68 protein-coding genes are annotated in these 86,839 nt (G+C 44.1%); 33 read left to right on the plus strand and 35 right to left on the minus strand.

Annotation, left to right across the window (positions count from 1 at the left end; all coding sequences use genetic code 11):
• Window positions 1–257: 257 nt before the first annotated feature.
• From JC525_RS10865 to JC525_RS10885, 5 genes are read right to left on the minus strand one after another with little or no spacing between them, the layout of a single operon-like run.
• The gene (locus JC525_RS10865) at window positions 258–956 is read right to left on the minus strand and encodes a VpsP family polysaccharide biosynthesis protein (RefSeq protein WP_198815869.1); all 699 of its coding nucleotides are present in this window, start codon (window positions 954–956) and stop codon (window positions 258–260) included.
• Window positions 957–1,679 carry a tyrosine-protein phosphatase gene (locus JC525_RS10870; protein ID WP_198815870.1) on the minus strand — a complete coding sequence of 241 codons (723 nt, stop codon included), beginning with the start codon at window positions 1,677–1,679 and terminating at the stop codon, window positions 957–959.
• 36 nt (window positions 1,680–1,715) lie between these two features.
• The gene (locus tag JC525_RS10875; protein WP_198815871.1) at window positions 1,716–3,941 is read right to left on the minus strand and encodes a GumC family protein; all 2,226 of its coding nucleotides are present in this window, start codon (window positions 3,939–3,941) and stop codon (window positions 1,716–1,718) included.
• 19 nt (window positions 3,942–3,960) lie between these two features.
• Window positions 3,961–4,494, minus strand: a complete 534-nt coding sequence (locus JC525_RS10880) for a polysaccharide biosynthesis/export family protein (RefSeq protein ID WP_198815872.1) — start codon at window positions 4,492–4,494, stop codon at window positions 3,961–3,963.
• Between the two features lie 11 nt (window positions 4,495–4,505).
• Window positions 4,506–5,702 carry an outer membrane beta-barrel protein gene (locus JC525_RS10885; protein ID WP_198815873.1) on the minus strand — a complete coding sequence of 399 codons (1,197 nt, stop codon included), beginning with the start codon at window positions 5,700–5,702 and terminating at the stop codon, window positions 4,506–4,508.
• A gap of 594 nt (window positions 5,703–6,296) precedes the next feature.
• Here JC525_RS10885 and JC525_RS10890 point away from each other — a divergent pair.
• From JC525_RS10890 to JC525_RS10905, 4 genes are all read left to right on the plus strand, one after another.
• Entirely contained in the window at window positions 6,297–7,751 is a 1,455-nt protein-coding gene (locus tag JC525_RS10890; protein WP_198815874.1) for an undecaprenyl-phosphate glucose phosphotransferase, read from the plus strand.
• Between the two features lie 237 nt (window positions 7,752–7,988).
• Entirely contained in the window at window positions 7,989–8,846 is an 858-nt protein-coding gene (gene corC / locus JC525_RS10895) for a CNNM family magnesium/cobalt transport protein CorC (RefSeq protein ID WP_105932015.1), read from the plus strand.
• Between the two features lie 104 nt (window positions 8,847–8,950).
• The gene (gene lnt, locus JC525_RS10900) at window positions 8,951–10,456 is read left to right on the plus strand and encodes an apolipoprotein N-acyltransferase (RefSeq protein ID WP_198815875.1); all 1,506 of its coding nucleotides are present in this window, start codon (window positions 8,951–8,953) and stop codon (window positions 10,454–10,456) included.
• 75 nt (window positions 10,457–10,531) lie between these two features.
• A complete protein-coding gene (locus JC525_RS10905; RefSeq protein WP_198815876.1) occupies window positions 10,532–11,257 on the plus strand; it encodes an NYN domain-containing protein in 726 nt (241 codons plus the stop codon).
• 71 nt (window positions 11,258–11,328) lie between these two features.
• On the opposite strand, the gene pta is transcribed toward JC525_RS10905, so the two are convergent.
• The gene (gene pta, locus JC525_RS10910) at window positions 11,329–13,467 is read right to left on the minus strand and encodes a phosphate acetyltransferase (protein ID WP_198815877.1); all 2,139 of its coding nucleotides are present in this window, start codon (window positions 13,465–13,467) and stop codon (window positions 11,329–11,331) included.
• A gap of 44 nt (window positions 13,468–13,511) precedes the next feature.
• On the minus strand, window positions 13,512–14,693 hold the full coding sequence (locus JC525_RS10915; protein WP_198815878.1) for an acetate kinase: 1,182 nt from the start codon (window positions 14,691–14,693) through the stop codon (window positions 13,512–13,514).
• Window positions 14,694–15,082: 389 nt separating this feature from the next.
• Here JC525_RS10915 and JC525_RS10920 point away from each other — a divergent pair, with 389 nt between their 5' ends.
• Complete coding sequence (locus JC525_RS10920) at window positions 15,083–15,532, plus strand: Hsp20 family protein (protein WP_159580681.1); 450 nt, start codon at window positions 15,083–15,085, stop codon at window positions 15,530–15,532.
• A 156-nt stretch (window positions 15,533–15,688) separates the two neighbouring features.
• Here JC525_RS10920 and JC525_RS10925 read toward each other — a convergent pair whose 3' ends face one another.
• From JC525_RS10925 to dapB, 8 genes are all read right to left on the minus strand, one after another.
• Window positions 15,689–16,081, minus strand: a complete 393-nt coding sequence (locus JC525_RS10925) for a DUF3224 domain-containing protein (protein ID WP_198815879.1) — start codon at window positions 16,079–16,081, stop codon at window positions 15,689–15,691.
• A gap of 91 nt (window positions 16,082–16,172) precedes the next feature.
• Complete coding sequence (locus tag JC525_RS10930) at window positions 16,173–16,712, minus strand: NUDIX domain-containing protein (protein WP_198815880.1); 540 nt, start codon at window positions 16,710–16,712, stop codon at window positions 16,173–16,175.
• A gap of 72 nt (window positions 16,713–16,784) precedes the next feature.
• On the minus strand, window positions 16,785–18,785 hold the full coding sequence (locus JC525_RS10935) for a methyl-accepting chemotaxis protein (protein WP_198815881.1): 2,001 nt from the start codon (window positions 18,783–18,785) through the stop codon (window positions 16,785–16,787).
• Window positions 18,786–19,059: 274 nt separating this feature from the next.
• On the minus strand, window positions 19,060–20,469 hold the full coding sequence (locus tag JC525_RS10940) for a cytochrome-c peroxidase (RefSeq protein WP_198815882.1): 1,410 nt from the start codon (window positions 20,467–20,469) through the stop codon (window positions 19,060–19,062).
• A 346-nt stretch (window positions 20,470–20,815) separates the two neighbouring features.
• Entirely contained in the window at window positions 20,816–21,292 is a 477-nt protein-coding gene (gene greA / locus JC525_RS10945) for a transcription elongation factor GreA (protein ID WP_105932007.1), read from the minus strand.
• A gap of 117 nt (window positions 21,293–21,409) precedes the next feature.
• Complete coding sequence (carB, locus tag JC525_RS10950) at window positions 21,410–24,631, minus strand: carbamoyl-phosphate synthase large subunit (protein ID WP_198815883.1); 3,222 nt, start codon at window positions 24,629–24,631, stop codon at window positions 21,410–21,412.
• 13 nt (window positions 24,632–24,644) lie between these two features.
• The gene (gene carA / locus JC525_RS10955) at window positions 24,645–25,775 is read right to left on the minus strand and encodes a glutamine-hydrolyzing carbamoyl-phosphate synthase small subunit (protein WP_198815884.1); all 1,131 of its coding nucleotides are present in this window, start codon (window positions 25,773–25,775) and stop codon (window positions 24,645–24,647) included.
• A gap of 371 nt (window positions 25,776–26,146) precedes the next feature.
• A complete protein-coding gene (gene dapB, locus JC525_RS10960; protein ID WP_198815885.1) occupies window positions 26,147–26,944 on the minus strand; it encodes a 4-hydroxy-tetrahydrodipicolinate reductase in 798 nt (265 codons plus the stop codon).
• 365 nt (window positions 26,945–27,309) lie between these two features.
• Here dapB and JC525_RS10965 point away from each other — a divergent pair, with 365 nt between their 5' ends.
• Window positions 27,310–27,993, plus strand: a complete 684-nt coding sequence (locus JC525_RS10965; RefSeq protein ID WP_198815886.1) for a cytochrome b/b6 domain-containing protein — start codon at window positions 27,310–27,312, stop codon at window positions 27,991–27,993.
• Between the two features lie 68 nt (window positions 27,994–28,061).
• On the opposite strand, the gene JC525_RS10970 is transcribed toward JC525_RS10965, so the two are convergent.
• From JC525_RS10970 to grpE, 6 genes are all read right to left on the minus strand, one after another.
• Window positions 28,062–29,978, minus strand: a complete 1,917-nt coding sequence (locus JC525_RS10970; RefSeq protein ID WP_198815887.1) for a propionyl-CoA synthetase — start codon at window positions 29,976–29,978, stop codon at window positions 28,062–28,064.
• 149 nt (window positions 29,979–30,127) lie between these two features.
• On the minus strand, window positions 30,128–32,698 hold the full coding sequence (locus JC525_RS10975; RefSeq protein WP_198815888.1) for a GGDEF domain-containing phosphodiesterase: 2,571 nt from the start codon (window positions 32,696–32,698) through the stop codon (window positions 30,128–30,130).
• 381 nt (window positions 32,699–33,079) lie between these two features.
• Window positions 33,080–33,562, minus strand: coding sequence for a c-type cytochrome (locus JC525_RS10980; protein WP_198815889.1), 483 nt, complete (start codon window positions 33,560–33,562; stop codon window positions 33,080–33,082).
• A 436-nt stretch (window positions 33,563–33,998) separates the two neighbouring features.
• Window positions 33,999–35,132: a molecular chaperone DnaJ gene (gene dnaJ / locus JC525_RS10985; protein WP_198815890.1), complete on the minus strand. Its 1,134-nt coding sequence runs from the start codon at window positions 35,130–35,132 to the stop codon at window positions 33,999–34,001.
• 205 nt (window positions 35,133–35,337) lie between these two features.
• On the minus strand, window positions 35,338–37,263 hold the full coding sequence (gene dnaK, locus JC525_RS10990) for a molecular chaperone DnaK (protein ID WP_198815891.1): 1,926 nt from the start codon (window positions 37,261–37,263) through the stop codon (window positions 35,338–35,340).
• 117 nt (window positions 37,264–37,380) lie between these two features.
• On the minus strand, window positions 37,381–38,004 hold the full coding sequence (gene grpE, locus JC525_RS10995; protein WP_198815892.1) for a nucleotide exchange factor GrpE: 624 nt from the start codon (window positions 38,002–38,004) through the stop codon (window positions 37,381–37,383).
• Window positions 38,005–38,304: 300 nt separating this feature from the next.
• Here grpE and JC525_RS11000 point away from each other — a divergent pair, with 300 nt between their 5' ends.
• Window positions 38,305–41,856, plus strand: coding sequence for a hybrid sensor histidine kinase/response regulator (locus tag JC525_RS11000; protein ID WP_198815893.1), 3,552 nt, complete (start codon window positions 38,305–38,307; stop codon window positions 41,854–41,856).
• Window positions 41,857–41,995: 139 nt separating this feature from the next.
• Here the strand turns inward: JC525_RS11000 and JC525_RS11005 are convergent, their stop codons facing one another.
• The 3 genes from JC525_RS11005 to JC525_RS11015 all read right to left on the minus strand — a co-directional run bounded on the left by JC525_RS11005 (window position 41,996) and on the right by JC525_RS11015 (window position 46,302).
• Window positions 41,996–42,889: an aspartyl protease family protein gene (locus JC525_RS11005; protein WP_198815894.1), complete on the minus strand. Its 894-nt coding sequence runs from the start codon at window positions 42,887–42,889 to the stop codon at window positions 41,996–41,998.
• Between the two features lie 206 nt (window positions 42,890–43,095).
• Window positions 43,096–43,764 carry a response regulator gene (locus JC525_RS11010; protein WP_198815895.1) on the minus strand — a complete coding sequence of 223 codons (669 nt, stop codon included), beginning with the start codon at window positions 43,762–43,764 and terminating at the stop codon, window positions 43,096–43,098.
• Window positions 43,765–43,941: 177 nt separating this feature from the next.
• Entirely contained in the window at window positions 43,942–46,302 is a 2,361-nt protein-coding gene (locus JC525_RS11015; protein WP_198815896.1) for a TonB-dependent receptor, read from the minus strand.
• A gap of 306 nt (window positions 46,303–46,608) precedes the next feature.
• On the opposite strand from JC525_RS11015, the gene JC525_RS11020 reads away from it, so the two are divergent.
• From JC525_RS11020 to JC525_RS11035, 4 genes are all read left to right on the plus strand, one after another.
• The gene (locus JC525_RS11020) at window positions 46,609–47,904 is read left to right on the plus strand and encodes a GntP family permease (protein ID WP_198815897.1); all 1,296 of its coding nucleotides are present in this window, start codon (window positions 46,609–46,611) and stop codon (window positions 47,902–47,904) included.
• A 330-nt stretch (window positions 47,905–48,234) separates the two neighbouring features.
• Complete coding sequence (locus JC525_RS11025) at window positions 48,235–49,404, plus strand: E22 family MetX-like putative esterase (protein WP_198815898.1); 1,170 nt, start codon at window positions 48,235–48,237, stop codon at window positions 49,402–49,404.
• Window positions 49,404–50,462, plus strand: coding sequence for an extracellular catalytic domain type 2 short-chain-length polyhydroxyalkanoate depolymerase (locus JC525_RS11030; protein ID WP_442859550.1), 1,059 nt, complete (start codon window positions 49,404–49,406; stop codon window positions 50,460–50,462). The genes JC525_RS11025 and JC525_RS11030 overlap by 1 nt, the downstream gene beginning before the upstream one ends.
• Window positions 50,455–51,222 carry a 3-hydroxybutyrate dehydrogenase gene (locus JC525_RS11035; protein WP_198815900.1) on the plus strand — a complete coding sequence of 256 codons (768 nt, stop codon included), beginning with the start codon at window positions 50,455–50,457 and terminating at the stop codon, window positions 51,220–51,222. Before JC525_RS11030 ends, JC525_RS11035 begins: the two co-directional genes overlap by 8 nt.
• Before the next feature lie 116 nt (window positions 51,223–51,338).
• Here JC525_RS11035 and JC525_RS11040 read toward each other — a convergent pair whose 3' ends face one another.
• A complete protein-coding gene (locus JC525_RS11040) occupies window positions 51,339–52,499 on the minus strand; it encodes an iron-containing alcohol dehydrogenase (RefSeq protein ID WP_198815901.1) in 1,161 nt (386 codons plus the stop codon).
• A gap of 271 nt (window positions 52,500–52,770) precedes the next feature.
• On the opposite strand from JC525_RS11040, the gene JC525_RS11045 reads away from it, so the two are divergent.
• The 6 genes from JC525_RS11045 to tmpT all read left to right on the plus strand — a co-directional run bounded on the left by JC525_RS11045 (window position 52,771) and on the right by tmpT (window position 60,115).
• Window positions 52,771–55,128 (plus strand): fatty acid cis/trans isomerase, encoded by a 2,358-nt coding sequence (locus tag JC525_RS11045; RefSeq protein WP_198815902.1) that lies wholly within the window; start codon window positions 52,771–52,773, stop codon window positions 55,126–55,128.
• A 90-nt stretch (window positions 55,129–55,218) separates the two neighbouring features.
• Window positions 55,219–56,094 carry an NAD(+) kinase gene (gene nadK / locus JC525_RS11050; RefSeq protein ID WP_105931988.1) on the plus strand — a complete coding sequence of 292 codons (876 nt, stop codon included), beginning with the start codon at window positions 55,219–55,221 and terminating at the stop codon, window positions 56,092–56,094.
• Between the two features lie 278 nt (window positions 56,095–56,372).
• A complete protein-coding gene (gene dps, locus JC525_RS11055; RefSeq protein WP_105931987.1) occupies window positions 56,373–56,882 on the plus strand; it encodes a DNA starvation/stationary phase protection protein Dps in 510 nt (169 codons plus the stop codon).
• 304 nt (window positions 56,883–57,186) lie between these two features.
• Complete coding sequence (gene recN / locus JC525_RS11060) at window positions 57,187–58,872, plus strand: DNA repair protein RecN (RefSeq protein WP_198815903.1); 1,686 nt, start codon at window positions 57,187–57,189, stop codon at window positions 58,870–58,872.
• A 124-nt stretch (window positions 58,873–58,996) separates the two neighbouring features.
• Window positions 58,997–59,353, plus strand: a complete 357-nt coding sequence (locus tag JC525_RS11065) for an outer membrane protein assembly factor BamE (RefSeq protein ID WP_198815904.1) — start codon at window positions 58,997–58,999, stop codon at window positions 59,351–59,353.
• Window positions 59,354–59,461: 108 nt separating this feature from the next.
• The gene (gene tmpT, locus JC525_RS11070) at window positions 59,462–60,115 is read left to right on the plus strand and encodes a thiopurine S-methyltransferase (protein ID WP_198815905.1); all 654 of its coding nucleotides are present in this window, start codon (window positions 59,462–59,464) and stop codon (window positions 60,113–60,115) included.
• A 114-nt stretch (window positions 60,116–60,229) separates the two neighbouring features.
• Here tmpT and JC525_RS11075 read toward each other — a convergent pair whose 3' ends face one another.
• Window positions 60,230–61,516 (minus strand): DUF445 domain-containing protein, encoded by a 1,287-nt coding sequence (locus tag JC525_RS11075; protein ID WP_198815906.1) that lies wholly within the window; start codon window positions 61,514–61,516, stop codon window positions 60,230–60,232.
• A gap of 981 nt (window positions 61,517–62,497) precedes the next feature.
• Here JC525_RS11075 and JC525_RS11080 point away from each other — a divergent pair.
• Complete coding sequence (locus JC525_RS11080; protein ID WP_198815907.1) at window positions 62,498–63,169, plus strand: hypothetical protein; 672 nt, start codon at window positions 62,498–62,500, stop codon at window positions 63,167–63,169.
• A gap of 39 nt (window positions 63,170–63,208) precedes the next feature.
• Window positions 63,209–63,775 carry a sugar O-acetyltransferase gene (locus tag JC525_RS11085; protein WP_198815908.1) on the plus strand — a complete coding sequence of 189 codons (567 nt, stop codon included), beginning with the start codon at window positions 63,209–63,211 and terminating at the stop codon, window positions 63,773–63,775.
• A 155-nt stretch (window positions 63,776–63,930) separates the two neighbouring features.
• On the opposite strand, the gene dkgB is transcribed toward JC525_RS11085, so the two are convergent.
• The 6 genes from dkgB to JC525_RS11115 all read right to left on the minus strand — a co-directional run bounded on the left by dkgB (window position 63,931) and on the right by JC525_RS11115 (window position 69,095).
• Window positions 63,931–64,734, minus strand: a complete 804-nt coding sequence (dkgB, locus tag JC525_RS11090) for a 2,5-didehydrogluconate reductase DkgB (protein ID WP_198815909.1) — start codon at window positions 64,732–64,734, stop codon at window positions 63,931–63,933.
• Between the two features lie 223 nt (window positions 64,735–64,957).
• Entirely contained in the window at window positions 64,958–65,854 is an 897-nt protein-coding gene (rluB, locus tag JC525_RS11095) for a 23S rRNA pseudouridine(2605) synthase RluB (RefSeq protein ID WP_105931979.1), read from the minus strand.
• Window positions 65,855–65,893: 39 nt separating this feature from the next.
• Window positions 65,894–66,487 carry an SMC-Scp complex subunit ScpB gene (gene scpB, locus JC525_RS11100; protein WP_198815910.1) on the minus strand — a complete coding sequence of 198 codons (594 nt, stop codon included), beginning with the start codon at window positions 66,485–66,487 and terminating at the stop codon, window positions 65,894–65,896.
• Complete coding sequence (locus JC525_RS11105; RefSeq protein ID WP_198815911.1) at window positions 66,474–67,337, minus strand: segregation and condensation protein A; 864 nt, start codon at window positions 67,335–67,337, stop codon at window positions 66,474–66,476. Before JC525_RS11105 ends, scpB begins: the two co-directional genes overlap by 14 nt.
• A 116-nt stretch (window positions 67,338–67,453) precedes the next feature.
• A complete protein-coding gene (locus JC525_RS11110; RefSeq protein WP_105931976.1) occupies window positions 67,454–68,074 on the minus strand; it encodes an L-threonylcarbamoyladenylate synthase in 621 nt (206 codons plus the stop codon).
• A 163-nt stretch (window positions 68,075–68,237) separates the two neighbouring features.
• Complete coding sequence (locus tag JC525_RS11115; protein ID WP_198815912.1) at window positions 68,238–69,095, minus strand: PHP domain-containing protein; 858 nt, start codon at window positions 69,093–69,095, stop codon at window positions 68,238–68,240.
• A gap of 278 nt (window positions 69,096–69,373) precedes the next feature.
• Here JC525_RS11115 and JC525_RS11120 point away from each other — a divergent pair, with 278 nt between their 5' ends.
• The 10 genes from JC525_RS11120 to JC525_RS11165 all read left to right on the plus strand — a co-directional run bounded on the left by JC525_RS11120 (window position 69,374) and on the right by JC525_RS11165 (window position 79,335).
• Window positions 69,374–71,062 (plus strand): anthranilate synthase component 1, encoded by a 1,689-nt coding sequence (locus tag JC525_RS11120; protein WP_198815913.1) that lies wholly within the window; start codon window positions 69,374–69,376, stop codon window positions 71,060–71,062.
• Complete coding sequence (locus JC525_RS11125; protein WP_198815914.1) at window positions 71,059–71,691, plus strand: aminodeoxychorismate/anthranilate synthase component II; 633 nt, start codon at window positions 71,059–71,061, stop codon at window positions 71,689–71,691. Before JC525_RS11120 ends, JC525_RS11125 begins: the two co-directional genes overlap by 4 nt.
• The gene (gene trpD, locus JC525_RS11130; protein ID WP_198815915.1) at window positions 71,684–72,715 is read left to right on the plus strand and encodes an anthranilate phosphoribosyltransferase; all 1,032 of its coding nucleotides are present in this window, start codon (window positions 71,684–71,686) and stop codon (window positions 72,713–72,715) included. The genes JC525_RS11125 and trpD overlap by 8 nt, the downstream gene beginning before the upstream one ends.
• On the plus strand, window positions 72,708–74,117 hold the full coding sequence (gene trpCF / locus JC525_RS11135; protein WP_198815916.1) for a bifunctional indole-3-glycerol-phosphate synthase TrpC/phosphoribosylanthranilate isomerase TrpF: 1,410 nt from the start codon (window positions 72,708–72,710) through the stop codon (window positions 74,115–74,117). The genes trpD and trpCF overlap by 8 nt, the downstream gene beginning before the upstream one ends.
• A 21-nt stretch (window positions 74,118–74,138) precedes the next feature.
• A complete protein-coding gene (gene trpB, locus JC525_RS11140; RefSeq protein WP_105931972.1) occupies window positions 74,139–75,320 on the plus strand; it encodes a tryptophan synthase subunit beta in 1,182 nt (393 codons plus the stop codon).
• A complete protein-coding gene (gene trpA, locus JC525_RS11145) occupies window positions 75,320–76,129 on the plus strand; it encodes a tryptophan synthase subunit alpha (RefSeq protein WP_198815917.1) in 810 nt (269 codons plus the stop codon). The genes trpB and trpA overlap by 1 nt, the downstream gene beginning before the upstream one ends.
• A gap of 4 nt (window positions 76,130–76,133) precedes the next feature.
• Entirely contained in the window at window positions 76,134–76,433 is a 300-nt protein-coding gene (locus JC525_RS11150) for a YciI family protein (protein WP_198815918.1), read from the plus strand.
• A 628-nt stretch (window positions 76,434–77,061) separates the two neighbouring features.
• Window positions 77,062–77,331 (plus strand): PepSY domain-containing protein, encoded by a 270-nt coding sequence (locus JC525_RS11155; protein WP_198815919.1) that lies wholly within the window; start codon window positions 77,062–77,064, stop codon window positions 77,329–77,331.
• A 1-nt stretch (window position 77,332) separates the two neighbouring features.
• Entirely contained in the window at window positions 77,333–78,007 is a 675-nt protein-coding gene (locus JC525_RS11160) for a response regulator transcription factor (protein WP_198815920.1), read from the plus strand.
• Window positions 78,004–79,335, plus strand: coding sequence for an ATP-binding protein (locus JC525_RS11165; RefSeq protein ID WP_198815921.1), 1,332 nt, complete (start codon window positions 78,004–78,006; stop codon window positions 79,333–79,335). Before JC525_RS11160 ends, JC525_RS11165 begins: the two co-directional genes overlap by 4 nt.
• A 246-nt stretch (window positions 79,336–79,581) precedes the next feature.
• Here JC525_RS11165 and JC525_RS11170 read toward each other — a convergent pair whose 3' ends face one another.
• A complete protein-coding gene (locus JC525_RS11170) occupies window positions 79,582–80,622 on the minus strand; it encodes an AI-2E family transporter (protein ID WP_198815922.1) in 1,041 nt (346 codons plus the stop codon).
• A gap of 73 nt (window positions 80,623–80,695) precedes the next feature.
• Between JC525_RS11170 and folX the strand changes: the two genes are divergently transcribed.
• Both folX and JC525_RS11180 read left to right on the plus strand, forming a co-directional pair.
• Complete coding sequence (folX, locus tag JC525_RS11175; RefSeq protein WP_159627972.1) at window positions 80,696–81,064, plus strand: dihydroneopterin triphosphate 2'-epimerase; 369 nt, start codon at window positions 80,696–80,698, stop codon at window positions 81,062–81,064.
• Window positions 81,065–81,087: 23 nt separating this feature from the next.
• On the plus strand, window positions 81,088–81,978 hold the full coding sequence (locus tag JC525_RS11180) for a TIGR01777 family oxidoreductase (protein ID WP_198815923.1): 891 nt from the start codon (window positions 81,088–81,090) through the stop codon (window positions 81,976–81,978).
• Between the two features lie 373 nt (window positions 81,979–82,351).
• On the opposite strand, the gene JC525_RS11185 is transcribed toward JC525_RS11180, so the two are convergent.
• Window positions 82,352–84,874 (minus strand): ABC transporter permease, encoded by a 2,523-nt coding sequence (locus JC525_RS11185; RefSeq protein ID WP_198815924.1) that lies wholly within the window; start codon window positions 84,872–84,874, stop codon window positions 82,352–82,354.
• Window positions 84,875–85,573, minus strand: coding sequence for an ABC transporter ATP-binding protein (locus JC525_RS11190; protein WP_198815925.1), 699 nt, complete (start codon window positions 85,571–85,573; stop codon window positions 84,875–84,877).
• A gap of 16 nt (window positions 85,574–85,589) precedes the next feature.
• Between JC525_RS11190 and JC525_RS11195 the strand changes: the two genes are divergently transcribed.
• Together JC525_RS11195 and JC525_RS11200 are read left to right on the plus strand one after the other, a co-directional pair.
• Window positions 85,590–86,246: an arylesterase gene (locus JC525_RS11195; protein WP_198815926.1), complete on the plus strand. Its 657-nt coding sequence runs from the start codon at window positions 85,590–85,592 to the stop codon at window positions 86,244–86,246.
• A gap of 46 nt (window positions 86,247–86,292) precedes the next feature.
• Window positions 86,293–86,475, plus strand: a complete 183-nt coding sequence (locus JC525_RS11200) for a hypothetical protein (RefSeq protein WP_198815927.1) — start codon at window positions 86,293–86,295, stop codon at window positions 86,473–86,475.
• Window positions 86,476–86,839: the final 364 nt, after the last annotated feature.

Genomic DNA, 86,839 nt, shown 5'->3' on the forward strand with positions numbered 1-86,839 from the left:
TCACTCAAATATGAATAGCGCCATTAGATCAAACTTTTAAGTCAATTGGTATTACTGGTTTCATTAACGAAGGTGCTAGCCGAGATGGCAGACACACGTTAGAACATGTTTCATTGATAGGCTTTCGAATTGAAAGCGCAAGCGTAGACGCACCGCGCACTTTATTTTTAATGTTGATATCAATGTTGTTATTTAGGAAAAAATTGCTTGGCAAACCGAGAAGCTAAAAAGCGGTCCTAGAAAACTAATTCTTAGTGTTAGGCACACTTCAGCCTTTTACTCATTGTAGCGTCTTCTTGTGTAAGCCAAGTACACACTAACGACTGTGTTTTGGTGTTAGTTACAATATTAACAATGGTGCTTTTAGTTTTGGGGTGGCGTAATCCTAAGAGTGTATGTTTTTTTATAATATCTTTATTATTCAAAAAAGTACGTATATAGCGCTTCGACATGCCTAAGCCAATTTCAGCTAACGCTATATGAACTTCAGGGGTGTGCGGGCCTAGTTCAGATGCCCTTTTCATGTAGCTAGTTAGTTCGGTGTTAACCTCACCTTTTAACCACCTTGTATATGCAATGTTCGCCCAGGTTACGGGCCAAGCTGGCCGATTTACCGCACTGTTCCAGTTTTCTGCTTCCGCTTCAAGTAGTAATTGCTTTGAATCGTTGTAGTCACTTTTAGATAGGGCTTTATACTGTAGTATCGTGCTTAAAGTATCCGTATAAAGAGGATGATTTTCATGGCTCTCTTTTGCATTCTTGGCATGTAGGTAAGCAGCGGTTAAGTCGTCTTTGGTTATGTTTCCTGAATCTTCCCATTGCTCTAAGTAGTTTTTTGCGCCATAGAAGTTAATCGACGCTATAACTGTAGATAGAGACGTAATACTTAAACAAAACACACATAAGAATAAGAGGGTGAAAGATAACAGTACTTTAAAATTTTTAAAGATTTTCATTTAGAACCAACAGCGGGCAATCTCTAAAGGGTTGTTCGTACAAAGGTCTTTCGCGCTAGCCTCTCCGTATTCATCTTTAACAAGTTGGTAAGCACCAGCTAACTCTGGAGGCCTTTTCTTTTGGTTATGCGCATCAGTCGCAATAATATCAGCAAATCTATCGTTCAAGAGTTTAAACGCGCACTCTTGAACACGTTCACCAAATGTTCCCGTAATGGCACCAGCGGTCAACTGGAACAAAACGCCTTTACCACGAAGCCAACTCGCTTTGTTGTAGCTGGACAGGATATCTCTGTTTCTTTCTGGGTGAGCAATCATGGGCAATATACCTTGCTTTTTTAACCACGCTATTAATTGCTCCGTCCCTGGTGGGATATGACTGTGCGGTAGTTCCAATAATAACACAGGTTGGTTGTCGAAATACCCCAAAAACGGCAGTCTATTTTGTTGCGCCATTGCTACAATATTTGGATTGATTCTGACCTCTGCCGCAAAATGACTCTTAAGTGGTATACCTTCTCTTTCAAGCGCACTTTTAAATATTTCATGGGTGCTCTCTATTATTTCGATGTTATTGTCAAAGTACCCTTCGTGGATATGAGGAGTGCAAACCACATGCGTAATACCAGAATCGTAAGCCATTCTAGCCAATGCTACTGACTCAGAGATGTTGCGAGCACCGTCGTCAATACCTGGTAACAAATGACAATGTAAATCGATCAACGCTAATAACCCGCTTTTATTGAAATATTTAAGTCACTAGCTTTCAGGTTGAGCACCGTAACCATATTGATCATAGTAGCCTGTATAAGCATAGGTACTTCCTGCCTTTTTTACATCCACTTGGTTTAGAATAACGCCGTCTATTCGCTTACCAATTCTCATAAAACGCTCAAGGCCACTAGATACTAGCTTTTCATTGGTAGCATCGGCTTTTACAACATAGAGAAGCGTATCGCAAGATTCACTTACTATTATCGCATCACTTACCGCCTGTGTTGGCGCTGTGTCGATAATGATATGATCGTACTTAGCTTTTAACTTTTCAATAACTGCGTTGAACCCACTACTTAGCAAAAGCTCTTGAGGATTAGGTGAACTGGAACCTGCCGTAATAACATCAATGCTCGAAGCGGTATCATTGCAAAGGCACTCGTCCAAAGTGTGCGTACCGGCGACAAGATTTGTAAGCCCTGGCTGAAAACCTGGCAAGTCGAACCGTTTAGCAACTGAAGGCTTTCGCAAGTCTGCATCGATCAACAATGTTTTGCCTAATTGCCCCATAGCAAACGCTAAGTTTATTGATACTGTCGTTTTCCCTTCTTTAGGCACACTAGACGTTACCATCGTCACCTTTTTATTACCTGACAAGTCGAGAAGTTGTATGCTTGTTCTGAGCGTTCTGATAGCCTCACTAAAAGTATGGTTAGACTTATCAAAAAACTCTCTCAAAGGTAAGTCTTCTTTTTTCTTATGTGGTTGCCAAGGAATTAACCCCATCATACGCTGACCTAGTTTACGCTCTACATCGTCTACTGAACGTATCCCACTATTAAGAAAATCTAGTACTAAAGCAATGAAAACGCCAAAGCCTAGGCTCAGTATCAAAGTAGCAGCCAAAATCAGAGACTTTTTGGGCTTCGCTGGGATAAGAGGAATTGTTGCTTTATCGAGTACTCGTGCATTAGCTGTTTCGAAACCTTCAACTTCACTTGTTTCTTGTAATCGAGTGAAAAATGAATCGTAAAGCTGCTGATTCGTATCAACCTCGCGTTGCAATATTTTTCTTTTAGATTCAAGCGTTGTAAGTTTTCGATACTCTTCTTTTGCTCGCGCAACTGATACTCTTAAACTGTTGACTTGCGACTCTGCTTGCCTGTATTCACTGTTGATACCCGAAATCAGCGAACGAACTTGATTAATTAAAGTTTGTTTAATTGAAGCAAGTTCTGCTTGTGCAGATATCATCTTTTGATGCTTGGGGCCATAAATTTTACTAAGTTCAGAAACGTTACTTTCTGCTAATAATTCAGCTTCCTTCACATTTTGAACAGATGGATGGTTTTGTACCGCAGGCATATCTGCAAGTTCGGCAGGATCACCATTAAAATCTTGAACTTGCTCAAAAATTATTTGTGTTTGCTTTAGGCGATTTTCGGCCACGAGTAGCTGCTCACTAAGCCCTTGCAGTTCTTCCGAAGCAAGGCCTACTACACCGTCTAAATCAACAACTTGTTCACGTTCGTAAAAATCAGCAAGTTTTCTTTCAGAAGCCTCCAATTTATTTCGAAGGCCAGCTAAGCTGTCGTTTAGCCAAGTAGTCGCTTTACTCGTCATATCGAACTTGGCTTCTAAATAATTTTCGATGTAAACGTCAGCAACCGTGTTTGCGATTTGTGCAGCGAGCTTGGGCGACTCGCTCATGTACGAAATTTTCACTACCTGGGTGTTAGCGACAGGAGAAATTGAGAGGTTTTCGGAAAAGAGTGAAATAAGTTGCTCTTTACGCTGCTGAGCGGCTTCCTCAGCTGATAGCGGCTCTACTTCTTTTTGAGGAAGAAATGTAAGTACGCTTTTCAAAAATGCCTTTGCGTCATCAATAAACGATGACTCTTCTTCTAAATACTGGGTGAAAATTGGGTTTTCACCAAGATTAAGCTTGTCGACGACTTTTTCCGCAATATGTCTTGATTTAAGTATTTCATATTGCGTCTCAAAGTATTCTTTTTTACTCGCATCTAAACCATAAACTTGCTCAATAGAAACAATATTGGTCTCTTCACTCTCTATAAGCAAAGAAGAGGTTGCTTGATATATTGGCGTCATAGACAACACGACAAGCGCGACCAGCAGCGTAACTATTCCAGCTAAACTTACAATTCGCCATTTACTTGCATTGATGACTCTAAAGTAATGCGTTAAGTCGATAACGTCATCATCTGCGTCTTGCTGCGCAGCTCTTAGATCATTTCCTTCAGAAAGCATAAAACGTCCACATTGTTATTTAAAAGAAGCTTTGATCAATGTTTATAATGTCGCCAGGTAAAATTTGCATGTATCGATTGGCGTTAAGCGTTACTTGCTTTCCATTTATGGTTCTATCGATGTAGATTTTTGTTTTTGATGCTCGCTCGGTATAACCACCGGCTAGTGCAGCTGCTTTATCTATCGTTAAGCCCGGCTGAAAAGGGTATCCACCCGGGTTTTTAACCTCACCGTTTATGAAAAATGGTCTGTACTCGATTATGCTCACCGAAACAGAAGGGTTGACTAAGTAGTCACCCTTTAAACCGTCATATATAAAGGTTTCTAATTGACTTACTGTCATTCCTAAAACAGATATCTCGCCAAGATAGGGATAGTTTACAACACCAACATCAGTAAGCCTTGTCTCTAAAGACAAATCATCCTGGCCGTAAACTGTTATTCTCACCGTATCGCCAGACCCTAAAGTATATTGGCTAAATGCAGCATTCTGCGCGTTAGATACGCCAGCAAAAATAAGAAATGACAAAAAGACTGTTAGGACGTTTTTCATGCAACTATTAACTACAACGTAATATTAACGGTTAAGCTAACAATATTTCTGTCAAAGTCAATTATATCTTCGTTACTGTTTCTTCTATCGTGAGTGAAACCAGCCTGTACAACCATGTAGCGGCGGGCGACGTAATTAACAGTAAACATCGTTGTTATGTTGTCGTCAACACGACTTGCATTCGAGCCAGTGTACACATCTTCCGAGTAAGAAGCCTTAACTGTTGTCGATACACGATCCAACCACTCATGGTCCCAACTTAACTGATAAGTTTGAGTGTCAATAAAATCACCAACACCGTTGGTTTCATTTGTATTTGTAAACGTAGTGAAGTCTACTGTAGAGTAAGTCCTTGGGTTCCATGTAACACCAATGCGCCAGTCTAGCCCGCTGAAGTTTTCTCTCGAACCATCGTCAAATTCTTTTTGTCGATGACCTACTTTGAAATAACCTGTAGTTTTCGCAGTTGTGTCCCACTCGACACCCACAAGCGTACGAACCTCTTCACTATCTAGTGGAGTAGTCGGGTCAAGAGCAAAATCATAATTTATATCGTTGTAAATAACATCGAAGGTCAAATCAGTTGCTGGCATAATTTTGTAATAAAAAGTACCGGCGAGCGTATTAGTGCTTCTATCTCGGCTTCTGTACAACGGCGTGTCGATATCATAATCTGTTGTTTGGTAGCCTGCGTTTAAATCTATACGTCCTTTAGTTGTTAATGCCCCGTATGAGTAAGTGACATCAACTTTACTGCTTTTATACTGGTCGGGTGTGTCTATTATGTCACCTTGACCAATTGTAAACGCGGTGCCACGCTCATCGTGATCATCTTTGTAGACCGCCTCAACAGAAACGCGGTGTCGAACGTTTAATTCAAAATTACCTGCCAGATTAAAAAGGTGGTCGGTGTAGCTATCTGCCTGACTAGAAAAATAGTTTCCACGTTCAAGCCTATAACCCGCTTGAATTGTGTTTAAGCCATAAGAGTTAACAAGAATGAATTCAGGCGCAATAGTACTTTTCCAGCTCTCAACCTCGCTGTCATCGTCGCGAAGTACATTGTCATCGTGACCGAACTCGCCCTTCAATGAAGGGTATAAGTCAAAACCGCCTAGCTCGATACTAGCAGGAGTTTGCGCAATCGTTTTACCGCATACTATTGCACTTAAAACGGTAACCAAGCATTTTTTCTGCATATTGTTCATAATGTTTCCCTATTAACTCTTTATATGCGTTTTTAAAAGCTACAACTTCGCTTCTTTTACTGCGGTGGAAGGACGAAACGAAATCGTAAAACCAGAGCGCCCTGTTTTTTTATCTTCTTACACATTTAGCGTGCTAAGACTACTCTAGATTTTGTAAAAAGTGCGACTGAATGGCATCAACTTAACTATTTAATTACTATTGTTTCGTTGCCAACTATTGTTTCGTTGCCAACGGCAAAGAAAAATACCATTAAAAACATGTCAATTTTATGGCAAAGGCAACTTAAAGCTTATTATTTATATCAACTATGATGTCAGGTATTTCACTAGTGTCAATTGGTTATTCTCTCGAAAAGTGAATTGTTTGTAGGGAATACACAGCGACAATGCCAAAATTTTGACATGGATGAAGTAATATCCTCAAACAGTCCTTGCAAGCAAGTGCTTTACGCGCCATTATTTGCATATGAGCTGATAAAGTTAAAATTATCTGTTGTTTATTTGAACAGCATACAATTCGGCTCAGTAAACATAGAATCGTTGCCTGTCCATGTAGTTTAAGGATATCTTTTAAATAATAAGCGGCTGCAAACGATGGCTAAATTAGAATATGATGGTTTAAATACGGATTTTACTTTGTCTTCATCTTCTGGCAGCGGTGGTTTCGTCGTTCGAAACCAAAGCGGATTTTCTACACTATACCGACTGGCCGATTTGGTCGTTGTTTTTGCTTCATGGTATTTATGTTACAACGCATTTAGTGTTGCGATTGATGACAGCGCGCTTGTTCTAGTGTTTTGTTTCTCAATTGTTTTTCAATTATGTGCTGAGGCTACGGATTTATATCGCTCTTGGCGCGGCGCTAAAACTTCGGAAATGGTTAAAGCAACGGCATTTTGTTGGTCTATCACCTGTTTGCTAACACTCACATGTGGATACTTTTTTGCCGAATCATCAACAAAAACACCATTAACCGTTATAACTTGGTTTGCTTCTTCCCTCTTTACACTGAGTGCTTGGCGCTATGTTATGAGGAGCTTTTTATTTAAGATCAGAAAAACAGGCCTTAACTCTCGCCAGGCCATTGTGATAGGTGCAACCAAAATTGGCCAAGAATTAGCGTCGCAGATAGAAAGCCATGACGAACTAGGCATTCGTTTCTTGGGGATATTTGACGATAGACAACCAGAGAGGCTTCCAGATTCCGCACAACTCTTTTTGAAAGGCTCTATTCAAGACGCCATTGACATGGCGAAAACAAATAAGGTCGACTACATATATATTGCCCTTCCAATGGGCGCTGAAAATAGAATTCGAGAAATTCTCAATTATTGCTCCGATACCACCGCAAGTGTTTATCTTATTCCGAACTTTTTTGTATTTAACCTCATGAACTCGAGGTGGCAGAGCATTGGCACTGTGCAAGCGTTGAGTATCTTCGACACTCCTTTTCAAGGGGCAAGCGAAGCACTTAAGCGAATAGAAGACATTTTGTTAAGTTTGCTCTTTTTAACGGTTCTGGCTGTTCCAATGCTAATCATTGCCGCAGCTGTAAAGCTCACCTCTAAAGGACCAGCAATATTTAAGCAAAAACGCTACGGGCTCGATGGAAAGCAAATTTGGGTGTATAAATTTCGCTCTATGTCTACGCAAGACAATGGGTCTCAGGTGAAACAGGCTACAAAAAACGACCCTCGCATAACCAAATTAGGCGCATTTTTAAGAAGGACCTCCCTTGATGAACTTCCTCAGTTCATTAACGTTCTCCAAGGAAGAATGTCGATTGTCGGGCCACGACCGCATGCAGTAGCGCATAACGAACAATATCGAAAGTTGATATCAGGGTACATGCTACGTCATAAAGTTCGCCCTGGGATAACGGGGTGGGCGCAAGTGAACGGTTTTAGAGGTGAGACCAATACCATTGAGAAAATGGAAAAGAGAGTACAGTTTGACCTAGATTACATTCACAATTGGTCCATATGGCTCGACATAAAAATAATCATAAAAACAGCCATTGGCACCTTTGTCGACAAAAATGCATATTAGCATTTAGTCAATATTTATTGTTAGCCTCGTAGCGTGTAGTTATAAATAGTAACAAAACACGTTGGTGTTGAGCCACTAACAGCAGACGCATCAATGAAATACATCTCAATTAAATGCACATGCGCTTTTCCAATAATGATTGGGTAATGCTACACTCGTACGCTTGAAGCAATAATGTATTGACGAGCAATCAACTATTTTTTAACTTGTTCGTCTGTTAACTGTAAAATGGAAATTATGAGCGACGATAATCCTCACTCTACCAACGGCTCCTCAGGCAAGAGTTGGTTAGATAAACTAAAAAATTCAATTTCTGGCGAGCCGAGAAGTAAAGAAGAGTTAGTATCGGTTATTACTGATGCAGAACATAACGAAATCATAGACCCACAAACCCGTGAAATGATTGAAGGGGTAATTGGGGTAAATGAAATGCGAGTGAGGGATATTATGATCCCCCGCGCTCAAATGACCACCATAGATGTTGAGAAAAAGGTAGAAGAGTTTCTACCTCTTATGCTTGAATCTGCCCACTCTCGTTTTCCCGTAATAAGCGAAGATAAAGACCACATTGAAGGTATTTTACTTGCTAAAGACCTACTCGCGTTTGCCTTTAACGCAGAGAAAGAGTTCAACTTAAAAGATATTTTACGCCCGGCAGTTATCGTGCCTGAAAGCAAACGTGTTGATGTTCTATTAAAAGAATTTCGTCAGCAGCGCTATCACATGGCCATTGTTGTAGACGAATACGGCGGTGTGTCTGGCTTAGTTACTATTGAAGACATTCTCGAAATTATCGTGGGCGAAATTGAAGATGAATACGATACCGAAGAAGATGGTACTGACGATATTCGCCCGTTAAATAAGTCGACCTACACAGTAAAAGCGCTGACTCCTGTAGATGACTTTAATGAATTTTTTGAAACAAAGTTTAGCGAAGAAGAAGCCGACACCATTGGTGGTATTGTGCTTAAAGCATTTGGTCATATGCCTGAAACTAATGATGAGATCACCATTGGCGATATTCTGTTTAAAGTCACAAACTCTGATAAACGCCGTCTTATTCAACTAAAGGTTTCAGTACCTTCGCTGGAATAGTAAATCAGCGAGACCCATCTTGTTTCAGCACAAGGCTACGCAGCTTTAAACCCGTATTCTTGTGCTGAAGCTACGAACCCATTAACCACAATCAGATGACACCTATGCTGAAACGGTTTTTCCCCCACCTTATTCTTGTTCTAAGCGGTGCGAGCTTAACGCTGGCATTTGCTCCCTTTAACATGTGGCTTTTGACTATTCCTGCATTTGCACTTGCTATTCGCCAGGTAATAAAGCTTAAGCACCGCCCATTTCTTGCTGGTTGGCTATTTGGAGCGGGGTGGTTCGGCGCAGGCATAAGTTGGGTTCACGTAAGCATTGCTGATTTTGGTGGCTTACCACTTGTTGCTTCAATTGGTTTAATGGCGCTGCTTTGCGGTTATTTAGCCTTGTACCCTGCCCTTGCCACTAAACTCACCGCAATATATTTTTCGCCCCGGTTATGGCCCATGGCACTGCCCTTTTTCTGGGTTACCGCAGAGTGGCTTAGAAGCTGGATGTTAAGCGGGTTTCCATGGCTATCGCTGGGCTATAGCCAGCTAGAAAGTCCATTGTCTGGCTTTGCACCTATTATCGGGGAAACAGGTATAAGTGCGCTTATCGTTATTAGCGCCACCCTATTTGCATTAATAAACAATAAGCGAACCCTTGCTAACGCTACACTCGTTATACTTTGCCTGTTTATAAGCGGCTACATTTTAAAGCAGCACACCTGGGTTACGCCAGAAAAGACCTACTCGGTAGGCATGGCCCAGGGCAATATTGCGCAAAGCTTACGATGGGTACCTGAGCAAGATGGTCCTACCATGGATACATACTGGAAGCTAACCGAAAGCCTATGGGATAACGACCTTATAATTTGGCCCGAAGCTGCCGTACCGAAACTAGAACCATTAGCACAGCCTTATCTTGCTAAAGTTAACGAAAGAGCATTTCAGGAAAACACAGCGCTTATCAGTGGCATCGTAAATTATAACTGGGAAACCGACGAGGCTTGGAACAACCTAATTGTATTGGGCAAGCGAACGCCCGATGCCGTCTACCCCGATTACCAGTATTTTCACAATAACCGCTTTTCAAAGCATCACCTATTACCTGTAGGCGAGTTTGTACCTTTTGAAGACTGGCTGCGCCCCCTCGCCCCCCTATTCGACTTGCCTATGTCGTCATTCTCTCGCGGTGATTATCAGCAGGCGAATCTTGAAGCTAATGGCATTCACTTAGCACCCGCTATCTGTTTTGAAATTGCGTTTCCTCACCAAGTGATGGCAAATGTATATGAAGATACAGACATGATCATTACGGTAAGTAACGATGCGTGGTTTGGACACTCTCATGGCCCGGCGCAGCATTTACAAATTGCGCAGATGCGTGCTCTTGAGCTGGGCCGACCGGTTGTAAGAGCGACCAACAATGGTATTACTGCCTTTATCGACCACAAAGGCGAAGTGACAACACGCTTGCCGCAATTTATGGCCGGTAATATTTCGGCGCCAGTTGTGGCAACTCGCGGGTTTACACCGTATTACCATCTACAGGAGTTCGGCGTTTGGACGCTCGTGATTGTATTGATGGTTTCTGCCTTAGCTCTTAGAAGACGGTATTTCTAACGCTTTAGGGTTAAGTCAATATCAAATCTGAAATTAGAAAAAAACGAAAATGATGTTTGTTGCAAGGAGGCATGATTGAAAGATAAAGAAAAAATAGCTGTATTTATCGATGCAGATAATGCACCTGCTCATAAAATTGATAAGGTACTATCTGAATTGGCTCGCTATGGTGTAGTCAATATTAGAAAGGCATATGGAAACTGGAAAAATCAAAGTTTGAAGCCGTGGGAAGATGTTCTTCATGAATTTGCTATTCAGCCCATTCAGCAGTTTGATCTTACTAGAGGCAAAAATGCAACAGACATGGCACTGGTCATTGATGTCATGGATGCTTTGTATACAAAAGATATAGACGTAATTTGTCTTGTTTCGTCAGATTGTGACTTTACTCCCCTTGTAACCCGTTCATTGGCCGACGGAAAGTTTGTTATAGGCTTTGGAGAAAGAAAAGCTCCACTCGCTTTCGTCAATAGCTGCTCTCGCTTTCTTTACCTCGATAAAGAAAACGAAAAAGAACTGCCTATTCTGAAAGCAACAAAGAATATAAAGAGTGACACTAAGTTAATGAACTTGCTCAGGCAAGCAGTTGAGGCAGTAGAAGAAAATGATGGCTGGGCAATGTTGGGCCCAATTGGAACGCACATATCAAATCACGCGTCGTTTGATCAACGTAATTATGGCTTTAAAAAGTTGAGTGATTTATTTCAAGCGATTGACCTTTTTGAGATGAAGAAGACTAATGGCTCTGTTTTATGGGTAAGGGATAAGAAAAGAGCTAGGCTGTTCAACAAAGCAAAGTAAATAATCCAAAAAAAGCTGCGCCTTATAACGAGGAGCAGCTTTAAATTTGTAACTTAGTTACCGTCTAACTTTTAACTACCCGCTGCCTGAATTGCCGTGAGCGCGATGGTAAAGACAATATCGTCTACCAAGGCACCGCGACTTAAATCGTTAACCGGCTTTCTCATGCCTTGCAGCATTGGGCCAATACACACTAGGTCGAAACTGCGCTGCACAGCCTTATACGTGGTGTTACCGGTATTTAAATCAGGAAACACGAATACATTTGCTCTACCTGCAACCGGGCTATTTGGCGCTTTGCTCTTACCTACACTTTCAATGGCCGCCGCATCGTATTGAAGCGGACCATCAATCAGTAAATCTGGGCGAAGACCTTGCGCAATTTTAGTGGCTTCTCGCACTTTCTCCACATCACTGCCCGCACCCGATGACCCAGTACTGTAGCTGATCATAGCAACCCTTGGTTCTATGCCAAACATTTGCGCCGATTCTGCAGACTGTATAGCAATGTCTGCAAGTTGTTTTGCATCAGGATCAGGGTTAATCGCACAATCGCCGTAGACCAAAACTTGATCAGGCAAAAGCATGAAAAATACAGACGACACCAAGGACGCATTTTCAGCCGTTTTTATTAATTGCAAAGCGGGCCGAATAGTATTAGCCGTGGTGTTAATCGCACCAGAAACCAAACCGTCTACATCGTCTTGCTGAAGCATCATAGTGCCTAACGTCACGTTGTCTTCTAGAAGCTCTTGGGCAACCACTTCGGTCACACCTTTGTGACCGCGTAACGCGACTAAGCCCTCAACGTAGTCCTTCTTTATAGCCGACGGCGAAAGAATTTCCACGCCATCACTAAGCACTACACCTTGCTGTTCCGCTACCCGTCTGATTTCGGTTTCGTCGCCTAACAGTACAGGTCTTGCCAACCCTCGCTTTGCGCAAATAGACGCTGCGACAACGGTTCTCGGTTCATTTCCTTCGGGCAGTACAATGCGCTTGTTAACCTGCCTTGCACGGTTGGTGAGATAAAAGCGAAACGCCGATGGAGAAAGCTTTTTCTGACGAGATACTTTTTGGGTAAGCGAATTTACCCAACTTGCGTCCAGACTTTCCGCTGTGTGAACCATTACCTTTTCTATTCGTTGACTGTCATCAACCGGCACTTCTTGGTTAAAAGCGTGTAGCGCTTGCGCTGTTTGCCACGTATTAGAGTTTACCAACATTACGGGCAGGCCCGTTTCCATGGCTTGGCTGCACAAGGCCATGATATTTTCATCTGGCTGGTAGCCACCCGTCAGCAGCAGCGCGCCTAGCTTTGTACCGTTGAGCGCCGCAAGACAACAGGATACAAACACGTCACCGCGATCACCTGACATAACCAATAACGCACCTGGTTTAAGGGTATGGGTCATGTTGTGAATTTCGCGCGCACAAAAGGTTACACTGCTTAAACGACGCTCAGAAAGTTCACCTTTATTAAGGAGTGTCGCTTTAAGGTGTTTAGCTACATCAGTCGCACGAGGAGATACTAAATCAGCGCTCCAATCGATAGTACCAAGTAAACTTAAGCCCTTTCTGAAGATGGGGAGTTCGCGAAGTGCTTGCGTACGCGCTTCGTCATGTTCAGGCGCTTCTATTGCGCCGATATCGGCACGAAGCCTTCCATGCTCATCAAACGGTGCATTTACTTTATTGAAGATACAACCCACTACCTTCTGCCCTTTATGACCGCCGTAAGTGTCGACCACGATTTCCAAACGATGATTGATATCAGTGATGGTATCGTTTCCAGGTACAGCGACAAACACAATGTCAGCATCAAGCGCACGGCTTATTTCTAGATTCAAACGCTCGGCGTAAGGGTGGTGTCGCGTTGTCACTAACCCTTCAATTACGGTTACGGCCTCTTGCTCGCTATTTTCTTCGAAGCGCTCGATGATTTCTTCAAGTAATTCATCGGTACTATCATTGCTAATCATACGCTCAACATAGTCGAGCGCAAAGGGCGTGATAGGCGACACGCTAGCGTGATGAGCAATAATGGCCGTTGAACGCTCTTCACCGTTATCGCCTCTTCGTGGCTGTGCCACAGGCTTGAAGAAATTTAGCTTTATACCTTGCTCTTCAATTGCTCGAACAAGGCCCATGCTGACCGTAGTGAGGCCCACACTAGTGCCCACGGGGATCAACATAATTCTGCGAGACATAGTTACTCCTGGTTTTACTTATTCAATGCGCTAGCGCATTTAGTTTAGGCGAAGGTTGCAGCTTCTGCGGCGATAACCCACTCTTCGTTAGTAGGTACTACGTAAACGGCTGTAGATGCGTTTTCTGTGGATATTTTTCCGCCCTGACCAAATCGCGCATTGGTATTTTTTTGCTCATCTAAAGTAATGCCAAAGTGAGCAAAATATCCCATGGTCGTTTCTCTAATAAGCGAAGAGTTTTCGCCTATACCGCCTGTAAATACAATGGCATCTAATGTTGGTACTGCAACCATATAACCCGCAATATATTTTGCTAAACGATAACAAAAGATTTCGATCGCTAATTGCGCGCCTTCATGCCCTTCTAACGCTGCATCTTCTAGCGTTCTGCAATCATTGCTTAGCTCTGAAATACCCAACAATCCTGACTGCTTATTAAGAAGATCGCTGATTTCATCCGCCGTTTTACCCAACTTTTTCTGTAACGTACCTGGCAAACTTGGATCGAGGTCGCCACAGCGAGTCCCCATTACTAAGCCTTCAAGTGGGATAAAGCCAAGACTTGTATCTACAGCTTTACCTTTTTCAATAGCCGACACACTACAGCCGTTGCCTAAATGAGCGCTGATGATGCTGGTGTCTGAAACGGGCTTATCAAGAATTTTCGCCATGCTATCAAGAATAAACTTGTGACTTGTGCCGTGGAAACCATAGCGTCTTATGCCATGCTCGCGATAAAGCGACATGGGTAAAGCGTAAATATAGGCTTTCTTTGGCAAGGTTTGGAAGAAAGAAGTATCAAACACAACTACGTGCGGTAAATCTGGGTATGCCGCTTGTGCAGTGACAATACCTTTTAAATTCGCCATATTGTGAAGCGGTGCCATGCTCGCATAATCTTCGATTGCTTCAAGTACGCTGTCATCAACCAGTGCAGCTTGCTTAAACTTTTCACCGCCATGCACAACCCTGTGCCCAATGGCTATAGGTTGCACGCCTGTGCTAGCGATAACTTTGGCAATCGCATCAAGCGCTTCGGTATGACCTGCTTTTTCGGGCAGCGCCTGCTTTTCTTTTTTGCCGTTTAGCTTATAAGACAAACTGGCATCGCTGTTGCCTAGTGCTTCGGCAATACCTGACAGCCCAGCTTCGCCAGTTTCAGCGTCAATAATCGCAAACTTAACGGATGAGCTTCCGCAATTTAAAACTATAACTTCTTTCTTCATGTTCAAATTTTACAAATGTAAGTGGTCAACTTTTATTAGCGCTAACTGTAGCATTTATAAACATTTTAGTTAGTTAAAGTAATGCTAAATGTTTTATAAAAACTTTCGAAAATTTGTTTTACGTACGCGACTTCCCCTTGATTAAAGCGAAAAACAGGTTTAACGCCGCGCCCTCTCCTAACGAAAAAAGAAAAATAGCCAATAAATTCTTTAGCTTAGCCATTGAAAAGAAATTAATTTGAAATTTTTTTAACTGTTTTGCTTGAAAAGTATTTCGGCCATTCCTATATATAACTTGTCGGCGCTGAAAGGTCAGGTCGACAAAACCGCCGCCGCAACGTCGGGGCATTTAAACTTTAAACATATTGCTTAATTTTGAGGATATGACTATGCGTACTATCGATCTATCTCCACTTTACCGTTCATTCATTGGTTCTGACCACTTAGCATCACTTATCGATGCAGCATCTCGTGCTGAGAAGCAAAGCACATATCCGCCATACAACATTGAATTACTTGGCGATGACAAGTATCGTGTCACTATGGCCATAGCAGGCTTTAGCAAAGACGATGTATCTATTCAGGTTGAAGACAATACATTAACCATTACCGGCACGAAAAAAGCTGAAGCGGAAGACAAAGAAAGTAAAGAACGTAAGTTCTTACACAAAGGCATCTCAGAGCGTAACTTTGAGCGTAAATTCCAGCTAGGCGACCACGTAAAAGTACTGGCAGCCGATATGGAAAACGGCCTACTTCATATCGATATGGAGCGAGTCATTCCTGAAGCCAAGAAGCCTCGTCAAATAGAGATTGGTTCTCGATTACTCGAAAACTAAATTAATTGTTTCTTGGTTTGTTTCCCAACTTTTAGCGGCGCCTTACGGCGCCGTTTTTTTGTTTTTGAAATTGATACATTTCGTTATTTGAACATCGATAAGATTGGCCAACTAAGAAGTCAGCATGGGTATTCATGTAATATCGCTTTTAAGAACCTACCGTTCATTCAACTCGATGACGTATTCTGCTTTACCAGATTCTCCCGACTTAAAGTGACCCGTAATTGATTTCCCAACTAACTCACCGGTAGCCGAGCCGTCTATTGAAGCGAATTCACTACTCGCAACGCCATTTTCGAACATACCAATATGTTGAAAAGTTACAGTTCCTCTTAAACCATTTATAACACCAATAAAACTTTCAAAGCCTGTGAATTGTGCAGACGTAGGCGCCTGATAAGACATCAAAAACTCAATGGTTGATTCTCCAACCATGCCACCTGTATACGACTGCTCAATGCTTGCATGAGATGTTTTTATCCCTTCTGACTTTTCTTTAAGTATTTCTTCATTCCATTTTAAAATGGAAAAGCTTCCCTCGAGGGCCATGGCGTTCTCTTAATAATTGTTAGTAAACCTAAGTCGGTAAACCCTAGCTTGTCAGTCACAATAAAACAGCCGGCAAATTGTAACAGAGTGTTTATATAAACCCTTTAAGCATTGCTAAACCCACTGCGTTACAAGTGCTCGCATCTTTAATATCACCGCTGATTATTTTTTCTTTTAGTTCAGTAAACGTAATAGGGACAACGCGCAGGTCCTCTTCTTCTTCGTCGAGCTTCTGTTTACCTTGAGTAAGTCCTTTCGCTACGTATATATGATAACCCTGGTCGCAAAACCCATAGGCTAAGTATTGGAAGCCTACGTACTCCATCGAATCTGCGATTAACCCAGTCTCTTCTTTGACTTCTCCCTTTGCAAGTTCCACAGGATCAACATCAGGATTACCCTCCCATGCACCTTGTGGTAGCTCAAGCTGGCGCTGTTTTATGGTATATCGATACTGCTCTACCATGTAAACCTTATCGCCTTCGATAGGTAAGATGATGGCAAAGTCTGGCTTTTCTACTACACCATAAATACCTTCATTACCGCTGCTGCGACGTATTTTGTCTTCTCTTACACGAAGCCATTTGTTTTCGTACACTATTTTTGAATGAAGTGTTTCAATGTCTGCCATCGCCGTCCTTATCAGTGCATTCAAGTGCTTTAATAACGTTACTCGACAGACATAGTGGGCGATGAAAATTGCTCAGTCAATTGTGAAATTAGCGATAGTTCGACTTAGTACTAAATTGTTCTCTTTCATTGAATGAGACAATTTTGACAATGCCTGCGCCAACTCAACTTCATGTTTTGCTGCTGCTTCAACATCAACAATATCTTTTGCTACTTCTTGCGTCGTAACAGATTGTTGCTCTGCCGCCGCAGACATATTATTTGCCATAAGCTCTACGTTCGACGCGGCATCTTTCACTTTTTCAGCTGTTTCTCGCCCACTTCCTGTAATTTCAACTGACTTCTTCACCGCCATCGCATTTTTATTAACGTCCTGCACAACCACCAAACTTGCTTGCTGTAGCGCTGCAAGTAGTGTGGCTATTTGAGCGGAAGCGTCTCTACTGCTCTGCGCGAGTTTGCGAACCTCATCGGCAACAACGGCAAACCCTCTGCCATGCTCTCCTGCGCGGGCAGCCTCTATAGCTGCATTAAGCGCCAATAAATTTGTCTGATCTGACAGGGTGTTAATTGTTTCAAGTATGCTGCTGATATCGGTCACCTGCTTTTCCATAGCCGCAGCATTATCCTTAACATCTGTCATGTCGTCTTCTAACTGCTTCATCGCCGTTCTGATCGACTCGTTAATATCAAAAGCCTCTATTGCCAGTTGATCCAGTGATTTACTCGCAGCTAGCGTATCAAAGGCCGATTTAGCAATGTCGGTACTCGTTACCGATATTTCTTCTAACGCTGATGCGATATTAAGGGAGCGTTGTTGCGTTTTTCCCGCATCCTGTACCATTTCCGTACAGGAGGCTTCTAATTCTGATGATAGACGAGAGCTTGCGTCAATAGACTGCTCTAGCCCTCTGATTAAATCTTTAAGTGCCAATATCGTTTTATTAATCGCAATAGACACGGTGCCAAGTTCATTCTGTACCTGCATCTTTACATCAACCGTCAAATCTCCTTTCTCGGCAATCTTTGAAAGATTTTGTGTAAGACGGGTGAGTTGCGTGTTGAGTATGTATAAGAGCGCGCGATAGATGAGGGTAATAACCACAATGCCAACAAAAATAATGATGAGTGTAAGTATCAGTGCGAACGAGGCTTCACTGTGCATGTCTTTTGCATTTTTGTTTACTTGTACCCATATATTATCAAGTATCGACTTTACATCATTGATTTGCGATGTCGCTGCCTCAAACCATTCGCTGTTAGTAGGAAGCATAGTAACGTCGACTTTCCTTGAATTGAGGTTTTTAAGTGTTCGGTTTATCAACGTTGCTTTATCTGATGTCATTGCTCTCGTGAACATCGCAACACTGTCTTTAGGTAAACTGTTTTCCAGTTTTCCTGAAATATATTGTACTTCTTGTTGATAACCCTTTAGCTCACTTATGACGGTATCACTGGTCTCTTGTCGCGCTATTACGCCATTCACTTTCCCTCGTTGTTGCCCCAACCGCTCTTTTAACTGCGCTAAAAGAATGGCGCTGGACAACTGTTCTTTTGACGCTAAGTTGTTAACGTACATCGTTAATGCCGTGGCGGCATTCAGCGCTGATGCGTTAAGAGAACTGTAGAACCTAAACGCCCGCGTACCTTGTAGACTATCCACTTCTCGTCTTAGTGCATCTTTATCACCTAAATAACCAAGTAGTGGGTTAAGAATTTTGGTTACCCTATCGCCGTACGCACGATCATTTTGAAGTAATGAGGTTAATTGCGCTTCTGCGAGATCTGCCTGTTTACGCTGAGCCTCAACGTTATCTCGGCCTTTAGGGGTTGGGTTACCTAAGTAGCCGGCCGTTAACCCTCGTTCAACTGCATGATGGTGCGCCACAGACTCCACGGAGGCAATTAGCGCTATCATTTCAATATCGGTTGAAGCCGCTCGAGTGTCGTCCAATGACCGTTTGATATCTTTGAAAGCCAAATATGCAACACTAATTAATAGTATGCCCGCACCCAACACAGACAGCTGAAGAATAGAAAATCGTTGTAGCAAGCGCACTAATAAAGACTCCATGTAAAACAGTACTGCTCAACAATACGGATAAGGAAAAATATACCTCCTATAATTGCCGTAAAAATAGGCAGCTCGTTTCAGTATAGGAAACATTAGAATAAGCGCAAATCGATTATCTAACCGTTGTTTTATGCGGCAAATAAAGGCAAATATAATGCAGTCATGGGTGATATGACTTACACGAAAAAATCGTAATGAAAAGAAAAAAGTAACGAACCTAAGTTCTTAGTTTGTTTTCCTTTGCTTAGCGTCGCCGGTTGGCGCCTTTTTCTATCTAGAGTGCGCAGTTTAGGTCTATCTTAGATTGCTCATCTGCTACAGGAAAACATGCTCCTGATGGCAAAGCACCGGGTACATATCTTTCGAGATTCGGGTCATAAAGTCCTTCTTCCAAAAATGCGACTAAATCATCAATTTCCTCGCCATTGAGATTCAAAGGCACAAAACGATCATCTAAAACGCCATCCGCCAGTCTTTTTTGTGGCACACCGGCGTTCTTGTATAACACCACCTGTTTAACACTCGTGAAACTTCCACCGTGACCAAACACATTTGAATCTTTTAAGTTATAAAGCTGTGGTACCTTAAACTTATAGTTATCTTCTGTTCGGCCAGTAAAACCACCCCTACCCTTTGCATCATTTTCAGTTACTACACCAGTTATTGTGGGGTTTGATGTATCGAGGTCAGCAAATCCAATGGCCATAAACATTTCTTCGTTAGCAGCACCTATTTTCGAGCTCAAAGCGGGGCCAGTATGACAGCTTGCGCAACCCGCTTTGCCAAAGAAAAGTAAAGCGCCTCGCTTTTCTTGGTCAGTGAGCGCTGCGTCTTCGCCTTGTAACCAACGCTGGAAAGGCGCTCGATTTGCTAGTACCGTTCTCTCATATGCGGCAATTGCCTTACCCATATTTTCAAGAATATCGTCGCCCCCCTCTGGAAATGCAGCTTCATACAACAATTGATATTCCATATTTTGCTGGACGAGAGAGTTGTTGAATGTGTTGAGTCTATGTACTTTTGTACCAGCAATTGCTTGGGTTTCTAAGCCTCCTAAACCACGAGTATTTTCAGCTTTCGGCGTACCAGGCGTAGCTAATATCTCATCAGGTAATTTAGCATTAACTAGCCCTCCATGCTGATTACCAAACTGACCGTTCCAAAGCATTACTTCTTGATAAGCCGTATTTAGAATACTGGGGGAAGTTAGTGGTTGAACATCGGGAACTAGACTAGGATCGGTGCTTGATTTATCAAAGCCCTCGGCTAAGACACGCATTTTTCCAGCAACACCAAAACCTGTTCCGCCTTCTCCAATTCCCTGCACAACACCAGATTTAAAGCCAGCAGCGGCATGGTGACAGCTTGCGCATGACCAAGTGTTGGCCAGTTGCTCATGAACCCCTTCCGTTGCAACGGCGGTTTCATGAAAGAGCATCATACCGAGAAAAACCTTCTCTTCAGTAAGAGTGTTATTTGGGTCAGCGGGAATACTTGAGAAATCTGTAGACTGAGGCAATAGAAGCCCTACCGCGCCGCCATCTAATTGCTCGTTCAATGTTGTCATTAATTGCGTAGACAACGAACTTTCTTCGACAGTAGGCTCTTTATCTGCTCCACAACCCGATACGGTAATAACACTAGTGAGTATCAATACATTTTGAATATAAGGAATCGACTTCATGACTTCACCTTGACTACATTCAACGAAGTTTAAATTTCAAAGCATCAGGGCCACGAAGCAGCGGTGGTGCTAGTTGAAAGCACACTTATTAAAATTGTTTAATAAATAATATAGTAGGTCGAAGCAGAAACTTCGAGTGATTGTCACTATTTTTGTAAATTTAACGTAGAGCACGCGCCTTTCAAAAACTGAGGCCTATAAACCATTCGAGAAATGATGTGGGAAACGGATTAAGAGACTTTGTGAATTTTAAGTATAAAAAACCCCCAGTTATTGGAATATCCAATTATTTGGGGGTACTTAGAATTGCTGTTTTTTTAATTTTTCACTTAAATTAAAAAATAAACTAAATGTACTCGACTTCTATGATTTCCACTTCAACTGCGCCCGCTGGCGTTTGAATAGTCACTGTATCATCAAGCTCTTTACCTATTAGCCCTCGTGCGATAGGTGAGTTCACCGAAATCAGGTTATTCTTAATATCAGCCTCATCATCACCTACAATGCGATAGGTCGTTTCTTCATCATTAGCAACATTTAAGATTGTAACGGTAGTACCGAAAATAACTTTTCCGGTGTTTTCCATTTTAGTGACGTCAATGATTTGTGCATTTGAAAGTTTGCCTTCAATATCTTGGATACGACCTTCACAGAAGCTTTGCTGTTCACGGGCCGCGTGATATTCCGCATTTTCCTTCAAATCACCATGCTCACGGGCTTCGGCAATAGATTCGATAATACGTGGGCGTGTTTTGGTTTTTAGCTCATTTAATTCGTCACGCAGCATTTGAGCGCCGCGCGCTGTCATTGGATACTGACTCATGAATACTGTCTCACTTAGCTAGTAATTTAAACAGAAAAGTGCGCCGCGAAGGCGCACTTTTTATTCGTTCACACAAATGTAATATTGCTAGGATACCTCGTATCCTAGCTTATGTCATTAGTGTTTAAGTCTAGCGTGCAGTTCTTGAACTGAAGCAACTTTGTTACGGTCATCGGCAGACTTCGCTCGAATAGTAGCGAATGCTGCATTCATCGTTGTGGTGTAAGTTACCTTGTTCACCAAGGCTTCACGACGAATGTATACCGAGTCGGTAATGGCTTGACGACCTTCTGTTGTGTTAATCAAGTAGGCGTATTCACCGTTCTTAATTGCATCAACAATATTAGGGCGGCCTTCCGATAGCTTATTAACCACCGTGCTCATTATGCCCGCATCGTATAAGGTTGTCGCCGTACCGCGTGTTGCCTCAATGCTGAAGCCAGCGGCAACCAGCGCTTTAGCGAGTTCGATGATTTTAGGCTTGTCGGTTTCACGCACAGAGATAAGCGCTTTACCTTCTTTAGGCAAAGGTGCACCTGCGCCTAAATTCGCTTTAGCGTACGCTTCTTCAAACGTATCGCCAACACCCATAACTTCACCGGTTGAGCGCATTTCTGGGCCTAACAGTGGGTCAACACCTTGGAACTTAGCAAACGGAAGTACCACTTCTTTCACAGAGTAAAAAGGAGGTATAATTTCTTCCGTTACACCCTGTTCAGAAAGGCTAACGCCGGCCATGGCCCGTGCTGCGACTTTTGCTAATGGTACACCCGTTGCCTTAGACACGAATGGAACCGTACGCGCTGCACGAGGGTTAACCTCGATAAGGTATACTTCACCATCTTTAATCGCAAACTGGGTATTCATCAAGCCCACAACGCCAAGTTCAAGGGCCATGGCTTTTACCTGTTCGCGCATGACATCTTGAATCTCTTTTGAAAGCGAGTGCGGAGGTAGTGAGCAGGCAGAGTCACCAGAGTGAACACCCGCTTGTTCAATGTGTTCCATGATGCCGCCAATCACGACCTCTTTGCCATCGCAGATAGCGTCGATATCAACTTCGATAGCATCGTCAAGGAAACGGTCTAGCAATACCGGCGCGTCGTTAGACACTTTTACCGCTTCGTTCAAGTAACGCTTAAGGTCTTTAATGTCGTAAACGATTTCCATCGCGCGACCACCAAGCACGTAGCTTGGACGAACCACTAGCGGAAAGCCAATCTCTTCGGCCATAGTTAGCGCTTGCTCAACGTTAGTAACTGTAGCATTCGCTGGCTGCTTAAGGTTAAGCTTGTTCACCATTTGCTGGAAACGTTCGCGGTCTTCCGCACGGTCAATCGCCTCTGGCGATGTACCCATGATTGGAACACCAGCGGCTTCGAGAGCACGGGCAAGCTTAAGTGGCGTTTGACCACCATACTGCACGATAACGCCTTTTGGCTGCTCTTTAGCAACGATTTCAAGCACATCTTCCAGGGTTACTGGTTCGAAATATAGGCGGTCTGACGTGTCGTAGTCGGTAGACACCGTCTCAGGGTTACAGTTAACCATAATAGTTTCGTAACCGTCTTCGCGCATTGAAAGTGCAGCGTGAACGCAGCAATAATCGAATTCGATACCTTGACCGATACGGTTAGGGCCACCACCCAATACCATGATTTTATCTTTGTCAGTTGGCGCAGCTTCACATTCTTCGTCATACGTAGAGTACATGTAGGCTGTGCTGGTAGAAAATTCTGCAGCGCAGGTATCTACACGCTTGTAGACTGGAGATATACCAAAACCACGACGGGTTTCACGAATGTCGCTTTCTGCCACTTTTGTTAATTCAGCAAGACGCGCATCTGAGAAGCCTTTACGCTTAAGGGCACGCATAAAGTCAGCATCAATACCTGGTAAGCCAAGCTCAGCTACCTTTGCTTCAAGAAGAATAAGATCTTCAAGCTGTACAAGATACCAGCGGTCGATATTCGTAAGATTAAATACCTCATCAACAGACATTCCCATACGGAATGCATCACCGATGTACCAAATACGCTCTGCACCCGGTTGGCGAAGTTCATAAACCACTTTATTGCGTGACTCTGGGTCTTCAAGGTCAACCATAGGGTTCAAACCTGTCGCCCCTACTTCAAGCCCGCGAAGGGCTTTTTGAAGTGATTCTTGCTGGTTACGACCAATCGCCATAACCTCACCCACTGATTTCATCTGCGTAGTGAGACGGTCATTAGCACCGGCAAACTTTTCAAAATTAAAGCGTGGGATCTTAGTGACAACGTAATCGATTGACGGTTCGAAAGACGCTGGCGTTAAACCGCCAGTAATGTCATTAGCTAGCTCGTCGAGTGTGTACCCCACCGCCAGCTTCGCTGCTACTTTCGCAATTGGGAAACCGGTTGCTTTTGAAGCAAGCGCAGATGAACGGGATACACGTGGGTTCATTTCGATGATAACCATACGGCCCGTTTTCGGGTCTACACCGAACTGTACGTTTGAACCACCGGTTTCAACGCCAATTTCACGTAGTACAGCCATAGCTGCATTACGCATAATTTGGAATTCTTTATCAGTCAGCGTTTGTGCTGGGGCAACAGTAATTGAGTCACCGGTGTGAACACCCATAGGATCGAAGTTTTCAATAGTACATACGATGATGCAGTTGTCTGCTTTATCGCGTACTACTTCCATTTCGTATTCTTTCCAGCCTAGTAACGATTCATCGATGAGTAGTTCGTTGGTTGGCGAAAGGTCGAGACCGCGGGTACAAATTTCATTGAACTCGTCGATGTTATACGCGATACCACCGCCAGTTCCACCCATGGTGAAAGACGGGCGAATAATACATGGGAAGCCGATGCGGCTTAATACATCGTGTGCCTCGTCCATGCTGTGCGCAATTTCTGCACGTGGACATTCAAGGCCAATGTTTTTCATTGCTTTGTCAAAGCGTTCGCGATTTTCCGCTTTATCGATAGCGTCTGCCGTTGCACCGATAAGCTCACAACCGAACTCTTCGAGCACACCGTGCTTATCGAGCTCTAGTGCGCAGTTAAGTGCAGTTTGACCACCCATTGTAGGTAAGATGGCATCTGGACGTTCTTTTTCGATGATTTTGCGAACGACTTCCCAGTGGATAGGCTCGATGTAGGTTGCATCTGCCATTTCTGGGTCGGTCATGATGGTTGCTGGGTTAGAGTTAACCAAAATAACACGGTAGCCTTCTTCGCGAAGGGCTTTACACGCTTGCGCGCCTGAATAGTCGAATTCACAAGCCTGGCCGATAACAATAGGGCCAGCACCAATGATAAGAATACTTTTTATGTCGGTACGTTTTGGCATAGCGGGCTAATTCCTACTGCTTGTGTTGTTCAATAAGTTCAATGAAGTGGTCGAATAACGGCGCCGCTTCATGAGGACCTGGGCTGGCTTCAGGGTGCCCCTGGAAACTAAACGCAGGCTTGTCGGTGCGATGGATACCCTGCAACGACTTGTCGAACAACGAAATGTGAGTTACTTCTAGGTTATCTGGCAAGCTAGACTCATCCACAGCAAAACCGTGGTTTTGGCTGGTGATCATAACTACATTGCGCTTTAGGTCTTTAACCGGGTGGTTTGCGCCGTGGTGACCAAACTTCATCTTCACAGTTTTCGCACCGCTTGCGATAGCAAGTAACTGGTGACCTAAACAAATACCGAATACTGGCGTACCGGTTTCAACGATGGTTTTAATTGCGTTAACTGCGTAGTCACATGGCTCTGGATCGCCTGGTCCATTTGACAAAAATACGCCGTCTGGATTCATGGCTAGCACGTCTTCGGCAGGCGTTTGCGCTGGAACTAAAGTCACTTTACAACCGCGGTCAGCTAGCATGCGAAGAATGTTGTTTTTCACACCGTAGTCGTAAGCAACAACGTGATATTTGAACTCACTTGGTGTTACGTAACCTTTGCCAAGTTCCCAACTACCTTCTGTCCATGTTTTTGGTTCAGTGATGCTTACGACTTTTGCTAAATCCATGCCTTTAAGACCTGGGAAAGCTTTTGCTTGCGCTAGGGCGCTAGACTCGTCTAATTCATCAAAGCATATAATGCAGCCGTTTTGTGCACCTTTGTCTCGCAAGATACGCGTCAAGCGACGTGTATCAATGTCAGCAATACCCACAACGCCTTTCGCTTTAAGGTATTCAGACAGTGTTTGCTGTTGACGAAAGTTGCTAGCAACAAGAGGTAAATCACGAATTATCAGACCTTTCGACCAGATTTTATCTGCTTCGACGTCTTCTTCGTTAGTTCCGGTGTTGCCAATGTGTGGATAAGTAAGGGTGATGAGTTGTTCAGCGTAGGATGGATCGGTGAGAATTTCTTGATAGCCGGTCATGGAAGTATTGAAAACAACTTCCCCGACGGCGGAGCCTGTAGCGCCTATCGCCGTACCTTTAAAAACAGAACCATCCTCTAACACCAAAAGGGCAGAATTAGCCAAGTCAACCTCCAGATTAAGGATAACTATGTGTTTGCGCATTTTTCTGCACAAACCCCACAAAAAACGGGAGTTATTGATAACAATACATCCCGTTTTACGATCTTTGCAGCTAATAAAACCGCACTCTGCAGCCGGTTTGACAGCTTCAGAATACGAAATTCTGGCAAATTCCGGCGAGTATACATCACTGACCGAAAATGGCAAATTTATTTGCAATAATTTACTAAAATAACGCTTATACCACCTTTTTTGCGCAGAACCACTGAAAGTACGGCTTATTGCTCATTTAAAGTGCAACTTTAGTTTAACACTTTGATAACGCCCTTACGTTAGCTCGCTTTTTCGCGCGCTAACAGAAGAGACATCTAGCGTTACAAACCTAGTACATCAACCATGGAGTATAGACCAGGTTGCTTACCATACAACCATTTTGCCGCATGCACTGCACCTTTGGCGAAAGTTAAACGGCTTGATGCTTTATGCGTTATCTCTAGTCGCTCACCAATATCGGCAAATAACGCGGTATGCTCGCCAACAATATCACCTGCTCTTATTGTGGCAAAACCAATGGTCCCCTGGTCTCGCTCTGGCTCTTTGCCTTCGCGACCATAAACCGCACATGCCTTTAAATCTCGGCCCAATTCATCGGCAATTGCTTCGCCTATTGCCATTGCCGTACCTGATGGCGCATCTTGTTTAAATCTGTGATGCGCTTCAGTAATTTCGATATCTGCGGTTTCACCCAGTACACTCGCCGCCTGCCGAACGAGTGACAACATAAGGTTTACGCCAACGCTATAATTTGCCGCAAAAACAATTGGGATATGTTTAGCCGCCTCATCTAACGCATTAAGTTGGCTGTCGTTGAGACCAGTGGTCCCAATAACGACAGGCATGTTGTTGTCGACACACCACGCTAGATTGCTTTCAATAACAGAAGGTAATGTGAAATCGATCATCACGTCGGCGTCACTTCCGCTCAAGTCAGATAGCGCCGAGCAATCGATGTTTTTCTTACCAATACCTGCGAGCTCGCCTACGTTTAAACCGACCCATGGAGAATCGTCACGCACTGTTGCAACACTGAGTTCTGCATCATCACTTAAATCAAGTGCTTCAACAAGAACACGCCCCATGCGCCCATTGGCGCCAAACAATCCTACTTTCATTATTTGTATTACACTTTTATTTGCCTTCAACTAGCACGCATTTTGCCAAATACCCCCACTATTGCAATGTGAGTTTCATAATAAATACGCATAACAACAAACGTAGTAAACCCTTGGCTTTTATACAGTGCAGTATTAATTCACGGAAAAGCGTGGGTATAGGCTCAGATAACATTGTTCTAAAGACAATTCGATGAAGTTTGTGCTCTACTTACACCCTTCACACATTAAAACTCATTCTCCCCAGACTCGATAGATATTTTCGATAAACATACACACTTCAACGCTCATCAGGCTTGTTTTCTTAGCCTAGTTGAGTGACGCTGTAGTCAACTATTACTATTTTCAACGTAAATAAAAAAACTATGCAGAAAGTACTCGTTTGGGATATTCCCACCCGCGTTTTCCATTGGCTTCTTGTTTCGAGTCTTTTGGCCCAGTATGCAACAGCCGAGTGGTTAGAAAATGCAGTCCAGTGGCATTTCTATATTGGATATTTCACCCTATTCCTGGTTATCTTCAGGATTTTATGGGGTTTTGTAGGAACGCAGTACGCTAGATTCAGCAGCTTTGTTACAGGCCCGCGAAAAGTTATCCGCTACATGAAAACCTTGTTTGATAAAGGCTCAGTGCCTTCAATCGGGCACAACCCATTAGGAGGCTGGTTTGTTGTCATAATGCTTGTTTTAGTAGCGGTTCAAGCAATTTCTGGCTTGTTTATGACGGACGATATATTTCTGGATGGCCCCTACCGACCGCTGGCAGATGAACAAACATTAGCGCTGATGAATTCTCTTCACCACCTTGCTTTCGACTTATTGCTCTATGTGATTACTCTTCACATTGCCGCTGTCGTTTTTTATGGCATTTATAAGAAGCAAAAATTGGTGCCAGCTATGGTACATGGAAAAAAGGTGTCAAAAACAGTGGGCATTGCTGGCTCTCGATTGATTAGCGCACTTGTCGTCGCATTACTCGCCGCAGCTATTGTATATGTAGCAATTGAACTTTATCCGCCAACACCAGAAATAGAAGAATATTATTATTAGCTTGGCGTGCAAGGGCCTTAGACATAGCGTCCACAGGCCCAAGCCATCCCCACTTTAGCAGTTAAAAACTAAACCTCACACTTAAGTGAGTTTGGTACTTCAACCAAACCTTTTTGACGCATTAAGGATTCAATTTCTTTTACGCTGGCGGGATCATCAATCGTCGATGGCACAGATACCGTCTCGTTCGCTGCGATTTGACGGAGCAGTTTTCGTAGAATTTTACCTGAGCGAGTTTTAGGTAGTCGCTCCACAACAATTGCTCGTTTAAAGCACGCTACAGGTCCAATGGCGTCACGTACACGTTGAACGAGGGCTTTCTCCAATTCTTTTTCATCAACTGAAACCCCATCTTTTAACAATACTAACCCAACGGGTAGTTGACCTTTGAGTGCATCGTTAACACCAATCACACTGCACTCGGCAACGGCAGGGTGTGCAGCTAACACCTCTTCCATTTCTCCTGTTGAAAGCCGGTGCCCTGCAACGTTAATGACGTCATCAGTACGCCCCATGATGAACACATAACCATCTTCGTCCACATAGCCATTATCGCCAGTGCTGTAGTACCCATCAAACTCACGTAAATAGCCGTCCTTAAAACGCTGATGATCTTGCCAGATTGTTGATAAGCAGCCCGGAGGTAGCGGTAATTTGATTGCTATCGCCCCCTTTTCTCCCGTTGTTTGTTCTTCATTGGGGCCTTTTAGCACTTTTACATTAAAGCCAGGCGTAGGAACACTTGAAGAACCGGGCTTGGTATCCATGGGTTCCAACCCAATTGGGTTAGAACAAATGGGCCAACCTGTTTCTGTCTGCCACCAATGATCGATGACTGATACACCTATTTTTTCAAGTGCCCAATAATAGGTAGGAGGATCTAGTCGCTCACCTGCCATAAACAATGTTCGCAGGCTAGACGTATCATATTTGGAAAAAAACTCAGCATCTGGATCCACTTTCCTGATTGCTCTAAACGCAGTGGGTGCCGCAAAAAGCACATTGATTTTATGGTTTTCAATCATACGCCAAAACGCACCAGCATCAGGTGTGCCCACAGGTTTTCCCTCATAGAGCACAGTAGTAGCGCCTTTAATCAGCGGCGCGTAAACAATGTAGGAATGGCCCACAACCCAGCCTACATCTGACGCTGCCCAAAATACATCGTCCTCACTAATGCCGTAGATAGCACCCATAGAATAGTGAAGCGCGACAGCATGACCGCCATTATCCCTCACCACACCTTTTGGCTTGCCGGTAGTTCCCGAGGTATAAAGCACATAAAGTGGGTCGGTAGCGTCAACCGCGACGGGCGCGGCTGGTGTACTATTTTCTACCAATGTATTCCAGTCATGGTCGGTCTCCTGGTCTACTTTTGCTGTTAGCTGCTCTCGCTGAAACAAAACACAAGCGCTAGGCTTATGGCTGGCTAACAATACAGCTTCATCAACAAGAGGTTTATAAGGAAGTATTTTAGTTCCTTCGATGCCACATGATGCGGTTACAATGACTTTGGGTTTTGCATCATCAATTCGCACGGCAAGTTCATTGGCAGCAAAACCGCCAAATACGACCGAGTGAATTGCACCAAGACGAGCACAAGCAAGCATGGCAATTGCTGCTTGAGGGATCATAGGCATATAAATAATGACCCTATCTCCCTTTGACACCCCTAAGGTCGAAAGTCCGCCCGCGAATGCAGCAACCTGTGAAAGTAATTCATTGTAAGTAAAGTATTGCGTTGTCTGTGTGACTGGCGAATCATATATCAGGGCAGTCTTTTCACCTCGCCCATTTTTTACGTGATGATCTAGCGCTAGGTACGATGTGTTGAGTTGACCACCCCGAAACCAGTCATAGTAGCCATTATCTGTCGCTTGGCAGCCTTTTGAGGGAGGCTCAAACCAGGCAATGTTGCTAGCCTGTTTTAACCAAAACTCATCGGGATGCTGTGTAGAGGCAATGTATTCATTTTTATAAGTCATAACCATGTCCTGAGTAGGGTTTATGTTCAACCTACTTCAGTTCACGACAATATGGTTATAAGACTTCAGGCGTAGACTTTATAACCACATGATTTACATAATATTAAACTTTTATTTTCAATCCGGGCGCGAAATATTTACATAGAACGCTATTGCGAATTATGCCCTAATCTGTCACGCCAATCGCTAATGCTCATGGGCTTATCAAGATAAAAACCTTGAAAAGCACTGCAACCGCACGCTTTAGCTTGGTCGAGTTGCCCAGTGGTTTCAATGCCCTCTGCTACTGTATTCAAATGGAGTGCTTTGGCCATATTGCAAATACTTGTTACTAACAGTGTTTTCTGTTCTGAACCTTCCATCGCTTCAATAAACACCTTATCAACCTTCAACTCTTTAATAGGTAAATCTTGAAGATAATTAAGGTTTGATTCTCCGATTCCAAAATCGTCGATTGATAGGGAAAAACCTTTTTCAGCAAGCTCTCTGACACGATACTGAATGACACTTACCCCCCTTATTAGCGCGCCTTCTGTCAATTCCAGCGTTAAACTTTCGTGCGGTACTTGCCATTTGTTTACGATCGCTAAAAACTTACCGACGAAATCAGCTCTCGCCAAATGCTTAGCGCTGATATTGATGGATAACTTAGTGTCGATATGCTGAGTTTGACAATCTTTCAACAACTTACATGCTTCATTGCAAACCCATAAGCCAAATTCAGCGATGTATTCATTCTCTTCTGCAATTGGAATGAATTCAGCGGGGTTGACTACGCCGAGATGTGGGTGGTTCCATCTTAATAGTACTTCAGAGCTGATAACATTATTTAGCCCATCATATTGAGGTTGTAACTCGATAAATAGCTCGTCATTGGAGATTGCTCTTCCCAATGAACGCTTCACGTAGCTGTAACGTTCGACATCGCTTGCTTTGATATGAATATAATCATTTGCACTCGGTGGTTGGTCGCTAATTACGCGCCGAGGTTTGTGCGCTAACGTCTCACGTATTTTTTTAAACGAAAAATGCGTAGCAGGCAAAGTACAGCTAATTGTTTGCGTTTCTATTGTTAGAAGGCTGTTATGAAGCGTGATTGGCAGCAGAACGTGCTCTTGCAGCTGGTTTGAGTAGTTTTTTGCAACCTTTATCGCATCTGCTTCTTCGCTAAAACACTGGTCAATGTGAAGAAAAAATGCGCCCCTACCGCATTTGAATACACGCGCTTTATAACTGCCTTTATCTTCGAATACTCGAACGAAACGGCTGGCTAAAATACGTGATATGTAATCAATAGTTGGCTCTCCAAATGCTTCTTCATACTCGTTAAAGTTGCAAATATTTACGCACATAAACAACGAAAGAGGCTCAGATGAACTCGTTAAGCGCCCTTTCTCGCCAAGATAACGCTCAAATTGGTGCTGGTTAGGAAGACCTGTTACCGCGTCTGATAGCGCAAGTTGCTTAAAGTGCTCTAACTCGAAGTGATGGGATGACACATCTCTAATGGAAGCTACCATAAGCCGCTGCCCATCAATGACACAAGGCTTTAAGCTCACTTCGCATGAAATGCGCTTGCCACTCTTATGCCGCAAGCATTCCCTTACATCTCGTTTTTCAGCACAGGTTTTAAAAACTGCACTAAGATTCGAAAACAAAGAGAGGCTATCGCTATTTTGCACTTTTGTGGAAATCAATCTTACGTCTTGCCCTATCAACTCGTCAGGTTCGAAACCTAAAACGCTAGAAAGATGATCATTGGCTGACAAAATAGTCCCATTTTCATCTATACATAACACTACGCTATCAACACTGTTTAACAATGTGGCCAGATAATTCGTATAGTTATGTTGCGACTCAGAAAGTCGTTGAATATCAGTTTCATCCTGAGCCGTGCCATAGAAGCGCACTATCTTTAAGCCTTGGCGTTTACTTTTTTCAATTTGTAGAAATACGGAAAGCTTAATACTTTTTGTTTGCCCTTGCTTATCTCGGAAGTTAAAGTGCATAGAAAACTGACGGTCACCCTTCAACGCTTTTATTATTTTACGCTTTAGCGTTACCTTATCGCTCGGCGCTATCATCGAAAGGACTTCACGGAGGCTGACATTTCTAATCTGTGGCAAGCCCAAGAACTGTTTCATGACCGCAGTTGAGGAAAAATTCCCTGCAAATCTGTCAATCTCCCACGCGCCCACCTTAGAGATTGAACTCACTTTTTCTAAAAGGGAAAGCTGCTCAGACAGTTTATCGGAGTAAGGGTGTCTTACTAGCTCATACTGATAACTCACCTCTACCTTTTGCCGCGTGATATCAATAAGCGCGTGTTGTCGGGCATTCAGCACATTGTGCTGCACAAAGGTAAGTAAAACGCCTATCACCTCACTTTGAACATCACGTATCATTGCCAACACAATATGTTGGTTGCAATATTGCTTCAGAGAGTCGGGCAACTCAAATTCACGACATGAAATAGGCGCACTCAAGTGCGTAAGTGGGAGCATAAGCAAAACGTGAGCGGGAAATATAATGCTTTGGGCATCATCTAATGAATGATTTGTATCGCTTGCGACAATCGTAGCTCGACCGCTATTTTGATTTATTGAAGCTAATAAAATGCAAAGGGCCTGCGCTTTCGTTTTGTTCTCAGTGAGAAGCGCAGCGAAGTTGTGCTGCGTGGTTCGTACTGTCGATAACATGCGTTCACTGCGTAAATCCATCTAAGCAAACCTTTAAATAATCCATTAATTTAAAAATAGTGACATCACATGATGTTAGTAGAATAAAGGCAACATTCCTTGTGTACCTTCTATTTACTTGTTTAGCTTATGTTTTAATTTACCTTTATGAAAGGTTTCATCAATATTCTAATTGCCAAATTAACTGTTTTTAATGACAAGCGAAGTGTTGACATGCTCTGAAATATAGCCAACCACCGTACATTATTCCAGCAATTTCACGTAAATAAATGATCAGACATTAGGCGACGTTATTAAGAGAAGAAGTAAGGACTATTTACTGAAAAGGCGCTCCACTGTTCCACGTTGTAAGAAAGAAAAAATGAAATGGAAAAAAGAAGCGCCTCAAAGATATTTGATTACTTAATCTTTTTTATAATCGTCGTGACACGATTTACAGCTAGCGCCTATTTTTCCAATAGCACCGCGATACGCACTTTCATCGCCCGCTTTAACTGCCGCTTGTAAGCCTTGTGCAGCAGTTTTAAGCGCCATCACTTTTGTCTCAACATCTGAGAAATTGTCCCAAATTTTATCTTTCGCACCGGTTTCAACGTCAAACTTACGTGTATCAACGGAAAGGTAATCACCCATCATATCAGCAAGCTGCTCTAGACGTACTGCGTTGGTTTCCATAACGCTTTCATCAAACGGAAGCGCGCCTTTTGCCATTCCACCAAGCGGGCCCATATTGCTGCGTACCAGCTGAAACACTGCTTGACGGTATTGTGTAGCCGCTTTAGCGTGTTTTTCTGAAGACGCCTCAGTTACATCAGCTGCTACTGACGTTGACACTACCACACCCGCCGTTGCCGCAGCGATAATCGCTTTATTGAAAAATTTCATGCCTGTTCCCTTTGTTTGAGTTGGTTATATCTACAAAACACGTATGCAAATATCTAATCTTTTACTTATAAGTCTATCGTGACGAATAGTTTATGTCTGCGCAAGAAATATATCGGTGAATTGTCTTACTGGAGAGATTAACTCCAGTCTAAGAAACGCAAAGAACACCTGTTAATACCCAGCAAAGTACAGTTCTGGACAGGCACTTAACGCATGGAAGTACAGTTTCGAAAGTACAGTTCTGGGCGGGCACTTAACGCATGGAAGTACAGTTTCGGACAGCCACTCAGGGTTTTTCGCAAAGTACAGTTTCAGACAGTCACTCGGGGATTTCGTAACGTCATCCCTCTAGTACCTCTGATTTGCTGAAAAATTTGATAGACACTAAAAAGCCCTCTGGATGAGGGCTTTAAGATAGAACCAATGACATATCTAATTAGTTAGTTAGGTCATCAAAGAACTTTTTGACACCGTCGAAGAATCCTTGCGCCTTCGGGCTGTGCTTGCTTGATGCTTTGCCCATAGACTCTTCAAGTTCTTGAAGTAGCTCTTTTTGACGTGCTGATAAGTTTACTGGTGTTTCCACCACAACTTTACACATCAGGTCGCCCATGGCGCCACTACGTACAGACTTAACGCCTTTGCCGCGCAAGCGGAACATCCTGCCTGTTTGCGTTTCTGCGCTAATTTTGAGTTTCACTTTGCCATCTAACGTTGGCACTTCTAGCTCGCCACCTAGTGCAGCCGTTGTAAAGCTTAGCGGCACTTCGCAGTATAGGTTGTTGCCGTCGCGCTTAAAGATTTCGTGTTCGCGCACATGAACCTGTACGTACAAGTCACCTGCCGGCGCACCATTTTCACCCGCTTCACCTTCACCAGATAAACGGATGCGATCGCCTGTGTCCACGCCAGCTGGGATCTTAACGTTAAGCGTTTTAGTTTTTTCTTTACGACCATGCCCATGACAGCTGTTACATGGGTCTTCAATGATCTTGCCCTTACCCGAACAGGTTGGACAGGTTTGCTGTACGGCAAAGAAGCCTTGTCGCATTTGAACTTGGCCGTTGCCGTGACAGGTTGGACAGGTTTTAGGTGAAGAGCCTTTCTTCGCACCAGAGCCATCGCACACGTCACACTCAACCAAAGTCGGTACGCGAATATCTACGCTCTTACCGCGAACCGCTTCTTCAAGACTTAGTTCTAGGTTGTAGCGAAGATCTGAACCTTGGCGCGCGCGAGACTGACGTCCACCGCGGCCACCACCGCCAAAGATGTCGCCAAATACATCGCCAAAAATATCGCCGAAGTCGGCACCACCACCGAAGCCGCCACCACCGCGGTTTGGATCAACACCCGCGTGGCCGTATTGGTCGTATGCAGCACGCTTCTGCGAATCTGACAGAATTTCGTAGGCTTCCTGGATTTCTTTAAATTTATCTTCCAGGCCTTTATCGCCTTGCGTACGGTCAGGGTGATACTTCATCGCAAGCTTTTTGTACGCTTTTTTAATTTCGCGTTCGCCTGCGCTTTTATCTACCCCGAGTACTTCGTAGTAGTCTCGTTTCGACATATCGTTTACATATCCTACTTTTTTGTCGACAAGCTTGTAATGCTTATCGAATCTACATCTGACTGTTGTGAAAATAACCTGACTGACTGTTAAACAAGGCCAAGTCACGTGCACCAAGTTATTTACACAACAAAGGCGCAACAAGAATATCCTGTTGCGCCTGAACTGCTTACACAGCCCGGCGCGCCGGGCTAATCACAACAGTTTATTTTTTATCGTCGTCTTTCACTTCTTCGAATTCAGCGTCAACAACGTCGTCGTCAGCTTTACCAGAAGCTTGCTGCTCAGCACCTTCTGCACCGCCAGCTGCTGCCTGTTGAGCTTGCGCCGCTTCCATCAGCTTGCTAGACGCTTGAATAAGTTCTTGCGTTTTCGCTTCGATTTCTGCTTTGTCTTCGCCTTTAACTGCAGTTTCAAGTGCTGAAAGGGCTTCTTCGATTGGCGCTTTGTCTTCTGCACTTAGTGCATCGCCAACTTCTTCAAGCTGTTTGCGTGTGGCGTGAACCATACCATCAGCTTGGTTACGCGCTTGAATCAGCTCTTCAAACTTCTTATCAGCTTCTTTATTCGCTTCCGCGTCAGCTACCATTTTTTCTACTTCTTCATCGCTTAGGCCTGAAGAAGCTTTGATAGTGATCTTCTGCTCTTTACCTGTGTCTTTATCTTTCGCAGACACGTGTAAGATACCGTCAGCATCTAGATCGAAAGTTACTTCGATTTGCGGTACACCGCGCGCGGCTGGACGAATACCTTCAAGGTTGAACTGACCAAGAGACTTGTTGCCGCTTGACTGCTTACGCTCACCCTGGAGTACGTGTACTGTTACCGCTGACTGATTGTCTTCTGCTGTCGAGAAGGTTTGCGACTTCTTCGTTGGAATCGTCGTGTTCTTCTCGATTAGCGCAGTCATTACGCCACCCATTGTCTCGATACCTAGAGACAGAGGCGTAACATCTAGCAGTAGTACGTCTTTAACGTCACCAGAAAGTACACCGCCTTGAATTGCCGCACCGACTGCTACCGCTTCATCAGGGTTAACGTCTTTGCGTGGCTCTTTGCCGAAGAACTCAGTTACATACTTCTGTACAAGCGGCATACGCGTTTGACCACCAACAAGGATGATATCGTTAATGTCGCCTACAGATAGGTCCGAATCGGCTAGCGCTTGCTTAAGCGGGTTAAGCGAGTTTTTCACTAGGTCTTCAACCAAAGACTCAAGTTTTGCACGAGTTAGCTTAATCGCTAAGTGCTTAGGACCTGTTGCATCAGCCGTGATGTAAGGCAGGTTAACTTCTGTCTGTTGTGAAGAAGAAAGTTCAATCTTTGCTTTTTCACCGGCCTCTTTAAGACGCTGCATAGCAAGTGGGTCTTTACGAAGGTCGATGCCTTGATCTTTCTTAAATTCTTCAACCAAGTAATTGATAACACGGTTATCGAAGTCTTCACCACCAAGGTGTGTGTCACCATTAGTCGCTAGTACTTCAAACGTATGCTCGCCGTCTACTTCGTCAATTTCGATGATAGAGATATCAAACGTACCACCACCTAAGTCGTAAACCGCAACAACGTTGTCGCCTTGCTTTTTGTCCATGCCGTAGGCAAGAGCAGCAGCGGTTGGCTCGTTGATAATACGCTTAACTTCAAGACCCGCGATACGACCCGCGTCTTTTGTTGCTTGACGCTGAGAGTCGTTGAAGTAAGCAGGAACAGTGATAACTGCACCAGTTACTTCTTCGCCAAGATAGTCTTCAGCGGTCTTTTTCATTTTCTTAAGTACTTCAGCAGAAATCTGCGGAGGCGCCATTTTCTCGCCTTTCGCTTCTACCCATGCATCACCGTTATCAGCACCTACGATTTTGAAAGGCATGATGTCGATGTCGCGCTGTACTTCTTTGTCTTGGAAGCGACGACCAATTAGACGCTTAATTGCGAATAAAGTGTTGGTCGGGTTAGTTACCGCCTGACGCTTCGCTGATTGACCTACTAGTGTTTCACCATCGTTTGTATAAGCGATGATTGAAGGTGTGGTACGATCGCCTTCCGCGTTTTCAATTACGCGAGGTTTGTCGCCGTCTAGAACTGCGACACATGAATTCGTTGTACCTAAGTCGATACCTATGATTCTACCCATTTCGTGTCTCCGAATGATTTTCTTAATACTGTACTTTTAGTGGGGTTATTCCCCGCCTTTTCAATAGATGCCAGTAAAAAAACTGGCATTTTTGTGTGTTCGTCGCAAAAAAGCGTATTAAGCTTGCGTATCCACACCACCGCTTGGTGCACGTGATACCATTACCATGGCAGGACGTAACAAACGGCCATTAATTTGATAACCTTTCTGCATAACCGCCATTACAGTATTCGGCTCGTGGTCTGCACTTTCTTGCATCGACATGGCCTGATGCAAATCAGGGTTAAAGGTTTCGCCCTGCGGATCAATAAGGCTTAATCCAAATTTCTCAATAGTGCTTAAGAAAGTTTTGTGGGTCATTTCCACACCTTCTAACAGCGGCTTCACAGCGTCATTGTCACTATCGGTCATTTCGATAGCGCGCTCTAAGTTATCGATAACCGGTAGCAATTCGCCAGCAAAACGTTCAAGAGCAAATTTACGTGCTTTTTCTACTTCACCTTCAGCGCGACGACGTGCGTTATCAGCATCTGCACGCGCACGAAGCACACCATCCTGCTGTTCTTTAATCGTTGCTTGCGCTTCAGAAAGGGCCGTTTCTAGTTCGTAAATGCGCTGTGCATTTTCGTCTAGCTCTACACCTTCAGATTCTGTCGCTTCAACCTGCGCTTCATCTGCGTTTACTACAGTTTCATCTACTGTATTTTCTTGCTCTGCCTGCACGTCGCGATTATCGCTCATGCCTACCTCCAAACGTTTTTCTCAATTAGGTGGTGCCCAATAACACGTAAATTATTGGGAATAACTTCGTTGCGCTTAGTTATGGGGCTAGTTTTAAGGTGATCAAGGGTATCCACACATTTTTTGTGGATGATTTTTTAAAATCTTTGAAAGTGACGCTTTAGGTCTAGTAAATCGTGATTCATAAATGAAGATGTGACGCCTGTAAATTCCATGTTAATGTAAACATAAAAAAACGCGCTTTATCGCACGATAATAAATGCGTGCAGCTACACGGACTATCTATTACACGGAATACCTATGCTAAGTATCTGGACGGTTGGCACTATTGTCGGTTTCTACCTTCTCGCACTTTTCGCTTTAGCATTTTGGGGCGACAGGCATTTACGCGATAATCGACAGCACCCTGTGCTTTATAGCCTAGGACTTGGCGTACACTGTACATCTTGGGCTTTTTTCGGCACCACGTCGCAGGCTGCCCAATATGGCTGGGCAGTTATTCCCACCTATTTAGGCATTATGCTCACCATGGCATTTGCCTTTCCTGTAGTGCTTCATATAAGTCGATTATGCCAGCAGCACAACATTAGTTCGCTAGCAGACCTCATCTCACTCAAGTACCAACACTCTCATCTAATCGCCGCACTTATCACGTTGCTATGCTTTTTTGGCGTTGTGCCCTATATAGCATTGCAGTTAGACGCCATTACGAAATCGATAAATTTGCTTACCGCAGAGCCACAATCAAGCACACCTTGGTTGAGTATTTACGTAGCAAGTTTACTGGCCATATTTGCCATAACTTTTGGTACGCGTACGCTAAACTTGACGGAAAAGCATCCTGGATTACTTCTAACCATTGCTTTCGAGTCGGTGATAAAGCTTGTGGCGCTTTTGGCAGTAGGCGTTTTTGTTTGCTTCTTTTTATTCGATGGCGTCTTAGATTTAGTTTCTAACGCCTCGTCAAATGACAGTGCCAGGGAGGTCATTTACGCTGATAGCGCACCCTGGGTTTATGCATCACATGTAGTTCTTGGCGTTTGTTCCATGTTCGTACTACCTAGGCAGTTTCATATGAATTTTGTCGAGCAAAACGGTGAGAGCGAACTTCGTACTGCAAGGTGGTTGTTCCCACTCTATCTACTCGGTATGACGTTGTTTGTTATCCCCATCGCCCTTGCCGGCAAAATGCTGCTTCCATCAACAACAAGTTCAGATGCCTACGTACTTGCCCTGCCCCTATCGACCGACAACATTGCTCTTTCCGGCTTTGCTTTTATTGGGGGGTTATCGGCTACCACCAGCATGGTAATTGTAGCTACTTTAGCCCTCGGGATCATGATTTCCAATAATGTGGTCACGCCACTTTGGCTAAAAGCGCGACTGAAAACGTCACCTAACCGCTCTATGGAGCCGAGCAACATTCTTTCAATCCGGCGGCTTACCGTTTTAATCGTACTTAGCATTGCACTGTGGTATCACTTAAATATTAGCCAAGCTGCGCCTTTGGTAAAAAGCGGCGTTATCGCCATTGCTTTATTGGGGCAATGTATGCCTGCACTTATGTTTGGTATTTACTGGCAACGGAGTACGAAAGCTGCAGCTATTTGCGCATTGCTAGTAGGCTTTATTTGTTGGGCTGTATTTCTGCTCTACCCCAGTTTAATGTCTAGCTACTATTTTGACCCAGTACCTACTGACCAAGCTTTAGGCCTGGGATTTGCTTATTCATTAATGGCCAACTGCATAACCTTTATTGCAGTAGCGCTGATCACATCAAAACGTGGCGCTAACGAGAATAATGTAGAAACACCACATGACGGTGCTCCTCATCTACTCGTAAAAGTCCGTGATTTAATAGCGCTTACAGAGCGTGTTCTTGATACCAGTACTCACAGTCAACTTGTGCAGCAGCTTTCTGTGGATGTTAACCGCGCCGCAAGCAGCGGATATGCCAGTCAGGCTCTTATTGACAGAGTGAACAAACTGCTTGCCGCCCAAGTGGGAGCACCGAGTGCGCGAATTTTATTGGGCGCGATTGCTGATACCGGCAGTGATAGCTTGCCTGAACTGGTTGATTGGGTAGAAGAAGCGTCCCAATCATTTCAATTCAATCACGAGGTACTGCAATCATCGGTACAAAATATTGAACAGGGAATCAGTGTACTTGATGACAAGCTGCAATTACTGGCATGGAATGATAGATACGTAGAGCTTTTTGCTTACCCTAAAGGCTTTTTAAAAGCAGGTATGCCGATTACCGATATACTGAGTTACAACGCAAATCGGGGCTTGTTTAACCCTTCATCTATTGATAAACGGGTGAGCTATATGCGTGAGGGTACCCGCCACAAGCATATCCGCAAACAGCCTGACGGAAAAGTGATAGAAGTTAACGGCGCGCCGCTTCCAGGCGGCGGCTACGTAACCACGTATAGCGATATTACCGAATACATGGCAATACAAAAAGCACTAGAAAGCGCAAAAGAAGACTTAGAAGAAAGGGTTGCGCTACGCACTGCCGAATTAGAGGACGCAAAACGCCAAGCTGATAAAGCTAATGAGAGTAAAACCAAATTTTTGGCAGCCGCCGGGCACGACCTCATGCAGCCCTTCAATGCCGCGACACTGTTTGCCAGTATGCTAAGTAAAAAAACACAGGGCAGCGAGCTGGCTGTGCTATCAGAGGGCGTCGTAAATTCGCTGGATAATGCGCAAAGTTTGCTTTCGATGCTGCTTGATATTACCAAGTTAGATGCTGGCGTATTAACACCACAAAAGTCCATATTCCCTATCGACGACATGCTGTCTTCGTTAGTCCAAGAGTTTAGCGTTATTGCTAATCAAAAAAGTGTTGCGCTCAGGTATGTTAAAAGCGACGTGTATGTGTACTCAGATAAAACTTTGCTGCGTCGAGTAATGCAAAACTTGCTGTCTAATGCTGTACGGTATACAACGAAGGGCTCTATTTTAGTTGGGGTCAGGCGCAGTGACGTTGAGGATACAAAACAAGCAATAAGGCTTTGCGTTTACGATACGGGTTCAGGGATCGCTGAGCATCATCAGCAAGAGATTTTCAGTGAGTTTCACCAACTCGATAGCAATAATAAAGGTGAAGGGCTCGGGTTAGGCCTCACCATTGTCGATAAGATATGCAGATTGCTAGAACATGAAGTGGCGCTTTTATCATCGCCAGATAAAGGTAGTTGTTTTAGCGTTACTGTGCCTAGAGCGCATCAACCCCAGAAGAACCCATTTCCCTGTGAAGCGCTAACGCCTGGTCTGCGTAACTTTTCGATTAATGCTAAAAACCATGACTCAGCAAGTAGCACTGTGGATGATACGCACGTAGTTTCTGGTGCAGAAAATGAGGAAAGTAGCCTAACGGACATTAAAGCTAAAACGATAGACGCGCACCCGCGCGTTGATCGTACGGGCCTAGTTCAGCCATATTCTTTTAGTACCGAGAAAAGAAGTTCTGAACTATTTTTAGCTGACACCCACTTTCTCCTCGTTGAAAATGATGAGCAAGTAGCAAATGCAATGTGCGCACTCCTCAAGGATTGGGGAGCAAGAACAACATTAATCACTTGCAGAAAAGATGTTTTGAGCCTTTCAGAAAAACACTATGACGCGCTTATTGCCGACTATCATCTGAACTTTGGGGAAACCGGTTTTGATGTGGCAACATCACTGTCTCGCGCCGAAGTGAGCTTTGCGTTGAAGGTATTGGTTACTGCAAATAGAAGTAACGAAATAAGAGAAGAAGCAACAGCACATCAATTTAACTATCTGCCTAAACCTTTAAAGCCAGCGGCACTGAAGCGACTACTAAAACAGTCTCTTACTTGAAGCACTGGTAAATTATCGGGCTAAAAACGCAGGGCGATGAGGTTGATTATGACTAAAAACACTGGCTATTCAATAATCGGATCTACTAATCTTTTTCGTCTGTCGTAGTTTTCTTAAATAGCCAGTGGCTTGTATTTAGTTATTGAGGCAAATCAATGTGAAGTTTTCCGTAGCGATAATCCAACGTCACAATAAAATCTTTTAGCAGGTCATAACCAATTAGCCCAACCACTCGCTTGCCACCGATTCGACTGCCCGTTCTCTCGTACTGACTTTCTAAGTTAGTGGTTTGCCCTTCTGCGGGAAAGCTTACTTTAACGTCACTAATTTCAAACGGTCCAAATTTTACCACATCAGACGTAGCAAATTCGTTCACGCCTGAGCTATTTGCACCAAATGATGTACTCGCGCCCTCTACTTTTTCAACTAATCCCGCTTTTGACGCAGCGCGACGGTCAATAAGGATTGTCCCAGCGTTACCTGTATCTATCAGAAGCCATAGGGATACACCGTTAATTTCCACTTGTGCGATGGGCATACCTGACCCTTTTTGTGTGGTTGCAGGCACGTTTGCTACCTCACTCATATCGACCGAATCTCGGGTCACAAGGCGAATTTTTCTTTGCGGGTAGTCTAATTGAACAACGAAACTATTGAAAAAGCCGGCCCCTAGCAGTAAACCGTTTGAATGATGACCAAGGTTTGTTTCCACTAATGAATCTAACTCAAAAGTAGTACCAAAAATTTCGACATCGACATTGTTATAGGCTGTTCTTTTTTCAACGCCGTAGACACCTTTTACATTTACAGGCCGGCCTTTATGTAAGTCTAAATTGTGCTTTCCAATAAACGCGCGATTAATGCTATTTATTTGTGCACCAGAATCCAGCATTACCCGCGATTCTATACCCTCAATGGTAATCGGAAGAAATACATGGCCGTTGTCTAACGTAAAATCAGTCCATTGCGTAACTGCACTGACTGCTTTGTGAGAAGTAACAAGAAAAGTAATAAAGAATAGAAAATGCTTCATAATATCCCTTTGTATTTTTTATTTTAATCCTTCGTTACTACGTTATCACAGGAAGAAGAAGAGATCGATCTTACGCTGTCCATCTCTAAATTTTGAGGTTCACCTTGAAAAAGGTTCTCAAAAGTAAGCTTAGCTACACCGTTTGTAGTGTATTCAGGTAATAACTCATTTTACCTAAGCTTTAACTATCTGAAACCAATACACTGCTAATTTAAATGCATCGCATTTTTAAACGCTATGCCAGCCTTAGTTCTGTTAATCACGCCAAGTTTTCTTAATACGGCTGACACATGTTGTTTAACAGTAGACTCTGAAATAGCCAACTCGTAGGCAATCTGCTTGTTAAGCAAACCGTCTGATACCATGCGAAGTACTTTAAGCTGATGAGGCGTGAGTTGCTTCAATCGGCGAGTAAAATCATCGTCGCCGCTACTACTATTTTCATCAAGACCGGTGGACGTATTCAGCCCCCCCGATGACATTTGTGATGTGGCAGGAATCCAAGTCTCCCCATCAAGTACAGTATTAACCGCGTCAATAATGCAATCGACAGAGGCTGACTTAGGAATAAAACCGCTTGCACCTAGCGCAAACGACTTAGCCATAACATCGCAATCTTCCTGCGCAGTAACCACAACAACTAGCACGTCGGGATGTAACGCATGCACCTCGGCAAGGCCATTTAATCCTTCGTTGCCAGGCATGGTAAGGTCTAAGAAAAGTATATCAATATCGTCATTTGACGCTAGACAGTTAAGGGTATCAGGAAAGGTGGACGTTTCTACAAGCGAAATGCGCTCGATGCTGTTAAGTGCATGGCACATTGCGGCCCTGAATAACGGATGATCGTCAGCAATCAGGATTTTTACAGACATAATGCTATCAACTTGTAACTACCTTGTTAATTCACATACTACCACGCAAGTAAAAAAAGTTAACGTGTTTGCTTAACTAAAAGCCAGCTTGGCATGACCGTCTCTGCATTGAGAGCCAAAGCAAGCATGCCTAGGCACTTAAGCCTAGGCATAGCAAGTGAATCTAAATAGTTTTACCTAGAATCTATAGCCAACGGTCAAGTGCACCGTGCGCGGGTCGCCATAGTAACCAATAAGCGTAGTGTCACCGCCTAGGCCGGGACCAAAGTTACCTTCGCCATCTTGAGTGACAAAGTCGTAACCGCCAACCAGATATTCTTCATCGGTCAGATTCTTAACGTGTAATCCGGCATACCAGTCGCCTTCAACACTTTCCCAGCGGGCGCTTAAGTTCACCATACCGTAGGCATCTTGCTGAATCAGGTCGCTGGTTTCAAAGATAAGGTAGTCATCGCGATAATAATAGTTGGCGTTGAACGCAATATCCCCAAAGCTCGTTTCCAGTAAGTAGTTGGCATTGAAATTAAAAGTATTTTCCGGCGTGCTTGCCAAACCGATAAGCGGAGGAATGGCGTTATTTTTCTTAATCTCAAAGTCGATATAGCCATAAGCAACATCAAACTGTAGATTATCTGACGCTACCCATGTCATCTCTAATTCAGCACCTTTTGCCGCGGTTTCCGCCGCATTGCGTAAGCGCTGATCAAGCGCCGTAGGGTCAGACAAATCTCCCTCAACACCTATGTATTGACGGTCCTTGTGATCATAAGAGAACAAGGTTACGTTCAGGCGAAGCGCATCGGTTAGGTCACTTTTAACGCCTAGTTCAAAGCTATCTACCACTTCGGGTCTAACGCCAGGCTCATTGGTTTGAGCCCGTGGGTTAAATGTGCCAGATTTAAAGCCTTGGGAATAGCTGGCAAAGAACATAGTGTCTCGGTCCATCTGATATTCTACGCCCACCCGCGGCGTAAATCGCGACCAACTCTCCACTGCTGGCGCATCTACGATGTCGTCTCCATCAGTGTCTGTCCCTAACACTTGGGGTACAAGTTGACCATCGGGCCTTATATAGCCTTGAATCCAATCTGTCGACGGGTAAACATTGGCAAACACCAAACCGTTGTTAACAAATGCCGACTTTTCTTCATCGGTAAAACGAGCCCCCAAAGAAAGCGATAGTTTGTCGTTAACGTCATAGTTCATTTGCGCATAAGCGGCCCAGCTTTCTGAGTTGTTACATCCAGTGACTTCACGGGTTAGCCCAGGCGCTCCAAGTGATTGGCCGAGCACACCTAGGATTGCGTCAAAGTTTCCGCAGCTTTCACCGTCGTAGAAATATAATCCTGAGACAAGACTGAAAGTATCTCCAATATAGTTTGCTTGAAGCTCGTGGGTATCATTACTGTCATCGTATTCTGCAGGCACGTCAAAGATGGGCAACGGCGTGTTGTCAAAATCGATATTGGTAGGTGAATAACTTTCGCGGTGTGAGCCAATATACTTAAGCTCTAAGTTGTCATTCACGTTATAGCGCGCTAACCAGTTATACCCTTCTAGCTCAACTTTATTCCACGTCGGTAGGCTGGTATAAGAGTCGTACACTGAATCCGGCACAGGTGCATCGGTTAAGATACTTGGAATTAAGCGGTAGCCTCCTTTTGCATTAGACGTGTCTTCCGTTTTGTCCCATCCAATACGGAAAAATAGATCTTCGTTAGGGTGAATTTCAAGAGATACTCTCGCTGCCCATAAATCTTTGTTGTAGTTTTCTCTATCTTGATTTGGCAGTGCGCTGATCAGGTATTCGCCGAAACCATCGCGGTTCAAATTAGCATAGCCAACACCGAGATAAACCGTATCCTCGACAAGGGGAATTTGACCGGTAACTTTAATATCCCGCTGACTGTAGCTGCCTAACGTAGCCTCTACATTCATTTGAGTGTCGCCGGTCATCTCTTTGGTCACATACTTTACTGCACCACCGATAGTATTTTTACCGTATAGCGTACCTTGAGGGCCACGCAGTACTTCAATTCTTTGCACATCCAACAGGTCAAGTACCGCACCTTGGGGGCGTGCAATATAGACGTCATCAACGTAAATCCCAACCCCTGGTTCATAGCCCCATAGCGGATCTTGCTGGCCTAAGCCGCGAATAAAAGCAGTAAGCGTTGAATTCGTTCCGCGGCTTGTTTGCAGTGTGGTATTCGGAGAAAACTGCTGGATTTCGGTTAGCACGCTGATGCCTTTTTCGCCCAGCTCAACTGCGCCAATGGATGTGATTGCAACCGGTGTTTCTTGAAGCGACTCCACGGTTCTTCGCGCTGTGACTTCGATGCGTTCTAACTTGCCTTTTTCTGCATCCTGATCACTTGTCGACGTTTGATTTTCTTGTGCAAACGCTGGCGTAGCGCAAAGTACGCCGGCGACTGCAAGAGCACAGAGACTACGAGCGGGCCTTTTAGCCACAGCGCATGTGCTTGATTTTCTTTTGTAGGATGAAACCCAATTTAGTGTGTGTGTTGATTTAGACATAGTGAGTCCTTGTTGTTCTAAGTTATAGGGCCTCTTGATCTTTGCTGTACAGAAAAGATCAACAGGCCCTCATCACTGCCGGATGTATTGCCTACGGTCAAAATCACTTTAGTTAATTAATTGTTAATAGTATGTAGTACCATCGTACTATGGGATTTTGGTAAAAGTAACGTCAAACTCTGGGTCTGTTATGAATGCTTTTTATCTGATTTGTATACACTTTGCGGTTTTGAGTGTGAGCAAATCACTAATCGACTTAACTGTTTCGGATCATCTGCGGTCACAGATTTTTAAGGAATAATAATTATGTTAAGTATGATTGGCTTGGTAGGCGGTCTGTTGTTGCTTATTGTTTTGACAATACGCGGAATGAACCTCTTTATTGCTGCCCCCTTGTGTGCCCTCGTCGTTGCCGTAACTAACAACATTGGGGTATTTACTGGTGACGTAAATTTTGTTGAGACCTATATGAGTGGGTTCTCAGGCTTCATTGCCTCTTGGTTTTTTATGTTTTTACTAGGTGCACTGTTTGGTAAATTCATGGAAGACACTGGGGCTGCAGATGCGGTATCTCGCTGGATCGTCACCAAGATTGGCTATAAGCGCGCCGTTTTGGCCGTTGTGCTCGCTTGCGCTATTTTAACTTATGGTGGCGTCAGCGTTTTTGTGGTGGCGTTTTCTGTTTATCCTATGGCAGTAAGCCTGTTTAAAGATGCCAATTTACCCCGTCGCTTCATTCCTGCCGCCATGGCCTTTGGCTCGGTGACGTTTACCATGACCTCTGCGGGCTCACCTGAAATCCAAAACTGGATCCCTATAAAGTATTTGGGTACTTCACCCTTTGCAGCGTGGGAAGTTAGCCTTATTGTCGCGGTGTTTATGGCCTGTTTTGGCTATTGGTGGCTCGCTAAAATGATAACAAAAGCTGTGGCCAACGGCGAGGTTTTCGAAGCAAGAGAAAGTGATCCGCAAGTGCGTGAAAGAGCCCTGCCCCACCCGCTTACCGGCATTGTTCCGCTGGTTGTGGTGTTAGTTATTTCTTTTTTATTTCATGAAGAGCTTGCGCAACTGGCGCTTATTCTTGCATTAGGCGGTGGCGTATTATGTTTGTTGACTATTAATTTCAAGCATTTTCTGAGTCTACCAATGGCCATTAATGCGGGCACAACGGGCGCGCTTATTGCGATAGGTAATACTGCAGCAGTTGTAGGTTTTGGTTCAATTGCAAAAAACACTGACGCGTTTCAAACGACCGTTGCATTAATGACGCAAATTCCTGGAAACGAGCTAATTGGCGCCGCCATTGCAGTCAGTGTTATTGCTGGCTTAACGGGTAGCGCGTCTGGTGGACAGGCCATCGCCCTTCCCTTAGTGGCACCTCATTATCTTGACCAAGGCGTTGAGCCTGAACAGTTACACAGAATTGTTTCTATATCGTCAGGTGCGTTAGATTCGCTACCTCATAATGGTTACGTCGTCACTACCATACGTGCGATATGTCATGAAACCCATCAGGCCGCCTATTGGGCAGTTGGCGCGCTGACGGTAGTAGTGCCGGTTATTGGCCTTGCCATGGCCATTGGTCTTTTTAGCATTTTGTAGGGTGGCATAAACGTTATGAAAAAAACAAACACTGGATATGCTGCGCTATGCAAAAGACGCAAAACAAAAGATGTAAAAAAGAAAGGTTCTATGAGTGCCAAAAGTGAGTGTGTAAAAAATATAGCTCAACTTGCCATGAGGCTCTTTTCAATCAATAGCAAATTGCAAAGACTGTTGATTTCGGCATTTATGGCGGGGGTAACAGACCGTTTTGCTATAAAACAACATGCTCCGTCTAATAGAAAATTGAACCTAAGACTTTCTTTAGGTTTTTGTTTAGTTTTGTGTTTCGTAACCGTACTCAGTTTTCCGTCGTTCGCTAGTGAAGCGATGAGTATCGGAAAACCAGATACGGTACCTTCATCTCCGTTGGTAGTAGAAAAACAAGTGTTTGAGATGCCGCTTTTTACAACGTTTGGTGGCCAGCGTATTAAAGACGTGAAGGTCGGCTGGGAAGCGTACGGAAAGTTAAATGAGGATAAAAGTAACGTTATTCTTATTACGCATTATTTTTCAGGTTCATCCCATGCAGCTGGAAAATATAATCCCGATGATACTGCCACAGGATACTGGGACAGCATCATTGGTCCAGGGAAAGCTATAGATACGGACCGCTTTTACGTTGTCAGTGTAGATACCTTGGCTAATTTAAACGCTTATGACCCCAACGTTATTACTACAGGGCCCGCTTCAATTAATCCGGATACAGGAAAGCCCTACGGTTTAGACTTCCCTGTGGTAACCATTCGAGATTTCGTTAACGTGCAGAAGGCGTTGCTTGAAAACCTAGGCATTAGCAAACTTTACGCCGTTATCGGGCCTTCTATGGGGTCGATGCAGGCCATTGATTGGGCAAGTGCCTATCCCGACTGGGTTGAACGAATGATTTCTGTCATCGGGGCTGGACAAAGTGACGCCTGGACCACATCTGCCCTAGAGCACTGGGCTAATCCCATCAAGCTTGATAGCAAATGGAACGACGGTGCCTACACCGAAAACGATAGACCATTTAAAGGCTTGGTGGCCTCGTTGATGCTGATCACTCAACATGCGCTTACCCCAACATTTTTTAACGAGCAAGGCAGCAACCTAGGGTTTAAAAATATTGAATCTGCTCCGCTTGACGATATTCGTCAGTCGCATAGCATTGTGACTTGGCTACGCGAACGCGCCGAGGCCCGTGCAAAAAGTATGGATGCTAATCACCTTTTATACTTGGTTCGTGCCTGCCAGCTATTTGTGGCAGGCCATGATAATAATCTTAAGCAAAGCCTTGCATCGATAAAAGCAAAAACACTTTTTATACCAGCAGAAACCGATTTACTTCTCATGCCTTATTTGTCGCAAGATGCCCACCAAGGCTTACTTTCACAGAACAAGAATTCCACACTTTTAACACTAAACGGTAAGTTAGGACACTTAGAAGGCGTCAGTAACGTTTCCGCTCAGGCAAAAGCCATTCGCCAATTTTTAGAAAATGAAAAGGAAGCAAATTTATGATGAAAAAACATTTTTATTTACGCCGGGCTCTGTGTCTTTCTTTTTTCAGTGCTAGCGCGCTTACGTTCAGTGCTGCTTCGGTTGCTAATAACGAGATTCCCAAGCTCGCACTCGATTTAGAAAATGTCACCGTGTCTGGCCTATCCTCTGGCGGGTATATGGCCACCCAATTCCAGCTAGCCCATAGCGACTGGGTAAAAGGCGTGGGCGTTATTGCCGGTGGCCCTTACTTTTGTGCTCAAGGAGACATAACCACTGCCCTAGCACAATGTGTCAATAAAATTGAGGGCGATATAGACATTAAAGCGCTAAACGAAAAAGCTAAACAGTATGAATCAGAAGGAAAAATTGCGCCCCTCAATAATATGAAAGATGCCAAAATTTGGCTTTTCCATGGCACCCAAGACACCCGAGTGGTCGCGAAAGTCAGCGCCTTACTTTTTGAACAATACAAACTATGGACAGACACTCAAAACATTACCTATATCAACGACAAGCCAATGGCGCATGTATTCCCAACAAAGGAAAAGGGAGTAGACTGCATGAAATCAGAAAGCCCTTTCATAGGTAACTGCGACTATGACGCCGCGGGCGCCCTGCTCTCTCATCTCATCGCAGACGTTAGCCCTCCCGATGAATCACTTTCTGGGAAAATACATTCCATAGACCAGCAAAAAATAGCAGGGAGCAACGCAAAAACCTTAGCAAATGAAGGCTTTGTGTATGTACCAGAAAGCTGCGCACAAGGAGAACCCTGTAGAGCGCATATTAGCTTTCACGGCTGTAATCAATACGCAGACGCCGTTGGCGACGCCTACACAACTCAAACAGGGCTAAATGAGTGGGCCGATGACAACAATATTGTGGTGCTTTATCCGCAAACTAAAAAATCGCTGTTTATGCCGCTAAATCCGCAAGGTTGCTGGGATTGGTGGGGCTATGCGTCCAGTGACTACGCTAACAGGGATGGCGCACAAATCGCCGCCGTTAAAGAGCTGCTATTTTCACTGAACACTCGTCTTCCTGTGAAGGACAATAAAGGAAACGCCGATGAGTAAGCGAACGATATTTATCACAGGTGGCGCCAGCGGTATTGGTTTCGGTATTGCTGAATCTATGATCAGACAAGGCCACCACGTTATTATTGCTGATATAAACGAACAGGCGGCTAAGGCTGCCGTAGCTAAGCTTGCCCATTTGGAAGGCTCGGCTAGTGCTATTGCCGTTGATGTTTGTAATGCCCAACAGGTGGCGGCACTACCTGACGCTTTAGGCAAATATACTGTTGATGTATTGATTAATAATGCAGGCATACAGCATGTCTCTCGCATTGAAGATTTCCCTGCAGATAAGTGGCAGCAGCTAATCAACATTATGCTGGTGGGCCCGGCTCTGCTAACTCAAGCGTTTTTACCCGCAATGCGAGAGCAAAATTATGGACGCATAATCAATATAGGTTCAATACATTCTCTTGTGGCTTCTCCTTTTAAATCTGCCTATGTAGCAGCCAAACACGGGCTTTTGGGGTTCGCAAAAACCATTGCTCTTGAAACCGGTGACTGTGACGTGACCATCAACACACTATGCCCCGCCTATGTAAAAACGCCGTTGGTAGAACAGCAAATTGCGGCCCAGGCGAAAGAAAATAATTTGAGCGAAGAAGAGGTGATAACGAAGATAATGTTAGAGCCCATGCCCAAAAAGCAATTTGTAAGCGTGGAAGAACTCGCAGATACAGCGAATTTCTTAATGTCGCCCAGTGCGCGAAACATTACCGGGCAAACCATGGTGCTTGACGGAGGTTGGACGGCAAGATAGCCGCGCAGTGCTGCTGCTTTCATGCTTTAGAAGTTAAAAAGACTGCTCAGTGCAGTCTTTTTTTATTTAGCCTGATACGCTTTTTTTTGCGCCCTTCAAACCAAACTTATACTTTTCTAATCCCATAGCGAAACATAGATAGCAACCATCTCTTCAATGGTCGGTATACGCGGGTTATTTCCCGGTGATCCCGAGGCCAATGCTTGCTCAGCCATGGTCGAGGTTAACGTAAAGAACGCCTCTTTATCTATTCCAAAATCTTTCGGAGTAGGCACCTGCAGATCGGCGTTAAGGGCTTTTAATTCATTAATTAACTTTTGATTAGCCAAGTCGTCTGAATCACTTTGGGTTGCTATTCCCATGGCCCGAGCACATTGCGCATAACGCACAGGGGCGCTAGGAATTGAAAATGCAGTAACAGCGGGTAGTAACATCGCATTTGAAAGCCCATGTGGGACATGAAACGCCGCGCCAATGGGGCGACTCATGCCATGCACCAGCGCCACTGATGCGTTGGAAAAGGCAATTCCCGCCAGCGTAGACCCCAACATCATGGCCTCACGAGCATTCTCGTTCTTACCATCTGCAAACACGGTACGTAGGTTCGGCGCGATAAGGGCCATAGCTGAAAGTGCCTGAGCGTCACTGTATAGATTCGCTTTGCGACTCACATAAGCTTCAATAGCATGAGTGAGGGCATCTATACCTGTATCTGCTGTTACTCGTTGCGGCAAACTTAAAGTAAGCGAAAAATCTATAAGTGCAGCAGTGGGCATGAACCCTGAGCCCACACACAACATTTTTTCACTTGTTTGTTCATCGGTGATGATAGTGAAGCGCGTCACCTCAGAACCAGTGCCTGCCGTCGTCGGAATTGCGATGATAGGCAGCCCTTCTTCGTTCACCACTCTGGGGAACTTATAATCGCGCATCTCGCCACCGTATTTACCCAAGATACCAATTGCCTTCGCGCTATCAATTGGGCTGCCGCCGCCAAGCGCAATAATGCAGTCGTAGGCTTTGCCGCGCAAAGCCTCAACGCCGGCTGATATAGAAGCAACTGTCGGTTCAGGTACAGTATCAGAGAAAACATCAAGTGCTATGGAATGCTCGGCTAAGTAGCTCGCTATGCGCTCTGCATATCCTAATTCAACCATCACGTTATCGGTAATAAGCAAAGGCTTAGAACAATTTAAGCTAGCCAACGTTTCCGTAATTTGCTTGCTAGCATCTTTGCCTATATGCATCGTTCTTGGCAGTATAATTTGATGAGCCATGTTTCCCTCGCTGCAACTATTTGATTTGTGTCTTACCGTTAAGCGAGTAACAAGATAAACAGAAATTGCTTCTTTCGCTTTTTCATTGCACGCTTAGTCAGTATTTCTCTCAGCATACCTACCGCTGTACGCAAAGCAACAAACATGTGAAATTGATGTTAAAACAACGTCATTTTCGGATAAAACGACGGCCATTTAAAAAGATGACGTTAACCTCCTTTTACTAAAATTGAATGGTAAACTGTGACCACTTTTACCCAGGATAAGAATTATGAAAAAACTCGGTGTAATTGCGTTGCTTGCAGTCGCTCTTAGTATAGCGTTATGGCAATGGCCGAAACCTGAGGCTCCCTTATTAGTTGACACGGAGAATTTTTCCGTTGCAAAACATTTGCCTGACAATTTTTTTGATGAGCAAGTTAACCCCTTGCTTACGCAGCGCTGTGTGGTTTGCCACGCGTGTTATGACGCGCCTTGTCAATTGAAAATGTCGTCCTCGGAGGGCGTTGCCAGGGGAGCGAGTAAAGAGAAAGTTTACGAAGGAACCCGAATTACCGCTGCCCAACCCAACCGCATGTTTCTAGACGCTCACAGCACCAAGGCGTGGCGTGAGCGAGGCTTCTTTGATGTATTGCCTGTAGATAAGGAAACAAATGAGCCTAAAACACAATCTTCAGTTCTAGCGCAAATGCTTTTGCTAAAAAAGCAACATCCACTTCCCGATACATCTCATTTAGGTTCTGGCTTTGACATTAGTTTAAGCCGTGAAAACCAATGCCCTACTATTGATGAAATGGGGGAATACATTGCTGACCAACCTTTAGGCGGGATGCCCTATGCCCTGCCTGGATTATCAGACGCTGAGCACAATACCCTCATGCAGTGGCTACATCACGGTGCACCGCTTTCCTCAAGTAATGTCATATCAGAAGAACTAAACGCTAAAATAGTGGCATTAGAAAAATGGTTAAATGGCGATAGCAACAAAATGCGGCTGTCTGCCCGCTATATCTATGAGCATTTATTTACGTCTCATCTATATTTCGAAAATGTCACCGCTGAAAAAGAGCAACCTCAATTTTTTAACCTAGTACGCTCACGTACTCCCTCTGGCGAGCCCCTTGATATTATTGCTACGCGCAGGCCTTTTGACGACCCCAAGGTCGACCGGGTTTACTACCGCCTACAACCTGTATTTTCAACTATCGTAAGCAAAACTCATCAAGCTTATGCCATCAACGAATCGCTAACCGATAAATGGCAAGCCTGGTTTGACGACGCCGATTATACCGTTGAAACGCTCCCCTCTTACGAATCAGAAGTCGCCGCTAACCCCCTTACCGCGTTTGCCTTGCTTCCTGTGGAAAGTCGCTATCGCTTTATGCTTGAGCGGGCGCAGAACACAATTATGGGTTATATCAAAGGACCTGTTTGCCGCGGTCAGGTCGCACTCAATGTGATTAACGACAGATTTTGGGTGTTCTTCGTCGACCCCGATATAGCTGCCTCTGAAGACATGAACGCGTTCTACGCTTCGCAGAAAGAAAACCTTCACCTCCCCGCTGAAAAAGACAGCTCTGCTTTAGCTGTTAACTGGGTCAAGTATGCTAAACGTCAAGGCGAATATGTGCGCGCTCGCACTGCGTTTATGAATGAAGAATTTAAAAACGGGGAACACTTAAATATCTCCAGCATATGGGATGGCGATGGCGACAACACTAACGCAAGCCTAACGGTGTTCCGTCATTTCGATAACGCGACTGTGGTAAAGGGTATGGCAGGTGAGCCTACTAAAACCGCATGGGTTATCGATTATGCCTTGTTAGAGCGAATTCACTATTTACTCGTGGCAGGTTTTGATGTTTACGGTAATTACGGCCATCAATTGATGACGCGTTTGTATATGGACTTTTTGCGCATGGAGGGTGAGTCAAATTTCCTTAATTTACTGCCTCCAGAAACGCGCCATACGCTACTTAAGGAGTGGTATCAAAATGCAAGTCCTGAGTTAACCGACTACCTAGAGGGAGATATAAACAGCTTTGAACAACCCTCGGGTATTGTATTTGAAACAGAAAACCCTCAACAAGAGCTCTACCAAATGCTTTCTACGCATTTATCCAATGTTCTGCCATCAGGCACGACCTACGATAAAAATATATTGTCAGAGAAACAGTTTTCAGCGCTAGCGAGTCTTGACTTTCTTCCCGCACAGCAAGCTACCTTAATGCCAGAGACCACAATAATTGTTATAAAAGACGATGAAGAACCGGAGAAAATTGACGTTTTTACGGCGCTTAGAAATAGTGCTCATTACAACGTGAACAGCCTGTTTGAAGAAGAGGAAAATCGCGAGCCTTCTAAAGATTCTGTTACCCTCGTGCACGGATTATTAGGGAGTTACCCCGACGCATTTTGGTTCATCAAAACTTCGGAGGTTATCGGTTCAATTGAACAGTTAAAATCAATTAAAAACGAGAAGGATTACAAAGCATTACTTGATAAAGTGGGAATGCGCCGCACTAATCCACAGTTTTGGACGTTTAGCGATAACCTTCTAAGGTGGTCAGAAGAGCAATACCCTATTGAAGGGGGGCTTTTAGACTACAACCGGTTAGAGGATAGATAAACCTCATGCTCTGAATCGCTTTACGCTTTTCTTTTACGAAATACCTGTGCTAATGTCCAACCATTGGAAATGAAAGGACATTAGCATTCCATGCCCTATCAAACCGTTGCGTTAATCGGAAAGCCTCAGCACGCTGCAACCCATGACAGCTTAAACATTCTTGCGGACTATTTGCTGGCCAAAGGATGCAAACTGCTTGTTGAAGAAACCATTGCTGAAGAGCTTGAAACTGAAAATTTTGAAAGCTGTAATCTTGTTGCCATCGGTAAAAACGCTGATTTAGCGGTTGTTGTTGGTGGCGACGGTAGTATGCTCGGCGCCGCTCGTGTACTGGCACGTTTCGACATTCACGTGGTGGGCGTCAATCGCGGAAATTTAGGCTTTTTAACAGATATTCACCCCGATGAAATTACTCAACAACTCGATCTCATTTTTACCGGGGAGTGTGTAGTTGAAGAACGGTTTCTGCTTGAAGTGGGCGTTTACAGGCATGAAAAACTCAAAAGTAATAACTCTGCAATGAATGAAGTGGTGCTGCATCACGGAAAAGTTGCCCATATGATGGAGTTCGAAATCTATATAGATGAGCAGTTCGTGTTTAGTCAACGCAGTGACGGGCTTATTGTTGCCACACCAACAGGTTCAACAGCGTATTCACTCTCTGCTGGTGGTCCTATCATCATGCCTAAACTAGACGCCCTTACGCTAGTGCCCATGTTCCCCCATACCCTTAGCAGTCGCCCTATCGTTGTTGACGCCGACAGCCAAGTATCGATGAAGGTATCAAAGGTAAATAGCCATTCTCTTCAGGTTAGCTGCGACAGCCATATTGTGCTTCCGGTTCTGCCGGGCGACGAGATTCGAATAAATAAAAGTACCGATAAACTTCATTTAGTCCACCCCAAAGGCTATAGCTATTTCAATGTACTTCGCAAAAAACTAGGTTGGGGCAGCAAGCTTTACTAGATTCCCGCGCAACACCCTCTATCGTGCATTTATTACATGAGCCTGTAGCATTTTCCCAAAGCTACAGGCTTGAAAAATAAAGATTTTTTAATCTTACGAAAAATAATTAAAGAAATCCGTTACTTATAAACTGTTCCACATACGGCATACCTGTTGCAGCTTCCTTACCAAGCTTTCAGCGAAACAAGATTTACACGCTGTCGAATTTAGTGTTCTGACATCTACGTAAATTCTTCATAAAGACGTCGCTGCTACTTTAATGAGCAATAGGAGATATCATGAGTAATACCAATATCAAATTTACAGCCCCAGGAATGGATAACGATGCCGCTGCCAAAACTATCAAGGTATTGGATCAACGATTGGTCGCGCTATTAGATCTACAGCTTACACTTAAACACGTTCACTGGAACGTTGTGGGACCGAATTTTATCGGTGTGCACGAAATGTTAGATCCGCAAGTTGATGCGGTCCGTGGCATGACGGATACCATTGCAGAGCGTATTGCCACGTTAGGTGGTGTACCTAAGGGCACGCCAAAGGCGATTGTAGAAGGCCGCAGCTGGGAAGATTACCAGCTAGGTAAAGGCTTAGTGCTTGACCACCTTAAGGCTCTGGATGCAGTTTATGACGGCGTAAACGGCGACCACAGGAAAGCGCTAGAAATTTTGGGCGACATCGACCCAGTTTCAGAAGACATGATTACAGGCCAGCTGGCAGATTTAGAACAGTTCCAGTGGTTCGTTCGCGCCCACATTGAGTCTGGCAGCGGTGAACTGCAACAGTAAATTATAACGCTGCGTGCGCTGCCAATTGTAAAGCGGCACACTACGAATCTAGATAGGTTTATGTAAAGGAGGGCTTTTGCTCTCCTTTTCGCTGTATAAAATCAGTAACTTCATATTTTAATTTAATTGTTACGCGTAAACAAATCACCAAAAGCCACTCATAAACCATATAAATTCATATACTTACTCCTATCCCCTCTATTTTTTATCAATTTTTATACGACGACACTTTACACAGCGAAACACTGTATATATTATCAGTTGCTGTATATATCATCATGTTCAACTTTTTCCGAGTGTGGTTATGTTAGCGCATCTTTCTATTTCTAATTTTGCAGTTGTAAAACAGTTATCAGTGCAGCTTGAAAACGGGCTTACTGCTATAACAGGTGAAACCGGTGCTGGTAAGTCTATTGCGATAGACGCTTTAAGCCTTTGTTTGGGAGAACGTGCAGACGCAAATGCCGTTCGTAAAGGCAGTGCGAAAGCTGAGATTATTGCTCATTTTTCACTTAGTAAAAATGAGTTAGCCAAAGCGTTTCTTGATGAGCACGAGCTGACGTCTGATGAAGATGAAAACAGCTGCTTCATCCGCCGCGTTATTTCAAAAGAAGGTCGCTCAAAAGCATTCATAAATGGTGTGCCAGCTTCATTACAGCAATTGAAGGGGCTTGGGCAATTTTTACTTGCTATTCACGGGCAAAACACCCACCTACAGCTACTCAAGGAGGACCACCAACGTGATCTTGTCGATGGGTATGCAAAACACAATGATGTTTTAGAAAAGGTAAAAGACGCCTACTCTCAATGGCGAGACAAGCAGCGCACACTCAAAACACTTCAAGAACAAGCTCAGCAACGAGAAGATCGCCTTCAGCTTCTTACATATCAAGTACAGGAACTCGACGAGTTCGCTATTGAGGATGGCGAATTTGAGGAGTTGGAAACGGAGCACAAGCGGTTAAGTAATGGACAAAGTCTGCTAGAACAAGCGCAAACCAGTGTGTATAACTTGTATGAAAATGATGAGGGCAACGCGCTTTCTGTAATACAAAGCAGCATTGAGCGCTTGGGTGAGTTAGAAGCGCACGACGCTAGCCTTACGCCAATGATTGCATTGTTGAACGATGCCGCTATTCAAGTAGAAGAAGCGGCAAGCGAGTTGCGTAGCTATTGTGACCAATTAGAGATCGATCCCTTGCGCCTTCAGCAGGTTGAAGCTCGCTATTCGAAGGCGATGGATCTTGCGCGTAAACATTCAGTCATGCCCGAGGCCCTTTATCAGCACCATCAAGAATTGGCTGCAGAGTTCGCATCTCTGTCGGATCAAGAGACGCTGTTAGGCACATTAGAAAATGAAGTTGCCGAGGCAAGAGCAGCTTATTTAGTTGCAACACAAAGCCTCTCGGAAAGTAGGCAGCGAGCGGCGCAAAAACTAAGTGAAGATATTGAAACGCAAATTCGTCAGATGAATATGCCTCACGCAAAAGTAGACATTCAAATACAGTATGATGAACTTAAAAAGCCTGTAAGTACGGGGTTAGATTCAGTGGAATTTAGAGTCTCGACTAACCCGGGTCAAGATGCAGATAAGCTGGAAAAAGTCGTGTCAGGCGGTGAGCTTTCGCGCATTGGATTAGCTATTCAAGTGATTGCGAGCGACCATCACGCCACCCCAACAATGATTTTTGACGAAGTGGACACAGGCATCAGTGGCCCTACAGCCTCTATCGTTGGCGGCTTGCTTCGTAAGCTAGGCAGCCAGTCACAAGTAATGTGTGTAACGCATTTACCTCAGGTAGCAGCGCAAGCACACAATCAACTATTTGTTACCAAGATCACAGATGGTGAAAGTACAGAAACGCAGATGCTGCCGCTTACCAAGCAAGATAGAATTGATGAACTTGCAAGACTTTTAGCCGGTGATAAAGTCACGAAATCCGCATTAGCGAATGCAAAAGAGCTGCTTAAAAGCGCTGCATCGAACTAAAATGCAGTTGATTGGTCATAGTTGTCAATGTAGCATGCCTTCGCGCTTGCAATAAAACAGTCTCGAATTTCGCGATAGCGACGCTCGCTGGCACTAACAAAGGCAATACTGGACAAATTAACGAATGAAGTTGCAACACCTATTAGTAATTCTCGCCATCACACTAACATCAACCGCTTGCTCGAACTGGATCTATCGAATCGACGTTCCTCAAGGAAACTTCTTAGATCAGAGAGACGTTGAAAAGCTTCGGGTTGGCATGACAAAAGAGCAAGTTATCTATGTACTAGGAAATCCGGTCGTCCAAGACTCGTTCAACGATGATACGTGGTACTATGTATACGATATGAAGCGCGGTATGAAAAAACGCGGAGAGGATTTTCAAAAGCAAATGGTGATAAATTTTGTAGATAACAAAGTCACTGCAGTTGAGGGTGACTTTGAACTCTCCGAAGATTTCAACACACCACTTGATAACTAAGTAACTTCGAGAAGGTAGCGCTATCCCGCTATCTTCTCTGTTTCTACTTACCCTAAAGTGACAATTATTTTATAGGGAAGTCAGCAGTTTAAAATAAGTGAGTTTCGCATGGAACATAGTTTTTGGCACAGTAAATGGCAAAAGAACGAAATTGGATTTCATGAACCAAAAGGCAATGCGCTTTTGGTAAAGTACGCGTCTTTTCTACTCGGCGACGAAACCTCTGAAGCTTCTTTGAAACGTATATTTGTACCATTATGTGGGAAGACGCGTGACATAGGCTGGTTGCTTTCGCAAGGATGTGAAGTAGTAGGTGCTGAGCTTAGCGAAGTAGCGGTTATACAGTTGTTTGAAGAGCTAGATGCAGAGCCCACAGTTACTACTACTGCAAACGGTAAAATTTATGCTAAAGATGGTTTGACCATATACGTCGGTGATATCTTTAAACTAACGCCAACCGACTTAGGTGAGGTAACGGGTGTTTACGATAGAGCGGCATTGGTAGCACTACCTAGCCCGCTTCGCGAGCAATATGCTGCACACTTAGTTGCAATCACCCAGTGCGCGCCGCAGTTAGTTATTTCTTTTGACTACGATCAAAATGAAGTGGCAGGCCCTCCATTTAGCGTAAATGAAGATACAGTTTCGTCCCTTTACTCCGATAAATACACTATCAACCGTCTTGAACGCTCTGTGTTAGAAGGTGGATTAAAGGGTAAGGTTGAAGCTGAGAATCTAGTGTTCGCTCTCCAAATCAAGTAACGCAAGCAAACTTTACATAGAGCGCCCTGAAGCGAATATTAGTTTTCGTTTCGGGGTCATTCACACTGTAAACAATTTATAGTTATGTCGCGATTTGCCTATCAGTGAACAGCGCTATAGGCCAATCAGAGCTTCTATCCCGAACAGTATTGCACCAATAAGCCCACCGACAATCGTGCCATTAATTCGCACTTTTTGAAGGTCGCGACCAATATTTAGCTCCACCTGCTGCGCCATTTCTCGCTCGTCCCAGCTGTTTATCGTGTCACGAATATGACGTGTGAGAAACTCAGCCAGCTCTGGCGCCATATATTTAGCGGCTTCTCCAATGTGCTTGTTAAATGCTTTTGCCAACTCGCTGTCTTGCGTTAACGTTGTGCCCAAATCTTTCAAAAGGCCCGACACTTTAGTTTCTGCTTTGCCATTTTGCTCTTCAAGCGACCTTAAAAGCCATTGATGGAATTTGGCCCATGATTGCTGAACATAGGTATTTAATGCAGGGTCATTGATGATTTTTTCACGATAGCTGTTTATCTTTTTCTCCATTAATGGGCTGTGCTGCAACTCGTATAAAAATTCGTGCACCTGCTCATCAAAGGCATGGCGAATCGGATGGTGCTCATCTTCGTATATGTCTTCTAAAATACTCGAAACGGCTTTAACAGCAATTAACGCGCCCTGTTCACTCAACCAGCTAGACGGCAACAACTTTTCAATTCGGCTGTATTCGGTTTTTAACCAAACAAATAATGTATCTGCTATATAAATCTGGGTCTCAGGCTCCGCGAGCAGTTTGGCTAGTTTTCCTAGCACCCTATCAAGGACAACTTGATGCTGCCGCTCTCTCGTCACAGCGCCTAATGACGTGACCATCAGCTGCCTGAGGTCAAGTTCATTAATACCTTTCTGCGCCGTTTTAGCGATAAACGCTTTCACAGGTTTGTCATCGAGCACGCGCAGAACGCCTGCAAAAGCATCGCATAGAAAGCGACTTAATCGGGTAGCGTTTCTCTCTTGAGACAACCACCTTCCAGCGCCCTTCGCAGGATCGCTGTCTCGAATCAGTTTTTCTATCGCTTCGGGGTGAAAGAATTTTTCCTTAACGAACAATGACAAGTTATTAGCAATTACGGACTTGTTGCTAGCCACGATATTGGTATGAGGAATAGGGTACTGGGAGGGAATGGGTTTAAATAGAGCCGTCACAGCAAACCAGTCAGCAAGACCACCAATAAGCGCCGCCTCGCTGGCCATCTTAATAAGTCCCAACCACCAGGCATCTTGCAGTTCTGTATAGAACTTAGGAAATAATATCGTTGCAACAAATACACACGCGGCAAAAATTAAACAGTACATCGCTAGCCGCTTAGCTTTATTCAATTGTGCATATTTGTCCTGCATATACTGCTCCGTTTAAATTAGTCGTTGACCATCGTTGTCGATTAGATGTGTGCCTTCTTCTTTAGCAAAAACTTTCGAGGCCACAGAGGAAAATTAATTAAAGCGCTTTGCTCACGCGTTAGCGTTTTACTGTTTCGCTCACACTCTTAAAGATGTCTTCACCATCGCTCATCGTGAAGATGTAAAAGCCACGAAGTCGTAATCATGAGCAAATATGCAAACAATAGGCCTAATCACAAAAATTGCGCGCTTGAGCATCAAGTCAAAATGAATTCGTTTGTCACTTAGTCATCTAGTAGCCCTAATTCAGCTATTGCCAAACCTATTATGAGGACAGCTTCTCAGGTGAAAAGATGAGCAGAGTTTAATAAATAAGTTGTACACATATTCAACGCTTACTTACTCGATCAACGCTATTTTATATTGCGAAAAAATCATCAGTGACAGTGCATTTCTTGGTGTCATTTCTGGATGTCATTTCTGGACACCCACTTAAATCTTTTAGTGGATTGAAACAAAATCATATTTCTCAAAAGTCTCCCTCTCACTTTAAAGCGGAGTTTTGAGTGTCTGTCCACGTCTGTACTTTCGTACATGGATCACGTGCATGTTTTGGACACCCACTTAAACCTTTTTCGGTTGGCTTCAAACTACTTTTCTTAAGTGGCTGTCCCTTACTTTAAAGTAAAGCTTTGAGTGTCTGTCCACTTCTGTACTTTCGTGCATCGAAATCTAAGGTGGTCAAATGCGCTACACGTTAGTAGATGACGCTATTAAACTCATTTTTACACCACAAAGTTGACTTACGCCACTCTAGAAAAAACGCTATCCTTATGTTTTTATTATATTTTAAATAATGGCACGCAACGTGATGATTAATGTGATAAGTAACATTGAATTAAAACTCGATAGTTAAATGACTAACACGATGAAATAATTGTGTTATCTCAAATATATAAAAACCGTTAAGGATATAAGAATATGAAAAAGTCTATTTTCGCCTCAACAGCTCTATTGCTTTCGGCATCTCTGCTTTCAGGCTGCGTTATACACGTGGGGAATGCTAGTGCATTGGATGGCAGTGACTTAAGCTCTATTCTAGGCAATATAGACATTGCAGAAGGAAAGCATGCCGGCGATATTTCTTCGGTAAACGGCAATGTTGAGATTAGCGACAATGCGGGTGCTGACGAAGTCAACATTGTTAATGGCAACCTTGAAATGGGTAGTCATGTGACTGTCCGAAATATTGATATCGTCAATGGAAATGTGAGTGCATCGTCTCATTTAACTGTGCTTAAAGACGTAGAGACTGTAAATGGGAACGTGACGCTTCCTTCTCAAAGTAGCATTGGTGGCAGTGTTGAAACAGTAAATGGTGATATCACTGCAGTTGATTCAAAAATTGAGAAACACATCAAAACGTTAAACGGTGATATTACGCTTTCTGGTAATTCTCACGTACATGGCGATATTATTTACAGAGAGAATGAAAGCTCATGGGGAAGCAAATCTGACGACAAACCTACGTTGTCTATAAGCGCTTCAGTTACTGTTGAAGGCAATATTATTTTAAAACGCCCTGTCAATTTAGATATTGAGAGCGAAGCGTTAAAACAAAAAGTCGTTGTAAGCTATGGTAGTGCGCAGTAACGTATCGACATTACTTTATAGTACCGTGTTCAAAACCTTATGACCGAACAAGAAAAGATGCTCGCTGGCGATTTTTACTACCCGTCAGACAAATCATTAACGGCATTGCGTAAGCAATGCCGTATTCAATTAGACGAGCTCAATGCGACCTGTCAAAGTGACCATAAAAAGCGTACCAGACTATTAAAAGCGCTTTTCGGTTCGACTGGAAAAAGGCTTTACATTGAGTCTTCGTTTAAATGCGATTACGGTGAAAACATCTATGTAGGCGAAAATTTCTACGCCAATTTCAATTGCGTTATTTTAGATGCGGCCAAAGTAACCATTGGCGATAACTGTATGATCGCACCTCAAGTCGGGCTCTATACCGCTACCCATCCAATTGACCCAGTTCAACGGGCTACAGGAATTGAGTTTGCTAAACCCATAACCATTGGTGATAACTGCTGGATTGGTGGAATGGCTGTTATAAACCCTGGCGTGAGCCTAGGGGATAACGTGGTTGTCGCCTCAGGTTCTGTGGTCACTAAATCCTTTGGCGACAATGTGGTTATTGGAGGCAACCCAGCCAGAATTCTTAGACGCATTGAAATAGAAAAGAATTAAACGCGCTTAGGGCGTTATTGCGAGCAGCTCGAAGCTTACCCTCGTTTCCTCAACTCAATGTTTTGCCGCCTAAAATTAACATTTTGAGGCGGCGGCATGCAAAGCTAACCTACTGCTTCGTTAATCAACTCAACAGCCATAATGGCGGGATGAGCTTAATCCCAGACAGGCGCGAAGTCTGGATCAACAATACGTTCACCATTGTCTAAATCGTCGACAAGCGCTAGCTCCTCATCGGTTAGGTGCACACCACCATAAGCTAGATTTTCCGCTAAGTGCTGTTTACTGGTTGATGATGGGATAGCGTAAATGTGACGTTTTTCCATCCACGCCAATACCACTTGTGCCGGAGTTGCATCATGATTTTGAGCAATTCGCTTCAGCGTTTCATCCTTCATGACTTTCCCCACCGCGAATGGCATATAAGCGGTCGCTCGGATACCTTTTTCTTTGCAGGCGTCCACTACCTTTTTGTTTTGCATGAAGGGGTGGATCTCAATTTGATTGGTATACACTTCGCCTTTGCCCAAAATACTTTCTGCTTTGTCTAGCAGGTCAATGGTAAAGTTTGACACACCGATGTGTCGCGTCAAGCCGTCTGCTTTTGCTTGCGCAAGACTTCCCAAATAACTCTCTAACGTGATGTCATTTCCAGGATAGGGCCAGTGGATAAGCAGTAAATCAACGTATTCTAGCTTCAATTTTTCCAAACTTTCATGCACGCTTGGAACAAAATGAGCGTCCCCCAATGACTCATGCCACACTTTCGTCGTTACAAAAAGCGAGTTTCTGTCTAAGCCACTGGTCTTAATCGCGTCTCCGACTTCTGCTTCATTTCCGTAAAACTGGGCGGTGTCTATGTGTCTAAAACCAACATCTAGCGCCTTACTGACTGACTCTCGGGCTTCCTCACCTTCTAAACGAAAGGTTCCCATTCCTAACTGAGGCATGTCTTTCATTACCATCTCCTTTTCCGTGTCTTAGACATCCGCTACGTCAAGTAGCACATTCATATTTTGCTACGGCAGGTTTCGCAAAGAAGATCGGTATAAACGCGCTTTAAAATAACGCCGTAAAAAAGAAATGATAAACATTTGGTGAATAATCGATAAGCGGAAGACATAAAAAAGCCGCTAGCGTAACTGGCGGCTTTGTTAGCGTTGTATTGAAGTGGGTTGTTCGCTATTTGCGTTTTGCTGGGCGCCCAGCACGTTTACTTAAGCCTTGTTGCTTACGTACTTTATGCTTTTTAACCGAGCGGCGCATGCGACTTAAACGCGCGTGATCAAGTTTGCCCTGCCGCACGTTGATCATGGTTTGCGTTTCATCTGGCAGTTGAACATGACTGCGTAGCGCGTTTACATCTTCTAAGCCAAGCTCAACCCACGCACCTTGAGGCAAACGTTTTTGAAGCTCTATCGGGCCATACTTAACACGGATCAGTCGGCTAACCTGAACACCTTGTGATTCCCATAGCCGACGTACTTCACGATTACGACCTTCTTTTAACGTCACGTTATACCAGCGGTTCATGCTTTCATCTTCAGCATGTTGTGGGGTTGGAGCGCCAGAGATGGTAAGGAACTTGGCTTCACCATCTTCGAGCTCAACGCCTTTTTGCAAAGTATGCAGTGTTTTACCCGTTACTTCACCGAATACGCGAACGGCATATTCGCGCTCTACTTCGCATTTAGGATGCATCAGGCGGTTTGCTAATTCACCATCATTGGTAAATAACAGCAGGCCGCTAGTGTTCATATCTAAGCGACCCACCGTGATCCAACGGCCCAATCGAATAGCTGGCAATCTGTCAAATACCGTGTCGCGCCCTTCTGGATCATGACGGCTACATAGTTCACCTTCAGGCTTGTTGTACATTAGAACACGGCATACCGGCTGTTCAGTTTGACGAGACAATAGATGTCCATCTACTCGAATTTGTGCGGTGTGGTCAACTCTATCCCCGAGGGTTGCTTTGGTGCCATCGACCGATACTCGGCCTTCTTCAATCCAACGTTCCATTTCTCGTCGCGAGCCTAGCCCTTGGTTAGCCAGTACTTTTTGCAACTTTTCAGTCATGGTTTTTCACTCTTAATTGCTTGTTTACGGTCGCACGGTCTATTCAGACGGTGCCTCATTTAACACCTTAAGCGGCGAGTCTGACGCAATACTTTCGGCCATATTTTCAAAAGCATTAACATTGGGCAAATCGCTCAATGACGCCATTGAAAAGTAGTCTAAAAAGCCTTTCGTGGTAGCATAAAGTGCAGGTCGCCCCGGCACTTCTTTGTGGCCAACTACCTTAATCCAGTCTCGTTCTGTGAGTGTCTTTATAATATTACTGCTTACCGCTACACCTCTTACCTGCTCAATTTCTCCGCGGGTTATAGGTTGACGATAGGCAATAAGCGCAAGTGTCTCAAGCATTGCTCTTGAGTACTTAGGCGCATTTTCTTGCCATAATTTACTTAACCACGGGCTTAATGCATCTAATGATTGAAAGCGATAGCCACTCGCTACTTCTACTAACTGAATGCCTCGAGGTTGATAATCTAACTTTAGTTCGTTAATTACCTTACTCAAAGTTCTATCAGCCACGGTGAACTCATTAAGCACCGTTTCTTTCAACTGCTGCTTTGTTACAGGCGTGTCGGCCACAAATATTGCGGCCTCGACCAATTGTTTTAGCTGCGCCGTGTTAATTTTCTTCATGCGAACCTAATTTTACATGAATTTTTGCATAAGGACCTGCCTGAATGCACAAAATTAGCTGTTCTTTTACTAATTCTAAAATTGCTAAGAAGCAAACCACCACACCGGCCTTTCCCTCTTCAATGGTGAAAAGGCGTTCGAGTGGCGTATATTCTGCGGACGTAAGCAACGATAAGATAAGCGACATGCGCTCTCGCGTGCTTAAGGCCTCTCTTTCAATAGTATGGTGTTCAAACGCTTCAGCCCTTTTCATCGCTGTGCTAAATGCCAGCACTATCTCAGCTAAAGATACGTTAGGCTCAACACGAATTGGCGCGACATTCTCACTGACTTCCACGTGTGCTTTAAACACATCCCTTTCAAGTCGGGGCTGAATATCCAAGTCCTCCGCGGCCTGTTTCACCAATTCATATTCTTTTAAACGCCTGATTAATTCGGCCCGAGGATCGTCTTCTTCTTCACTGTCTTCACTGTGCTTTGGTAATAATAGACGAGACTTTATTTCGGCCAGAATAGCGGCCATCAATAGATACTCTGCTGCCAGCTCTAGTTTTAGCGCCATCATGGCGTCTACATACTCCATATACTGCTTGGTAACGGCGGCGATTGGCAGCGTAGTGATATCAAATTTTTGCTTACGGATTAAATACAACAGTAAGTCGAGAGGTCCTTCGAAAGTTTCAAGAATAACTTCTAGGGCGTCGGGAGGGATGAACAAATCTTCCGGTTTTTCAATAAGCGCTTCGCCATTAATAAACGCAAGCGGAAGCGGTTGCTGAACAGGTGCCGCAAGCCCTTTGTCAAGAGGCGCTTCTTTATTGTTATTATTTTTATTAATTAGTTCAGACACAGTCCTACAACCGTTTTTACATGCTGCCGCAGCGATTATTATTTGGTTCTAACGTTCACTCATTAACGTCATATGCCTGTTTCGCCATTTTCTTAAACGTGCCGTTCACCCATTAGTTATTCAAAAGGAGACGGGTCACCAGTACCATGACGTAAAATAACGGGTGTATCTTCTGATAAATCAATCACAGTTGTAGGATGTTCGCCAATATAACCTCCGTGAATGATAAGCCCGACTTGCTTTTCTAAATTATCTCGAATCACGTCAGGGTCTGATTCAGCCATGGTGTTGCCTGGCAAAATCAAAGACGTAGACATCAACGGCTCGCCAAGTTCTTCCAGTAATGCTAGCGCAATGGCGTTATCCGGCACGCGGATCCCAATGGTTTTGCGTTTGGGATTCTGTAAGCGCTTCGGTACTTCTCGCGTTGCTTTTAGCACAAACGTATAGTGACCTGGCGTATTGTTCTTTATCTGCCTAAAGGCAGTGTTATCAACCTTGGCATAAATTGATAGCTCTGACATATCACGACACATCAAAGTAAAATTGTGGTCTTTATCTATTTGACGGATGCGGCAAAGCTGCTCTAACGCCTTCTTGTCTTCCATTTGACAGCCTATGGCGTAGCCTGAGTCTGTGGGGTAGACCACAACCGCCCCCTCGCGAATTAGCTCGCATGCTTGGCTTATCAGGCGTTTTTGCGGGTTATCTGGGTGTACATAAAAAAATTGACTCATGATTACTTCCTTTTCTAAAAAGCGTTTTTCAACAGATTTGCGTTGTACGCTTTTTATGCTTGTCTCTATAGACATTGGTTGACCGAGCAACGACTTTTTATCGCTTTACTTCTATCAACTACTCATTTCTACTGCTACCGCTCACGTCTAACTATAGATTTGCTCACGGCGCAGTTTCAAGCCCTTTTATCTGCAGCCAATCGTGCCAGATAGGCGTTAGTTGGCTATTAATTCCAAGGTTTTTACCTAACTCAGTCCAGCGAGAGGGGAAGTGAAAGTCAGAGCCTGCTGAAGCTAGCAAATTGTGAGTTTGTGCAATTTCATTGATAAGTTCTTGCTTAGTTTTGTTAATACCGGGGAACGCCGTTTCAATGGCATCACCACCAGATTGCGCAAACAGAGCAACCAAACGCCTTAACCATTTGGCCGTCATGTCGTAATGCGCAGGGTGCGCCAGCACTGCTTGGCCACCTGCATCGTGGATCCATTCAATTGCACTTTCTATACTTGGCCACTCGGCTTTTACCGCTGCCCGTTTACCTTTGCCCAAGTACTTTTTAAACGCAGCCTGCATTGTGGGCACGCCATAATTGTTCACTAACACTCGAGCAAAATGAGCACGTGTGACCTGCCCTACACCTGCTAGCGCTTTAGCTCGCGTTAAAACGCCTTCAAACCCACATTTTTCAAGTTTATCAGCTATTTTTTCAGCGCGTGCCTCGCGGACTTGAGCTTGACCATTGAGGTGAGATAAGAACGTTGGGCATTGTCTGTCTACGTTCAAGCCTACAATGTGGATATCAAAACCGTGCCAAGTAGTGGAAATTTCAACGCCGTCAATAATGGTTAAAGACCGCTTTTGTTTTGCTTGAGTGGCATGAGCCTCGTCCAGGCCCGCTACGGTGTCGTGGTCGGTAAGCGCAAGTACATCCACCTGCATGGTGTGAGCTCGAAGGATTAATTCTTCTGGCGTGAGATGGCCGTCTGAGTATTTTGTATGGCTATGTAAATCTATTTTCAAAGTAATATGCAAATTTTAGGTTGACACGAAAGGCAATTTGTTTTCTTCTATACGCACAAAGTATACGTACTAACAGCTTCAGATCCTATTGAAGTTTGAAAAAACAACGAGTAATTCATGCATCCTTACAACAATTCTACCGCAATGACAGTTGCAGCTTGGTGGTGGCACTCCCTAAATTAACGGGCGGTGTGCACTGTAGTGCGTGAGTGAAAACACATAAAGGCCCGTTTATACGGGCCTTTTTTTTATCTTTTTGCAATTGGAGAGTAGCAAAAATGAGTTTAGCGGAACTGGGCACTTCCCCAGGTAAAGTAGAGACAATAGAGCAGGTAGGTCACTATGTTGATGATCCACTCGCCGCGTTTGCCCACCTTTGTGGGAACAAAAGTAACGCACTACTTTTAGAATCAGCAGAAATCGACTCAAAAGATGACCTGCAAAGTTTATTGATGGTTGATGCCGCGCTTCGCATGGAATGTAGAGGCAACCGAGTTGAGGTTAAGGCACTAACAGGAAACGGCGCTTCAGTTTTACCTTTGTTTGCTACGCACGCTCCCGAAGGCCTGAACATCATTGATAGGACAGACACTTCTATCGTTCTTCTTTGCGATGACGCAAACAACGAATTAGACGAAGATAGCCGATTGAAAGCCGCGAGCGTTATGGACGCGCTGCGTATTGTTCTCAATAAAGTAACCCCCATACGCCAACACCCTCACGCTATTTTTCTGGGCGGTGTGTTCGCTTACGACATGCTTGCGGGCTTCGAAAAACTGCCGGATGTTGCTGAAGGTGAAAATGACTGTCCTGATTTTGTGTTCTATTTGGCGGAGACATTAATTACCGTTGATCATCAAACCCGCGAAACCCACCTTATCGGCAGCGTATTTAGCGGTGAGGATGTAGCTCAGCAATATTTTGCAATTGCGCAGCGATTAGAGGCTATTCATCAACTGCTTCATGAGATGCCTGCTGAGCCACTATTAACAAGTAAACAGACTGAATCGCAAAGTGGACAGACACTCAAATTAAAAGAAGCGACCCAAAACGGACAGACACTTTCTTCTATTGAAGCAAGCGTAGACATTAGCGACGAGCAGTTTTGTGACCATGTGCTTGATTTAAAGCAGCACATTCTTGCTGGCGATATCTTTCAGGTTGTGCCCTCGCGCACATTTTCTCTCCCCTGCCCTTCGCCACTGCTCGCTTATGCCAAACTTAAAGAATCTAATCCAAGCCCTTACATGTTTTTCATGCAAGATGACGCTTTTAGTATATTTGGAGCCTCACCCGAATCGGCGCTTAAATACGAAAGAGAGAGCAATCAAGTAGAAATTTATCCTATTGCAGGAACTCGTCCTCGAGGCAAGCGTCCAGACGGCAGCACTGATAGAGATTTGGACAGTCGCATAGAGTTAAACCTTCGCGAAGATACAAAGGAAAAATCTGAGCACATCATGCTGGTTGACCTGGCGAGAAATGACGTTGCTAAAGTTAGCCGTCCGGGTACTCGCTTCGTTAAAGATTTGCTCAAAGTAGATCGCTACTCACATGTAATGCATTTAGTGTCTCGCGTAGTAGGTCAACTGCGCGAAGATTTAGACCCATTGCACGCGTATCAAGCCTGCATGAACATGGGTACACTGGTAGGTGCACCAAAGGTCAGCGCAGCCACCCTGATACGTGAAGTAGAGAAAAAACGACGTGGTAGTTACGGTGGTGCAGTAGGCTACTTAAATAGCCAGGGCGACATGGACACTTGTATCGTTATACGCTCTGCTTTTGTGAAAAACGGCACAGCGTACATTCAAGCTGGTGCTGGTGTGGTATACGACTCGATTCCCCAAGCTGAAGCTGATGAAACGCGAGCCAAAGCACAGGCCGTAATAGGTGCAGTTAAGGCGGCACTTCAAGAGGAAATAGAACACATCAGTGCAGCGTTAAATGAAGGAGGCAACGCATGAACCACCAAGTTACCACTTTATTTTTGCTCGATAATGTAGACTCGTTTACCTATAACCTTGTTGATGAACTGCGTACATTAGACCTAGACATAAAAGTGTATCGAAATACTGTGTCAGCTGAACTGCTTTTTAATAAAATGCAGGAACAAGCCACGAAAGGCCCTGTTTTATTGATGCTTTCCCCAGGGCCTGGCGCTCCCAGTGATGCTGGCTGTATGCCTGCTTTGCTTAAAATGGTCAGCGGCGTATTTCCGGTCATTGGTATTTGCCTTGGCCATCAGGCAATTGTGGAGTATTACGGCGGTACAGTTGGACGCGCTAGCCAAGTAATGCACGGAAAATCGTCGGCTATTACGCATTCGGAAGAAGCCATGTTTCAAGGTCTTCAGCAACCGTTGCACGTTGCACGCTACCACTCGTTAGTAGCCCACGAATTGCCTGAGAAGCTTACCGTTTGTGCATCAACAATAAACGATGATGGAAGTGAGGCTGTGATGGCAGTTTACAATGATGAAGACCGCATGCTTGGCTTCCAGTTTCATCCAGAATCGATTTTAACGGCACACGGCAGTTTGTTATTAAAACAAAGTATTGATTATTTAACGCTACAGGGAGCGAACCATGCTTAACGCAGGCCCTCTACTTGAACAAATTATGCTGCGAGAATCGCTGTCGCAAACCGAAGCGTACAGCTTATTCAACAGCATCATGCACGGTGAGCAAAGTGAAGTAATGATTGCAGCCGTGCTTACCGCGCTGAAAATGAAAAAAGAGTCGCCAGGCGAAATAGCCGGCGCAGCGAGCGCAATGGTGGCCAATGCCCTGCCTTTCCCTACGCCGTCATACGAGTTTGCAGATATTGTTGGTACTGGAGGTGATGGGCATAACACTATAAACATTTCCAGTGCTGCGGGTGTAGTTGCAGCATCGTGCGGCGTAAAGGTGGCTAAACACGGGAATAGAAGTGTCTCAAGCAAGTCTGGTTCAGCAGATTTGTTTCGTCAATTTGGTTTAAATCTAGAAATAAGTCCTGAGACCTCTCGTAAATGTTTAGATGAAGCAAATTTCACATTTCTTTTTGCACCGGTTTATCACGCAGGCATGCGCCACGCAGCCCCCGTGCGCGCTGCGATGAAGACCAGAACGCTATTTAATATATTAGGCCCGTTGGCAAACCCTGCGGGTCCAACTCACGGCGTTTTCGGCGTATACTCTCCAGAGCTGCTAGAGCCCTATGCAAAAACACTGATGCTGCTTGGCCAACATCGCGCCATGATTGTTCACGGAGACGGACTGGATGAATTGGCTCTTCATGGCGAATCAATCATTTACGATCTAGAACATGGCGATATTCGTAAGCTGTCGGTAACTGCACAAGATTTTGGTTTGCCCCACTATCCGCTATCGGCAATTGAAGGTGGCGAGCCAGAAGAAAATAAACAGTTTGTTGAAGCAGCCCTTAACGGTGAAGGCAAAGAGGCGCACCGTGCGGCTATTGCAATGAACTGTGGTGCACTGTTGAAAGTCACGGGCAAAGCTACCACGTTCAAAGAAGGTGCCGAAATGGCAATGAACGCCATGGCAGAAGGGTTACCCATTCAGTTGTTATCAAAGGTTGCCAAAATTACTCAGGAGGTAAGCACGAATGGCTAATGTGCTTGAGAAAATTGTTGCAGACAAGCGAGAAGAAGTCGCCGCGCGTAAAGAGGCGCTGCCGCTAGATAGTTTTAAAGCTAATTTGACTGCTTCCGAAAAAAGCTTATTTGCTGCGCTAAACGAGCCAAATGCAGGCTTTATCTTTGAATGTAAAAAGGCATCTCCTTCAAAGGGGCTTATTCGAGAGAATTTCAATTTAGACGAGATTTTATCGGCCTATACTCCTTATGCAGCTGGCATATCAGTGCTTACCGACGAGAAGTATTTTCAAGGGAAGTTTGAATACCTAGCTTACGTGACAGAGCGCGTTGCTCAGCCGGTTCTTAACAAAGATTTCTTTGTCGACAGCTATCAAGTGTATCTAGCCCGCCATTATAACGCTGACGCTGTACTGCTCATGCTTAGCGTTTTGAACGACGATGAGTATCGCGAGCTGGCTAGCGTAGCAAATTCGCTATCATTAGACATTCTTACCGAAGTGAGCAATGAAGAAGAGATGGAACGTGCCATTGCGCTTGAAGCTAATATTATTGGTATCAATAACCGCAATCTTCGTGATCTCTCTACTGACCTAGCCACTACTGAGCGCCTTGTGCCAATGTTAGAGAAAGCCACACACGACTATGTGGTTATTTCAGAGTCAGGTATCTACACCCATCAAGACGTATTGCGCTTGGCACCTGTATCACAGGGCTTTTTAGTTGGCAGCGCACTAATGGCAGAGACCGACCTTCAACGCGCTGTGAAAACATTGGTTAATGGAGCAGTGAAAGTCTGCGGATTAACCAGCAAAGAACAAGCGCAGATGGCGTTCGATAGTGGCGCTAGTTTTGGCGGGCTCATATTTGCAGAGAAATCTCCCCGTTATGTATCAAAGGAACAAGCGATATCTATCACGCAAGATGTAGAGGGTGCGTTTGTGGGAGTATTTGTAAACCATGATGTTGATGAAGTGGCGTCTCTTGCTGCCTCACTAGGCCTTTTTGCCGTTCAGCTTCATGGTAGCGAGGATGAAGCATACATCACAGCATTAGCAGATAAACTTCCTGAAGGTTGTGAAATTTGGAAAGCAGAGGGCGTACAAGCAACGTCTTCAAGCGCCCTTCCCGAAACAGTGGACAGACACTTAAAGAATAGCTTACTAAGCCGTGTGCTACTTGACTGCCAAGTAGGCGACGCCAAAGGCGGTACAGGTGAATCTTTCAACTGGCAACTTATTAATGATATTGAAGCCAAGCATAAGTTAGTGCTTGCTGGCGGTATAAACGCCGACAATGTGGCGAATGCAATCGCAACAGGCTGTGGTGCTATTGATGTTAATTCCGGCGTTGAGATCGCCCCAGGTACAAAGAGTGAAAGTAAGCTCGACGCACTTTTTACTATTTGCCGCCGTTACTAATTTAAAAAACAGGACAACGTAATGAACCAGTTAGACACAAAATTTGGTGAATTTGGTGGCATGTATGTGCCCGAATTACTTATTCCAGCGTTGGATCAGTTGGAAAAAGCGTTCTTGGATGCCAAAGACGACCCAAGTTTTAACGAAGAGTTTTTATCACTGCTAAAAGATTATGCCGGTCGCCCTACGTCGATGACGTTAACCCGTAACCTTGTTAGCAACCCAAAAGTGAAACTTTATCTTAAGCGTGAAGATCTACTTCACGGTGGCGCCCACAAAACCAACCAGGTATTGGGTCAAGCGCTACTTACCAAGCGCATGGGTAAAAAAGAAGTTATTGCTGAAACAGGCGCTGGCCAACATGGTGTTGCAACTGCACTAGCGTGTGCCTTACTTGGCCTTAAAGCGCGTATTTATATGGGTGCAAAAGACGTAGAGCGTCAAGCGCCGAATGTATTTCGAATGAAATTAATGGGTGCTGAAGTTATTCCCGTGAATGCCGGTTCTGGCACGCTTAAAGATGCGGTAAACGAAGCGATGCGTGACTGGTCTGCAAACTACGATACTGCACATTACCTTTTAGGTACCGCCGCGGGCCCTCACCCTTTCCCGACCATTGTTCGTGAATATCATCGTATGATTGGTGAAGAAACGCGCGCACAAATAATGGAGAAAGAAGGCCGCTTGCCTGACGCCGTAGTTGCGTGCGTAGGTGGCGGGTCGAATGCAATCGGTATGTTTGCAGACTTCATCGATGAACCGTCAGTTCGATTGGTGGGCGTTGAGCCTGCAGGAAAAGGGGTTCACACCAAAGAACATGGTGCCACCATAGTTACGGGTACAAAGGGTATTCTTCATGGCGCATATACCTTCATTATGCAGGACAAAGAAGGCCAGATTGAAGAGAGCTACTCAGTATCGGCTGGACTCGACTATCCAGCTGTTGGTCCTCAGCATGCCTATCTACACGACATTGGCCGTGCCGAATATGTGGCTGCAACCGATGAAGAAGCGTTGAATGCGTTCCAGCTTCTGGCGCGAAAAGAAGGGATTATCCCAGCACTAGAATCATCACACGCACTTGCACATGCGCTCAACATGGCTGACGAAGCCGACGAAGAAACGATTATTGTAGTCAACTTGTCGGGCCGTGGTGATAAAGACTTAGCGCACGTTATCAACATTTTAGGGGACGATTTATAATGGATAGATACGCACAAATGTTTGCTAGCCTTGAGGAAAAGAACCAAGGCGCATTCGTACCCTTTGTGATGGTTGGCGACCCAGGCTTAGAACAGTCTGAAGCCATCATTTGCCAACTTGTAGAAAGTGGCGCAGATGCGCTGGAGCTAGGTATTCCATATTCAGATCCGATAGCTGATGGTCCGACTATTCAAGCCTCTGCTATCCGCGCTCTTAAAAACAAAGTTACCGTAGCAGATTGCCTTGAAGTAATTTCGCGAGTGCGCGCAAAATATCCAGAGGTACCGATTGGGCTGCTTCTATACAGCAATTTAGTGATGGCACAGGGTGTTGAAAACTTTTACAGCAAAGCACAAGCAGCAGGCGTCGACTCGATATTAGTGGCAGACGTACCAATCCGCGAAGCTGCGCCGTTTCAAAAGGCTGCTGAGGCGACAAACATCTCACAAATTTTGATTGCTCCACCAAATGCAACTGACGAAACCATGGAAAAGATTGGCGAATACTCAAAAGGTTACACCTATTTGCTTGGTCGTGCTGGCGTAACAGGTGCAGAGACCGCAGCGAATGTACCAGCATCTGAACTTATCGAACGCTTGAACAAGCACAAAGCTGCCCCGGCACTGTTAGGGTTTGGTATTTCTACACCTGAACAGGTTAAATCTGCCATTGATGCTGGCGCTGCCGGAGCAATTTCTGGCTCAGCGACAGTTAATATTATCGCGGCTAACTTATCGGACAGTCACAAAATGCTAAGTGAGCTTGGCAGCTTTGTTGAGAGCATGAAAGCCGCCACGGCAAAGGGGTAAGCGCATGCTCTACATGATTTGTGCCACCGATGTGGCGGACAGTTTAGAGAAACGCCTTGCCGCAAGACCTGCTCATTTAGAACGTTTGAATGTTTTAAAAGATGAGGGACGTTTGATTATGGCAGGACCTTTTCCAGCAGTTGATAGCCCTGACCCAGGTCCAGCTGGATTTACCGGCTCACTTGTAGTAGCAGAGTTTGATTCGTTAGAAGATGCGCAAATTTGGGCTGACGCCGACCCGTATATCGAGGCCGGTGTTTATGAAAGCGTTATAGTGAAACCGTACAAAAAAGTTTTGCCTTAGCTGTTGGCCTAGAGTTTTTGATTTTTTATAAATAGTAAAAGCCCCAAAAAATCGGATAATTCCGAATTTCTGGGGCTTTTTCTTTTTAAAGCTGATTCAAGTTAGTTTTGAAGTCGATTTGAAACTCGTTTTGGACAGGCACTTGTTTTGCAGCCTGAATGTAAAACTCGTTCTGAACTCGTACTGGACAGACACTTGTTTTGCAGCCTGAATGTAAATTTGTCTTTGAAGCCTGATTGTGTACTGATTATGGACAGACACTCACCACGTTGATTTGATAGGTTGTTGTGGAAACCGTGGGAAATCGTGGACAGACACTTTTATTGCATTCGTTTGAAAGATTGTTTTGGAAGTGCTACTACTTTTATTGTCAATTAAGTGTGTGTCCTAAATTTTCCTACAGCTTAAGTGTCTGTCCAAAGTTTTCGAAAAGGAAATTTTTAACCTCTATCCTTTTTAAGTGTCTGTCCGTTTTTTCTTGCGTCTCTTCTTGGAACGTAAGTAACTGGTGCGTTATGTACAGTGTTTACCTGGCAAGGTAGACTTAATCTAATTCAGAATAGATTCAGTTTACCAAGTTATACTTATCTGTAGTTTGGCCTGAGTAGGACAATTATTGTGAGGGTGTATGACATTATCGCTTCGAGTTTTGGTGTTTTGTGCAGCGTTAGCACTGTCAAGCGTTGCACCCGCTATGGCGTTACAAAGTTCAGGCGGCGATATCTCTAAAAGTGAGGCCGCGGAGCGTGCACGTTTAGCTGTAGATGGCCGTGTTTTAAAAGTTGAACAAACCTCGCAGAACTACCGGGTTAAAGTTTTGAAGAAGTCTGGTCGCGTTGTCTCAGTCGAAGTCGACAAACGCTCAGGTAAGGTCAAACAAAGTAAAGGTAAGGATTAATATGCGTATCCTCGTAGCTGAAGATGATAGCCGACTACTGACCCAACTTGACGCTTTATTGCAGCAAAACGGTTATAGCGTTGACTTGGCAGATAATGGTGAACACGCGCTATTTCTTATAAAAGAATATAGCTATGACCTTGCTATCGTTGATATAGGAATGCCAAAGCTTGACGGGTTTGAGGTTATCAAAAAAGCGCGTCAAGCCGACATTCCGTGCCCTATTCTAATATTAACTGCAAGAGATCGGTGGCAGGAGAAAGTTGAAGGTTTGGATGCAGGTGCCGACGACTACCTCACCAAACCATTTCATAATGAAGAATTACTGGCCAGAGCTAAGGCGTTAATCAGGCGGGCCTCAGGACAAGCTAACCCAACTATACAATTTGGTCCTATTGCTTTAGATACGGTAAGTGAAGAGCTATCGCTAAATGGGCAAGCACTAGATTTAACGGCTTACGAGTATAAAGTGATGGAATACTTGATGCTAAACCCCAACAAAGTTATTTCAAAAACTGAGCTTACTGAACACATCTACGATCAAGACTTTGATTTAGACAGTAACGTGATTGAAGTATTTATCGGTAGGTTGCGCAAAAAGCTCGATCCTTCGGGCGATTTGAAGCCGATTGAAACCCTAAGAGGTAGAGGCTATCGGATAAATAAAAGTTTATGAGACAATTGTCACTTCGCCTGCGAAGCATCTTTTTTGCGGTTGTTATTTTAGCATTTTTTGCGCCATTCACCGTTATCATTCTTGACGAAGCTTACACTGAAAGCCTGACACAAGCCAAAATGAGCGAACTTAGATTAATGAATCTAGGTTTGCTTTCTGCATTTGAGTTGGATGGTGACCAACCTTACATGCCTGAAATCCTTTACGAGGAACAATTAAATCTCCCAGGTTCAGGGTATCTCGGAGTTATCGTATTTCGTGATGAAGTAATTTGGCAGTCGGCTTCAGCCCTCGAATACACCTTTTCATCACCAGAAATAGAGGTCGCGGTAGGAAACGAGCTGTTTTTGGAGTCATTCACGCCAGCATTTAAAGAAAATGCTTCGTACTTTGTCTACGCTTTTACCGCAGAATTTGCTTCTAGCAGAGACTTTGAGCCAGTACGATTTTATATCTTTAATGACAAGGCCCTTTTCGAAAGCGAGCGTCGTACTTTTATAAATACCACGTGGCAGTGGATAATCACACTCTGCTTCGTGCTTCTCGTTTTTATTATTGTTGGTATAAGCGTAGTACTGCTGCCCGTAAGAAAACTAATTGCTGAAATATCTCAAACATCTAATGGTGTTAAACCACAGCTTAATTCACGCTATCCTGTGGAGTTTGACTCATTGAAACAATCTATCAATGGTCTACTTCAAAGTGAGGCGGCACAAAGAGCGAGGTATAAGAATAGCTTGGGTGACTTAGCTCATAGTTTAAAAACCCCGCTGGCTGTGGCCTCTGGCAACCCTGAGCTTCCGACTGAGGTCGATGAAGCGTTAAAACAGATTGACCAAATAATTAAGCGACAGCTCAAAAGAGCCAGTGCAGGAAAGTCAGGCTGGCAAAAAGCCGTTGCGATAACACCGGTTCTTCACAAACTTGCCGATGCGATGGATAAAGTCTATCAAGAAAAAGCACTTAACATTGAATTTGGCGTTAACGAAAACATTGCATTTAAGGGAGACGAAACCGATCTCATGGAGCTTTGTGGCAACCTTCTAGATAACGCATGTAAAGCAGCGAAACGAAATGTCATAGTCTACGGCGTGATAAATGCTGAGTGGCTTATTTTAAAAGTAGATGATGACGGGCCTGGGATCCCCGACGATAAAAAAGCATTCCTTTTAGAGCGAGGAGCACGCTTAGACACGTACGCTGAAGGACATGGCATCGGTATGGCGCTAGCTGCCGATTTAGTTTCTATTTACGAAGGAAGAATGCACATAGAGGATAGTACTCTCGGTGGCGCAAGCATCATTGTTGAATTCCCAAACCACGGTTAACATCGAGCTAAGATGTCTAGTGCATAAATTTCTTTAGTTTGAGGCGTTATTCAATCGAAAAAAATTAGGGACAGACACTTAGTCTCATAAGATGTGTCTGTCCAATCTAACCAATCAAAAAAATGCTGTGGCTGTCCATTTTAGGCAAGCTTATCAACGCTCCCTAAATTGTTGCTTAAATCACTTCCACATCAGCGCAAAAGAAAAGAAGTGTCTGTCCTCTATTAACCAACAAAAATACCACGTTTATGATGAGGCTTTTTGGCCTTCACTCGACAATAGTACAGCGAGCCACTTACTCTCCTCTCGTGACTCAAGGGCGATCTTCACAACCATCGTCAACGGAACTGATAAAAGCATACCCACCGTTCCTAATAGCCACCCCCAAAAAATGAGCGAGAGAAATACAACAAGGGTCGATAGCCCCATTCCTTTGCCCATTAATTTTGGCTCCACCATATTTCCCATAATAGTGTTGACGAGTAAGAAGCCTAACGCGGCAAAACCCGCTGATGCAGGCCCTAATTGGACAAATGCAATGAGCACTGCTGGAACCGCGGCGATGATTGAACCTATGTTAGGTATAAAGTTCAGCATGAAGGCCAACACAGCCCATAGCATGAAATGGTCTACCCCCATCACGTACAACCAAGTACCTATAATTAAGCCTGTCCCAAGGCTTACAACTGTTTTTATTGCCAGATAACTATTTACTGACTTTATGAACTTGTCGATATGCTTTAGCTTCATACCAGGATCAGCAAGTGCAATATGTAAACGACGAGGTATGCTATCTGCTTCAAAAAGCATAAATATGACAGTTAGTAGTATCAAAAATAGGTTTGAAAGTACGCCCCCCATACCACTTATGAAGTTTGTCGCGACAGACATGGCCGTTGCAGGATCCAAGTGAGAAGCAATGAGCTCTCTATTGATGTGAATATTGAATTCAGCAAGTTTGGCGACCACCCAGGCGAACTCGGAATCGAGCTTGCTTCTGTATTCGGGAAGGTTCTCTCGAAATTCAGTCATTGACTGACCTACAAGGCCTGCCAAAAGAAAACCAAATACTACAATGAGCAGTATAACAAAGGTAATCGAAAGCCATTTCGGTACACCAAATTTAGAGGTCCAGCGAATTATTGGACTACAAGCTATGGCGATAAAAACAGATAAAAAGAAAGGTACCATTATTGTACTAGCGGCTTTCACGCCAGCCATTACAACCACTAAGCATGCTAAAACGATAAGAATTTTTGCTGTTGGCGAGCGTAGTTCCATTGACATATTGTGCTACATTCCTGACTGAAACGACTACACTTTACAACGACTTATAGACAACTACAAACAAGAGACTCCAATGAATTTTAATCTTGCCACTATAAAAATTAAAAACCTCAGACTACGCACATACATTGGTATCAATGAAGATGAGATAAAAAACAAACAAGACGTTGTTGTTAATGTAAAAATTGACTACGACGCCGAAAAGGCTACCAATACCGACGACATGTCCGATGCGTTAAACTATAAGACCATTACAAAGGCAATTATTAAACTAGTTGAAGACAATCGATTTTCACTTTTAGAAAAGTTAACAGCGGATGTGTTAAGTATCGCGGCTGAGCATTCATCAGTGCGTTACGCAGAGGTGGAAGTTGATAAGCCCCATGCATTAAGGTTTTCTGACTCAGTATCCCTAACGCTTTCGTGTAACAAGTCTGCGTAGAGTAATCCTTTAAGGAGCGTGCATTGAACATATTAATGACCGGTGGCACCGGGTTAATTGGCAGTGAGTTTATTCGACAATTTTTGGATAAACATTCATTTACTGTCGTTTCTCGAAACCTTGCTAAAGCAAGGGAACGTTTGGGAGAGGACGTTGAATATGTGGAGAGTATTGCCGCGATAAAAAACCTCGATAAATTTGATGCTGTAATAAATTTAGCGGGTGAGCCTATTGCGGATAAAAGGTGGACAGGCACGCAAAAGAAAAAGATTTGCGATAGCCGTTGGAACACAACGGCTGAATTGGTCTCGAAGATAAATGACAGCACTTCCCCTCCAGATGTCTTTATATCGGGCTCAGCAATCGGCTTTTACGGAAGCCAAGGAGATAGGGTTGTTTCTGAGGATACGCCTCCTCACAACGAATTCACTCATGAGTTGTGCGCAAAATGGGAGGCAATAGCTAATAGCATTGTTCAAGAAAAAACACGTGTAGTGACACTTAGAACAGGGGTTGTTTTAACCGATAAAGGAGGGGCGCTCGACAAAATGGCTCTACCTTTTAAGCTAGGTACAGGCGGAACATTAGGCTCTGGCAAACAGTATCTAGCATGGATCCACCTGCAAGACATGGTTCAAGGGATTTCATTTTTACTCAATAACAGTGCATGTAGCGGCGCATTCAACCTAACAGCACCAGAACCCGCAACCAATAAAGAGTTTTCAAAGTCACTTGCAAAAGCACTTAGGCGGCCTTGCCTATTCAACGTGCCTAGCTTTGTAATGAAAATAGCCATGGGCGAATCTTCAACAATGATTTTGGAAGGACAACGCGTCATCCCCGAAAAACTTGTTGCTGCAGGATACAAGTTTAAATTCCCTTCTCTAACAGAGGCGTTAAGCGACATTTATTAGTGCTCTACAGCGCTAGTCCGGTAATAGTTCTCTAATTATGGACAGACACCTAATCACAACAAAGTGTCTGTCCGATTTGCTTCTCCGACTTCCTCCTAGTCTAGCTCCACCGCTAACGCTAGCTGTCCTTCTCAAAGAAATTTCCCGATATTTATCACAAAAACCAAACCGCTTGCGGACATCACGATAAGACTATGAAGACTACGGACAGAGAACACTACGGACAGACACTTAACCCTAGTCATTTTAAAACGACAGAACTTTTGGAGCAGCTGACAGAAGATAACAAAGGACAGAAGATAACAAAGGACAGAAAGATAACAAAGGACAGACACCTATCGATTTTAAGTGTCTGTCCACAATATTTATTTTCTTAAACCATATTACGAAGCATTTGACTGGTATTTAATGTCAGTAATCTCCAGCACCCCACTGCACCTAAAACACCAACTACTACAGCACCTACCGCCGGCGCAATAACCCAATATTCAGGGTGAAGACTAGCTTGCATCTGGAATACTGAGGTTTGAAGTAGGTATAGACTCAACTCATTCGCCATGGCTGCCATAAAGCCAGCAACCACACCTATGATCACGAATTCGAAGATGACGCTTTTGCGAATTAGTCTGCCCTTCGCGCCAAGAGTCCGTAATATCGCAATTTCCTGACTTCGCTCATCCATACTTGCCTGAACCTGAGCAATTAGAACCAAGCTTCCCGCTAGTAAAACGAGTACCAGAATAAACTCAACGGCCACAGATACTTGGTCAACAATCTCCCTCAATTGGTTTATCCGCGCATCAACATCAAACATGGTAATTGACGCAAAAGGCTTCAGAAGATTAGTCAATTCAGCTTTTCTTTCAGTGGGTAAATAGAAACTAGTGATATAAGTTGGACTAAACGCCGCCATTGCATCCGGATGTATTACAAAAAAGAAGTTTGGCTGCATGGTTTGCCAATTAACCTTACGCAAGCTCGTAACCTTCGTCTCAACAATCTCGCTCCCCACGTTAAACGTCAACTTGTCGCCCATTTGGATATTCAAACGTTCCGCAACGCCCTCTTCAACAGACACGGGAAATAAGCCGTCGGTAAAAGTTTCATCACTATCGCCATGCCATTCACCTTCTAAAACTTCGTTTTCTTTTTGCAGCGTGTTGCTCCAAGTAAGGTTTGCTTCTCTACCTAGTCCTCTGCGCCCTTCTCTACTAGGCTCATCTTCTTTAGATACGTCGGTATTGACTCCTTCTCCGTTAACAGAAACGAAACGCCCTCTTATAACTGGATAAAATTCTTCTATCTTCACTCCATTATCAGAAAAGTGTCTGTCCAGTTTTGGTTGGATATCAGGTGTGATGTTGATCAAAAAGTAATTGGGTGTCCCCTCTGGCAATTGTGAGCGCCATTGTGAAACCATGTCATTTCGCATCACTAACACGACGAGTAGCAACATGATTGTGACCGAGAAACTGATAAGCTGAACACTGTTATCCATAGCACGGCGCTTGATTCGAGCCCAAGCTAATTGCCATGGCCCCATTTTTCCGCTGCCAAGTTTCCGTCCTACCGCTATTAATACAAACGTAGCACCGAGCAAACCAAGCACCAATGCAGAGCCAGATACAAACAAGATTGCGCTGATTTTAAGGTCCTGACTATATATCCACATTAGCGTGAATATAGCGCCACCTGATGCAGCAAACTGAATACCTCTAGAGCGTAAATTGGTAGAAATATCTTTGCGCAATACCCTCAGCGGAGGCACCGAAAATAGCTGTAGCAATGGATACAAGGAAAACAAAAGTGCGCAAGTAGCACCCGTTGCTACTGCTATTACCAGCGGCCGCCAGTGCCAAACGTCAAGAGAAACATCAACTTTGTCTGCTACAAGTGAAACCACGACTTGCTGACCTATAAATCCAATCACCAAACCAATCAAAATCCCAAGAGCCGTAATCAACAAAATTTGATACAGATAAATTTTGCGAATAGTTGCACTCGTTGCGCCAAGTGTTTTCATTATTGCTACGGGGTCAAAGTGACGTTGCGCATAACGCTGTGCAGCAACGGCTATTGACACCGCAGCTAAGACGATTGCCAGTAGACTGGCTAAAAGGAAGTAACGCTCAGCACTTGCTACGGAACGACCTATCGCCGACTCGTCGTCCTCAACCGTGCGCCATGAATGCAAATCATCGTTTAACCTTGGCAAAAGCCAGCTGTTAAAACTACTAATATCACTTGCGTCACCAGCAAAAAAGCCTATATAGCGCGCTCGGCTTCCGGGCCCTGTCACCGCTGTTTTTTCTAAATCTGCAATGTTTATAAGTGCGATAGGATCAGTATTGAATACGCTGAAGCCTGCATCAGGAATGTCTACCAGCACCTTGGTAACGGTAAAGTTTCCGTCTCCAATTTCGATGCGGTCACCGATAGATAAGCCAAGACTTTGAAATAGCCGGGATTGAACCCAAGCCTCTCCGCTCTGCGGCAGCTCTGAAGTGTCGCGTTTCTCGCCAAAAGGCTCATCAGTAATATTAACCGTTCCCTTCAATGGGTACGTGTTATTAACTGCTCGCAAGTCTACTAGCGACATTGCATCGCCGTTGAACACCATCGAGCGAGTTGATACCTGTTTCGCTGTCGATAAACCTTCTTGTTGCGCCTTGAGCAACCATTCCTCATCAAGCGGCTCATCTGACCGAAGTTGTGCGTCGGCCGCGATAAATGCCGCTGAGCGAGATTTAAGCGCACCCTGTAGTCGTTCACTAAAGAGTGATAGAGATAGAACAGCAGCTACCGATAATACAATGGCCAACAAGATGATAGTAAGTTCACCCCGTCGAGCTTCATGTTTAAAAAGCCGCCAGGCCAAGCTGAAAGACGTCGACATTTACACCGCCTCTTTCTTTTTCGCAATTTTATTTTGCGTTGTTTCTACAAGTTCGCCTGCGTTCATGGTTAGTTGTCTATCGCAGTGGTCAGCAAGTTCATTATCATGAGTGACCAATACCAGTGTGGTCCCCTTTTCTCTATTCATTTGGAAGAGCAGCGCCTCTATTTTCTCACTGTTTTTAGCATCTAAATTTCCTGTAGGTTCATCAGCGAAAAGGATTTTCGGCGAGGTGATAAAAGCACGAGCAATTGCAACCCTTTGTTGCTCTCCACCTGATAACTGATTTGGAAAGTGATGCGCACGATGTTTAAGCCCAACCTGCTCTAAAATCTCAATGGCAAGAGCTTTGGGGTTTTTAAGACCAGCAATTTCCGCTGGCAACATAACATTTTCTAATGCCGTAAGACTTTGAACCAGCATAAAGCTTTGAAAAATAAACCCTACCTTATTTCCCCTGAGTACAGCCCGCTCTTCTTCATCCATATTATGAAGCGCTTCATTATCCAGGAAGATTTCTCCCTCTGAAACTTGATCAAGTCCAGCTAACAAGCCCAATAAGGTTGATTTTCCAGAGCCTGACGCACCGATAACGGCAACTGACTCACCGGACTTGACTTCAAAAGAAATAGGACGAAGGATCTGCAACGAACCTTCACTCGTAGTTACTACTTTGGTTACTGAATTAGCTTTTATCATAAGGGGTCATCAATTCGTGTTTGTTAAGTATCGTTATTTGTTCGTTTTTTTACTTATTCTTTTAATACCTTCTAAAGCGTTATCAGATCAAGCGGAGCAGATCGATTCAGGCGAAAATGCGGTATTACTCATCTTAGGTGACAGCTTATCCGCAGCTTATGGTTTACAGCAACATGAAGGATGGGTCAGTTTGTTACAAAACATGTGGCATGACGATGAGATTAAGATTGATATAGTAAACGCTGCGGTAAGTGGTGAAACGACTGATGGCGGATTAGCGCGTCTTCCTCGCTTGTTAAATCAGCATAACCCTACCCATGTTCTAATCGAATTAGGAGGAAACGATGGTCTTCAAGGGCATAATATTTCCAAAATAAAGAGCAACTTAAACACGCTAGTCAACGTCGCGAGGGAAAATGGCGCCACTGTTTATCTTCAGGAAATGCAGATCCCTTCAAACTATGGTGGCCGATATACGAAAATGTTTACAGAGAATTACGATAAGGTTGCTAGTGAAAACAACGTTGAGAAAATACCATTTTTCCTTGAAGAGATAGCATTGGATAAAGACCTAATGCAAAACGATGGTATTCATCCAAATGCAAGTGCTCAGCCATTGATAGCAACATTTATGGACAGACACTTAAGAAGTTTAATACTTGATGGTCAATAATTGTGCTACAGTTAGACAATAGAACATTTTATCGCAAGGTTCGGTTATGGACGTATCTTCTGTTAATTCAACACCTGTTTCAGCAATCCTAGAGTCTCCCCAACGAACTCCCCAGCAGGTCGCACCTAGAAACGAGCAAGAAACTCCGGCAACACAGACGGAAAACACTCAGCAAGTGGCAACTACATCCGACAGTCGCGTGGGATCTAGAATTAACGTTGTCGTTTGACCTCTAAATTCTGTTCAATCAAAAAATCGCACTCGAGATGAATGCGTAAATCCCAAAGCGAATCCGAGGGACAGACACTAATTCTCATCGATAGAATTTGGTCTGGTCGGACACACACCCGACTTGAAGAGGCCACACATCTAGGCTTACAACAAGTGTCTGTCCGATGTTTTAATTTAAATCTAGCGGCTTTTATTTTTCTTTCTCCTTTCTCAAGAAGTTCCGTAGGTAATACCGTTCAATTTATATAGCCTACTCAAGAATTTGGTTGGACACACACCCAAATTGAAGAGGCCATACATCTAGGTTTACAACAAGTGTCTGTCCGATGTTTTAATTTAAATCTAGCGGCTTTTATTTTTCT

The sequence above is a fragment of the Alteromonas sp. IB21 genome (assembly GCF_016405965.1).
Lineage (GTDB): Bacteria > Pseudomonadota > Gammaproteobacteria > Enterobacterales > Alteromonadaceae > Alteromonas.

Bases quoted from the DNA above. Each gene is read 5' to 3' on its own strand.
- JC525_RS10865 (WP_198815869.1), bottom strand. From the start codon at position 956: ATGAAAATCTTTAAAAATTTTAAAGTACTGTTATCTTTCACCCTCTTA.
- JC525_RS10875 (WP_198815871.1), bottom strand. From the start codon at position 3,941: ATGCTTTCTGAAGGAAATGATCTAAGAGCTGCGCAGCAAGACGCAGAT.
- JC525_RS10880 (WP_198815872.1), bottom strand. From the start codon at position 4,494: ATGAAAAACGTCCTAACAGTCTTTTTGTCATTTCTTATTTTTGCTGGC.
- JC525_RS10885 (WP_198815873.1), bottom strand. From the start codon at position 5,702: ATGAACAATATGCAGAAAAAATGCTTGGTTACCGTTTTAAGTGCAATA.
- JC525_RS10890 (WP_198815874.1), top strand. From the start codon at position 6,297: ATGGCTAAATTAGAATATGATGGTTTAAATACGGATTTTACTTTGTCT.
- corC (WP_105932015.1), top strand. From the start codon at position 7,989: ATGAGCGACGATAATCCTCACTCTACCAACGGCTCCTCAGGCAAGAGT.
- lnt (WP_198815875.1), top strand. From the start codon at position 8,951: ATGCTGAAACGGTTTTTCCCCCACCTTATTCTTGTTCTAAGCGGTGCG.
- pta (WP_198815877.1), bottom strand. From the start codon at position 13,467: ATGTCTCGCAGAATTATGTTGATCCCCGTGGGCACTAGTGTGGGCCTC.
- JC525_RS10915 (WP_198815878.1), bottom strand. From the start codon at position 14,693: ATGAAGAAAGAAGTTATAGTTTTAAATTGCGGAAGCTCATCCGTTAAG.
- JC525_RS10920 (WP_159580681.1), top strand. From the start codon at position 15,083: ATGCGTACTATCGATCTATCTCCACTTTACCGTTCATTCATTGGTTCT.
- JC525_RS10925 (WP_198815879.1), bottom strand. From the start codon at position 16,081: ATGGCCCTCGAGGGAAGCTTTTCCATTTTAAAATGGAATGAAGAAATA.
- JC525_RS10930 (WP_198815880.1), bottom strand. From the start codon at position 16,712: ATGGCAGACATTGAAACACTTCATTCAAAAATAGTGTACGAAAACAAA.
- JC525_RS10935 (WP_198815881.1), bottom strand. From the start codon at position 18,785: ATGGAGTCTTTATTAGTGCGCTTGCTACAACGATTTTCTATTCTTCAG.
- JC525_RS10940 (WP_198815882.1), bottom strand. From the start codon at position 20,469: ATGAAGTCGATTCCTTATATTCAAAATGTATTGATACTCACTAGTGTT.
- greA (WP_105932007.1), bottom strand. From the start codon at position 21,292: ATGAGTCAGTATCCAATGACAGCGCGCGGCGCTCAAATGCTGCGTGAC.
- carB (WP_198815883.1), bottom strand. From the start codon at position 24,631: ATGCCAAAACGTACCGACATAAAAAGTATTCTTATCATTGGTGCTGGC.
- dapB (WP_198815885.1), bottom strand. From the start codon at position 26,944: ATGAAAGTAGGATTGTTTGGCGCCAATGGGCGCATGGGGCGTGTTCTT.
- JC525_RS10965 (WP_198815886.1), top strand. From the start codon at position 27,310: ATGCAGAAAGTACTCGTTTGGGATATTCCCACCCGCGTTTTCCATTGG.
- JC525_RS10970 (WP_198815887.1), bottom strand. From the start codon at position 29,978: ATGACTTATAAAAATGAATACATTGCCTCTACACAGCATCCCGATGAG.
- JC525_RS10975 (WP_198815888.1), bottom strand. From the start codon at position 32,698: ATGGATTTACGCAGTGAACGCATGTTATCGACAGTACGAACCACGCAG.
- JC525_RS10980 (WP_198815889.1), bottom strand. From the start codon at position 33,562: ATGAAATTTTTCAATAAAGCGATTATCGCTGCGGCAACGGCGGGTGTG.
- dnaJ (WP_198815890.1), bottom strand. From the start codon at position 35,132: ATGTCGAAACGAGACTACTACGAAGTACTCGGGGTAGATAAAAGCGCA.
- dnaK (WP_198815891.1), bottom strand. From the start codon at position 37,263: ATGGGTAGAATCATAGGTATCGACTTAGGTACAACGAATTCATGTGTC.
- grpE (WP_198815892.1), bottom strand. From the start codon at position 38,004: ATGAGCGATAATCGCGACGTGCAGGCAGAGCAAGAAAATACAGTAGAT.
- JC525_RS11000 (WP_198815893.1), top strand. From the start codon at position 38,305: ATGCTAAGTATCTGGACGGTTGGCACTATTGTCGGTTTCTACCTTCTC.
- JC525_RS11005 (WP_198815894.1), bottom strand. From the start codon at position 42,889: ATGAAGCATTTTCTATTCTTTATTACTTTTCTTGTTACTTCTCACAAA.
- JC525_RS11010 (WP_198815895.1), bottom strand. From the start codon at position 43,764: ATGTCTGTAAAAATCCTGATTGCTGACGATCATCCGTTATTCAGGGCC.
- JC525_RS11015 (WP_198815896.1), bottom strand. From the start codon at position 46,302: ATGTCTAAATCAACACACACACTAAATTGGGTTTCATCCTACAAAAGA.
- JC525_RS11020 (WP_198815897.1), top strand. From the start codon at position 46,609: ATGTTAAGTATGATTGGCTTGGTAGGCGGTCTGTTGTTGCTTATTGTT.
- JC525_RS11025 (WP_198815898.1), top strand. From the start codon at position 48,235: ATGAGTATCGGAAAACCAGATACGGTACCTTCATCTCCGTTGGTAGTA.
- JC525_RS11030 (WP_442859550.1), top strand. From the start codon at position 49,404: ATGAAAAAACATTTTTATTTACGCCGGGCTCTGTGTCTTTCTTTTTTC.
- JC525_RS11035 (WP_198815900.1), top strand. From the start codon at position 50,455: ATGAGTAAGCGAACGATATTTATCACAGGTGGCGCCAGCGGTATTGGT.
- JC525_RS11040 (WP_198815901.1), bottom strand. From the start codon at position 52,499: ATGGCTCATCAAATTATACTGCCAAGAACGATGCATATAGGCAAAGAT.
- JC525_RS11045 (WP_198815902.1), top strand. From the start codon at position 52,771: ATGAAAAAACTCGGTGTAATTGCGTTGCTTGCAGTCGCTCTTAGTATA.
- nadK (WP_105931988.1), top strand. From the start codon at position 55,219: ATGCCCTATCAAACCGTTGCGTTAATCGGAAAGCCTCAGCACGCTGCA.
- dps (WP_105931987.1), top strand. From the start codon at position 56,373: ATGAGTAATACCAATATCAAATTTACAGCCCCAGGAATGGATAACGAT.
- recN (WP_198815903.1), top strand. From the start codon at position 57,187: ATGTTAGCGCATCTTTCTATTTCTAATTTTGCAGTTGTAAAACAGTTA.
- JC525_RS11065 (WP_198815904.1), top strand. From the start codon at position 58,997: ATGAAGTTGCAACACCTATTAGTAATTCTCGCCATCACACTAACATCA.
- tmpT (WP_198815905.1), top strand. From the start codon at position 59,462: ATGGAACATAGTTTTTGGCACAGTAAATGGCAAAAGAACGAAATTGGA.
- JC525_RS11075 (WP_198815906.1), bottom strand. From the start codon at position 61,516: ATGCAGGACAAATATGCACAATTGAATAAAGCTAAGCGGCTAGCGATG.
- JC525_RS11080 (WP_198815907.1), top strand. From the start codon at position 62,498: ATGAAAAAGTCTATTTTCGCCTCAACAGCTCTATTGCTTTCGGCATCT.
- JC525_RS11085 (WP_198815908.1), top strand. From the start codon at position 63,209: ATGACCGAACAAGAAAAGATGCTCGCTGGCGATTTTTACTACCCGTCA.
- dkgB (WP_198815909.1), bottom strand. From the start codon at position 64,734: ATGAAAGACATGCCTCAGTTAGGAATGGGAACCTTTCGTTTAGAAGGT.
- rluB (WP_105931979.1), bottom strand. From the start codon at position 65,854: ATGACTGAAAAGTTGCAAAAAGTACTGGCTAACCAAGGGCTAGGCTCG.
- scpB (WP_198815910.1), bottom strand. From the start codon at position 66,487: ATGAAGAAAATTAACACGGCGCAGCTAAAACAATTGGTCGAGGCCGCA.
- JC525_RS11110 (WP_105931976.1), bottom strand. From the start codon at position 68,074: ATGAGTCAATTTTTTTATGTACACCCAGATAACCCGCAAAAACGCCTG.
- JC525_RS11120 (WP_198815913.1), top strand. From the start codon at position 69,374: ATGAGTTTAGCGGAACTGGGCACTTCCCCAGGTAAAGTAGAGACAATA.
- JC525_RS11125 (WP_198815914.1), top strand. From the start codon at position 71,059: ATGAACCACCAAGTTACCACTTTATTTTTGCTCGATAATGTAGACTCG.
- trpD (WP_198815915.1), top strand. From the start codon at position 71,684: ATGCTTAACGCAGGCCCTCTACTTGAACAAATTATGCTGCGAGAATCG.
- trpCF (WP_198815916.1), top strand. From the start codon at position 72,708: ATGGCTAATGTGCTTGAGAAAATTGTTGCAGACAAGCGAGAAGAAGTC.
- trpB (WP_105931972.1), top strand. From the start codon at position 74,139: ATGAACCAGTTAGACACAAAATTTGGTGAATTTGGTGGCATGTATGTG.
- trpA (WP_198815917.1), top strand. From the start codon at position 75,320: ATGGATAGATACGCACAAATGTTTGCTAGCCTTGAGGAAAAGAACCAA.
- JC525_RS11150 (WP_198815918.1), top strand. From the start codon at position 76,134: ATGCTCTACATGATTTGTGCCACCGATGTGGCGGACAGTTTAGAGAAA.
- JC525_RS11155 (WP_198815919.1), top strand. From the start codon at position 77,062: ATGACATTATCGCTTCGAGTTTTGGTGTTTTGTGCAGCGTTAGCACTG.
- JC525_RS11160 (WP_198815920.1), top strand. From the start codon at position 77,333: ATGCGTATCCTCGTAGCTGAAGATGATAGCCGACTACTGACCCAACTT.
- JC525_RS11165 (WP_198815921.1), top strand. From the start codon at position 78,004: ATGAGACAATTGTCACTTCGCCTGCGAAGCATCTTTTTTGCGGTTGTT.
- JC525_RS11170 (WP_198815922.1), bottom strand. From the start codon at position 80,622: ATGTCAATGGAACTACGCTCGCCAACAGCAAAAATTCTTATCGTTTTA.
- folX (WP_159627972.1), top strand. From the start codon at position 80,696: ATGAATTTTAATCTTGCCACTATAAAAATTAAAAACCTCAGACTACGC.
- JC525_RS11185 (WP_198815924.1), bottom strand. From the start codon at position 84,874: ATGTCGACGTCTTTCAGCTTGGCCTGGCGGCTTTTTAAACATGAAGCT.
- JC525_RS11190 (WP_198815925.1), bottom strand. From the start codon at position 85,573: ATGATAAAAGCTAATTCAGTAACCAAAGTAGTAACTACGAGTGAAGGT.
- JC525_RS11200 (WP_198815927.1), top strand. From the start codon at position 86,293: ATGGACGTATCTTCTGTTAATTCAACACCTGTTTCAGCAATCCTAGAG.